This is a genomic window from Mediterraneibacter agrestimuris (assembly GCF_943193195.1).
Lineage (GTDB): Bacteria > Bacillota > Clostridia > Lachnospirales > Lachnospiraceae > Schaedlerella > Schaedlerella agrestimuris.
The window spans coordinates 1-115343 of record NZ_CALPDG010000003.1 but is presented as its reverse complement, the minus strand read 5'-3'; the positions used below and the strand labels follow the sequence as shown (position 1 = coordinate 115343).

Here is a 115343-nt window from a genome sequence, read left to right as displayed (position 1 = left end):
GCTGCGGCAAACAATCCGCCGTCCTGCTTCTGGTAAAAAGTGATATCCATGCCAGTATTCACGACCGGGTTTCTGAATATGGAGTATTCACACTGCCAAAGCCCACCTCAAAGCCGACCATGGTACATGCCCTTAGCTGGATGGAAAGTGCCAGAGAACGTCTGAGGCTATTTGAAAAGAAATCTTTATCCATCAATGAAAAAATGGCTGAAATACGTCTGGTCAACAAGGCAAAATGGATTTTGATCAGTGAACTTTCCATGAGTGAGCCCGAAGCTCACCGCTACATAGAAAAACAGGCAATGGACCGCTGTGCTGCAAAACGATCTATTGCCGAAGAAATCATTAAGCTCTATTCCTAGATAAAAGCTCTAAAAATGACATGCTCAAACCAACTTTTTTTATATTCCTGCTGCCCCCAGCAAAAACACTGCTGTATAATACAATACCATCAGCACAATTCCGCTCAGGCGGCTTCGGGAACGTTTTACAAAGTTCTTTGCAATAATTCCATCAGAAATCACAAAGCATAACCCTCCCACTGCCCTCGTCCACTTCCATGCAGTACCATTTGTAAGTGCTGCGCCAACTGCGGCAGCGCACATCATACAGAGCAGCGCCGCATAGATTAAGCCCGGTATTTTTAACTGCTTCAGTTTTTTCATATGCGGATGGAATATCCATAATGCAGATCCATACAGAAATACAAAAATGACCGCTGTCACAACACCAGAAATCCCCTCCATTCCGATTCCGGCGATCACCCATAGATGTCCGATGCCAAAACAGATAATTCCTGAAACAAATTGAATCTCCAGCAAAATATCCGCACATGCATAGAGGAAAATCCCTATTGCCACACACCATGCCGCAAATGTTCCATGGTGTACGGCAACCGCCACTGCCAGAACGTCTGCGACAAGAGTTGCCAACGCTTTAAAAACCAGCACTTTTTTCTTATTCCGTTCCCTGCCCCTTACATAAACTGCCCCCGGTACAGCCATTAAAATTGCCGCTATCATTAAAGTATTATTGTTCCACACTGCTATTTCATCCATATACCATTGGTCTCCTTATATCATATCAGAGCTGATAAACCGGCAGCATCTATATCGAATCCGCCAACGATATCTTATCCTTCCTAACATGTTACTATTCGCAGTAACATTTCTTTTCATATTTTGTAAAAGTATACTCCAGATCAAAGCAGGTCTGCTCTTCGCTTTCCTCCGTCATCCTCCAACCGTCCATTACATCCAGATTTGGAAAATATGTGTCTGCCTCGTAAGCATGATCGATCTTTGTGATATACGCGGTATCACAATACGGAATCATCATTTGATATATACTCTCCCCACCGATAATATAAACCTCTTCAGTATCATATTTCTTCAACTCTTCCAGAAGCTCCTCTTCTGTATGAACGATAACCGCATCCTTGGCCTGATAATTTTTGTTTGCCGTCAGTACAATGTTGGTGCGGTTCTTAAGCGGAAGTCCGTTGGGGAAACTCTCCAATGTCTTTCGCCCCATCACAACTACATGACCATTTGTCTTTTCACGGAAGAACTTCATATCTGCCGGTATACTCGTCAGCAGGCGGTTTTTATTTCCAATCGCCCAGTTACTGTCTACTGCTGCTATTGCCTTCATCTTATATTCTCCATTCTTTTATTTATACCGCAATCGGAATATTCTTAATCTGCGGATGTGTCTCATAATGATCCAGACGAACATCCTCCGTTGTAAAATCATAGAAATCCCGAATCTCAGGATTCAGCCAGAAATCCGGCGCCGGAAGCGGTTTTCTGGAAATCAATTCCTGAATCAGCGGGATATGACGGTCATAAATATGGGCGTCTGCGATCACATGCACGAATTCGCCTACCTTCATATCACACACCTGTGCCAGCATATGAAGCAGTACCGCATACTGGCACACATTCCAGTTATTTGCCGCCAGCACATCCTGTGAACGCTGGTTTAAAATACCGTTCAGCGTCAGCCTGTCACTGTCCTTCTCCTTTGTCACATTGAATGTCATACTATATGCACACGGATAGAGATTCATCTCATGTAAGTCCTGATGTACATAGATATTTGTCATAATGCGGCGGCTGTACGGATGGTTCTTCAAGTCATAAATTACCCTGTCTACCTGATCCATCATCCCTTCTCTGTACTGATGCTTTACCTGCATCTGATAACCGTATGCTTTCCCGATGGAACCTTTCTCATCTGCCCAGCTGTCCCAGATATGACTGTTCAGATCATTGATATTGTTGGACTTCTTCTGCCAGATCCACAACAATTCATCGGTACAGCTCTTGATACCGGTACGCCGAAGCGTCAGCGCCGGAAATTCTTTGGAGAGATCATATCTGTTGACCACACCGAATTTCTTAATCGTATACGCCGGCGTTCCGTCTTCCCACACCGGACGCACCTTCTCTCCCTCGGTACTTGTCCCATTTTCAATAATGTCTTTACACATATCAATAAATACTTTATCTGCGTAACTCAAATTTGCTACCTCCCTGTTTTGTTCCACCGCCGTATTTACAACAATCCTGGCATCATGTTATATCACGGCTCAGAAATATTATACAATACTTTCTCAAGTCCTCTGCTAAGCGCGGCTACTTCCTTCTTGCTCAGTCCGATCGTCAGCCGCTTGTCGAGTTTACGTCTGTCTGCATCCATCTTCCTTTGAATATCATATGCCTTTTCAGTCAGGTAAATGTTTTTCTTCCGCTTATCCACTGCATTTGGCACGCTTAAAATAAACCCCTTTTCCTCCATCCGTTTCAAGATCCCTGTCACAGTCGGATTCTTCAGACTAAGACTTCGCTCCACATCACGCTGATTGACCTCTTCTTTATTTGTATGAAATAAATAATCCAATACCGCACACTGGGATGAAGTGATTCCCAATTTTTTCAGCCGTTCATTTAATTCTTTCTCATAAATATTATTAATCTGTTTGACTATGAAACCAATCTGGTTTCCTCTCTTTTCCACACAATCACCCACCTTCGATTTGTGCTATATTCTTTACTACCTGTTTATAGCCTAATACTCGCGGATTACGCTGCTGATTTCAATAATATCATCCATTTCTTTCAATACATGAAGTGCATTTTTCAAATGCTTCTCTTTTACCTTCTCGGTTACAATTACAAGCTCCGCCTGTTCTGACTGTGCGTTCTTCTGTACAACTCTTGTAATGCTTACCTTATGGTCTCCAAACACTTGAGCTATCTGTGCCAGTACTCCCGGTTTATTGTGCACCTGCATACGAAGGAAGAATTTATTTCTCACCTCGTCAAATGCTTTAACAGGAGTCTGATTATAACAGGTGCAGCTGATGCGTCCGGTACAGCCGTACTGTAGATTTCTTGCCACATCAATGACATCCCCTATAATCGCGCTTGCCGTAGGCAGCTCTCCCGCTCCACGTCCGTAGAACATAGCGTCATCCACTGCATCTCCATGAACAAATACAGCATTGAAAGAATCCCGCACAGATGCCAGTGGATGGTCTTTATTTAACATCATCGGATAAACGCTCGCTTCGATTCCGTTTTCTGTATTGCGTGTCACACCAAGCAGCTTGATCACACTGTCAAATTCCTTTGCATAGGCGATGTCTTCTGATGTAATCTTTGTAATACCTTCCGTATATACATCATCAAATACCACTCTTGAATGAAAAGCAATAGACGCCATGATTGCAACCTTACGTCCTGCGTCCAGACCTTCTACGTCGGCTGTCGGATCAGCTTCTGCATACCCCAGCTCGGTTGCTTTTGCGAGAGCTTCTTCAAAGCCCATATTCTCTTCAAACATTTTTGTCAGAATATAGTTCGTCGTACCGTTAACAATTCCAAGCACCTCGCTGATTTCATTGCCTGCCAGACACTGCTTCAACGGACGGATGATCGGTATCGCGCCTGCCACAGCTGCTTCAAATAAGAAATCGCATTTTTTCTCCTCTGCCGCATCTAAAAGCTCTCCGCCGTGCACCGCAATCAGATCCTTGTTCGCACTTACCACATGCTTTCCCTCATGGAGGGCTTCCAAAATCATTGTTCTTGCAGGCTCGATACCTCCCATCACCTCAATCACAATCTGAATCTCCTCATCATTTAGAATCTCCTGCCAGTTATCTGTCAACAGACTCTCGTCAATCCCTTCTCTTTTCTTACCGAGACTATGAACCAGAATCTTCTTCAGTTCCAGCTTAGCGCCGATGGTCTTCTCCATCACGTCTGCCCTCCTCTGAATCAGCTTATAAACCCCGGTTCCAACTGTTCCGGCACCCAGTAATGCCACTTTTATTTTCTTCGCCATTTCTCTGCCTCCCACATTATATTATATTCCATACTATCTATTAAATCTGCTGTTTCCTATCATAGCATAGTTCATCAGATATGACTAGTCATAAATAAAACGCTATTTTATTGACAACTCAACATCTCGGTGGTATATTTTCATTGAACCTTGTTGATAAATCAACTTCTAGATAATTGTAATCATATTTGGTAATAAGGAGACATCTTTGATTATGATCGACAGATTTGAAAAACTGACCAATGGAGTTTCCCGCATTTATAAAAAAATACAGAAAATCAAAAAGCAACAGATGTCAGCTTTCGGTCTCAAGAGCACACATGCGATGTGTCTTTACCACTTGTCTTGTGCTCCAGAAGGTCTAACCGCAGCTGATCTGTGTCTGAAATGTAACGAGGACAAAGCAGCCGTTTCCCGTATTCTCTCAGAGTTGGATTCCGATGGATTCATTTCTTATATGGATGCTTCCGCCGGAAAAAAATACCGTGCAAAAGTCATTTTAACAGATAAAGGCAAGAAATATGCACAAGAAATCCAGAAAGTTATTCTCTACATTACCGAGCAGACAGGAAAGGGAATTACCCATGAGGAACGGGAGATTTTCTACCGTGTACTCTCTGTTATCGCCGATAATATTGACCAAATCGAAAGGAATCTATAACATGAATCGTATTAAAAAATTATATTGCAGAACTTTCCAGACAGGATTAAAAATTGCACTTCCCTTCCTTCCATACAGGAAGCCGAAGATATCAAAAAGTGTCAAAGCAATTCCAGACATCATAAAGAAACACAAATGCAGCCGCACTCTGATCATTACTGATAAAGCAATCCTAAAACTGGGTCTTACAAAACGGCTGGAACGTTGTCTGGATGCTGAAGATATTTCCTATGTGATCTATGACAAGACTGTTCCGAATCCGACAACAGTCAATGTAGCGGATGCTCTTGAACTCTATCAGGAAAACGGCTGTGACGCGATCATCGGATTCGGCGGCGGTTCCTGTATAGACTGTGCCAAAGCAGTAGGCGCCCGTATTGCAAAGCCCAGACAGTCTCTTGCCAAAATGAAAGGAATCCTTAAAATACACCGGAAGCTTCCGCTTCTGATCGCCATTCCTACTACGGCAGGTACAGGAAGCGAAACAACCCTTGCTGCTGTGATAACAGATGATTTAACAAGACATAAATACGCCATCAACGATTTTCCGCTGATCCCCCGGTATGCTATTCTCGATCCAAAGGTGACATTAAGTATGCCGCCATTTATCACCGCCACAACAGGTATGGACGCCCTTACTCATGCTATTGAAGCATTTATCGGAAATTCTACAACTTACGGTACGAGAAAAGACGCATTGCTTGCAGTAAAACTTATTTTTGAAAACTTAAGAGATGTATATCATGACGGTTCCAATATCGATAATCGTAAAAATATGCTGCATGCTTCCTATTATGCCGGATGTGCATTTACAAAATCCTATGTAGGATACGTTCATGCGATTGCACATTCTCTGGGCGGAGAATACAATGTGTCCCACGGTCTTGCCAATTCGATAATTCTTCCTTACGTGCTGGAAGCCTACGGACCGCAAATTTATAAAAAACTGCACAAGCTTGCCGTCGCCGCTGGAATTGCTGCAAAAGAGACTCCCCAAGAAATGGCGGCTCTTACCTTTATACAGGAAATCAAGAAAATGAACGAAGAATTCGGAATTGGAACAACCATTCCGGAAATTCAAGAGGAAGATATCCCCAAACTATCTCACTATGCGGACAAAGAAGCGAATCCTCTCTATCCCGTTCCTGTCTTAATGGACGCGGCAGAACTGGAAAAGTTCTATTATATGTTAATGGAGGACTAACAAAATGACAGCAGATGAAATCAAGAAAATTGTAGAAAAACAACGCCGTTTTTTCTATACAGGAGCCACCTTGTCTGTAGAATACCGTATATCCGCTCTTTGCAGATTGAAAGCCTGTATTTTGGAGCATGAGGCAGAAATCAACGCCGCATTAAAAAGTGATTTGGGAAAGAGTCCGTTTGAAACCTACATGTGCGAAACAGGACTTGTCTTAAGTGAGTTAAGCTATATGGTCAAACACACCCGGGCATTTGCAAGGGAGAAAACAGTCTGGACGCCCCTGGCCCAGTTTCATTCCAAAAGTTACCAGAAACCGTCTCCATACGGAGTCACTCTGATCATGAGCCCCTGGAACTATCCGTTTATGCTGGCCATTGAGCCGCTTGTAGACGCCCTTGCCGCCGGAAATACCGCGGTACTAAAACCCAGCGCTTATTCTCCGGCAACAAGTGCTCTGATAAAACGTATTATTGGAGAATGCTTCCCACCGGAATATGTATCCGTTATTCTGGGCGGACGTGCGGAAAACACCTGTCTTTTGGAAGAACATTTTGACTATATTTTCTTCACCGGAAGCCCGGCTGTCGGAAGAGACGTTATGCGGCATGCTTCGGAGCATTTAACTCCCGTCACACTGGAACTGGGCGGCAAAAGTCCCTGTATCGTGGAGAAAACCGCCGACTTAAAGCTTGCCGCCAGACGAATCGTCTTTGGGAAATACTTAAACTGCGGACAGACCTGTGTCGCCCCGGATTACATTTACTGTGATAAAGCAGTCAAAGATGCACTCATTCAGGAGCTAAAGAAGCAGATTACAAAACAATTCGGACACGAACCTCTGAAAAATAAACATTATGGTAAAATTATCAATGAGAAACATTTCCATCGGATCACCGGACTCATTAATAGCAATAAAATCTGTCACGGAGGCAAATTATCCGAAAAGACCTTGCAGATCGAACCAACTATACTTAACAATGTCACATGGGAAGACCCGGTTATGCAAGAAGAAATTTTCGGTCCAGTACTTCCAATTGTCACATATGACAGTTTTGGTCAGGCAGTAGAAAAAATCAATTCCATGCCGCACCCGCTTGCATTGTATATCTTCACTTCTGATCAGTCTGTTGCAAAACAGGTGACTGCAAGATGTGGTTTCGGAGGCGGATGTATCAATGATGTAGTCATTCATCTTGCAACAAGCGAAATGGGATTCGGCGGATTTGGTGAAAGCGGAATGGGTTCATACCACGGAAAAGATGGATTTCGTACTTTCTCACACTATAAAAGTATTGTGGATAAAAAGACGTGGATGGATCTTCCGATGAGATATCAGCCATACAAAAAGATGTATGAAAAAATGCTTAGAATGTTCTTGAAATAATTTCATCATTGATCTTGGATACATGTCCCCATTTCTGATTGTAAACAATACTGCACCGGTAAGATAGAAAATTTATAATTCAATGCCTCCAAATGCGATATTCATTGAACCATTTCAATTTACCGTATGGGGAGCAAAGTTTCTTATACGATTAAAAAACACGCCTGTTCTCAAGCTTTTTCCTTGTCAGACGTGTTTTTCTTTTCTTTATTCTATTCTGATACCCGAAGCGATACTTCATCCCGCTTCCTTTAACACCTTAAGCCGTGCCTTAAGCATTGCATATACTTCTTTTTTCCCCTGAAACCAGCTTTCCTCTATCTCTGCAATCTGATTCAGTCCGATCTTCTTTACCGCCTCCACTGCCGCTTCTCTCTGACTGAGTTTTCTCTGATACAAAGTCTGGCAATTTGCCCCTTCCAATGTATCATAAACCTGAAATGCCTGATTAAAGTCCATCAATGCATGAAGCGAAATCGCCTGATTCGTCCGGTTATCTATCAAAAGTCCCCAATTTCCCCAATGCCGGTCCGTATTGCCAACCAGATAATCCAAAATGTTCATCATATAAAAATCATATTCATCCAGCTTCAAAATATATTCCAGAGCATCAAATTCCTGATTTACCGCATATACCTCAAAAGCCTCTCTCGATACAATAGAGTTGCACAGAGACGTTATGATCTCACTGACTGAGACTTTTTCTCCGTCATACACTCCCTCCCTGTAGATTACCTGTGGGCATCGAAAGCACCGGCACACCTTACTTGCAAGAATCTCCCGCTCCACTGCATCCGTTCCACCGTCTTTCAGCAGAAAAAATTTCTTTTCCCTTCGTACCCATGCTTTCGGAAAACAGCCATTGGTAGACAAATCTCTTGCCAGACTTTGATTCTCAACGGTCATCTGCTTTCCCCGAAGAGAGACGTCCACAAAGGCATTGTCCAAATGGTTTTCGTACAAATTGACTTCGGAGAACAAGGCAGTCTCTTCTTCTCTTTTTACCCAGTAAATATCTGTCAGCGACACGCAGCGATAGTTCAATGCGATCTGCGCCCGCCCTCGGTCTGTCATCGTCTGCGACTCTCCAATACTGTTCAATATCTCTTTTGCGTACTGTCTGTCCAACGTCAGCATGCGAGAGGCACACCAATAGTAAAAATTTGTCACATTATTTACCAGTGTATCCACATCCTCCTCTGTATCATCAAGATACAAATTGTATGGCATCATGGCAGGAGCATATATTTTACAATGCCCCTGCGTGTCGATTCTGGCAGTTTTTTCTTCTCCGTGCATGATTTCATAGACAATTCTCACAGTCACTCCCTCTTTCCTCTCTTTTTCCCGGTCAGCTTTCCATTTATTGTACCAGACTAATCTCAAAAATACCTCGCCAAGTGTTCATATTATACTTCATCTCCTTAGATTTCTCAATGGTTGAAACCTTTATTATTTATTCCTTATATATATATTAAAAGATAAATCTTAAACGATATATTATCATAGATACCAGGAGGTGATTTTATGAATTATGTTGATCTCGTTACTCGTTTAAAAAGAAAAGACCCTAAAGCATTAGAAGAAGTAATATGTCAATATAATGCTTACGTTGCGACTATTGTTTTTAATACTTTAGAGGGTTTTACAGATATTCTTGACATGCAGGCAGTAATTAATAACATATTCTTTACTCTATGGGAAAATGCGGAAAAAATAGATATTCAAAATTATTTCGACCTAAAACCCTACTTAGGAGCTATGGCACGTAATATTTCATTAAATGAAAAAAAGAAAAATATTTCACATCTTCCATTTGATGAACACATTCTTCTAACAGTCAGTGATGAATTTTCAAAGATTGAATTGCGTGAGATGTTGCTATCCGCACTGAAAGAATTGCGTATAGAATATCAAATTGTTTTGATAAAATTTTATTTTCAAGGAAAAACAATTAAACAAATTGCTAAAGAAGAAGACCAATCAGAGTCAACAATTAAAACATGGCTTAAAAGAAGCCGCGAAAAGTTAAAAATACTCTTAAAGAAAGGCGGGTTTATTTATGAAAATTAGCTATTATGATATGTTTGACTTGATCTCAGAAGAATCCATAGATTTATTGACAAATCATATGAATGAACAAGAACTCGAAAAGATTTTATACCAAAATTTTGATTACAAGATTACTTTGCAAAATGTTATGAAAATGCTTCCAAAGAATAGAAAAAGAAAAAGAGTTACTTGGAGAGGACGACTTCTTATTGCAGCACTTGTGTTGATGACAATTTCTTCAACTGTTTTTGCAATCAAGCAGTTGTCCGTATTAGAAGGTGGAATTGAATTAGTGAGCGATGAAAATAAGCATTTAATAGGGAAAGAGTTGACGTATAATGCGAAAGCTGAAAATACATCTAAAGGAATGTATAATATTCTTGAAGAAAGTGATATCATAAAAAATATAGAAAAAGATGCCCACATACCACGAGTAGTAGATGAGTTTACAGTTACAGAAGAAAATGGAATTTTTTTAGTTCCAGAATTCATATTTACAAATGATTCCATGGTAATATTAAAAAAAGAGAATGGAAGTGGATGGGATCTAAAAAAAGGGGAAGCCTTACAGATTCAACTTGAATTATACCCTTCAGAAATAAATAATGGGAAAGGTCAGTCCATTATATATCAATATGTTTATGATGGGAAATTAATGAAAGAATTAAAATCTGAACATGGATTATTTCAAAACTATGAATTAAATGCGTTAAAATCAGGTGAATACTATGTCTGCCTTGTTGGTGGAAGTTCCGACTCCATTACAGTAAAAAAGGGGGAAATTTTTAAACTTGATTAACTTTCTTTTTGGTCAATATAACCTTTAATGAATACCATTTTTCTTATATTATTGACATATAACTTATTAACTCGAAACCAATTTTCATTTATTTATATCACAACAGTATGTTATTTACTGCAAAAAGATAGTAATCATGATTTTTATCTACAGCCGGATTCTGTAAAATCCAGCTGTAGGTTTTTGAGAGACACATTATTTATTTGATATTCAATTGATGGCCACCTGTAAAACCTGTCCATGAATTTAGATATCTTCCTTGATTTGAGCAATAAATTCCGGCAAAAACAGTAGTATTTCTGTTTAATCCAAATGCCATGGTAATGTATGCTCCACTAGGAACAATAAACATTGAACCATTATTATCTAATACCATTGTTTGACCATTTACCAATGTTCTTGAACCATAATCCAGACGTAACTGTGCTTCTTCTTTTGATATAGGCATGATTCCACTTTCCACTAAATCCCCTTCACTGTCATAGATTTTATAGCTCATCCTATGTATCATTTCTTTATTTGCTAAAGTGGTTTCTTCGTGTTTGACACACACAAGAAAAAGGATCAATACTTTCGTATCAATCCTTTTCTTAAGAGCGATAGACGGGGTTCGAACCCGCGACCCCGACCTTGGCAAGGTCGTACTCTACCAACTGAGCCACTATCGCATTTCTTAGGTGTTCCTCAGAACAATAATAACTATACTATAGGAACACCTGAAAGTCAACACATTTTTTCAATTTATGTGTCTGAATTTTTCTGTTTTTTTCAGACAATTCATGCAATTTGTATTCTTAGAGTAGGATAAAGGGCACTTTCCCTCTTTTTCCTCATTATACCGTGTATGAATCATCTGTTACGAATGTGCTTCTTCCTCCGCCAGAGCCAGTCCCAATTCTTCCAGCTGCTTCTCATCAGCCATACTCGGAGCCTCTGTCATCGGGCAGGATGCATCTTTTATCTTCGGGAATGCCATCACATCACGAATACTGTCTACCTTCGCCATCAGCATGACCATACGGTCCAGACCGTACGCAAGTCCGGCATGAGGCGGAACACCATATTTAAATGCATTCAGCAGGAAACCAAACTGACTGTATGCCTGCTCTTTTGTAAAACCAAGCACCTCAAACATCTTCTCCTGAATTTCATTCTGGTGGATTCGGATACTTCCGCCGCCAATTTCATTTCCATTAAGAGTGATGTCATATGCCTTTGCACGGACTCTTCCCGGATCAGAATCTATATACTGCAGATCTTCTTCCATCGGCATGGTAAACGGATGGTGCATTGCAGTAAAACGGTTCTGCTCCTCGCTCCACTCGAGCAGTGGGAATTCAGTGATCCAGAGAAACTTATACTCGTTCTTATCCAACAGTTCCATCTGACGTGCCAGTTCCAGCCTCAGGTTGCCAAGTACGTCCCACACTACTTTATTTTTATCTGCTGCAAATAACAGCAAGTCTCCGTTCTCACCGTTCATAGTCTGAATCAGGTTCTGGGTTTCTTCTTCTGTCATAAATTTTGTAAAGGAAGATTTCACTGTTCCGTCTTCTTGAATGGCAATATAAGCAAGTCCTTTCGCACCGAAATCCTTTGCAAAGCTTACCAGCTTATCAATCTTTTTACGCGGCATACTTCCTTGTCCTTTGGCATTGATACCACGAACAGATCCTCCATTCTCAATGGCTCCCTTAAATACAACAAACTCGCTGTCTTTCACCGCTTCTGTCACATCGACCAGTTCCATGCCAAAACGGGTATCCGGCTTATCGGAGCCATAACGGTCCATAGCTTCCTGCCAGGTCATTCTCGGAAGCGGCAGTTCCACTTCAATATCCAGTATCTCTTTAAACAGTTTTGCCAGGAGACGCTCATTGACATCAATCACATCATCTACATCTACAAAGGACAACTCCATATCGATCTGGGTAAATTCGGGTTGTCTGTCGGCACGCAAATCCTCGTCACGGAAACATTTTGCAATCTGGAAATAACGGTCATATCCAGAACACATCAAAAGCTGTTTGTAAAGCTGCGGCGATTGCGGCAATCCATAGAAGCTGCCCGGATGAATCCTGCTCGGAACAAGATAATCTCTCGCTCCTTCCGGAGTCGTCTTACCAAGAATCGGTGTTTCAATCTCCAGAAAGCCTTCATCGGCAAGAAACTGACGGGTCAGCGTAGCAATCTTGCTTCTCATCATTAAGTTTCTCTGAAGATCCGGTCTTCTCAGATCCAGATAACGATATTTCAGGCGCACTTCTTCCTTTGTCTTAGAATTCTCTTCAATCGGAAACGGCGGTGTCTCAGATTCAGACAGAATACGCATCTGCTCTGGGATTACTTCTATCTCTCCTGTTGAGATATTGCCGTTTACGGCTCCGGAACGCTTCTCAACAGTTCCTACGACCGCAACTACATATTCACTTCTAAGGCTTGCCGCACGTTCGATCAACTCTGCGTCACATTTTCCTTCTTCAAATACTACCTGAATAATTCCTGAGCGGTCACGAACGTCTACAAATACCAGTCCGCCCTTATTTCTGTTTTTCTGTACCCATCCCATAACCGTAACCTTCTCGCCGATATTTGCACCAGAAAGTTCTGCACAGCGGTGAGTACGGTGTAAACCTTTCATTGACTCTGCCATGATCTCTTCCTCTTTTCTATCCCTTTTTCTTTATCTTCTATGCCTTCACATAACACAATTCTGTAACCATGTTCGTCATCCAATATACATCAGAATATTTGAACATAACTTATTTACAGAACACTTCCACAACATCTGTATAGCCTTGTTGTGCAAGCTGCTCTTTCTGGAACTTCTTGTTCTTCTTCATATTGGCAATCATAACCTGCATACCATCCGCACGATCCTTCTTTGCCTGTTCCAGAACATCTAAAAGCTCTGCCGGCCCTAATTTCTTCTCCAGCAGATAAGCTCTCTTCTGACGGCTTGCGGGAATCTTGTATCCACGCTCTAAAAGAAGCATAACGATTCTTTCAAATCCAATGGAAAATCCGACTGCCGGTGTATTCTGTCCGGTAAATTTTCCGATCATCTCATCATAACGTCCGCCGCCGCCAACAGAACCGCCAAACTCATCCATTGCAATCTCAAAAATTGTTCCGGTATAATAAGACATTCCGCGTACCAGTGTAGGGTCAAAACTAATCTTAAAGTCTGCTTCTTTGGCGTTTTCCACACTTGTGATGATCATTTCCAATGATTCTGCCGCATCCGCCGGGAGATAACCTTCCAGCTTTTCTTTGCACCACCGAACGCCTTCCACATCATTCGTAATCTCTTCAAAAATCTGGAGATACTTGCCGACCGCTTCTTTCTCATAGCCGTTTTCCTCCAATTCCTTCCGGACTCCGTCCATTCCAATCTTGTCCATCTTATCCAGTGTAATAAATACCTGATCGTACTCACTCTCTGCAAATCCACTGTATGCCGCCATTGCCTTCAAAAAGCGACGGTCATTGATACGGATAGTAAAATTGTTAAAGTCCAGTTTTCCAAGCAGTGCAGACGTTGCAAGGATCAGTTCAATCTCCGCAAGATTGGACGGCTCGCCCAAAATGTCGATATCACATTGCATGAACTGACGGAAACGGCCTCGCTGGGGTCTGTCCGCACGCCATACATTTCCCATCTGCAATGCCTTAAACGGAGACGGCAGTTCATTGGCATTGTTTGCATAATAACGGGACAAGGGTACAGTCAGATCATAACGCAGACCTCCGTCTACTAAGTCCGCTTCTTCCTTTGCAGTGTCCAGTTTCAATTTTTCTCCACGCTTCAAAATCTTGAAGATCAGCTTCTCATTGTCGCCGCCCTGCTTACTGCACAGGTTCTCTATATGTTCCACACACGGTGTCTCCATAGAAGAAAATCCAAATGCTTTGTAAGTATCTTTAATCAACGCGATCACGTAATCGCGGATTTCCATCTCCTCGGGCATCATATCTTTCATTCCGGTAACCGGTTTCTTTTTCAATGCCATAATAAACTCCTTTTCTTTACCTATTGTAATAATTCTGCTATCCGTGCAGATTTGCTTTCAATCATTTCGTCAATTCTGCCAATATACTCTTCGATGTTTTTTACATTTTCAATACGGATCAGATTAGTTTCCTTACCATTATCCAAACGTATCTTCTCAGGCAGTACGATCTTCGTTCCTGCCCCTGCTCCTGCGGCAAGGATCGTTTGCTTTTCCTCCATAATAAGTATATTGTATATTCCGGCTTTGTCAACCTTTGCATAGCCAACATTTTCAAAATTTCCCGCAATATTTTTCTGGCGGTATAAATAATATGGCAAAAGCCCCATCCTCGCTGCTGATGCCGCACTGTCTTCCACCATTTTTGCGATCTGACCACATAAAGAATCTTCCCGCCGCTGATCATCCGCCTGCATTTTCCCATCCGGTCTCATCTGTTTCGCAGAATGTGCCGTTTTCATTTCCTGTCCCATTTTGGCTGCCCGTTTGATCGCAAGTGAATGAACCGTCAGACTGTCAGGATGAATTTCTTCGATCTGCCTTAATGTATCTGCCATATCCTCTGCATTTTCTCCGGGCAGTCCGGCAATCAGATCCATATTGATATTATCAAATCCAAGTTCTCTTGCCATATGGAAAATGTCTTTTACATCCTGCACCGTATGTCTGCGTCCGATTAAATCTAACGTCTTCTGCTGCATGGTCTGCGGATTTACAGAAATCCGTGTCGCCTGATGACGGCGGATTACTTCCAGCTTCTCCTTTGTGATGCTGTCGGGCCGTCCGGCTTCTACCGTGTATTCCAAAACACTTTCCAATGAAAAGGCTTTTTCAATCGTTGCAAGCAGACTTTCCAACTGCCCTGCACTTAAGCTGGTCGGCGTCCCGCCTCCAATATATACCGTGTCCGGCTGCCGTCCCTGTGACAGCTTTCCCAATGCCCGGATTTCCTTGCAGAGCGCATCCAAATAATCATCTATCCTCCTTTTCCAGAGTTCCACAGGCGAAGAGCTAAAAGAACAGTAGGAACAAACACTTGGGCAAAATGGAATCCCCACATACAGGCTAAATCCCTCAGGACGCAGTTTCTCCAACAGCTTTTTCTCTCTCAAGGCAATCTGAACCGCCAGATACGCTTTCTTATCAGATACAAAATATTCTTCTTTTAAAAACTTAGTAATTTCATTTTCACTTATATTCTCTTCCAATTTCTGCATAGCCAGTTTGGTTGGGCGTACTCCCGTGAGCATTCCCCATGCAAGACTTTTTCCTGTTTCCTTACTCAGAAACTGATACAGCAGCTTTGTTACCTGTCTCTTTTTCTTCTGACGTTTGACTGATTCTTGCTCATTCTCTGTTTCACATATTTTTCTATTGTCGCGCTCAGACTTCACTGACGCTTTGTCTTCTCCCTCTGTCAAAGACAGGGCAATGGAAAAGCAAGGACCTCCTTTTCCTTCTAACATTACAAGAGGTTCTTGCTCTTCATCCACACGCTGGTATATTTTCTCCTCCGGGAAAAATGCCTTAGTGATATGGTATGCATTATAAGTATACAGTGTCTCTTTGCAGATAATTTCTATCATAATATATCCTTTTTATTACACTCTAAATGAACGGATTGTATTTCCGTTCCATTTCAATAGTAGTCATTTCTTCGTGTCCCGGATAGACCCGCACTGCTTCTGGCAGTATCAAAAGTTTTTCACGGACAGAACGCACTAAAGCGCTTGCACTCCCTGTGGGAAGATCTGCACGCCCGATGGACTCTTGAAAAAGTGTATCACCACTGAACAGTACCAGTTCATCCTCCAGATAATAACAACATCCGCCTATAGTGTGTCCCGGTGTGTGAATCACCCGGATTTTCATCCCTGCCACATCCAGAATCTGTCCATCCGTCACATATACTGCCTCGGTAAATGTATATCCTTCTCCATACATAATAGAAGCATTATACCTTTCATTTTCCAAAAGCTTCTTTTCTTCTTCACAGGCATAAACCGGAACAGAAAATTCCTGCAAAAATCCATCAATTCCCATAATATGATCAAAATGTCCGTGAGTCAGAAGAATCGCCTTTAATGTCAGTCCTCCACTTCTGATATGAGACACGATCTCCGGACGAAATGTGCCCGGATCAATCATAAAACATTCCTTTGTCTCTTCATTTGTCACAATATAACAATTGGTAGATACCATTCCTATTACAAACTTCTCTATTTTCATTTACTTAACCTACCGTTCTCTCAATATCAATCGCACCTTCTATCTGACGAAGCTTTTCAATAATCCGGTTCAATTCCTCACGGCTGTGAACAATAAATCCCAGATCAAGGGTCGCCGTTCCTTTCTTGCTGGTACGGATATTCATAGATTTCACATCAATCTTTGCTTCCGTAAGTATCTTAGATATGTCCATCAGCATACCCTGACGGTCATAAGCATACATCTTAAGCTCCGCCAGGTACTGACCGCCGTTCTCACCGTCACCATCATTCTCCCACTCTGCAGCAATGAGACGTTCCCGCTCCGCCGCTGATAAATGGAGCATATTAACACAATCTGTCCGATGGATAGTCATTCCACGTCCTCTCGTCACAAAGCCTACAATCTCATCTCCCGGTACCGGATTACAGCACTTAGAAAACCTTACTGCCATATCGTCAATTCCTTTTATCACAATCCCACTCTTGGACTTGGCAATATGCACAGTCTGATTGCCCACACCAGACAGTTTCTCTAAAATAGATTCATCCGTAGTCTCTTTCTTGTGCTCCTTCTCGTACTCTTCAACAAGACGGTTTACAACCTGACCTTCTTTAAGACCTCCATGACCAATAGCCGCCATCACCGCATCCCAGTCCCTAAAACCATATTTACGCTGTACAATCTGCTGGTACTTCAGCTTTAAAATATTGCTGACATCCACCGACTTGGTCTTACAGTATGCCATCATCAACTCGCGTCCGCGTATAATATTGTCTTCCTTGTATTCCTTTTTAAACCACTGGTTAATCTTGGACTTTGCCTGCGGACTCTTTACAATATTCAGCCAGTCACGGCTCGGTCCCTTAGAATTCTGGGACGTCAATATCTCAATACGGTCTCCATTCTGTATCTTATAGTCTATATTGACTAACTTACCATTGACTCTTGCGCCTACCATTTTATTTCCTACTGCACTATGAATGGCATAGGCAAAGTCCACCGGGGTAGAACCATTCGGAAGATTCTTCACATCTCCGTTCGGAGTAAAACAATAAACATCCTCTGCAAATAAATCCAAATCGCCCTTCAGCAGACTCAAGAATTCCCGGTTATCGGACATATCTCTCTGCCATTCCAGAATCTGGCGCAGCCAGTTCAGCTTTTCTTCCTGAGACTTCATACTCTTGGATGCATCATTGCCCTCTTTGTATTTCCAGTGGGCAGCAATACCGTACTCCGCCGTCTTATGCATTTCTTCGGTACGAATCTGAATCTCAAACGGCTGACCTGACGGTCCCATCAATGTCGTATGCAAGGACTGGTACATATTAATCTTCGGCATGGCAATGTAATCCTTGAAGCGTCCCGGAATGGGTGTATACATCTCATGAATCACACCAAGCGCCGCATAACAATCCTTCACAGAATCCACAATAATCCGGACGGCAAACAAATCATAAACCTGTTCTAGCGTCTTATTTTGATTGACCATCTTCTTATAAATACTGAAGAAATGCTTCACCCGGCCATATACCTTCGCTTTGATATGCGCGTTCTCCATGTGACTGGAAATTTCTTTTACAATCTGTTGTACAAATTCTTCCCGCTTTGTTTTGCGGTCATTCAAATCTTTGACTAGCTGCTGAAACACCTCCGGCTGCAGATATTTCAAAGACAGATCATCCAGTTCAATCTTAATCTTGGATATACCGAGACGCTGCGCAATCGGCGCATATATATCCATTGTCTCACGCGCCTTTTCCTGCTGCTTCTCCGGCCGCATAAACTCCAGTGTCCGCATATTGTGCAGCCGGTCCGCCAGCTTGATAATGATAACACGAATATCCTTCGCCATGGCAAGGAACATCTTACGCAAGTTCTCTGCCTGTATCTCCAGCTTATCCTGTGAATAAGACAACTGCCCTAACTTCGTGACACCGTCTACCAGCAGCGCTACTTCTTCACTAAACTCCCGGCTTACATCTTCCAACGTCATCTCTGTGTCTTCTACTGCATCATGCAACATTCCTGCCACGATCGTTTCTTTATCCATCTCTAAATCTGCAAGAATAATTCCAACCCAGAGCGGATGGATGATATACGGCTCGCCTGACTTACGCACCTGTCCCTTATGGGCTCCTACCGCTATCTTATATGCCTTTTCTATCATAGAAATATCGGCAGAAGGATGATACTTCCGTATTCTGCCTATTAATGCTTCATATAATTGTTCTGGATTCTGATAATCTTCCGGGGCTTTCACCACATGTCCGTCTATTATATCAAGTTTGTAATCCAGCTTTTCATATTCCGGAGCTCCCGACATATCAGTCCCTCCCTCTCTTCCTACTTTATATAAACACTCAGCTTTTCTGCCATGCTGTTACCATTTATCCTTTAGTATAGCATTTTTTACAGAATTTTCAAACTTTTTTTACATTATAATCCCCTTGTCATAAGCCGTTCACTACTAAACGGTTGATCGCATTGCGTATGTTTATATTAACTGCATCAGTGAGTTTGTTAAAACTTTTTTATTAAGGATTTCGCATAATGGATTCAATTTATATGCTGCTTCTGTTCCAGTAGCAACAGGGTTCGATATTTATTATATCATCAAATATACAAAGTAACTCATGCTTACCCCCACTCAAATTTCGAGAAATTGAATCACAAACTTTCGATAAAATTGTTTCCGAGTTATCGTCATGATAGTAACGCATTTTAGCTGCCAACAAATAATTCATAAATATCGCCTCCTTGTTTGCTAATACCCATAATTTAATAGTCCTCAGCTAACAGAAAATCCGCTAAATGTACGATTTTCACTCCATTGATATTGCCTGCGGCAAGCTCATCAAGGGTCACGACATACTTGGGATAGTGGTCTTTGATTTCAAGCAGATTGGCAACCTCACGGTCGGATTCCTCTGGCAGATTGCGGCACACCTGCACATAGATACGTTCATCGCGCCGTACCGCCACGAAGTCAATTACTTTCGTTTCGTTCTTGCCGATATAAACCTCATAGCCTTTTCTGCGAAGCTCAAAGTACACGATGTTTTCAAGCATAGCGGCAACAGACTTCGGATTGAAACCCATCATGCAGTATTTCAGGGAAGCATCAGCCAGATAGAATTTCTCCTGCGTTTTCAGCACGGATTTTCCTTGCAGGTCGTATCGCTGACAGCGGTAGATCACAAAGGCTTTTTCCAGCCATTCCAGATAGTTATACACCGATTCCACCGAGAGAGAACGCCCCTCGCTTTTCAAAAACTTTACGATAGCATTTGCGGAAAAGGTCTTACCGACATTTTCAACGATATACTTCACAACACGGTTGAACAGATCAAAGTTCGTGATGTTGTGCCGTTTCGTTATATCGCTGGTGATAACTGAATTGTAAATCCCCTCGACGATCTGATATGCCGCACTCTCGTCAAAATTACTCAGCGCAACGATAGGAAAACCACCCATGCGGATATACCTGGTAAGCAGTTCTTTCGGCGTGCGGCCGCTTGCCTTTTTGAACTCCATATACTCGGAAAAAGAGAGCGTAAACACGGGGATTGAGATATACCGTCCCGTCAGGTAAGTAGATATTTCACTTGACATCATCTTGGAATTGGAACCGGTCACATAGATGTCTGTGTTGGTGTTTTCAAGCAGACTGTTGACGGCCTTTTCCCAACCTGTAATTTCCTGTACTTCATCAAGCAGAAGATAGTAACGCTCGCCATCGGTCATTTTCTTTTTAATGCCGTTATACATATCCTTATCGGTCATACCGTCGTCAAAATCTTCCGAGGTATAGCGCATACTGATAATATGGTCGGCGGGAACGCCGCTTTTTATCAAATCGTCCTGCAACATTTCTAAAATCGTAGATTTACCGCAGCGGCGAATACCTGCAAGGATTTTTACTAACGGTACATCACGGTAGGTTTTCAATAAATCTAAATAATGGGGTCTAACAATCATACTATCTCCTCCTTTACTATTAGTATATCTAAAAAGTTCTGATCAGTCAATTGTTCTTACTGAAATTTGGTAAAAACTTTTCTATTTCTATTTCTTTTTTGGTTCTGAATTTTATATTGACTATGTAAAAAGCGGTACAGAAAAACTCCGTACCGCTTATGCTGAAATATTCAATTTACAGCGCCCCGACCTTTTTCAGATACGAAATACAGTCGGTATGTCCTCTGAAATATAACCGCTGGCGTTCCATGTCGTCGAACCTGAACCGAAGTCGGAAATACTCGGTTAGAACTTCGTGTTCCTCGGAGGTCAGAGAAATACTGCGGCTGCCAATCACGTTACTAGATGGAGTAAAAGTAAAACGGTAAATGCAGTATACACAAAAGGATATACAGGTTCAATAAGTAATGCTTTTCACTATTTTTGTAAAATAGAAGAAAAGAAAAAGATTATATCACACGTGGAGGGGTATTTCGACATATGTGGATGAATGCAGAATTAACAACAGCACATAAGAACTTTATTTATAGTTGTTATCCAAAGACACCACACAAAAATCATTTCCACAGTTATCCGGCATATGACTTTATTTAATCTGCCTAATCATCACAATAACTGTAATTCCATATCATATACTCAAGAAAAATATTCATATTCAATTGATGCCTTGTCTGTTTCAAAGGCAAATAGAATGCAGCCCTTTTTACAAAATCGATAAAAAGCCCGGCAGGATGCGCTTTCATGAATTGTCCTTACCATATTTCCCTTCGCCGGCGCCTTAAGCGGCTGCTCTGCAGCTTCCAGCAGCCGAATCTCCAATTCCAGATTTCCTTGTATAACCCGTACTGCTTTGTTTTGAATCCGGACAACTTTGGCTCCCAAATAAGTAGCGATTCTATACTCTTTTCCCCGCCACAATACAGCACCTATAATACCAGTAAAATGAATGCCTGCCATAGGAATATCCGCCACTGACAACATTAAAGACCCGTCCGATAAGCAACACTGCGTCCATATATATTTTTTAGGGAATGACCGTCCCCGGTCTCCTTCCCAATAGCCCAATGCATGCTGGAAAGAATATTTTTCTCCATTGATATTCACATTTCCCGTAACTAAATGCCGCATGCTCCACACACTATGGCGGCATTCCATAAACGGCACTAACGCAAACGGACCCATAATATCATATTTTAATGGACAAAGGGAACCAAAATGTAATTTTCCCTGAACAACCAACTGTGGCGTGTGTATAGACAGGTGAATACCATTTTCACCAAATTGATTCTCTTCAATAAAAATATTCCTTCTTGTCCGATGAAACGCGTCTGCCGGGAACGTAACTGTCCATGCATCATTATCTGTAATAATCTGAATGGAACAAGTACGTTTGTTCCTTGCGTTGTGAACGGCAGGTATTACCGCTAAAGTCTGTGTATCTGATTGACATTTCAGATACCAGCCATAAAAGGAGCCATACATATGCTTACTACCTCCACAAAAATAATACTTATTTTTCCACGAATAAGCTTGACTTATTCATCTGATAGGATTTCTCGCATTATAAATCCCAAAGATATTCCTCAAGGCAGATTCCTCTTTCATAGATTTCTTTAGCTGCTTCTTTCCCTACATATCTGTAATGCCATACTTCCTCCGCGATTCCGGTAATATCTGTTTTACTGCCCGGATACCGAAAAATAAATCCATATTTATAGCTGTTTTCCTGCAGCCATAAATAAACATCAAAGGTTGCCCCGTTGATATCTACAGCAGTCCCCAACTGATGCTCGCTGTACCCTGGTACGGCAACCCATTGTTCTGCCTGCTTCACAGCTTCGCTGTTTGAATATCCTTCGCTTTGAAATTGTCCAATCTTTTCATTATACATACTCTGTTGCTCTTCCTGCGTCCGATAACCGGATACAACCTTCGGTAATTCTCCCCAGTTTTGCTCCCTTGCCGCTTCCAGCATTTCCATGAGAGGTTCATAGATACGCTCGTCTACACGTTCGCCACCCTCTACTTTAACCAGTTTTACATTGTAATTGTCCGGAATCAAGTTTTCTTGATTAACAAGTATCAAATTCCACGGCTCATCAGCTCCAGTATCTTGCGTATTATTATATATATGTGTAATTTGTTCTTCATCAATCATGCCGTCCTTTTTCGCCGTCTCCTGAAAACCAAACCACAAAGAAATACCTGTGGATAACAAAGCTAAAAATAAAATGCCTGTAAGCAAAAAATACTGCTTACGCCTGTTCTTCCTACGTTTACACTTCCTATTCGTTTGACCCATATCAAAAATTCCTCCTAAAAAACAACGCTTCTGTCTTGACACAAATATTGTATCAAAAACAAAAGCGCTGTTTTTTCGTTCCGTCCAACGGACATCTCAATTTTTTATATGGAATTTCTTACAATTTTCCTACGACAAAGGAAGTGTCACTTCAAATTCGACTTCTTCATTTTCACTCCGGGCAGTAATCTCCCCTCCGTGCAGCATTACAATTTCCTTTGCAATGGCAAGTCCCAAACCTGAACCGCCATTTGCCGTACTCCTAGAAGTATCAAGACGATAAAACTGCTCAAAAATATATTCCAATTTCTCTCTTGGTATTGTTTTACCATGATTGGTAAATTTAATATGAAGCATATCCTCGATTTGTATGACTGCAATGAAAATTTCTGTATTTTCATAACTGTAATTCACTGCATTTCTCAACAAATTATCAAATACTCGCTGCATTTTGTCTACATCGCAGTGTATCATCTTATCCGGCTCTATCGCAAGGACACAATTCAAGTTCTTTTCTGCAAGCATTGGTTTAAATTCAAAAACCAACTGTTCCAACATACGGGTTAGATTTATCACATTGTATTCAAGTGTAATGTTAGAAAGATTAAAACGTGTAATCTCAAAAAATTCATTAATCAAATCTTCCAGCCGTTCTGCCTTATCCAATGCTATAGATACATACTTTTCCCTTAATTCATCTGATATTTGTTTTTCGTCCCTAAGCAGCGTCAAATATCCGATCACAGATGTAAGCGGCGTCTTTAAGTCGTGAGCAAGATACACCACCAGATCATTTTTCCTTTGCTCCGCAACCTTCGCCGCAGATTTCTGCCGTTCAAGAGTATGCTTAATCGCATTGATTGTTTTTTCAGTTGATGCAAGTTCTGTGGATAGTGCGATATCCTCTGAATTTTCCTCTCTTAAAGCGTTGATTCCTCTGTTGATTTCATTAAAATATTTTGTAAAGCCTTTCAGGTACAGCCGTAAAATAATTAGAAACGACACAAAAGCGGCTGCCACGACAAACCATTCTTTATTATCCCGAAATAGATAGATGTATACCACCAGCGCCGTTTCATAATCCTGATAGATTTTTTCCAAAAAGCCTACAATAGCATTTGAAAAACGTCCGCTTAATAAACTAAGAGTCACAGAAACCAAAACAAGCGACCCGAATAACACCACCGCTGTCCTGATTAGTATTTTTGTCTGGAGTTGTGTATAATCTCCGTTTATTTTCTTTTCTTCTTTATTCTTCAATGGTATATCCTACTCCCCATACTGTTTTGATAAATTTCGGATTTCTGGCAGGCTCTTTCAGTTTTTCCCTAAGTCTTCCGATATGAGCCATAACCGTATTATTATTATCAAGGAACTTCTCACCCCAGACATTTTCAAAGAGTTCCTCGGAAGATATAACTTTCCCCCTGTTATCACACAAATACCAAAGAATAGAAAATTCTATCGGAGTCAGTGTAACTGATTTTCCATACAACTTACATTTATGAGTATTCTTATTAATAATAAGTCCGTTAATGTCATATTCTGTAATCGGTACACTTTCCTTTTCTATTCCCGCAGCTTTGTTATAACAGACATAACGGCGAAGCTGCGTCTTGACCCTTGCCACAACTTCCAACGGATTAAATGGTTTTGTAATATAGTCGTCAGCTCCGATCGTCAGTCCCATAATTTTATCTACATCCTCTACCTTTGCCGTCAGCATAATAATCGGATAAAAATACTGTTCTCTGATCTTTTGACAGATGCGGAACCCATCAATGTCCGGAAGCATGACGTCTAAAATCGCCAGATCCATTTTTTCGGATTCCAAACATTCTAATGCATCCATTCCATTATAAAACTTATACACGTTGTAACCATCATTTTTCAGATAAAGCTCTACTAAATCTGCTATTTCTTTTTCATCATCGACTATCAAAATTTTTTCATTCATATCAAGACTTTCTTTTCTTATGCCGCAGTACTGCGCTTTCCGGAGATGTTTCCCAAAGATATTCCGGAATTGTTCTATAATGTTTTTTTACATATCCAAATATATCTTCACGTTTCAAAGGTTCCACTCCCCGATTCTCCTTTCTCCTTCAATCTAAACAATTATATTTTCTCGTTAATCCATCGTTATAAATGTGACATTGAATCAAAATAACCCTGACTGTCTGGAAATTCCAGACAGTCAGGGTCGTTCTTTAATGGTTTTCGCCTATCTTTGTGATATAGCCGCCTGTTGGGTGCTATATGACTGGCAGTACACCATCCATGTAGGAATTGCATTATCTTGGGATTTCCCCTGTATTAAAATTGTCACTTTCTTCGACTTCGTTTACCTGTCCTTGATATTTCATATAGAGTAACAATCACTGTAATTCCTTGTAAAAAATACTCAAATAACTTTTCTCGTTTCATTTTGAATCCTCCTGTATTCTATCATCTCTAAAATCAAAATGCAAGTAATTGCTACTGCCATTCCTGTTCCAATCATAACGTATTCCATATTTTCCCTTTCCTTTTTCTATATTTGATATTAATCAAAAACTTCCCATCTGAAAAGGCTGATACACCATCCATGTATCAGCCTTTTTCAAATTAGTATAATAACGAATCATAAGATTGCGGATTAGGATATTGCTCATTCCAATCATATCCTCCATGCATTTCATTCGGATATATTAAAGGGTCTTTTAAAGAATCTCCATCTTCAATTCCAAATTCCCAATCCGCTTTAAATTCTTTTCCATTAATATCGGAAAATCCTTGAATATTAGTATTGATTGTTATAGTATCATTTTTATTCACATTTGTAAAATCCACTTTAAATGATGCATCTTCACCATAATATTCTCCAAAAGTATAATAAATTTTATTATTTACAATTTCTGTTCCTGGAGCGTAGATAAGTTCCTTAGTGAATGGAGTGTCTCCAAAAGTATTACAAACGGCATTACCACCTTCTCCATCACCAATTCCTAAATATCCAGTAATATTACAATTTTCTAATGGTTTAGGATAACCATCTTCCATTTTTGTAACAACACAAGTATTTGGAGAAATATTATCATAATTAAAAAACGTTTTTGAACTTTCTTGACTTGTTCCTGAAATGTCATCACTCCACTCAGAACTTTCAGTTCTTACAGTTACTTTCAGTTTAGTTAACTGGAATTTAATAGAATATTCTCCATAACACCCAGTAGTTAATCTAAGTCTATATACTTCTCCATTTTCGTATGGATTTCCCAAAAAGTAATTCTGACATCTAGGCATAAATTCTCTTTCAATCCATTTAGGAAATACATCATAATATTCTTTAAATGGTTGATTATTTTCAGTATTACTTGGACCATCACCAAGATAAGCACCTGCATTTTCATCGAAATCGTTATTAGTTTCTTCCACTAACGGTTCTTCTTGAATTTCTTTATCATCCTCTTCAACTGCCTTTTCTTGTTTCTTTTTAGGTTCTTCTGATTTCTTATTGTTGTTTCCACATCCAACCACCGATGTTATAACAATAGTTGATAATAAGAAAAATATTAACACTGTTTTTAATTTCCAACTAAATTTTCTCATAATAAACTTTCCCCTTTCTTTTCTACAAATAGTAATTTAACACCAATTTATATTCTTTTGTAAAGTGTTATTTCAAAATTTACGAGCATATAACGTATCGCTATATGCTCGTAATGCTTATAATTCTCATATATTTTTCAAATTAAGTTAGATAAACTTCCACTATTCAATTAATTATCCTTATGCATAAGGATACCTACACCTATTGCCACAGCAGTTGTTAATGCAGTAATAACTACTTCTTTACCCGCTTCAACAACAAATTCGGCTACTTTCTGAGTTTTGCTTTCTTTTTCTTCCTCTTTCCAAACATCGTTTTTACTCACCTTATCACCTCTTTAAAAAATCCAAATTCATTCAATTTAAATATTGATGTAACCTATTTAGTTCTTGAACCCCTAGCAACTCCAGAATCACTGCGTTTTCTTCTCCATTGACCGTTTTTATTTCTACTTCTCGTTTGATTCATTGTTGGTCCTGTTTTTACTATTGGTCCACCTGTTTCTCTTGGACTAGGCATACTCCACCCCTCCTCTTATCGCAAAATTAAATATCTTACAAACTCTTCTCTTTAATTATAGTCGTAATACGACTATTTTTCAATAGTCGTGACAAGACTTTTTATAATTAAAGAAAAGAAGAGGGGCGATATAATAAATGGTATTTGAACAAATCAGAAATCTCAGAGAAGATAACGATAAAAAGCAACAGGAATTGGCTGATTATCTTAATATAAAGCAAACAACCTATTCCAAATATGAATTAGGAAAAGTAAATATTCCTATCGAAGTTTTTATGAAATTAGCCGACTATTACGATGTATCCGTCGATTATCTTCTTGGTAGAACTACAAAAAAGAAATAGGCAATTTCCATTTTAATGATTGACGATATTATTTCCAATTATCTTAATTGCTTCTCATGCGGATACATGATTGTAATTCCATAATCATTCGTCACTATGTATAAATCCGAACACCATTCTATTTTTTCTGTTACAGGAAAAATGTCTTGAAACTCAGCATAACTCTTTTTCAAATTATGTTCTTTCAAAATCGTTTCGTAGTCCTCTGAATAGTTTTCTTCTACAAGCAAAGCCACATATCCGCCATCAGACTCTAACGCTCTGTCCACACCATAGTTCTCGTCTAAAATATGAATAATTCTGAATATCTCCGCTATGATATCCTGCGGAATCTCATACTCAGAACAGTACTTCTCGATTTCTTCTTTTTGTGTAATCGTCCAAAATTTTTTAATCATCTTTTCACTCTCCTATCGTTTTCATGGAATAGATAGCATACACCTTTCCCTGTCTGTCTAAAAATTCCAAGTCATAACTAACCCATCTCCTATTCTCATTCATTGGGTGCTTCTTGTTCTTAATGTCGATTTGAAGAAAATTATTGTCCGGAATCCGAACTAAAGTATGGTCAAGATTCAGTTCTTCCAAAATATCCGATGTATCATCTTGAACAGGTGTCAGGATGATAGAAATATATCCATTTCTTCCTATATCCTTATTCTCAAGTAATTCCTCAACGGTGTTTAAAATCTCCAACGGAATCTCATTGTTAGTCAACAACGGATTGACCTGTTTTAACATTTTCAACGCTTCCCACGTCTTGATTTTTATGTTCATGCTTTTCTGCCTTTCCTTTCTTTTTGGCTGTATTCGTCACTTTCTTCTCTTTCTCTGCCTTATCCTGTTTTTCATTCTGCACTAAGGCACTTAAACTTTCTTTTAATGGGTAATCTATCAAATTCCATTTCTCTCTTGGATAATGCAATCCTAAATAGAGCGGATGAACCCCGATACTTTTCATACTGATTCCCTCTACAGAAATACATTTTACATTCTTATCAAGTCCTTTTTCTTCCAACATAGACAATAAATCTATTTTGACATTGGTTGTTCCTTTATGTGTGAGCAATGAATTTCCCCATGCAATCACAATATCATATGCCTTTATATCCTCCTCTTCTAAAATCTCCTCTATATATGCAAGACTGTTTTCTTGTAACTCGCTGACACTCGGCTTCTTTGTAATAACATTTGCATACAGATTGACAATCCGCATTTCTTTCCACCCAAAATCATTCACATGATTTATCAAGTGCATAGTCGATACGTCTAACACTCCACAGTTCTCTACCGAAATAGTAGGGTACAACTCTATCACTAATGCTTTCTTTCCCTCCTCTCCCCATTTTCGTCGAATCTCATAAGTGCTTTTCCCATCATCTGTTCCTACTGCCCAAATGTTCATATTCACTTCTCCTGTAATCATGCTCTTTCCTCCTAAAAACACGCAAAAAAGGACTAATAGATTTCTCGCTCTATTAGTCCTTACCTCTATCATTCATATTCAATATTCCTTATTATCAATTATACGAAATTGCTTTTACAACTTCTTAATATATACTTCTACAACTAAGTCTTTCCATTGCTTTGCTCTGATGAAATTTCCAAAAGACTTCCGATATGCTTTGGCTTCTTTAAATCCTAAGGTGAATCTATCCATCAACACATACTGTTCTTCTTGAAATTGCATTTCCATGTCATAATCTTCCTCTTTTAAATACCATTTGAAAACACCTTCTTCTGTTGGAGTAACTCTTTCTACAATAGCCTCAATCAGTTCGCCACTAATCTGTTTCTCTTCCAAGTTGCAAACCTTATCAAGATATTCTTGTATCTTTTGTATTTCTGCACTCACATCTACAGGCTCTATCTCTTTACCATCACATTGTAGTTTCTGTAAAGAAACTTCCACTTCCTCAATGCGTTCTGTAATCAAACTATATTTCTTCTGATATTGAATTTCATCTATCATATCATCAAGACGCATATCAACAAGATTATTCTTCCTTTTTTTAAGCCTGTCTAACTCCCTTTGTAACTTTTCTACTTCATACCGCTCTGAATATTCCTCCTTATCGACTGTATAATGTTCTTCAATCGTTCCCATCAGTTCTGCAAGAGAATCTTTTTGATTTTTCCACAACCTTTGAAAGATTGTTTTTGCCATGAAATCAAGTTTCCATTCACAGATAGACGGAACATCACAACGACCAGTACCGTCCAAACCATTTTTCACATGAAAACTTCTTTTCCGATTTACCACCTGATTTCTGCATTGATAACCGTTACTTTCCTCTCCGTTTTTATTGACTCGCCATGTATATTTTTTATAAGTGCTTCCACACTCACAAACAAGCGTTTTCACCCATTTATCCGTTGCCATAGGTTTTCCACGAGTCCTCTCTCCAATACAGATTGTCTTTTTCGCTTTCAAGGCTTGCACACGATTCCATGTGTCCTCTGAAACAATCGGTGGAAAATTCCCTTTCACATATTCATATTGGGAACGGTCTAAAATGGGTACTCTCCTATGGTCTAAAAAACTTGCTGTATAAGATTTATTATATCCTATATACCCTGCATATGTCTTGTTATTTAAAACACGATGGACGGCACTCTGTTCCCAATTATATTCTCCATTTGCTTTTTTTCGGTGCAATTCTATTAGTTTACTTGCAATCGCTTTTACACCTAACCCCGATAGATACAAGTCATAAATCAGACGAACTGTTTCCGCTTCTTCCTCTATGATTTCATAGGTGTTTTCTACTGACGTTTTCCCTTTGACTAATTTGTATCCTAAAATATTTCCATTACCAAAAAGAACCCCTTTTTCTCTTGACGTTTTGTGTCCTGCTAATACCCTGTCACTAATATGCTTTGATTCTTCCTGTGACATAGCGGACATGATTGTTAATCTCAGTTCCCCATCTGATTCACAAGACCAAATATTGTCATTGTAAAAGAATACCTCAACTCCCATGTTTTTTAATCTTCTAGTATAGTCCAAACTGTCAAGGGTATTACGGGCAAATCTTGAAACCTCACGTGTACAGACAAGGTCAAACATTCCTTTTGACGCATCTTCTATCATCTGCATAAATCCATGTCTTTTCTTTGCCTGTGTTCCTGATATTCCCTTATCTACATATACTTTGACTTTCTCCCAGTTCGGATGGTCTTTTAAAACAGATTCATACCATTGAAGCTGATTATCTAATGCGTTTATCTGTGCTTCATGCTGTGTAGATACTCTTCCGTAAAAACAAACTCTTACCTTATCATTTTGATTTGTCCTGTATCGGTTGCTTACTGCTCTTGAACCGAGTTTATATGCCAAATTATCCAATTCAACTCAACTCCTTTACCTCATACTGTTTCCGTACTTTTTTATAGGTTGAGTGATTGATTACTTGATGAACCAATAACATTTTTAATAAAAGCACTTCGATTTTTCTATTGAAATCGTTGTTATTGTCCTGCATACTGCCTCCTTTTCTTTCATTTCAATCACTCATAAGAATAATATACGTTTCAAAAATCCTATTCTTACAAGTGATTGGAACGTGGAGTCCAACCGCTTGTGCGGTGGACTCACGTTCTAATTCTTTTTGAAAAAAATTTCTGTTTTTTAGCGACGTTTGCGAAAGAACGCTTCATCTTGCTTTTCCTTACTGATGATTCTCACTTTCGCAACTGTCGCAAACTTTTTCATTATTCCTAATAGTAATTTCTTTGAAAGCACCTACGTTTGCAATATGATATGTGATGTTGTATTCCGATTGTAAGTTGCTCTTAATCTTGCTTAACCGCTTACTCAAATGATTCGGTGTCTTAGGCAGGGTACTGCTTACAATCCCATTTTGATAAGCAATTCTTGACAGGTCACAAAGAAGTCCTGTAACTGAATTGACATATTCTTTTTCATGGCTCATCAATTCCAACAGACAGCAAGCAACAATGTCCTCATCTATCGACTGTCTGTTCACATTCTTTTGATTTTCCCACAGCAATGATGATACTTCGGATTCCGTCATATGCAATACACGTCCTACTTTTATGCAAGCAATATGAAAATCTGCCAAACGAATTTTTTCTTTCACAGTTGTTTCCTCTTGGTCGAACAAGGCTTCTGACAGAATAAGGAAAACACACCCTAGAATCTTCGCTCTGTCTTTTTCAAACGCTTCCCAAAGTTCCTCTTCACCTTTGATTTCCTTTGATGATATTCTGTCTAACTCAAGAATCAAAGACCTATCCAAAAGGTCGGACTCTTTTGCAATCAGAGATACACCATTCATTGCTACTAATGCCTTGATATCCATTACAATCTCTTTTGTGTTGTGATACAATGCTCGTTTTGTTACAGATCCACCTGTTACTGCTCTCGCAATGGTATCCGATACATTTCTGCTGATGTTTGACAGATTATCAAGTGTGACAAAATATGTATTCGACAGACGCAACTCCAATCCATCAGAACCTTTTGGCAACCCACATAAGTCACTTTTCTTCGGGTCTATCAATCGTTCCAAATTTCTCATGGTCGTACTCTTAGAAGAACCTTTCTCCCCTGTAAGTATTAATAATGGGTGTGCAATCCGCAATCCCCAAAAAGCAGTTACGAGATATAAAATCAATAGTTTTTCCTGCTTTTCATTTTTGAGGTTAAAATGCTTATGGACTAAAGGAAAAATATCCTGCACGTCCACTTTCCATTCCGGCTCAATCTGATTCTTATAATCTGAAGAATGCCTGAAGAACACATGCGAAATCTTTCCAATACAGATTTCCGTTTCTGTCATCACAATACACTTGCCTGTTTCTCTTTCCAGTTCATACGCATACAGATTTCCGTCATTGTAAATCCTATTGGCTGTCTGATAGACTGTTGTATCTGTGACTGGGTGGATTTCAAGGTATTCCTTTAGTGTTTGAATTTGCTTGCCACTTAAAAACAGACTGCTCTCTTTGTAAAATAATGTACGCAATGCTTTCTCACTGGCTTCCAACGGGGTAAAATCCCCGTTGGCAAGCAGCATCTTTTCTTCTGTGTCAAGCCTTACGATTTGAATCTGTTTCTTATCTAGCATAGATTCAATGTTTGAGAATAATTTTTTCATAGAAGCCAACCCTCTTTAATATAAAAATTCCTCATCATTTTCATCATCGAAATCATCTCCCCAGTCATCATCTGCTTCTGTTTCAATGTAGAAATCAAGTTGGTCTACATACCAATTTGAATCTTTTCCTTGACTCATGGTTACAACACAATCCCTTCCAATTAAATCGTCTGTTTCCATGTTTCCTTTACGGTCTAGTAACTCGTTATCGATTAGGAAGTTCCAAAGCAAACTTCCTTCTGTTAACGCTAACGGAAATGACTTCATGAATGTTTGATTTTTTATTTCATCGAGTTCAACAAAAATCCACATTGTTCCTTTCTTCTTGTTAACTACTACATCGCGTACAACCCCTTCATATTCTTGATTTTCTCTTAATTTTAATTTCCGAAATTGTAATTCCATTTTGCTACCAAACAAAGGAATCCCGGAAATCCCTTTGCTTTCCTCTCTTTCTTCATTTATTTCTCATTGCAATGAAATTTGTAGGTAAATGTTTATCTGTCCTACATCTAGAATATATCACTATATTAAAAAAATGTCTTCCAATCATTTCTCTAACTTACGTCCCTTAACAATCCCTTTTTGCACCCTTATTTTAAAAGCAATCTTTAGAAAAAGTCACTTCATTTTGGGATTTATCTAACATATATCTTAGCATTTTTTAGTATTTTTATAATTTTCTTTAGATTTTATGATATCATGTATCTAAGGAGGAAATAAAATGAATGATAATTTAAACTTACTTAGACTAATATATGAAGAATTTGTTCTTGAACCAGTTGAAGCTATTGACATATTCTGTGTCTTAAAAAGAGAAGAAGGATATATGCCACGAAAAATCAAAAAGTTATTAACAGACGAAGCCTCAAATAAAGGCTGGACGGATAAAGAAGCCAAATCACGAATCAAATCATTGAAGGAAGATACAAATAAATTTGGTGTTCTCAATAGAAAATACCAGCGTTCTGGCGTCGTATCTTTATTTAAAAACTACGATAGTTTTTTAAAAGCATTTTTAAAACGTTTTCCATCTCCACAAGATGTACACCTTCCATTTTATGCTTGGGATGATGAAATTCTATCTCTTTATATAAAAATTGTATATGAGAAAAAGATTGCCTTATCTACAATACAAAAGGCTCTTTCAAGTTATCACGTTCCTAGCCATTTGCACTTTTTAACTTCTTCTGCAAACCTTAATTCAAATAACTGCCATATCTTTTTATGGTTCATTCGTTTTTTGAAATTAGAAGGAACAAAATTTTCTCATATATTACCTCTGAGATTTGAATGTAAAAATGATTTTTCAACAAATTACAAAACTCTAAATCTCTATCCATATGATAAATTTACTAGTGAAAACAATATTTATAAATTTTTAGAACGATGTGTTCCTAAAAATATCAATTTAAAAAATACTATTTTTCTAATTGTAGAAAGCGAAACAAAAGTGGAATATTTTAAAAAAGTTTTTCTAACTACTGAATATATTCCTAAAGCACATTTTGTATTTTTTAAACCTTTAAAAGATATGAAAGAATTAGCGTCCCTTAGCGGTTGCTATGAACTAGATGTTTTTCTTGGTTTGTACAAACCTATTTATAAAAAAATCCGCAAATACCTATCAGACATAATTCCTAATAAAACTAATACATCTACAGTTATAAGTGATATAAAAAAATACATGACAAAAATTTAAAAAAATGACAAAAACCCCTTACGCAATGAAAGCGTAAGGGGTTCTGTTATTGAAACTAATTAAGTTTCCACACCTATTATCTACGGTGTATTACTTTTCATTAATTGCAGCCTGTGCTGCTGCAAGTCTTGCGATCGGCACACGGAATGGTGAACAGGATACATAATCCAGTCCAAGCTTGTTACAGAACTCTACAGAACTTGGATCTCCGCCGTGCTCTCCACAGATTCCTACATGCAGGCTCGGATTAACCGGCTTACCTAATGTAATAGCCATATCCATTAGCTTGCCGACACCTGTCTGGTCAAGCTTAGCAAACGGATCGTTCTCGAATATCTTAGCGTCATAGTAAGCATCTAAGAACTTACCAGCATCGTCACGAGAGAATCCAAACGCCATCTGTGTCAGGTCATTTGTACCGAAGCAGAAGAAGTCAGCTTCTTTTGCAATCTCGTCAGCTGTAAGAGCTGCTCTCGGAATTTCGATCATTGTACCAACCTCGTACTTCAGATCACTGTCTGCTGCTGCAATCTCAGCGTCAGCTGTCTCAACAACGAATTTCTTAACGTACTTCAGTTCTTTGATATCTCCAACAAGCGGAATCATAATCTCCGGTTTCACTGTCCAATCCGGATGAGCTTTCTGTACATTGATCGCTGCACGGATAACTGCTCTTGTCTGCATCTTAGCAATTTCCGGATAAGTAACTGCCAGACGGCATCCACGGTGACCCATCATCGGGTTGAACTCGTGCAGGCTGTCGATAATAGCCTTAATCTGCTCAACGGTCTTGCCCTGAGCGTCAGCCAGTTTCTGAATATCTTCCTCTGTAGTCGGAACGAATTCATGAAGCGGCGGATCAAGGAAACGGATTGTAACCGGGTTACCCTCAAGAGCCTCATACAGAGCCTCAAAGTCTCCCTGCTGCTCCGGAAGAATCTTCTCAAGTGCTGCTTCTCTTTCTTCTACTGTTTCTGAACAGATCATCTCACGGAATGCATCGATTCTATTGCCCTCAAAGAACATATGCTCTGTACGGCAAAGTCCGATACCTTCTGCTCCAAGCTCACGAGCCTTCTTAGCATCAGCCGGAGTATCAGCATTTGTACGAACCTTCATAGTTCTATACTTGTCAGCCCAACCCATGATTCTTCCAAACTCGCCGGCGATCGTAGCGTCAACTGTCGGGATAATTCCGTCATAAATAGCGCCTGTAGAACCATCAAGAGAAATGCAGTCTCCTTCATGGTACTCTTTTCCATTGAGTGTAAATTTCTTATTTGCTTCGTCCATAACGATATCGCCGCATCCTGATACACAGCATGTACCCATACCACGCGCAACTACGGCAGCGTGAGATGTCATACCGCCGCGAACTGTCAGGATACCCTGAGCGCTCTTCATACCGGTAATATCTTCCGGAGATGTCTCCAGACGGACAAGAATAACTTTCTCGCCTTTTGCAGCCCATGCTACAGCGTCATCAGCCGTAAATACAACTTTACCGCAAGCAGCTCCAGGAGATGCTCCAAGTGCTTTTGCCATCGGTGTTGCAGCTTTCAGTGCAGCAGCATCGAACTGTGGATGAAGCAGAGTATCTAAATTACGAGGATCGATCATTGCTACCGCTTCCTCTTCTGTTCTCATTCCTTCATCAACAAGGTCACACGCAATCTTCAAAGCAGCCTGAGCTGTTCTCTTACCATTACGTGTCTGCAGCATGTACAATTTACCGTGCTCTACAGTAAACTCCATATCCTGCATATCTCTATAGTGTGTTTCCAGAGTATTGCATACATCTTTGAACTGTGCAAATGCCTCCGGGAACTTTTGTTCCATCTCAGAAATGTGCATTGGTGTACGAACACCGGCAACTACGTCCTCACCCTGAGCATTTGTCAGGAACTCTCCGAACAGACCGTTCTCTCCTGTAGCAGGGTCACGTGTAAATGCAACACCTGTACCACAGTCATCGCCCATGTTACCAAATGCCATCATTTGTACGTTAACAGCAGTTCCCCATGAATACGGGATATCATTGTCACGACGGTATACGTTCGCACGCGGGTTGTCCCATGAACGGAATACAGCCTTAACTGCTCCCATCAACTGCTCTTTTGCGTCTGCCGGGAACTCTTCGCCGATTTTCTCTTTGTACTCAGCTTTGAACTGTCCCGCCAGAGTCTTCAGATCCTCTGCTGTAAGGTCAACATCCTGAGTAACACCTTTTTCTTCTTTCATCTTGTCGATAAGCTCTTCAAAATACTTCTTACCAACTTCCATAACTACATCAGAGTACATCTGGATAAATCTTCTATAGCAGTCCCATGCCCAACGCGGATTGCCTGAAGCCTCTGCCAGCGCCTCTACTACATCTTCATTCAAACCAAGATTCAGGATTGTATCCATCATACCCGGCATAGAAGCTCTTGCTCCGGAACGAACGGAAACGAGCAGCGGATTCTCCTTATCTCCAAATTTCTTTCCTGCAACTACTTCCAATTTTTCAATAGCGTCCATGATCTGAGCCATAATCTCATCATTGATCTTTCTGCCATCTTCATAATACTGTGTACAAGCCTCTGTTGTTACTGTGAATCCCTGCGGAACCGGGAGTCCCAGGCTTGTCATCTCTGCAAGGTTTGCACCTTTTCCACCAAGCAGGTTTCTCATGGTTGCATTACCCTCGGTAAACATATAAACCCATTTTGCCATGTCTTTAGTGACCTCCTAATTGATTTTTACAACTAAATTTGGCTAAGTCGCATATCTATTTTAATGGTTTTGCCATGCGTAGTCAAGGTTTTTGCTTGTAAATTTAACCAATCTCTATAGATATTGTTATATTTATCTCAATCTTAATATTTATCTCATCTTCTTTAAGAATGCACAGTATCCTCTGTATGCTTCATACACATCTGCTTTGCTGGAAATCTCCCACGGTGCGTGCATGCTAAGAACCGCTACTCCACCGTCAATCACTTCCATTCCATACTGCGCCAGAATGTAAGCAATTGTTCCGCCGCCGCCAGCGTCTACTTTGCCAAGCTCTGCCATCTGGAAATGAACTTTGCATTCGTCAAATATCTTCCTCAGCTTCGCAATATACTCTGCATTCGCATCATTAGAACCACTCTTCCCTCCACGTCCGGTGTATTTACAGAAAACTGGTCCTTTTCCAAAGAAACTTGTTGATTTCTTATCATACACTTCTGTATACATCGGATCATAGGCCGCACTGACATCTGATGAGATCATGGTAGAATATGCCAGCGCCCGGCGCAGCTTCAATTCGGTAAAGCCGCCCAGCTTATCAAACATATCTGCCACCGCATTTTCAAAGAATCGGGAATGCATTCCGGTTGCACCTACGCTTCCGATTTCTTCTTTATCCACAAGAATACAGCAGGAAGTCCGGTTTACCTTATCCACATCCAGCATTGCTTTTAAAGATGTATACGCACAGATCCTGTCGTCCTGACCGTATGCCATCACCATACTTTTATCCAGACCACAATCACGTGCTCTTCCTGCTGGAACCACTTCCAGTTCCGCTGACATCAGATCATCTCTCTCTATGTGATACGTGTCTTCCAGCAGCTTCATAATCCGGGCCGCCGCTGCGTCTTTCTCTTCCCCTCCCAGTGGCCTGCTGCCCATCAGAATATCCAGCTTCTCACCTTCCACGACCTTTGCTGCTGTCTTCTCCATCTGCTTGGAAGAAAGATGCACAAGCAGATCCGTAATTACGAAAACTGGGTCTGATTCATTCTCACCAATGGAAATTACTTCTTTTGTACCATCTTTACGTACGATCACACCATGAATGCTGAGTGGAATTGTCACCCACTGGTATTTCTTAATACCGCCATAATAATGTGTATCAAAATATGCAAATCCGCCGTCTTCATAAAGCGGATTCTGTTTCAAGTCCAGACGCGGAGAATCAATATGTGCTCCCAGAATATTCATTCCCTGTTCCAAAGGTTCTTCTCCGATGTTAAATAAGGCAATCGACTTCTCCATCCATGCGGCATACACCTTATCCCCCGCTTTCAGAGAATCTGTACTGTACAGATTGCGGTATCCAGCTTCTTCAGCCTGACGGACAATCTCTGTTACACATTCCCGTTCGGTCTTGCCCGCATCCAGAAATGCCTTGTATGCTTCATTAAAAGTTTCCAGTTCCTTTAACTGTGTATCATCATAGATTTCCCACAGATTCTTCTCTTTATTGTCTTTGTTTTCTTTTTTACTATCTGTATTTCCCATTTGCACATAACCTCCTGCTTTTTCAAATATTACATTACTGACTGCTGTAGACTTCTCTGTTATCCCCAGCTGCTTTTCTTATTATACGCTTGTTTGCTAAATTGTACAAATCAAAACTTTTATATAAAAAATGGATGTGTACATGCAAGCATGGCACATCCGTTTTTATCTAACGCAAGACTAAATAGTCACCTTTAAAATCTCATCTTGTCCTCGAAGTAAGCCTTCAAGTCTTCAATCTTCACTCTTTCCTGCTGCATTGTATCTCTGTCTCGAACTGTAACAGCTCCGTCTTCCTCAGACTCGAAATCATAAGTCACGCAAAACGGTGTTCCAATTTCATCCTGACGGCGGTAACGCTTTCCAATATTACCTCTGTCATCAAACTCACAGTTGTAATATTTGCTTAGTTCTGCATAGATCTTCTCTGCACCTTCATTCAGCTTCTTAGACAGTGGGAGTACGCCAACCTTTACCGGCGCCAGCGCCGGATGGAAATGAAGTACGGTACGCATATCCGGCTTCTCCTCTGTTCCGATATTCTCCTCATCATAAGCGCTGCAAAGGAATGCAAGTACCATACGGTCAGCTCCTAATGACGGCTCTACAACATATGGAATATATTTTTCTTTCTTCTCATCATCAAAATAAGTCAGATCCTGTTTAGATACTTCCATATGCTGTGACAGGTCATAGTCTGTTCTATCTGCAATTCCCCACAGTTCTCCCCATCCGAATGGGAAAAGGAATTCTACATCTGTTGTTGCTTTACTATAGAAAGAAAGCTCTTCCTTGTCATGGTCACGATATCTGATCTCATCTTCTTTCATGCCGAGTGCATACAGCCAGTCGAGACAGAACTGTTTCCAATATGCGAACCACTCAAGATCTGTATCTGGCTCACAGAAAAACTCCAGTTCCATCTGTTCAAACTCTCTTGTGCGGAATGTAAAGTTACCCGGCGTAATCTCATTTCTAAATGATTTACCAATCTGTGCTATACCAAACGGAATCTTCTTTCTAGAAGTTCTCTGTACATTTTTGAAGTTTACAAAAATCCCCTGTGCTGTTTCCGGTCTTAAGTATACCGTGTTCTTCGCATCCTCTGTTACGCCTTGGAATGTCTTGAACATCAGGTTAAACTGACGGATATCTGTAAAGTTATGCTTCCCACAGGTCGGACACGGAATCTGATGTTCCTCAATGAATGCTGTCATCTGCTCCTGGGACCATGCATCCACGCTTCCGTCAATTGCGATTCCCTTTTCTGCACAAAAATCTTCAATCAACTTATCTGCACGGAAACGCTCGTGACATTCTTTACAATCCATTAACGGGTCAGAGAATCCGCCCAAATGTCCGGAAGCCACCCATGTCTGAGGATTCATCAAAATTGCACAGTCTACACCTACGTTATAAGGAGACTCCTGTACAAACTTCTGCCACCATGCTTTTTTTACATTATTCTTAAGCTCCACACCAAGATTTCCATAATCCCATGTATTTGCGAGACCGCCGTAAATCTCAGAGCCCGGATATACAAATCCTCTTGATTTTGCAAGAGCTACAATTTTTTCCATTGTCTTTTCAGCCATTGTTTTTTCCTCACATTCTTTGTTCAATCATATCCTCTTTTTCAAATACCATATTATAGAAAAAGATCCTCATCAGACTGACGCCAGTCTGATACCTCAATTGTTTTTTATTATAACGATTTCTGCCTGTTTTGTAAAGTAATCATTTCAACTATACATATTGATAAGTAACAGTTCGTTACTGTTCATACGGCATCTTGCACTGTGCTGCAAGGTGTCCGACCAATGAAGTGATGACAGCGATATATAAAGCCCCTCGCCGGAAGCGACTTAAAATGGGCTGGAATTATTACTATTGATAATGTCTGGTTATAGCAGTGTTTCTAGTATCTCCAATGATTTGAATCTTTTCTCTATGTACACATCTGTATACCTCTGCATAACCCAAGCAAGCTCATCCATTACCTTTTCCTTGACTACAAATGTATATAATTTCTCAATTTTGGTGCTTTCAATATATTGCATAGTATATATTGTCGACTGGTCTAAATGGATACTGTCAATTATATCTCCACTACATTCGCTGCAGACCAGACCGCCCTTTTTCACACTAAAGACCATCGGACGTTCTGTACAGCCACAGGTAATGCATTGAAAAATCTGCGGTCCTTCTCCATTGATGCAAAGAGCCCTTAATTCAAATATGTAACGGATCAGCCGGTTCGGAAGCTTCGGATTACCAAGCGCCCTCAGTGTCTGGTAAAGGAGCTTTAGAATCTCCCGCTCATCATTCGCTTCTTTCGTATAGTAGTCGGCAAATTCCAAAAAATAAAACCCATAATATGCGCCCATCATATCTTCTCTCAGTTCTGCAAAATAATTCGTAATTTTTGCAGACTGAATGGTATAAGAAGTGCGTCCGGCATAAATAGTAAACTCACCAAAAGAAAAGGGATTCACAGCCCCCACAAGAGGACTGTTCGGTTTACGCGCTCCTCTTGCAAAGGCGGAGATCTTCCCTTGCTCTTTAGTCAGTATGACCACCCGTCTGTCATATTCTCCGATCGGTGTCACCGAAAGTACCATTCCTGTCAATACGATCTGATTCAACGTTGTTACTCCTGTTTGTTCCGATAATTCTCTCCGGCATATACGCCGCTTTTGTTAACTTCTTCTGTCACGCTTTGGTATCTGTCACTCTCTCGATGTCCGTACATTTCCATCTTATAGCCGAGATAATCCGTCACATCTCCGCTCTTCATAAACCGCTGCCAATACTGTTCTTCCATCGTTCCACCTCTTCATCTGTGAGTTTTCTTCCACTTCTCTTATATGATTAGGTTTTCCGATTTGCCTGTGACTATACCGGACAAAATCTGCCAGTTCAGCCGATGATTGAATTTCTTACGGACTTTACAACTGCAAGGTCCTATACTGAGCTGTTACATCTCGTCTCCCCGATATCCGAAGTTCTTCATCAGAAAGTCGCTGTCACGCCAGTTCTTCTGCACCTTTACCCACAATTTCAGATTTACCTTACAGTCCAGAAGCCGCTCGATTTCATAGCGCGCGGTGCTGCCGATTTTTTTCAGCATATTTCCCTGTTTTCCGATAATGATTCCTTTATGTGAATCCCGTTCACAGATGATCGTTGCATCAATGTGCATGACCTTTCTCTCCATCTTCATCCGGTCAATTGCAACTGCGATTCCATGTGGAATCTCTTCATTCAGGCTATGCAGCGCCTTCTCACGGATCAGTTCTGCCACGATCTGACGCTCCGGCTGATCCGTGATAGTATCTTCATCGTAAAATTGTGGACCATAAGGAAGATATTTGAGAATCTCATCTACCAGCTCATCTGTATTTGCTCCGCTCCTTGCAGACACCGGGACAATCTCTGCAAAATCATATTCCTTGCGATATGCGTCGATCGAAGCAAGAATCTCTTCCGGCTTGACCATATCCGTCTTGTTAATTACAAGAATGACCGGTGTTTTCACTCGTTTCAATTGTCTGATAATATGCTGTTCTCCCGCCCCGATAAATGTAGTAGGCTCCACAAGCCACAATACCACATCCACTTCATTTAATGAACGCTCAGCAATATTTACCATATACTCGCCCAGTTTATTTTTCGCCTTATGGATTCCCGGCGTATCCACAAAGACAATCTGCCCTTCTTCGGTCGTCAATACTGTCTGAATCCGGTTGCGGGTAGTCTGCGGCTTGTTAGATGTAATCGCGATTTTTTGCCCAATCAAATAATTCATCAGTGTAGATTTTCCTACATTTGGACGACCGATCAAGGTAACGAAGCCCGATTTAAAATTTTCTTTCATGCATAACCTCCATAATATTTTCCCAGTCCAAAATATGTAGTGCAGAGACAAACTGGTTTACAGTTCATCTCTGCTGTTACTATTTAAAGCATTTATTTAGAACAATGTTTTCACTTCCATGAACAAATCTTTCTGTTCTTCTATCTTCTCTTCGCTTCCGATAACACAAAGCTGTTCGGCTTTTAACATTGCTTCTACCACTTCTGCAAGTGCGCGAATATCCCCCTGCTCTGCTGTCAGTACCTGCTGACGCTCCTTGCGGATCATTTCCTCTGTCACATGATTCATATACAGATTCATAGAGCGTGCACCCTTTGCATTCGGATTCATCGGACGATCCAGATTACTCATTGTACCAATAATATATTTATTCATATCACGCTCGTTTACTGTAAAATTTTTCAGATAATCTACAACGCCTTCATACACTTCAATCGTTTTCTCTAAGTTTGGATCACGGTAGGAGATGAGATACCCTTCCCCGATTCGGTTAAAGTTACACATGCAGCCATAGGCGCCGCCTTTGACACGGATATTCTGCCACAAATAATCGTAACTCAAAATTACCTTCAGAATATGCAGCGCCCCGCTGTATTTTGCCCCACCGTCAATAAAGTTGCCAGTTCTTGCCACATACTGTACTTTTGAAGATGTTTTGAATCCCTCATTACGTTTCATGCAATGTAAAATACAGCGTGTCTCCCCCTCAAAACAATTATCCATTGATGCACTGTTCTCTGTCACATTCTGATTTTTATTTTCGTCTGCCAACCCATCGTTCAGCAGCCCCCGGATCTTTTTAATCTCTGTTTCTACGACTTCCAGACCTTCTTCTGCAGAAGTATAACTTACCATCATATTATCCCCGCGGAAAATCTGTCCGGCAAGTTTTTTCAAACTGTTGATCAGTTCTGCCTTCTTATCATCGAAATGTTCTTCGATTTCTTTTACTTTCTCATAATATCCGATGCCGTCTGTATCATCCTTGAACTTGGACAGTGGAGACGCGTAAGACTGAGCGCGGAGAGCCGCCGTTGTATGTCCGGAAGACTGAAAGGTCATCTGTAATCTGGACTTAAGCATGGACAGAATCTCTTTGAGACGCTTTTCGTCATCCAGTTTGGATTCCATAAGAATCTCTCTCATCATAGCAAACAGTATATCCATCTTCGGATACAATGCCTTTCCTTTAATTTCAAAGGTAGCACGAAATGCTTTTTCTTCCACCTTTGTCACATCCGGATATAGTTCAAGAGTCGTACCTATTCCGCCTGTATGAACGTTGATTTCATTGAACAGTTCCCCATATTCATAATGTGTTGTATCGATGATTCCCAACACTGCCTGCAGCATCCCCACATACGGAAGCTTCTCTTCCGGCACACCGGATAGATCAAACATCAGTGTCACATAGCCAATGCCATTCGTCTCTACATTATGATGCACCATCAATACATCATCACACATCTTCTCCTCGTTATAAACCGGTGCAATCTCTTTGGAAATATCTTCCCGTTTGAGTACCGGAATCTTTTCCATATCTTCCAATGTATCCTCAGATTCCTGGTATTCAATCAATGCCTTCGTATCTGCAGCCAGCTTCTCCCGTTCTTCTTTGCGCAGAGAATCCTTATACGCCTGAAGCTTCTCCTCCAGTTCCTTGTCCAGACGCGCGGTCATACCCTTCTCAGGCTTTACAATTACAATAGACCCATGGGTATTGTCCAGTATCCATGTCTGAATCAGATTTTCAAAATATCTGGTTCCAACCTGTTCTTTTAAGAACTCAAAAGTATGAAGAGCCTGCATATGAAGGAATGGCTGATTCTCATCATAGAGCCAACTGTCCAACATTTCCAGACCATACATCAGTCCCTTCGGATAGCTGCCGAAATCTGCCTCCCGGAAACGGAACTCATGATAATTGATTCCTGCCTCCAATGCTTTCTGATCAATTCCATTCTTCACGATCTCCCGAAGTGTATTTTCAATAGTATCTATAAATACTTCTTTCTGTGAGGCTTCTGCATTTTTGGCAATCACAGAAAATACCGGCTGATAGATTCCATTGTCATAAGATCCCATGATGTCTTTGCCGATTCCCGCTTCTACAAGAGCTTTCTTAAGCGGTGCCCCCGGTGCGGAAAGAAGGGCATAATCCAGTATTTGAAATGCCTGATACAGCTTTTCATCCAGACTGGTCGCAATCACTTTGTTATAAGAAAGATATGTGTTCTCTTCTTCTGACTCCTCGCTTGAAATGGAATAGTTCTTCTCCAATTCGATCACATTTTCAAAAGACTTCTGAAAATGAATCTCCGAATCCACTTCATTTACATCGAAAGCGCTTAAATATTCCTTATCCAGCCAGTCCAGCTTCTCCTCCATGTCCATATCACCATAGAGGTAAATATAACTGTTAGACGGATGGTAATATTTCTGGTGGAAATCAAGAAACTGTTCATAGGTCAGTTCTGGAATCTTTTCAGGATCGCCGCCGGACTCATTGGCATAAGTAGTATCCGGGAACAGAGAATTGAGGATCACTCTGTCCAACACTCCCTCCGGTGAAGAAAACGCTCCCTTCATTTCATTATAAACAACACCATTGTATGTCAGTTTTCCATCCACATCATCCAACTTGTAACTCCAGCCTTCCTGCCGGAAAATCTCATCGTGTTCGTAAATATTCGGATAGAACACGGCATCCATATATACATGCATCAGATTCTGGAAATCCTTGCCGTTACAGCTTGCTACCGGATAAACAGTCTTGTCCGGATAAGTCATGGCATTTAAAAATGTATTCAGGGATCCTTTCACCAATTCCACAAATGGATCCTTCACCGGGAAATCCCGTGAGCCGCAAAGTACAGAATGTTCCATAATGTGCGGCACTCCTGTACTGTCAGAAGCCGGCGTACGGAAAGCAACAGAAAAAACCTTGTTTTCATCATCATTTTCCATGAGAAGGACACGAGCCCCACTCTTTTTATGTTTCAATAAGTATCCTTTGGATTTTAAATCAGACAACTCCTCTGTCCGAATTACATCATAAGCGTTCAAATTAAAAATGCTCATTCAATTAACCTCTTTCTTTTTCGTGTTTGCGATATACTACACCTCTTGATTCTTTGTTGCCAAGCATGCGATAAAACAGTCCGGTGGACTGTTTTGAGTGTTCGCGTATATTATATCACCTCACTGTAGACTTTAAAAGGGCAGAAAAAATTTATTTCCCCGCATGTGAATTTGTTGGCTACTGTTACTGGAGTACCATAGCGTATGAACAGTAACATTTGTTGATAACTTCGGAGCAGGCTAAAAAAGAGCAAAGTCCCCGGTATTTTCTACCGTTTACTCTGCCCTCTCTTTGGATATATGATTCAAGATTTCCTACAATCTATTGCTTTTGTTACCATCCCGGTAATATCTTCTTCATACTCTATTCTTATTAATCATTCTGTACTGTTTCTTCTGCTTCCAACTCGATCAGTTCATGTGCCAGCACATCTACAAGTCCTTGATCTGTCAGTCCCAAATCTGGTACGGTCGGCAGAGAGATGAAACTCAGCGACATAAATGGAGCGTCCATTCCACACCCTAGATTTCTGGCGTCTGCGTTCAGGATATCCAACTGCGCCATTACCTCTTCGGCTGACTTTTCACTCATTAACCCACCAATCGGAAGCTCCATACTGTTCAGGACTTTTCCGTCACAGGCAACCGACAATCCTCCGTTTAATCTGGCAACTTCATTCACTGCCAGAGCCATATCTTCATCATTTGTTCCCACTACTACGATATTATGATGATCATGGGACATGGAATATGCCAACGCCCCTTTTTTCAGTTCAAAGCCGTGTACAAAGCCAACCCCTACATTTCCATTTTTACCATACCGTTCTATAACTGCCAGCTTCAGAATATCTCTCTCTGTCTCCGTCTGGATCACCCCGTCTTTGACATGTACTTCTTCTATTATATGATGATTGATGATCTGTCTTGGAATCATATCAATTACATGTATTCTCGTCATTCCGTCCGGCTTTTTTGACGAAACCGCAAAGGATGTGGGTGTTATCGGATTCTTCAAGGTTACCGTATGCTTAAGCCATTCTGGATAGTCGCTGACTTTACACTCCTTTATCAGCCTCTCATTCTGTGCCACTACTTCTCCTTCAAAAATAACCGTCGTCGGTTTCACATCATGCCAGTCTTCTACCAGAATGATATCGGCAAGTCTTCCCGGTGTAATACTTCCGATTTCATCCTCCATGCGGAAATGTTTTGCGGTATTTATGGTTGCCATCTGCAATGCTTTCATCGGCTCCAGTCCTAATTCTACCGCCCTTGATACATTATAATTAATATGCCCTTCTACCTGAATCTCTCTTGCATGTTTATCATCTGTACAAAACATCAGGTTTGACGTATCCAGATTTTGCTCAACTACGCCTCTGATCAGCTCATCCACATTTCGCTCACTGCTTCCTTCCCGGATAAACACCTTCATCCCTACCTTCAAACGTTCGATCATCTCATTTGTATTAACACATTCATGATCATCTGATATCCCTGATGAGGCATAGATATTCAATTCCTGTCCCAACCGGCCAATTGCATGACCATTTACAAGCTTTCTCCGGGCAAGTGTATCCGCAATTTTGTGAATATATTCATCTTTTACAAATAAAATCTTTGACGGATCCAATTCTCCCAGACTGACACTTTCTTCCCAATCCATAATCTTAGCTACTTCTTCCGCCCCAAGAACCGCTCCTGTCGTTTCAAGCCCTGGCGCTGTCGGAACCCTGGAAGAAACTTCTATCAGCATCCTGTAAGGCAGTCTGTTCATAGACTGCAGCATAGCACGCAGTCCCTCCTCGCCAGCTACATTTGCAATTTCCATCAAATCAGCGCACAATGTAGTCGTACCCTGTGGAACAACTACAGAAGCCAATGCCTCCGGTGACAGCATCGTAGATTCAAAATGCATATGTGCATCGATCAAACCAGGAAGCGCGTATTGACCTTTTCCGTCTATGACTTCTTTTGCTTCAAGTTCTGCCGCAGGATCAATGGAAACAATCCGTTTGTTCTTTATATAAATATCTGTCGGATAAACCTCTCCAGAAAATACATTTACAAGCTGTATATTTTTCAGTTTTAAATCACAGACGTGCCTTCCAAGCCCCGTTTCAATTGTATTTTTTATTTCTTCAAAACTCCGCATTTTTAAATCCTCCTACAATATAATATCCAATATCAGATATACAACAAAAATAGCCGTCAGTACCCACACTGTTTTTGTAATCTCTTTTGTTTTTCCTGCCGCGATCTGCCCTATCGTATACCCGATTAATCCAAACAAGATTCCATATGCAATGTTATATGTAAACGGCATAAATGCTACTGTCAGAAAGACAGGAAGCGCTATCGCTACATCATCTAATGGAAGTCTTTGCAGCGGCTCAATCATAAAAATACCTACCATAACCAGCGCCGGTGCGGTAGCTACTGACGGGATCATCAGAAACAGCGGTGAGAAAAACAATGTCAAAATGAAGAAAAACCCAGTTACACAAGCTGTCAGTCCAGTTCTTCCCCCCTCTGAAATTCCGGTTGCACTTTCCGCTCCATAGATGGTAACTGTATTTGTTCCTAAGACTGCGCCGACAGCCGCACCGCCCGCTGATACAAACAATGCCTTTCCCGCAAATGGAATATTTCCTTTTTCATCCACCAGACCTGCTTTTGAAGAAACACCAAGAAGCACTCCGATACTATCAAACAAATCCACAAATAAGAAACTGATAATGGCAAAGACAACCCCTAAAACCATTTCCGGAGAACCTGAAAACATTCCTTTTATTGTCAGTTTTCCAAAGGTTGGAGCCATAGCGGACACCGGATTTTCAAAAGAAAAAATACTTTTCGGAATGATTGTATATGCCATCCCTGTTTCCGGGTTTTTCACAATAATTCCCAGAACAGTCACAACCATAATTCCAATCAGCATTGCGCCGCGTACCCGTTTGATAACCAGAACAGCCGTCAGGAAAATCCCAAAGAGCGCCAGAAGCGCGCCTGGATTCGCCAAATCTCCCAATGTCAGAAGTGTATCTGGCGATTCCTTGATAATTCCCGCTTGCATAAGTCCTGTAAATGCGATAAAAAATCCGATTCCAGCCCCGACAGAATGTTTAATACACTCAGGCATCGCATCTACAATCCTCTGTTGTACTTTAAAAATACTCAAAAACATAAATAAAATACCGGATATGGCTACGCATGCCAATGCATTCTGCCAAGGAAGTCCCAGCGTATTACAAACATAAAACGCAAAATACGCATTCAATCCCATCGCCGGCGCTAACGCAAACGGAAGATTTGCCCAGAGACCGATCCAGATACAGGCTATTGCCGCCGACAATGCAGTTGCCCAGAATACCGCCTTTGTGTCCATTCCCGCAGCCGCCAATATGCCCGGATTAACCGCCACTATGTAAACACAAGTCAAAAACGTAGTCAGTCCGGCCAGCACTTCCGTCCTTACATTACTTCCCCTTTCTTTCAAATGAAAAATCTGATTCAACTTTGCTGCCATCTTTTTTCCTCCTTTTCTTTTGTAATATGGTAATATGGTATTACCTTTTTTGTTTTTATAAAAAAGAAGTTTGCTGATGAAGCGCTGCCAGAGATTTCTCTCAGCAGCATGCTCCAAACAACCACTTCTCTTATATTTCCGTTCTTCGGATATTTTTCACTCTCATGAGACTAAATTTTACATAGTTTGTATCATAATATTCTCTGTCAAGCATCACGAGTTTATTATCCTGGTTATAGTTCTCTCCATAAAAAACCAACACACTGTCGCATTCCATATCTTTTCCGCATAAGGAGCTTTGTTCCATTTCCCTACGATTCATTGTTTCCATACAGATCTTATCTCTTGCAATAAAACTCCTGCCATACTGATGCAAAATATCAAATACTGACTTCTTTCCCATCACATCCTTGGTCAGCTCAACTCCTATCAGGCTGCAGGCAAAAGAATCAATACTGATGATCGCCGGATGATGATCCGCAAAATATAGCTTTTCTACTTCATAGATTTCTTCGTCTGTATCGAGTTCCAGCAGCCGTGCTGTTTTATTGTCCGGTTTCCTACGCCTTATATCTCTTACTTCAAACGATGCCTTATATCCGCACTTTTCAATCAGATGCGTAAACTCTTCTCCCGGCATCAAATTCACCTGTATCTTCAAAGCCTCCGGATTCACAAAGGTTCCTCTTCCATGAATCCTTATAATGATCCCCTCTTTTTCCAGCTCGTCCAAAGCACGGCGTACCGTTACCCGGCTTACTCCCAGCTTTGCTCCCAGTTGATTCTCTGGCGGTAATTTCATATTATCCTTCTGATCAAGCCCCCGGATATATTGATACAGATGATCCTTTACCAGACTGCTTAAATTAGCGCTGGCTATTGACTGGATTTCCATAAATATTGACCTCGCACCCTTATATGGTATTACCTTAATACCATACTAACAGCCACATCTTTTTTTGTCAAGGAAAATGCATGAAATAAAAAACGAAAACATATACTGTTACTGTTCACACCCTACGGGTGCTCCAGTAACAGTATCCAGCCCATTTTAAGTCACCTTCGGCGGGGGCTGGATATATCGCTGTCATTACTTCATTACGGGAATCTTTTTCATTCAAATTCAGAAAGGAACTTAAATATGATACAGGAAGTCTTGATTTCAATTATGAATTCCTGCGGTTATCTGGGTGTCTGTCTGCTGATAGCCGTGGAAAACATATTTCCCCCAATCCCTTCTGAAGTCATTCTGACTTTCGGCGGCTTTATGACAACTTATACAGCACTGACCGTACCGGGAGTCGTCATATTTTCTACAATCGGCTCTTTAATCGGAGCGCTTGTACTGTACCGTGTAGGAATGGCTCTGAATCCGGAACGGCTTGGAAATGTTATGGAAAGCAAACTATTCCGGCGGCTTGGATTTGAAAAAAATGATGTAGAAAAAACCCTTGCATCTTTTGAACGACATGGAAAGAAAATGATTCTCTTCGGGAGATGTATCCCGATTGTCCGCAGTCTCGTTTCTGTTCCGGCAGGAATGGCAGATATGAATCTCGTAGTCTTTCTCATTTACACCACAATCGGAAGTACCGTATGGAATATCCTTTTGGTATCTCTCGGAGCGGCGCTTGGCGCTTCATGGGAAACTGTACTAATTTATACAGAGCGCTATTCAGGAATCGTACGGATACTGCTGTTAATCGGTGCTGGAATATTACTGTACCGGTTTATAAAAAAGAATATTACAAAAACAAACTAAAAATGTATTTCAAAAAAGAGGCGCTCGGGAAACAGACTCCACATACAATATACAGTTATGAATCTGAATAAACTCCAATATATATTGTAGTGAATCTGCCATTCCGAATAGCCTCTTTTCTAAACCAAATCCTGCTCTGCAAACAATTTCTCCACTACGTCTTCATATGCCCAAAGTTTTTCCGACTTCTTAATTTTCTTGGCATATTTCTCATAATCTGTAAAGATCGGTGCAAGAAATCCCCACAATTCTTTCATCTTGAACAGAATCGTCCTGTCCCCGGACAGCACCTGACAGTACCCTTGGTACAGACAATCATGAAACTTTTTCAAGATTTCTTTATCCAACGGAATCTGGTGCCGGATTTCTCTTGTCAGCCCCGGATTCTTCAAAAGTCCCCGCCCCAGCATGATATGGTCTATCTGAGGAAACCGCTCTGTAAATCGTTGATAATCTTCTATCGAAAAAATATCTCCGTTGTAGCAAACCGGAACTTTAGAAGCATCCAATGCCATCTGAAACACTTCCAGATTCGGATGATTCTTATAGAAATCCGTCTGCACTCTTGGATGTATGATCAACTCTCTGACTGGAAACTTGTTGTAAATCTCTAAGATACGGGCAAATTCATCTGGGCTTTCCTTTCCGATTCTTGTCTTAATAGAAATCTCAACTTCTGCTTTCTCAAAAATTCCTTCCAGAAACTGCTCTAGCTCCTCTGGGTATGCCAGAAATCCTGAACCTCGTTTTTTGGAAATCACCGTTTTAGACGGACAGCCTAAATTCAGATTGATTTCTTTGTAACCATATGCAGTCTGCAATTTCCATGCAGTACGCAGAAAATCCTCGGAAGAATTGGTTAATATCTGCGGAACTGTATACATTCCCCGATTATTCTCTGGCTTTACATCCTGCTTCTCTCTGGAACTGAAATGCCCCCTTTGATTCGGCTGGATAAAGGGAATAAAGTATTTATCAACATTGTCAAAGCATGCATGGAAGGCGTTACGGAATACATATCCCGTAATCCCCTCCAATGGTGCTGCATATAATTTCATCATGTGTCACCTGTCCATTTGACTTTAATATGCAGCATAAGGTTTTCTGTGGATAAAACGTCCTTGACCCTTCTCACCCACAAACTGATCATCTTTCACCAGTACATTCCCTCTCTGCATAACCAGTTCAATCTCCCCCTGTATTTCCTTGCCCTCATACATGGTGTAATCCACTGCTCCATGCATCCTGTCATGGCTCAGTATATAAGATGCATCAGGATCTAGAATTACAATATCTGCATCCGCTCCCGGCTGAATATCTCCTTTTTCCGGCGCCAGACCATATATTCTGCATGGATTGGCGCATGCCACCTCTACAAGACGCTGCAAGGTGATTCTTCCTTTCTTCACACCTTCGGAAAATAAAATCGAAAATCGTTCTTCCACCCCCGGAGCTCCATTCGGGCAGCAGGTAAAATCATCCTTACCCATCTGTTTTTCCTTACTATAATTAAATGGGCAATGATCTGTAGCAACAACCTGAATAGAACCATCGTCGATGCCTTCCCAGAGAGCGTCACAATCTTCCTGTGTACGAAGAGGCGGTGACATGATGTATTTCAAGCCGTCTTCATCCAGATACCGTTCTTCTGTCAATGTCAGATACTGCGGACACGTCTCCACAAAGATATTCTTCTGTCCGGCACTTCTTGCCCTGCGGACAGCCTCCAGACTTTCCTTGCAGGATAAATGTACAATGTACACCGGTGCGTTGCCCGCCATTTTTGCCAGTCTGAGAACCCGCTCTACAGCCTCCGCTTCTACTGCATTCGGACGGCTTTTTGCATGATAAATCGGCGCAAGATTTCCTTTCTCACGGTTCTCTTTTTTAAGGAACTCTGTCACATCATGATTCTCACAGTGAAATGCAGTAATACCATGAATTGCTTTCATTTTCCGCAATGTCTGCAAGATCTCCGCGTCGTTCATCTTGTAATTATAGGTCATATACAGCTTCACACTTGGAATACCGTCTGCCATCATTGTTTCCAGCTCTGCCAGAATCTCATCATCCAGATGCTGCATCGTTCCATGAAATCCATAGTCGATAACCGCCTTACCACCAGCTAATTTTTCATACTCACGGAACATATAATGAAGCGGAATTCCCGCCGAACCAAATGCCATGTGGTCTACGATGGATGTCGTTCCTCCGCATACCGCCGCAACCGTTCCATCATAAAAATCGTCAACTGCACGGGATATCCCTACATCCAGATCCATATGGGTATGTACATCTACCGCCCCCGGGAATACATATTTTCCCGCGGCATCGATCACCTGTACATCCTCGCCATCTCCATCCAACTCCTTCTGAATCGTTCCAATACTTACAATTTTCTCTCCGTCAATCAAAATATCCGCTGGAAAACTGCCGCCGGATGTCACAACAGTTCCATTCTTGATTATTGTTTTCATATACTTTCACCTCACCCACTATTTGCTCTTATTATTTATGCTGCATTTTTATTAGCTTTGTTTCTTAATCTTAATTAAGAACACTTCTAGCTAAAAGTATACGATTGTTCCAGAGGTTCGTCAACTCAAAACAATAAATCCCATACGCTAAAGCTATGATGTTGTTTCTGTTCACACGACACCTTGCACTGTGCTGCAAGGTGTCCGGCCAGTGAAGTGATGACAGCGATAGATCCAGCCCCTCGCCGAAGGCGACTTAAAATGGGCTGGATACTGTTACTGGAGCACCCGCAGGGTGTGAACAGTACAATGTCAGGATCCCCCGTAAAGGAATCTGACCGCTTCATAGATCACCTTAAAGTCTATCTCACACTCTCCATGAAATATCCTTACAGGTATCTTATCCCCAAATTCATAAACAACCGGAAATTCTTCATGCTCTATATCATAAACAACAATTTTCTTCGTATCCGGATCAACCATCCAATATTCCCGCACTCCCGCTGCCGCATACTTTCCATATTTCAGATTCATGTCCTTTCGCCTGGTCGAGGGCGACAGAATCTCAATCACCAAATCTGGCGCTCCATACATATGAGTGCGCAGAATGCTATCCCTGTTGCACATTACTAATATATCCGGCTGAACCATCGTCTTGTCGTCACAGTCAAGCTGAACATCAGTCGGTGCCATCGACACCTTACAGCTGCCTTTTTGACTACTGATAAATGTGTGCAGCTGCACAGAAATTTCCATGATAAGCTGCTGGTGAAGATTCGTTGGCGCCGCCATATCGTAAATCACACCGTCTATTAATTCTGCCCGCCGTTCCTCTGGAAGGGCATAATAATCCTCCAGAGTATACTCCCCCGGCTTTTTTCCTGCCTGATATGTACACTGTGTTTCCCGCAGAATAAACGGCTGACCTGTACCTAAATAGCTTGCTTCCCCGGCAAATATCTTCTCTAATTGCCGCAATGTATCATAACGGGGGGTCTTGGTAATCCCGCTGAATATCTTCTGTACCGTACCAAGCGGTACCCCCGACAGCTCTGCAATTTGTTCACAGCTATAGCCATATTGCTTTTTCCGATTTTTCATCTCATCTACTGTCATACCGCATACTCCTTCGGCTCTTATTTTGTTTTATATATCGTATCATATTTACGCTATCTTTTCAACCATGTTTATTCCATATTTTATCCATTAATATATTTTCAACCATATTTATTCCATTTCATATTCTTTACCCCGTTACACTTTCTTACGGACTATACAATTAATGCATTGTCTTAGGCTTTCTGTTACTAATGTTAACGCACAATCTACATTTCCCTATAAATGCAGAAAGACCAGAGTTTCCTCCGGTTCTTCCTGCATTTACATTCTTATAATATCATCCCGACTGCTTCTTTCCAGCCGTTCTTTTTCTTATCACGAAGCGTTTCTTCCATCTCCGCTTCATAAATCTTTCTGCCAATCTTCTCGGCAACATGTTTCTCATATATGCCGAGCGCAATACCCGCTGCGTATGCCACACCGATTCCGGACATTTCTTCCGCCTCGGACACACTCACTTTTGTATTCAGAATATCACTTTGAAACTGCATCAGATATGCATTTCTGGTTGGACCGCCGTCTACACGGAGTTCCATGACTGATTTCCCCGCATCTCTTACAAAAGTTTCTACTATATCCTGAATCTGATATGCAATGCTTTCTACTGCCGCACGCACGATTTCTTCCCGGCGTGTAGTTCTTGTAATTCCGCAAAGAAGTCCTTTTGCCTTACTGTTCCAATAAGGCGCGCCCAATCCGGTAAATGCCGGAATGAAATACAGGGAGTCATCCTGGATTGCTGCTCTGCTAAGCCCTTCTGTTTCAGACGCACTGTCAATCAGTCTGACCTCATCCTTCAGCCAGGTAATTGCTGCCCCAGTATAATTGATATTGCCTTCCATCACATAATTAACTTCTCCATCCAACTTCCACGCAAGAGATGTCACCACCCCGTTATCACTTTGGACCGGAACTATGCCTATATTCATCATAACAGAGGATCCTGTTCCGTAAGTTGCCTTGATCATTCCCGGCTGCACACAACCCTGTCCGAATAATGCCGCATGAGAATCTCCCATGACACTGTGAATGGGTATTTCTGCTGAAAGAAGACCTTCAAAATCTGTCATTCCAAAACAGCTGTCAGAATCACATATTTCAGGAAGACTATTCATCGGAATCCTGAAAGTTTCACACAGTTCCTCATCCCATTTCAAGTCAAAAATATTAAATAACTGTGTTCTGGATGCATTGGAATAGTCAGTTTTATAAACCATCCCCCTGGTCAGCTTATATACAAGCCACGTGTCAATAGTCCCCATTCCGAGAGCATCCGCTTTCAGTGCTTCCTGTGCTTCTCCTACATTTTGAAGCAGCCATGCCAGTTTGGATGCCGGAAAATATGGTGACAGCTTTAAACCTGTTTTCTGCTGGACCAGTCCGTCTTTCCCTGTGTTCTTAATTTCTTCGCAGATGTCCTGTGACCGTGAACACTGCCATACAATTGCGTCTGCAAGGGGTTTTCCTGTACGTGTATCCCAGATCAATGCAGTCTCTCTCTGATTGCTGATACCGATGCCTGCAATTTCTGATGCATCGACCTTCAATCCGCCTTTTTGTGTATTACCAAGAAGTTGTTTCACCACACGGATGGTATTCTGGTAAATTTCCTCCGGGTCATGGGACACCCACCCTGCTTCATTGACGATCTGACGATGGGGCAGGTCTTCTCGTAAAAGAAGCTGTCCATTTTCATCGAACAAAAGCGCCTTTGTTCCCTGTGTGCTCTGGTCAATACCGATGATATATTTTTTATTTTCCATATCATTTTCCTCATAATATAGATTCTTTTACCTTTTTTGCAATGCCTTCTGCATTCAATCCATAATAGTCAAATACTTCTTTGGATGTTCCTGTGATCACCGGTGCATCCGGAAGCGCCATATTGACGATCTTCTTCGGACAGAACTCTCCCACTACCTGTGCCGCCATAGAACCCATACCGCCAAACGGCGCATGTTCTTCCACTGTTACAACAGCCTTAACCGGTCCGCATTCTTTAATAACGGTCTCCTTATCAAATGGTTTCACACAATACATATCAATAACTGTGACATAGATGCCTTCTTTCTCTAGTAACTCTGCTGCATCTTTTGCAGGCTTTACCATCTCTCCGCATGCGATCACAACTGCGTCCGCAGTATGCTCCTCCGTTGTTCCCTCAACCGGAATCATTGCCTTATCCAGTGTGAACGGAATTTCCTTTCCTTCTGCCTCATAGGAATCATATACCGGGTCTACAGCATTTCTTCCTACACGGATATATGCCGGCTTCTCATCCTTTAACAGTTCTTCCGTCAGTTTTTTTGTCTGAATATGATCGCTTGGAAGATATACACGCATATTGGGGACAGCGCTCATAGCTGCGATATCCTGTGCGGAATGATGGCTCATTCCGAGCGCCCCATAGCTGATGCCGCCGCTGATACCGATCAACTTCACATTTGTATTTGAGTAGGCAACATCTACCTTACACTGCTCATAGCTTCTTGTAGACAAAAAACATGCCGGAGATACTGCATATGCTTTCTTACCGCATTTTGCAAGTCCTGCGGAAATGCTGACCAAGTTCTGCTCCGCAATTCCGGTTTCTACAAACTGTTCCGGATATGTATCTCCAAAAGGCGTAAAGGAACCGCTTCCACGGGAATCACTGCACAGCGCCACAATACTCTTATCTTCTTTTGCAGCCTCCATCAACACTTCACATATCATCTGTTTATTTGCAATCTTCCCCATTATGACAGTGCCTCCTCTCGTGTTCTCAAGTCCTTCATAATCTGTGTATATTCCTCATCTGTCGGAACTTTATGATGCCAGTTTGCCTTATTTTCCATAACAGAAGAGCCTTTACCCTTAACTGTGTTTGCTATCAGCACGGACGGCTTTCCTTTCACATTTTCCGCCTCTTCAAATGCTGCATGAAGCTGGTCAATTTCATTGCCGTCTGCCACATCAATAACATTCCACCCAAAGCTCTTAAAGCGCTCATGCAAATCATCATGCGCCATTACTTCCTCTGTCCCGCCGGAAATCTGCAGACGGTTGCGGTCTACAACTGCACAAAGATTATCCAGTTTGTAGTGGCTTGCCGCCATAGCGCCTTCCCAAACAGAACCTTCTGCCAGTTCTCCATCCCCCATAACCGTATAAACCCTATAGTTTCTATTGTCCATTTTCCCTGCCTTTGCCATTCCGACACAGACCGGAAGCCCGTGTCCGAGAGACCCTGAATTCATCTCAATTCCCGGAAGCTTATTATTCGGATGCCCGATAAACCTGGAGCCAAATTTGCTGAATTCTGCGTGTAACTGCTCCTTTGAGAAAAATCCTTTCTCTGCCAATACGGAATAATAAGCCTCCACAGAATGTCCTTTGCTCATAACAAACAAATCTCTGTCTGGTGAATCCATATTTGCCGGACCGATATTCATCTGACTGAAATACAGCTCTACAAGAATATCCATCACACTCATGTCGCCGCCGATATGTCCGGCTTTTCCCGCACGGATTAAATCCACCGTGTCCTGGCGAAGTTTATATGATAATGCCTTTAAATTCATAATACATTTCCTTTCTTAAATCACTCACCTCTTAAATATGCCTTTACATCTTCTTCAATCGGATCATATAAATCTGGTTTTACACCAATATATTTACATGCTTCATATAATACCGGCACCACATTTTTGTGAATTCCAACACAGTGGTGGATGTACGGTCCCTCCACAATCTTCGCTTCCAGGCGTTTGATATTGTCAACCTCTACCCAGAGATAAGTTCCCATTCCCTTCGGTCCGTCCACTCCCCTGGCGTTTCCGAGAAGAAGAGAATACTCTCCATTATCTCCGTCAAACCTGCAAAGCGTCACATCTCCGTGTTTTGCCTCTGCTGTCAGACTTCCCGGATGCTCAAATGCAAGCGGATAAGTCAGCTTTGGTTTCTCTTGTGCAACAGACATCGGCCACGGTCCGCAATGTTGCAGAAGTTCACCGTTTTCAATATCAGGATGTCGGATGGTCCAGTCTGCAAAGAAACCTCTTGTCTCACCCATACCTGCTGCCTCCACCATCAATGCAGTAACCGCGCCATGAATATCCGTTTCACAGACAACCGGAATTCCTTTTTCATTCAGGATTGCATTGGCTGCACACGGCATGATTCCGATTTCTGTCTGAAGTGCATTCCAGCACTGGATACCTGCCGCCTGACAGCCATATTTCTCAATGAGTTGTTCCATGGCAACTGCAAGTGCGGCAACATTTTCCACTTCATTGTCTTTAATCTGAATCTCCATTGTTTCATGAATGTATGCGATCATATCCTGAAGCTTCTTATTCTCAGCCTTCACTGCTTTCATCTCTTCTGTCAACTCTGTCATTGGAATCGGCGCAAGCTGAATATTAAACTTCTCCAGAAGCTCACCTTCGTTGCACATAGTTGTCCAGAAGTCAAACGGTCTTGTAGAAATCTGAAGAATCCGGATATTCTTAAATGTCTTTACAACATTACATACTGCAAGAAAATCACGAAGACCTCTCTCAAATACCGGGTCATTCAGGCGGCAATTTGTCATATATGTAAACGGAATCTGAAATCTTCTCAACACCTTTCCCGTTGCAAATAATCCACACTGTGTATCTCTTAAACGGACACCGTTCTCGTCCGGACGCTCATCCAGCGGTCCCCAGAGCAGTACTGGAACATTCAGTTCCTTTGCCAGTCTTGCACAAACATATTCTGTTCCGAAATTGCAGTGCGGCAAAAACAGTCCGTCCACACCCGCAGCTTTAAATTTTGCTGCAATTTTCTTCACGTCACTGTCATCGTAGAGCAGCCCTTCTTCATTGATATCATCAATATCTACAAAATCAATTCCCAGTTCTCTTAATCTGTCCGCTGTTAAGCCGCGGTACTTAATTGCATCCGGTGCGCTGAAAATACTTCTTCTTGTCGGTGCATAGCCAAGTTTCATTTTAATCATTATCGGTTCCTCCTTTTTTACTTACGCAGATTGTTTCAATATCACTGCCAGATCCCAGTGTTTGAAACAGTTTCCTCTTCAACTTTATGCTTAGATTATATTCTGCCTGGAACTTAATTTCTTTAATTTATTAAGTGTTTTTTACTTAATTATTAGCTTAACTATTGATTGTTATAACCAAGTAATTTATACTTAATTCAGTAAATATGTGTGACAGTTCAGCGTAAAAATTTTAAAATATGTTACTGCGCACAGTAACGAAAATATAAAACGGAGGTGTACAGCGATGAGTATTACTGCCAAACAACTGGCAGAAAAATTAGGTCTGTCCGCAGCCGCTGTCTCCATGGCATTAAACAACAAGCCAGGCGTTAGTCAAGAAACACGGCGGATGATTTTGGATGAAGCTGAAAAAAACGGCTATGATTTTTCACGTATTTCCATGAAAAAACAAGCCAGTGGCAGCATTTATTTTGTCATTTACAAGAAACACGGCGCAGTTGTTGCCGATACCCCTTTCTTTTCTCAATTATCAGATGGAATCAATGAGGGCTGTAAAGAAGCCGGATATAAAATGAATATTCGATATGTATATGATGATGAAGAAACACTGCCGGCACAGATTGAAGATATTCAGTATTCGGACTGCTGCGGAATCATTTTACTTGGAACAGAAATGAATGCAGAGGACTTCCGCCATTTCAAAGCTCTTCCGATTCCGGTTGTACTTCTGGACACTTATTTTGAAACCGTTCAGACAAATTATGTACTGATCAACAACGTCCAGGGCGCCTATCTCGCTACTTCCTACTTAATCCGGCGAACCGGACAGCAGCCTGGCTACTTACGTTCCTCTTATCCAATTGGAAATTTTGAGGAGCGGGCTTCCGGTTTCTATAATGCAATCCGTACAGGCGGCATGTCCACCTCCAAATCTGTCGTCCACCGGCTGACCCCCTCTGTTGAAGGCGCGTTTTCTGACATGATGGAAATTCTGGAACGTAGAGACGAACTGGCACGATGCTATTTTGCAGATAATGATTTAATTGCCGTTGGCGTTATGCGCGCTTTAAAAGCAAAAGGTTACCGAATCCCAGAAGATGTGGCAATTGTAGGTTTTGATAATATTTCTTTCAGTAATATTGTGGAACCAAGTCTGAGTACTGTGCACGTACCAAAACATGAAATGGGAAAACTTGCAGCAAAACGGATTGCTGAACTGTTAGAGAAAAAAAAGACCACTCCTGTGAAAATTGAAATTGCAACGCATTTGATAAAAAGACATTCCTCATAATGATTCTAAAAAAAGAAAGGGGCAATCTGGAACCATCCCCCTTTCTTTTGATAATCATCCGGTATATAAAAATTATGTATCTGCTATTTCATTCTTTTCATCCGAATCGCCATATACTGCTTCTCCGGCAGCTCCACTCGGATACTTCCGCTATACACTCCCGGCAGCTTCTTCACTGTCATATTCCATGTATCAATCAGTTCTATTTCAAATTCACATCCCTCTGGTAGTTCATAGGTTCTAAAAGACGGTTTCAAAAATCCAAAGTAATACAAAAAATAGGAATTATCCTCTTCTTTACACAAACACGGCACATCCCAGTTCGCCTCATGATTCTCTGGGGTAAGTTTTAGCGGAGCCGCATCTGCCGGAACATCCTTCATAATTTCTTTTAAAAATGCAATTCTCTCCGGGCATGTTCCATGCAGTTTTCCGCCGTGCGCCCACCAGATTTGCTTATGTTGTACATACACCTCTCCGTGTGACAGATATCCGCCGCGAATACATCCTTCCCAGAATCGTCTCGTCATTTCTTCACCGGAAATATTACCCCAGCCAAAATTGATATTTCCTTCGTAGGCACATTCATCCACAACAATTGGTTTTTGATACAATGCTCTCCACTCACTGACCATTTCTGCAGTCTTGTACACATCAATTCTCTGTACACTGACGTGGGTGATCCACGGGCGGGTCTGGTCGTACATTGTCACACAGTTGTGAATAGAACGAAGATGTCCGTAGGAATCTCTTCCCATCACAACACGGGCATACATTTCCCAATCCTCAACAGATTTCCATGGAAGCAGGTCAAATTCATTTGCCATAGACCACCATACATTTTTGAAATGACACAGACGATCCACCGCATATTTCAAATAAAAAAGATCTGTCCCTTTGTCCATCTTTGCAAATCCCCACTTATCATAAGGATGCAGAAGAATAATATCTGCCTCAATGCCCAATTCATCCAATTGTGCAATCCGTTTCTCCAGCTTATCCCAGAATACCGGATTAAAGCGTGTGAAATCAAACCCATCTTCTTCGTTACCTTCAAATGGATAGCATTCCGGATTAGTTGTGTTATATGTATAATATTTCGGGAAAATGCACATCCGCACTTTGTTAAAGGGGGCTTTTTTCAATGTTTCCAATGTCTGTTCCTGTATCTCTTCCGGCTGATTAATCCACGCATAGCAGGTCGTTCCGAAAGGCTGAAACCGGGTTTTGTCTTCATATGCAAAATGGAATTTAGATTCATCCGATGACATACTCTTCGGCAGCACCTCACTTAGCAATCTGACACGTCCGTGGTTTCCTTCCGATGCTGATGTACAGTCACAGTTAAGCTCTACACCATTCAAAGTCGCGTCGTTTGATTTTGTAACCGCCGTCCAACTTCCCTGAGCTCCTGGCATAAACCGCACTTTGTATACACCGTCTCCACAGTAAAATCCATTAACTTCTGCTGTGTCAGTCCCATTTGTAAATAATGCCTTCAACCAGATATCCTGATACGGATTTCCCTCCGCTGTCCCACTTAATTCAACTTCAAAAATTTTATATTGTTCTGTTAATTTTTTTAAGATCATTTTCTTTCTCCCAACTCTTTCACAATTCCATCATACTCTTTATCCAATTTATAAAACAACAGGATCACAAACATCACAGCAAATACTACCAGCGGAACATATAGGAAAATTACACGGATTCCGTTGATTGCAGATTCCGGCTGTACTGCTGAAGAACTCACAAATCCGAATGCTGCCAGAATCCATCCAAGCAAGGCAGAACCGATGCCAGAACCAACTTTTGCTCCAATTGAGTTTGCACTGAACACCAGCCCTTCTGCGCGGATTCCTGAATTCCAGTCATTATACTCAACTGTATCTGCCAGCATTCCATATATCACGCCTGACAATGCTGCATTTCCCACGCCTTTAATTACTGCTGAGGTATACAGAACCGCATAGCTCGTTGGATTCAGCAGCACCATTGCATAACCAATAAAGGAACATACCACACCGCTGACTGCGATTTTCTGTTTGCCCGCTTTACGGATGAGCGCTGTACAACAGGCAAATGACGCAAATGAAGCAATATTCTGGAACAGTGACAGTGTTCCCACAAGACTGGTGTCATCCATAACATACTGCGCATAGTATACATTTACACCAATAAATGCATTCACCATACTATTTAAGAAGAAAATACCGAGCAGCTGTAACCAGTACTTATTTTTCAGCAAACTGATCAATGCCTTTTTGATATTAATCTTTTCTGCTGTCCCCTTTTCTTCTGCCGTTTCTGTTACCGCTTCTTTTGTTGTAAAGAATACAATCAGAAATAAAATAATTGCTGCCGCGCCATAAATCAGAAAAGTTTTCTGCCATGCAAGAGAATCATTCCCAAAAAACTTTACCAGCGGCAATGTTGCCGCATTGATCACCATGCCTCCTCCGAATGCAAATACCATTTTTGAAATATTCAGATATCCACGCTCTATCTGATTCTTTGTCATCAATGCCGCCAGAGAACCGAAAGGCAGATTAATCGCAGTATACACGATCGTTACTGCCAGATTATAGGTCAGAAATGCATATACAACCTTTCCTGTTGTACCAAAATCCGGCGCACTGAACATTAAAACCAGTGATACAGCAAACGGTACACACCACCAAAGCAGCCACGGTCTTGCTTTTCCGTGTTTACTGTGGATTTTTTCCATCAGGGTTCCCACGATCAGATCGCTGACTCCGTCCAGCAATCTGGAAATCAGCAGCATAGTTCCGACCACACCTGCCCCGAGTCCTGCCACATTAGTTAAAAAGTACGTAAAAAAAGAATTGACCGGCGCAAACATCATATTGTTTGCAAAGTCACCGACACCATAACCGATTCGCTCTTTCATATGTAATGACCGATTCTCACCGCTGTAACTGTTTGGATCTGTATTCATCATTTTCATAATTCTAGTTCCTATCCTTTCCTCTTTTCCTGATAAGATTCTCCATTGTCACTTTTCATAATTTCTGGAATCAAATCTTTTTATAATTGTTTAAGCAGCTTTTTGTTTTGTTTAATTAATTAAACTTTATGCATTTATTTTAACGTTATTGTATGCATATTTCAACTCATTTTTATCCATTTTTATCATTTCTGCATTTTTAATAAACACTTTTAAAATTTTTTGTAAAAAATGACATAAAAAAGACTTCTGTTCAAACAAAAATTTAATTTATTTAAACAAAAGTCTTTTCATTTTCTATATACTTTCACCTTTCAACAACTCCGGCAATACAAATGCTTTCATTTTTGCTTTCCATGACTGTGATATTTCCCGATCCAAAAGGTCAATCGTCATTGCTGCTCTTTCTTCATGCGGTATGCGTATCTGCGTCAACTGAAAGTCTGATAAAATATACTCAGGTATCTCATCAATTCCTATCAGCTTTAATTTTTTCGGCACAGCAATCCTCAGCTTCCGCACCGCCGTCAAAACAGCAATTGACACCTGATAATTTTCCATTACAAAAGCATCCGGCAATGCCGTATCAGCCAGATACTCTGTAACCCGTTCTGTAATCTCTCCGATAGAGCTTCCAAGTAATATGATTTCATCCTTTTTCGGCGGCTTTCCGGCTTTTAGTAATGCATTTAAAAATCCTTCCCGCCGTTTTTGAAAATTATAAATATTTTTTTCAGTCCCAAGATAACGAATCTCCAATACTCCGGCTTTAAGTAGTTGTTCCACCGCCATTTCCGCCGCCCGTCCATTGTCTATACAAACGGAGCTGCAAGAACCGTCCGGCATTTCATAATCATAAATAACCATTGGCTTTTGAATATACTTCAAAAATTCATAATCTTCCGCATCCAGTTCTGTCCCGAATAACACCACTCCGGCTACTATGTCCAAATTACATTCTTCAACGATACGCTGTATATCCTCTGCGTTCTCATTAAAATAGGTCAATCCATATAAATATCCCCGCTTTCTCACCTCCTTATCAAAGGTACGGAGAACGCCGCTCCATAAATCCATCTCCGGGTCACAGACTACAGACTTCCGCCGGTTGAAAATCACAACCTTAATTAATTGTGGAGATTGTTCCCGGCACAGCGGCGAATTTTCCGGAATTACACCGCCATTTCTTTCCATTTCTTCAATACAACGGAAAATCCTTTCTTTTGTCTGCGGATTCACCCCCGGTTTTCCATTCACTGCCAACGATACTGTTGCTTTTGAAAGTCCAAGATATCTTGCAACATCTGCCATTTTTATTTTCATACAGCATACCTTCTTTTAATTTATCATGTTTCATTATAATAAAATCTTTAAACTACTTCAATAAAAAAAGAAAGTTCTTCCTTATTTTCCCATCACGCATTTTTACGGAGTTTGCAGCAAGTGCAAACTCCTATACTGAACTGTTACTATTCTCCCCATACGCTGCTCTTATATGTATTAGGTGTCTGTCCTGTATATTTCTTGAAAATATCACTGAAATAACGGTAATTATTATACCCTACCATCTCACTGACCTCATACACCTTATATCCTTCCCTCAAAAGCTCCTTTGCTTTATCAACCCGGATTCTGGTCAGGTATTTAACATAAGACATCCCCACCTCACTCTTAAAGAGCACGCTTAAGTATGTCGTGTTCATCTTCACCATATCTGCCAGTTCATTTAGCCCGATATCCTCGTTGTAATGTGCTTCTATATAAGACAGTAGTTCCAGTATAGTTCCATGTCCTCTCTTTGTTTTATCTGCCTCAATATATTTACCCAGGACTGACAGCACAGATTCCGCATACTGCCGCGCCTCTTCCCTTGATTCCTTCTTTTCCATCTCATGAAAAGAAACCAGATTTTCATGCTGCGTGTTTTTCTTACTCTCCATCAGGATATCACAAAGCACACAGACAAATTTGTATGTTTCTCTGCGGTATTCTGTCAGTTCAGGATACATCTCGTCCAGCTTATCCAAAGCACTCTGCGTACAGCGTGCAAATTCTCCTGCATTCTTCTCGATCAGACAGTGTATACTTTTCTCCATAATGCTGTTCAGTTCATCTGCTCTTTGTCGGTTCTTCTCAAAGATATTCTTCTCTTCCCTTGTCTGAAAATATTCCTTCTCCACACGTTCCAGGGCTTCATTCAGCTTGTCGATACTGATTGGTTTATCAATATACCCCATAACGCCAAGCTGCAGTGCCTTCCTCGCATATTCAAATTCCATATATCCGCTGATCACGATAAATGCTGTATCCTCACAAAGCTCTTTCGCCTGCTCTATCATGGACAGCCCATCCATCCCCGGGATCCTGATGTCTGTGATGACCAGATCCGGCTTCGTTTCCTGAATCACTTCCAGCGCATGAATCCCGTCATAGGCACAGCCTACCACTTCGTAGTTCATCCTCTTCCGGGCGATCATCGCCCTAATTCCCTCCACTACGATATATTCATCGTCAATTACTACTAGTCGGTACATATTCCTGCGCCTCCGTCCCTTCTGGTATTGTAATGGTAACCGTAGTCCCTTCTCCCGGTGTGCTTGCAAACTCCACCCCATACTGCGGACCATAATTTAATTGTATCCTCTCCTTCACATTCCGAATTCCATACCCTGATTCCAGCTTAGAAAGATCGGCAATTCCCACACCATCATCTATAATCTGAAAGACCAGACTACCTTCTTTTCTGACGCCGGAAAGCCGGACCTTTCCTTTTCCTATCTTCGGTTCTAATCCGTGATATACTGAATTTTCCACAAAAGGCTGCAGGATAAATGTAATAATCCGCTGTGGCATCATCTCCGGATCCACCTGAATCTGCAGATCAAAACGATTATTGTAGCGCATGTTTTGCAGTTTCATATATTCTTCTACCCCGCGGACTGAATTTTCAACGGAAATATATTTCTCCCCGCGGTTCAAAGCCAGCTTAAAATTATTGGACAGAGCCAATATCATCTCTCCAATCTGATCGTCTCCATGGATCATAGCGACACAGTAGATAGAATCCAATGTATTATATAAAAAATGAGGATTGATCTGCGACTGCAAAAGAAGTAGTTCTGCTTCCCTTTCATTGAGCTTTGTCGCCATCAGATGTTCGGACAATTCCAGATTGGTATTGACCATTTCTTTGAATTTATTCCCAATGCGCCCTACCTCACTGTCATCAAACACGGCTGAAACATGCCGCTCCCCCTCTCCTACATCATAAATCGTCTGTTCCAGCTGCTTCAGCGGCTTTGTAATTGTTTCAGAAAGCATACGTGCCAGAATGAACCCTAATAAAACCAGAACCCCACCCAACAGAAACACTACATTCCGCAGATAACGACTTGTGGTACTGAGTTCATTTTTCTCTATAACATTGACAAACCGCCAGTCCGTTGTTGTATTCCGCGCAGTGCTGAACATATACCGCCTCTCATCCCCTCCGGAATAAGCCTCCAGAATCTTCTCCTGCGCTTCCTTTTCACCCGTTGTATAAGCAGGGAGCAGCCCATGCTTCTCATCCACGATCATATAAGAACTGGTATCATACCCCTCATCCGTCTTGACAAGGGAGGTCCCCAGCATATTTTTACTCATAGTTACGACAATACATCCCATCGGCTTTCCTGTGGAAGGACTGTTCATCAGCTTCGTCATACAGAACTCATCTCCCCCTTCTGTTCCTCCAAGCACGCCCTTCCCCCAGTATACTTCCCGTCCGCTTGCCCTTTCTGTTTCAATGTACCACTCTTCCGCCTGATAATCATAAGTTCTGTAATGATTATAATACTCATACGTTCCTGAACGGATATTATTTGCAAAATAATAATGTCCGTGAAAATCCATAACTGCCACACTGTTTACGTATTGTTCCTGATAGGTTATATTATCCAGTATGCTATCCAATATCTTTTGATCCGCAAGTAAAAATTCATTGTCGTCATACTCACGCGTCCCGTCCAGCATTTTTGCCAACTGCCTGTCTGACAGAATATCCCTGACCTTTTCTACAATAGATTTCAGCTTCAGATCCAAGACCCGGCTGGAATTCTGCATGGCAACCTCATAAGACAAACGGTAATTCCGTTCAATTGCAGCACTTGTTGCATAATAGGAAACCGTTCCCAAGATCCCAACCGCCAAAATGGTAAGAAAAAGCATAGAGTAGAAAATCTGTTCCCGAATATTATGCTGTTTCCACCATCGCCATTCTATCTGGAACTTCTTTTTCATCTCTATGCCTCCCCGAATTCTAATTCCATTCATTGAAGCAAATTCTCTTCGCCTCTCTATCTTTTAAACAAAACTGTGTAGCTTCCTGATCCTGCTTCTGCCTCCATATAGTCACCCTTTTCAGTGAAATCCAGCCCATCTGCCTGAAAAACCTCTTTTGCTTCATCCAGCCGGATACTTGCCGTTGTATTGGCAGGAATCTGTACTTTCAATTCTACACATTCCCCCGTTACAGACCATTGTACCTTATTTTCTCCGTAAATGGAACGATAAGTTGTATTTACATAATCCAGCCCGCCGCCGATCCGCGGATAATAAATACTGTGCCTAAATCCCGGCGCACTCTCGTCTGCTTCCACACCTGCCATTACGCGGTACATCCATTCACCAATTGCTCCATATGCATAGTGGTTAAAGGAATTCATATCAGCGCTCCACATAGAGCCGTCCGGCTTCAATCCGTCCCAGTGCTCCCAGATCGTTGTTGCTCCCATCTTCACCTGATACAGCCACGATGGAAAGTCCTCTTTCAACAGCAAGTCATATGCTTCCTTCACACAGCCATTCTGACTCAGTGCATGACAAAAATACGGTGTTCCTACAAATCCTGTTACAAGATGTCCGTTCTCCTTTACAAGAAGCTCTTTCAGACGGTTCACTGTTTTCTCTATATAGTTTTCAGGTGTAAGCTTGAAATAAAGAGCCACAATATGCGCAGTCTGTGTCTGCGCCGTCATGCCTCCTTCACCATCGAAAAAGGTATCCTGAAACTTCTTTACGATATGCTGATACAAATCTTCATACTCCGCTGCCTCTTCTTTTCCAAGTATTTTTGCCATCTTCGCAAACAACCCTGTAGAATATGCGTAATATGCCGTACAGGTCAGATCGTTCGGTGTGGCTCCGAAGTAGCTCCCCTCTTTTGCATCCAGCGCCACCCAGTCGCCGAACTGGAGCTTATAATTCCAGATATAATCATTGGAATGCTCCCGCATGAAGTTGATCCATCCTTTCATGCTTTTATACTGAATATCCAGTATCTTCTTATCCCCGAACATCAGATACATGGTCCATGGATTGATGACTGCCACATCTGCCCACGCCGCCGCTGAATGCGGTCCCTGAGAAAGAAGCCAGTTTCCGTCTGTTCTGCCTTCTTCGATATTCGGGACAACATGAGGTACGCCGCCTTCGGGTGTCTGATCAACCGCCACATCATGCAGCCACTTTTTATAGAATGTATATGTATTCATCAGATAACATGCCGTCCGGCAGAAAATCTGAGCATCCCCAGTCCATCCGAGACGTTCGTCTCTCTGCGGGCAGTCTGTAGGCACATCCAGAAAATTTCCTTTCAGTCCCCACAGATAATTGTGATGAAGCTGATTTAAAAGTGGATTGGAACAATCAATATTTCCTGTTGGCTCCATCTCAGAATGTAAGGTACAGGCTGTAAAGTTTTCTTCCTTCGGCTCTCCCGGATAAGACATGATCTGCGCATACTGAAAGCCCATAAATGTAAACCGCGGATGCCAGTTAATAGTTCCTTCCTCTGCAAATGTATATTTCATTTCTGATTTTGCCGCACGCATATTATCCAAATATACATTACCGTCAGAATCCAACACTTCAAAACATTTCAGCCAGATTACATCTCCTGGCTTACCTGTTGCCGTCACATGAATCCTTCCTGCCATATTCTGACCGAAGTCGATGACAGTCTCCCCTTTTGGCGTCAGGAAAATACGTTTTGCAGGCATTTTATCAATCATCTTAACACGAGAACCGCTCTGTGCACGCATTACTCTTGTGTCAAAAGGAACTACTGCAACCTCCTTCCACTCACCTGCCGGAACTTCATCATATGCCCAGCCCGGACGTTCTAGAGAAGCATCATAAATTTCCCCATGATATATCTCAGAAAATACAATCGGAGAATCACAGCCCTTCCAGTCAGTATCCGTATAAACTCTTTCTTCTGTTCCATCCTCATAACGGATCACAAGCTCCATGGCAAATCCGGTCTGGTCTCCATAGTTATTGCGTGCCTTGGTCAGTCCCATTACACCTTTATACCAACCCGCACCCAGCATAGCTCCGGCTACATTGCAGCCTACCTTTAACATGGATGTAACATCGTAGGTCTGATAGAGCAGATGCCTCTGATAAGATGTCCAGCCCGGTGTCATCTCATCATCCCCTACCTTTTCCCCGTTCAGAAAAAAATTATACAATCCCAGACCTGTAGTCAATGCAAATGCTTCTTTCACTGGCTTCTTTATTTTAAATGATCCCCGAACATAAGTCCCCTTGGAATTTTGTTTGTAAGATTCCCCTGTCTCGGCGGATACAAAAGGTGCAGTCCACTCTTCATCTACCAATGCCATAACAAAATTAGCCGGTCTGCTCCAGCCTGTTTTTTCCACACCGTCATCTACTGTGACACGTACATAATATCTGACCGCTGATTCCAGCGTTACATCTTTTGGACAGATGTGTGCAGACTCACTGCACTCTTTTTTTCCGCTGTCGTATACTATATTTTCAAAAGCAATATCCTTTGCAAGTTGTAAGCGATATGCTTTCTGAATGACATTTCTCCTGCTGCTTTCCAATTCCCAGCCAAATTGAGGCATCTCGGACAGACCTACCGGATTAATCTGATAATCAATATGAATTCGGTTGATTTTAAGCATCGTATATCCCCTTTCTTTAGATTTACTTTTATTTCTTTAATATTTTTTCAAATCTTTCCAAGAAAATGAAAATTATTTCACCAACATCGGGAACCAGATTCTCATCTCGCCGACCCCCCGGTTATCCCATGCAAAATACGGGATAAAGCGCATAACCGTCTTCTCCATTCCCGGAGATTTCCATCTCTGATAAAGTGCCCCTCTGTCAAAGCCTGTGCGATCCACGCAGTATTCCTCCATCTCCAAAGCCTGTACAGTACGTCCCTCAATCTGAATATCACATAACTTTACCGGACTGGTAACATCAATGTAAACATCATCCAGTGTTTCCAAACTGGTGTCTGCTGTCTCGCAACAATACACAAGCGGTCCTTTTTCAACAGCAGCCTGCCCCACAGTTTCTTCAACCATTGTGTTAGCCACCGTATATCGAACCTCCATTGCAAAATCAACACTCACTTCTGCTTCCGCCGGATGCTCAACATATACTTTCTGATAACTTCCCGCTTCTGCTTCAGACAGTTCAATTATCTCTGCTCCAATCTGGATCATTCCCTTTTCTGCCCATCCCGGCACACGGATATTCAAATAGAAGCCTGTGTCAGATTTCACATTTTCACAGGTAAAATGAATCCTTCCGTCATACGGATATTCTGTTTCCTGAACCAATGTAAATTCTGCCCCATTTTCAAGTACGATATCTGCTCTGTTTGCACCATACATGCCAAGCCAGACCGTATCCTCGGATACTGTATACGCATATTCTACGGACTGTGCAATGGTTCTCGCCAGATTCGGCGGACAGCAATAACTTAAAATATACTCACTTCTTGTCAGCGGCCAGATCAATTCATAATCCAGTTTTTTTGCCCGGCGGAGTGCATTCTCGTAAAAGAACTTCTTCCCATCCATGCTCAGCGCTGCAAGATTAGTATTCAGCATCATCCGCTCAATGATATCAAAATATTCTGCTTTCGGATCTAACTGGAACATCCTGTATGCCCAGAACACACCGCCCAGAGATGCACATGTCTCATTATAAGCTGTAATGTTCGGAAGCTGATATTCATAACCGTAAGCCTGATGCACCAACTGATGAACAAAGAAATTACCATAAGGGGATGCTCCGTTATAGAGTGCACCGCAGCCGCCTGTAATGTAAAGCTTCTTATCCACCATGCTGCGCCATACCTTATCCAGAACGCTCCGGAGTTCTTCCCTGTCCTCTTCCAGACAAAGATCCGCCACACCTGCATACAGATAGTTGGCGCGTACCGCATGACCGATGATTTTATCATGATCCTTTAATGGAATACGGTCCTGATTATCATCCATCCCGTCTTTTACACTGTCACGAAGCGCAACTGCCTGCTCTGCAAGATGAAGATACCGCCTTTCTCCGGTAGTACGGTACATTTCCACCAGCCCCATATAATGTGACGGGCAGACTGCGGTCTGTACCTCGCCTTTTTTCATTGCATCCTGATACATTTTCTCCAAATAGTCAGCAGTCTTCACTGCAACCTTCATAAAATTATCTTTTCCGGTCAGTCTCTTATGAAGACAGGCAGAAGTAAACAAATGTCCGAAATTATACACTTCAAAGTCATTGATATCCCCCATCCTTGTAATCCCGTTGTTTTCCCGTTCACCGATAATCTGCTTTGTAGAAATATAACCGTCTTCAAGCTGTGCTTTCCCGATCAGTTCAATGTATTCGTCTAACTGATTCATCAGTTCTTCATTATCATTTTTTGCCGCCGTATAAACAGCAGATTCCATCCACTTATAGAAATCTCCGTCACCAAATACGGTTCCATCAAAACTACCTTTTGTTTCTCCCGCACATATACGGAAGTTCTCCAGCACGTGACTGATTTCCTTACTCTCGAACATATGCTGAAGCTGTGGCACTGTTGCCTGTGCACATGTATCAAAACGTTCTTTCCAAAGTCCTCCTGTCCACTCCACTGCCATGCCGTCTACAGGTGATACCTTTGCATTTTTTGATTTCTTTGTATCTGTCAGCATTTCATAATTCCTTTCTTTCTATGTCTGATTATTTCCGTATTTTCCCACTGGACAGCCATTTCTTATTTTGCCTCACCAGTACTGTCTTCCTGCTGCTTTTCCCATAAGCGGACTGCCATATATTCTCTTCCCGGAAGAGACACCTTGAACTGACCTTTCACAGTTCCCCTTTTCTCAACGGTCATATTCCATGTATCAATCACTTCAACTTCAAATTCGGTTGTATCATCAAAATAAAATTCTTTGAATAAAGGAATTGTAAATCCATAATATATCAGATAATAGCTCTTCACCTTGCGCATCCACTCATATTCTGGTACCCCGCATACACAATCCCATTTCAAATCATATGGTGCCAGACCATGCCCGGGAGTCTCGCATAAAATATCATAGAGAAAGCCGAACCGCTTCCAGCTCTCTCCTTTTAATTTTCCTCCATGCGACCACCAGAGAATATTTTGAGACGAACTGACTTTTGTCAGCGCCGGATTCAAGAGCGTCTCACCATGTCCTGCATAGCCGCCCCTTACAGAGCCTTCCCAAAATCTTCTCAGCAACTCTTTTCCGCTGATATTCCCCCAGCCAAACTGCAGATTTCCCTCATAACAGATTTCATCCAGAACAATCGGCTTCTTATATGTCTCGCGCCATTTTGTCACATATTCTGCACTCAAATAAGACTCCTGCCTCTGAATACTGCAATGTGTCACCCATGGTCTGTTATAATCATAAAAGCCATGACAGTTATGTATAGAACGGAGATGGTTATAGGGATCCTTTTCACACAGGATTTTTGCATAACTCTCCCAATCATCCAGCGTCTTATGCTTCATCAGATCATATTCGTTAGCAAGTGACCACCATACATTCCTGTATGCCGCAAATCTTGCCACTACATACTTCCAGTACAGAGCATCCTGTTCCTTTGTCATACAGGAAAATCCCCAGCGGTCGTAAGGGTGCATCACAATAATATCTGCCTCAACCCCAAGATATGCCAGTTCTTGAATACATTTCTCAATATGTGCAAAATGCTTCGGATTAAACCGGCTGAAATCCCATTCATTTCCCTCTGATACTTCCGTATATTCATTAAAATTATCATCCGTCAGCACCCGGTAATCCATCGGCATTCCCTCATATGGAAAGCTTCGCGGATCCTCAAAGTTATATGCATAATGCTTCGGAAAGATACAGAATCGGATTTTATTGAATTTTGCTTCTTTCAGACTTGCAAGCGTCTCCCTGATCCGCTCATCAGACTGCAGCTCCCACACATAGCAAGTAGTTCCAATTGAATAATAAGGTGTTCCGTCCTCGTATGCAAAATGATACGTTCCCGCTACTCTTACAGGTCCATGATTTCCTTCTGACGGCGCCGATACTTCAAACACTCCCTGTTCCTCCACACCAAAACTGCTTGTCAGCCGGAACTCATATAGCTCTGCAAAGGATGGCATAAATCTGGCTTTATATATGCCCTCTCCGTCATAAAAACCATCCACGGACTTTTTTTCGTTTTTGCTGCAAAGCTCTACAGATATACTCTGTTCTGTAAATGGATTGCCTTCTGACGGTCCTTGTACTGTAATCTCCCAGATTCCCCACCGTTCTGCCTTTTTTTCATATCTTACCGCTTCCATGTGCTGCCTCCCTCCGCTTTTTATATGATACCGGTTCTGATTTCTCTCCATAAACGCTTTTTCCCTGACTATGCCACCGGCTTCTTTCCGTGCAGCTCATCAACCATGTTAAGTGCAAGCACATTCCAGTTAATAAATCCGGCATTCATAATCGGTTCTCCGTTAAACGGATTGTAATATTCATGCAGACTCCCTGTCTTCTCCAGATCCTCTCCCAAAAGAGTCAGTGTTCTCTCACACATGATTTCTGCTTCTTTTTTGTATCCGTAATTCATAAGACCTCTGAAGATTACATAGTTTGCAACCAGCCATACCGGTCCCAGCCAGTTGGACGGATTATTTGTCACTGATAGATCAAACATCTTCTCATCCTTTGCCAGCGTTGTCAGTCCATAATCGGAACCGAATGTTTCTTCATCGAAAATATGTTTCACCATCTCCGCCGCCTGCTCCTCTGTTGCAATATTTGCAAACATTGGTATGAATCCCGACCAGACACGGATTTTAATCGGAAGTGTTTTCCAGAAAACTCCCAGCCCCTGATGAAACCAGTCAAATTTTCTTGTCTTAATATCCACATCTGCAGAATAGAAGAATTTATCCCTTTTGTCCCAGCATTCACTCTGAATCGCTTCCACAAGCTTATCTCTCTTCTCGAGATAATAAGCTTTCCGTTTCTCTTTACCATACTGCAGACATATCTTTGCCATTGCTTCAAGCTCAAGGCACATAAAACTATTCAGGTAAATATTGGCTGTGGAGAATTTCGGCCGCCCGAAGGTTGCCGGATCATTATCCATTCCAATCATAATATCATCACACCACACATATAATCCGCAGTTCTCAAAATAGTAATTTTTATCATAGCATGCGAAATATTTTTCTAAATTATCAAAATACTTCCCACACCAGCCATAATCTCCGATATAATCACTGATAAGAATAATCTGACGGCACAGGAAGGGCTTGTGCATATTCATCATAATACCTTCCTTATGCTTCATATTCAGATATGGTTCCGGCCAGTCAGCTACCTCGATCATCATAGGAATATATCCATCGGGCAACTGGTGATCCATAAAGTTGTGAATGTTTCCTTTTGCATGTTCAATCAGACGTTCCTTAATCTGCTCATCCTCATACTGATCCGCCAGATTAAAAAAACCGTATACAGACCAGTAGGTATCCCAGTCCCAGACATTTCCGTCATACACAGATCCCGGATCAATAAAAGGATATTTTATAAAACTCCTCGGGTTTTTCAACACCTGCTCTGTATGCTTTATGACAAATTCGCGAATTGCCTTTGTATATCGTTCCATTGTATTATGATCCATAATATCAACCTTTCACCGCGCCTGCTGTCATTCCTTCCATAATCTTCTTATTCAACGCTGTATATAAAACCAGCATAGGAAATACACTCATAGATACAGATGCAAAAATCGCACCCCAGTTCTTTCCGCCAAATTCATCCGAGAAATATAACAGACCTGTCTGTACTGTCTTCAAGGAAGAATCACTGATAAATGTCATAGAGAAGAGCAGGTCATTCCATTTAAAGAAGAATTGCAGCACAAGTACGGTTACAATCGCATTCTTCATCAGCGGCACTACAATATGCCACATCATACGGTAAATTCCGCAGCCGTCAATAACTGCCGCCTCCATAATATCATCTGGGAAGGAACGCAAATAACCTTGTACCAGATAAATTGACAGAGACAATCCAAATGCAATGTATGTCAGTATCAGACATGTTCTTGTATTTAATAAATTTGCCTTGCTGTAAATCTGAAACAACGGAATCAAAGCTGTTGCAACAGGAATCATGATTCCCAGTCTGAAAAATAACGCCACCTTTTCACGGTGTTTCCACTGCATTTTTGTAACCGCAAAGCCGACTGTTGTTGCAAAAATCACGATAAATACAAGAGACACCAGTGTTGTGATCAAACTGTTCTTAAAAAATGTAGCCATATTGCCGCGGGTCCATGCGTCAATATAGTTCTGAATATGAAACCCTTTGTTCAGTGCATATGCCGGATACTCACTCCACTCTGACTGTTGTTTTAGAGATGCAGTCAGCATCCAGAACAACGGATATATTTCAATCACACAAATAAGAAAGATAACCAAGCCTTTAAAACCGGATTTTGCCTTTTTCATCTCTTATCCTCCTTTACGTCAAACATATTGATAACTCCTGAACCGACAATACAGATCAGGAAGATTACAATCGCTATTACACTTCCATATCCGACCTTGTTATATGTAAATGATACGTCATACATATACATGGAAAGTGATTTGGTCGCCGTACCCGGACCGCCGTTCGTCAGCGCCAGCGCCGATTCAAACATTTTCACTGTACCAGAAAAGCTGAATACAAGACTGGTAATGATCATCGGGCGAAGCAGCGGAAGCAAAATTCTTCTGAACATTTGAAAGCTTCCTGCACCATCAATTCTTGCCGCTTCGAGAATATCCTCTGGAATGTCAAGCAGCGCCCCATAGAAAATAACTGAATAGAATCCCATTGCTACCCAGATATCCATGATACACAACATTGCAAGAGCCGTACTCTCCTGTCCGATCCATGGCTGTACCAGATTCGACAGACCGACCGAATCTAAAAAACTGTTCAGCAGACCGTAGCTCGGCTGGATCTCATAAATCTTAGCAAACAACTGACCGACTGCAACGGTAGGAAGTACAACCGGAAAGAACACCAATGTACGGACAATTGTTTTGCATCTTCTCAGCCAGAAGCGGAACATCAGCGCCAGCAGAAGTCCCAGTCCTACCTGACCGACTGTTACAACAGAAATATATCTTGCATTGACTGACAGTGCATCCAGAAATTTTTTATCACTAAACAGTTTCAAATAGTTATCAAATCCAACAAATTCCCAATTTAGTCCCGGACTGCCATTAAACAGTGAATAGTACAGGGACCAGATAACCGGCACCATAACCAATATGGTATACAATACTAATGCCGGTACAACAAAAAGTGCAATCGCTTTTTTGTTACCTAATACTCTCTTCATCTCATTTTATCCTTTCTCAAACAAAGGCACTAATAGGAAAAGGGAAGCATTCGGATTTCCATGTCCAAACACTCCCCTTATCAAATCTGCCTGGATGCTTTGTTTATTTGTTCAAATCGTATACATCCTGAATAGATTGCATATATTCTTCAGCTGTCATATCTCCGTTCAGCAACGGCTGTACATTTTCCTGTGCTGTCTTAGAAAGTTCTGCATCCATTTTTGCTTCCCACCATGCAAATCCTTCTGTCGCCTTGTCGATTTCATTGAGCACTAATTTTGTATAAGAATCCATACTTTCTGCTTCTGTTGTGTATGTATATCCTTTAACTGTTCCAAGTTCCTCCATCGCTGCATTACCCATATTCTCGATGAAGTATTTCAGGAACCATGCTGTTCCCTCATTAAATTTAGCTTTGTCCAATGCAAGAATATTACCACAGTTCATGGAATATGATGTTGCAGAACTGATACTCTCATCTACGACCGGAATGTTAAAGAATCCAATTCCATCTTCTCCCGCCGGATTCTGTGACGGATCTGTCAGATTCTGTGTAAACCAGGAGCCATTATAAAAGATTGCCCCTTTTCCGCTCATCACCATAGAACCTGCCGTATTGGCATCTACCGTTGTAACGCCTTCGCCAAAGTAACCTGCCTCTGCCCAGTCCGCCAGCTTCTGAGCTGCTGCTACAAGTCCCTCATCTGTATAATCAGCTTCACCATTTGCTGCCTTTGTCATAATGTCATTTCCCATTGTTCTTACTGCATACGCATTGATCAGACGTGTTGCAAGCCATTTATCAGCGCCTCCTGTAACCAGCGGCTGAATTCCTGCTGCATCCAGTTTTTTAAGAACTTCTTCAAACTCGTCCCATGTAGCCGGAACTTCACATCCAGCTTTTTCAAACAATTCCTTGTTATACCAGAATCCTTCTACATTCAGTCCTAATGGAAGGTCATACAATGCATCTGTTTCGGATAATCCTTTCATTAATGCAACCGCACTTTCACTCAAGCTGTCCTCTACACCGATTGTCTCAACGACCTCAGAAATATCTGCTACTTTGTCCGCATCAATCAATGTTCTAAGCGGCGCGCCAGCCTCGTATGCGAACACATCCGGAAGATCATTGGATGCTGACAATGTTGCAATTTTCTGTGTCAGATTATCTGCTGCTACCATTTCGTATTCCCACTCAAAATTCGGGTTTACATTATCCTTGTAATCCTGACAGATTTTATTAATCAGGATTCCATTATCATTATCCTCTGCCCAGATTGTAAGGAATTTGAGTTTTGTTTCAAGCTGCGGATCTTCTCCTGTATAATCCGCATCCTGCCATGACTGTGCCTCTGCATCGCCCTTCGCTGTTTCTCCTGAATTACTTCCGCTTCCACAACCAACCAGTAAGGATGCCATCATTGCTACTGATAAGAATGCTGCAAGTACTCTTCTTTTCATTTACTTGTCCTCCCTAAATTTTTTAATTTTTTTTCGTTCCCGGGATTTATTATTTATTTCTTGTTCTTATTATAGCAGTAACATCCTACGTTGGATAGTGTTAGTTTTTTTGTGTTTTGTACACTTTTTTTATTTACGTCATATTTTTTTGTGATTCCTTGTGTAAATTGTAGAATATTTATTATCCATTTACATCTTGATCAAAACAAAAAAGATAAAGCATTGGAGAATGCTGTAATTCCCCAAGCTTTATCTTTTTCTCATAATTGTTTAAATAATATGAAATTTTTAGCAACAGTTCTGCCAAAAGTTTGAACCATTTCAAGTCTTATTCTATATCTAACTCCGGCGGCTCATCCAGATGTTCAGATACATATTTCCCATTTTTCTTCCGCTGTCTCACACACTCGGTCAGCAGATATTCAATCTGTCCATTCACCGAGCGGAAATCATCCTCTGCCCAGGCTGCGATGGCATCGTACAATTTTGAAGAAAGCCGGAGCGGAATCTGCTTCTTTTTCTGTTCAGCCATATCAATACAGGCTTCCTGAATTCACAATCGGCTGGGCATCTCTGTTGCCGCACAGAACAACCAGCAGATTCGATACCATGGCAGCCTTACGCTCCTCATCCAGTTCCACAATCCCATTTTCGTTCAGCCGGCCCAGCGCCATCTCGACCATGCCGACTGCGCCGTCCACGATCATCTTTCTTGCATCGATCACAGCAGATGCCTGCTGACGCTGCAGCATAACTGCCGCAATTTCCGGTGCGTAAGCCAGATATGTGATCCTTGCTTCCAGAATCTCCAATCCCGCCTCGCTGACTCTTTGCTGAATCTCATCTTTAATTCTATCAGCTACAATCTCGCTGGAACCGCGGAGACTTCCTTCATCAGCCTGTCCGTCTCCTGTAGTATCCACATTCGGAGCCACATCATACGGGTAAATACGGACGATGTTACGCAGTGCGGTATCGCACTGTAAGGACAGATACTCCTTGTAATTATCTACATTGAAAACTGCCTTGGATGTATCAACAACTCTCCACATAACTGCAATGCCGATCTCCACCGGATTACCGAGACAATCATTTATCTTCTGACGGCTGTTATTCAGTGTCATAATCTTCAGGGAAATCTTCTTACCGCTGTAATCGCCTCCTCCTATTTCCACTCTGTTCCAGGAAAATGACGCTTTTTTTGCATTATTATTCACATCTCCGCTCTGATTCAGATGTGTATCCGCCGCCGGGTTCACACTGGTACAGAAAGGATTTATAAAATAAAACCCTTCTCCCTTCAATGTTCCCACATATTTACCAAACAATGTCAGTACAAGCGCTTCCTGCGGCTTTAAAATTCTAAGTCCGCAATACGGAAACCATCCGATACACAACCAGATAATACTGATGATCAGAAGTACAGGACTTTTGCCTCTGCTCAGCTGCATACTGCCAAACGCGCATCCTGCAGCTGCTGTTAGATAAACCAGTGTTGTCAGTACAAGTACAAGCATACCCTTTTTCTTATTCTGTAATACTTTTTCCTTCATATGTATCACTCCTTAGTTTTTCTTTTTGATATCATCATGATATCACTTTATCTTAGAAATGTAAATAGCTTTCTTTCAATATTTTTAGGCAAAAAAATAGCAGGGTACTGTTCACACGGCACCTTGCACTGTGCTGCAAGCTGTCCGGTCAATGAAGTGATGATAATAACAATAGCGGGGACTTCTCCCCGCCGCATCAATTCATCTCATTGACATTACATACATATTTCCACCGCTTCGCGTAAGGTTGTCACTTCCCCGACATTTCCAGGAAAAATAACATAAGGAATTCCCGGAAAACGGCTTTCTTCTCCGGTCTTCCACACAGGAATACCGGGACGAATCTGTCCCATAACGTCTGCACGTTTCACCTGCAAAGCCTTCGTTCCCACATCGCTTGAAGTAATTCCGCCTTTAGCAATCACAAATGACGGAATAACGCTTAACTTTCCAACAAGCGACTGTACTGCATCAGATATCTTTACAGAGCGGAGCAGCGCTTCTTCCTTTGTATCATTTTCAATTACAAGGAGCTTTCGTTTTGTGTAAACTACAACTGTTTTCCCAGTCCGGATCATTTCTTCTTCCCGCTGGATTGTTTCATGAATTTCTTTTGTAAATGCTTCTTCATCAAGAACCAGATCTGAATTAAACTCCAAGAATTCTAGCCCTGATACTTTTTTCAGTTCTTCCAACTGACTGGTTGTCTTCATCGTATGAGAACCTACAACGATAATACCACCATTTGTATTTTCACAAGTTAACATCTCTTTCCGGGTCAGAAGAGGCTTATCAGAAATCCCGCCCATTACCTTCACCAGCGCCGCAGCAGTACGGAACAGATATTGTTTTCCCTTCGCCATTGCCTGGTAAAGTGCAATTGCAAAGACTTTCAAGTCGCAGTAATCCACTGCGTTAACGACAATCTTGCCAAAATCTTTTATCTGAATCAGCTTTTTTAAAATGCCGTCTATATCGCGGGCCCGCAGTTCTTCCAATGAAATACATAGTACTTGTTCCGCCCGATATCTGCCTTTTGTCTTTTCCTCTACATATTTCCGCAAATCCGATGCCTGATATCCAAAGGTCTTATCTGCTGCAAATTCTGTCTGTCCGGCAGGCACCAGCCTCCCGCCATTCTTAACATAATGTACATTTCCGATGGTATAACGTCCGCCTTCTTTGAAAAACGGACACAAAATTTCCCCGTCCACCTTCTTACCGCTATCTGTTTCCATCCCCTGTCTCAGCAATTCTGTTTCAAGCGGATAATGCCCCCTAAGTGTAGAATCCCCTCGGCTGATTATCAGATATTCTTGACCGGTCTTTTTTGAAATAGTCTGTACCCGACTGATAATATCCTGATGGCACTGTGTTGTCTGCTCTACAGTAAACCCTCTGGAATTAGTCAGAATATAGAACAAATTTCTTTCCTCCGCAAATCCGGCAGCAATACTTTCTTGTGACCAGTCAGTATACACTGACACGCCGTGTACCGTCTGCACACCTGTCGGGTCATCATCCAGTACAATGATTTTCCTTCCGCTTTTTATAATTTCCTTTTGAAGCAGTTCATCCAGTTTTGATTCATCAATTTTGGGAAACTGCTCAATCACACTTATATCCAGTTCCTTTAGCTGTTCCATATCTATATACCCATATCTTTCAATCCATATTTAACATCTTCCGTGCTTCATCAGGTGTCATTGGTTCCTTATCCATTGCCCGCAGAAGCTGCACTGTTTTCTCAACCAGCGGCAGGTTTGTTTCTGCCTGCACTGCCGGATTCAGATAACTACTATCCTCAAATCCAATTCTTACAGTTCTCGCACCAAGTCCAAGAGCTCCCGCTATAATGCCAAAATCTTTTCGATATGCATGCGTAATCCCCCAAATTGTGTCCTTTGGAATAAAATTCACCATAGCCGCCAGCGCCTCCGGTGTTGCAGGCGCCTCCCCCGGATGTCCCAGTACTACACTAAACAGAATTGGGGGTTTCATTGGAAACTCTCTGCGAAGTTCCTGCACCATATGAATATGACCTATTTCAAACACTTCGATTTCCGGCGTTTTTCCTGTCTTGATAATCTCTTCGACACAGTACTTCACTTCTGGAATCGGATTGCAGTATACTGCATTCCCCAGATTCGTAGATCCTACGTTTAAAGAACATGCTTCCACTTTATCATAATATAACGGTGCACATCTCTCTTGGATTGTAAGATCAGACACACCGCCTGTTGATGCCTGAATAATAATATCCGACTGTCCGCGAATCAATTCCACCGTTTCCTTTAATACACTCAGATCCGGTGTCAGTCCGCCGTCTCTGTTCCTCACATGCAAATGTACCATTGCAGCACCTGCTTTGGCACAGGCTGTCACATCTGCTGCAATCTTTACAGGGTCAATTTGTTTGTCTGCCGCACTGACAGGTGCAACAGAAACCAATACTTTATCTGCCATTTTTCCTCTCCATCGTAACAGTTCAGTCTACAGCCTAACTGTCTCTTATTTTTCCCAGTATTTGTAATGCTTCTCTATCACTGCAGAAATCAGCCTTTCATCTTTTTTGCAAAGGACGTCCAGAATCTCTTTATGAAGTTCCACAAACTCCTCCTGATGTCCATTTTCCAGAATATATTCTACCGTCAGAATTCGGGACTGTCTTGTGATTTTATCCACATAGTATCCAATGCTCTCTAACAGATTGTTTGCAAACACCGAAGTCAGTACTGCATGAAAACGGACATCCGTATCATAAATCGCTCTGGAAGACGGATTCTCTTTATGAACTTCTTCTTCCATTTCCCTGATCACCATCTTTAGCTGATGAAATTCTTCTTTTCCCATTCGTTTCATTGCTTCCTGCAGGATTCCCACATCAATCACTTTGCGAAGCTCGACCACCTGCTTCTGTGAATCTCTCTGTAGGATAATTCCATACAAAATCGGATACAGCATCTTATAATTGTACTCCTGGCAGATATACGTACCGTCTGCCCTGCGGATTTCCAGTACTCCATATGCCGCCAGAATTTTAATCGCCTCACGTACCGAATTACGTCCCACACGGAAAGTTTCACATAACTCAGGTTCTGTCGGAATCTTATCTCCCGGTTTCAGTTCTCCATTGATGACTGCATTCGTAATCTGATCTACAATCCTGTCAACCACAGATTTATTCGCCAGTGAAGCCTGCATAAATTTGTCCGTACCCATTCTATTTACCTCCGGTATCATTCACATGTTTCTAATTAAATTAATCCTTTTGCAATCAATGCATCCCGTAATGCCGGCGCTCCGAACCTCGGACTAGATACAACTGTTTTTTTATATTTCTCATAAATATATTCTTCACAGTATGCCATGGATCCCTGTGCAAAAAGAATCACATCCGCCTTATTTGCAACACCGCCTGCATGCTCTGTCATCAATTCTTTGAACTGCTCCTGATCCAGGCCAAATGCTCCTTCTACCAGGCAGTCAATCAATTCCACATGCTGATTCATCTCTCTTGCCACACGCAGGATCGTATTCTTAGTCGGCTCCAGAGTCGTCGGCAGTGTTGCCATGACCGCAATCTTCTTTCCCTGTCTTACTGCTTCACGGCACATCTCTTCATCAATACGCACGATCGGAATACCTGTATATTTTCCAATATCCTGTGCTGCGTCTGCCACCTCGCCAACAGAAGAACATACATTTAAAATTGCATCAGCGCCATCCATGACTGCCTGCATAAACATACTTACCAGCTTTGCCGCCGGCGGAGCAGTCACGTAACCAGCCTCTCTCACCTCTGCGAGAATAGACGGATCCTGATAGCTCATAATCTCGGTATCTTCCGGAAGTGCTTTGCTCACTTCTTCCTCCAGAAGTTCAATCAATTCCGGCGTTGTACTTGTATAAACTAAAGCTACTTTCATCTCTTCCTCCTAATTCTATTCAATCGTATAACGTAGGATGTTTACTTGTTTATTATTACATTGATTTATCTGTTTGTAAATAGAAATGTTATATAAAAACCAATTCATGATTTTGTGCAATTTAGCAAAAATGAGAAACGCACATATTATACTGCACGTTTCTCATTGCCGTTATCAATTCATATAATCTTTACTTGTTTCCGGCACTCAGAATAAAAATTTCTTTACTGTCTTTAGTGATTTTCTGTACATCACATACTGAAACAATGCAATACCAAGTCCGATGACAACAGTCAGCGCCGCCACCATAACTTCGCCGGATTTCAGCACCCCGTCATTACTGATCAGAATAACCATTGTATACACAATTGTCAGTCCTATGCCAAGCACAGTAGGCAGCACATATACCTTCTGGATCTGTTTTTTCAAAATCCAGAGACGGTATGCCTCATCTGCGCCCAACCGCTTGATATCCTCAAATACCTGACGGCTGCTCTCTCCCACACTCTGACTTCTGGAATAACCGATAATTCCCACTGCCGCAGCGCAAATAGCCGCCACATAAATGAACAGCATCAGACGGATTGCACTGCCAAGAATGGTCTGCTGGCTTATAAGCGGAACCAGCAGAGGGATGTACCACCAGTCTGTCTCTTTTGCCGGTTCCTCCAGATCCACCACTGCCAAAACTGACATATCCACATAGTTTTCTGCTCCAACACGCTGCTCTTCCATCGGATTGTAAGCCATCAGATGATTCATTTCTTCGGACATTCCCAATACAAGCTCTCGAAACAATGTCTTTGCAAATGCAATTTCCCCGTCACTTTCCTGACTATCGAACAAAACCTGTGTTCCCAGACTATCTGGCTTTAATCCCGCTTTTAATGCTTCATAATCCATATCATTGATTACAAAACGGGCGTTCGCCCCTAATCCGTTGTAATTTAGAACCAATGCGTTATAGACCGTATTTCCCAGGTATTTCATGGAAAGATACATATCTTCCTTTTTACTGTAAAGCTGGCTCATATCATCAAAATGATCCCAGAAGCTCTCTGTTGCTTCTTCCGGCTGGATCAAATAATATCCTCCTTTTGGAATGTCCAATGTAATTTCTGTCAGTTTTGCATATTCCGAAACGCTGATACAGTCATATTCGGCATTCCTTTCCACAAATTCTTCTATAATGCCGCTGCCATCCTCGGTTACGTCCCTGTTGACTGCGCTTCCCGGCACACGGATGAATTCACCTTCCCGGTAATCTCTGATCTCTACTCCATATTCCGACGCCAATTCCCGGATTCTGTCTTCCGCCGGCATCTCTCCATTCTGCAAATACCGCCAAGAATATCTGTCCTCATAATAAGATGCAGCTTTTATCCCTCCTTCTGTCATAAGCGGAATATATGTTGCCGCATACATTCCGGCAATGATCAGTAAAACAATGACAAGCATATTTCGTACAACTGACGCTCCCTGAAATTTCATCATACCATAGTACAACAGATTATTATAATACTTTTGGGGATTACGGCCTTTCTGATGACTGGAAATGGAATACACGAGCAGACGGTATACGCCAAACACAGCCACAAGATAAAACAGATTTGACCAAACTCCCATATACCGGTATGTCATTCTCAGATAGATTCCCGGCAAGATTGCAGCCACAAAAATTCCGCTTACAACGCAGATAAATCCGCTCACCAAATATCCTTTTGTCACGGACTTCTTCAACGGCTCCTGTCTGCGCTGTTCATTAATGACTTCCATAATATCTGTCCGCTTCATTGCCTTATATGCCATGAGCAAAATCATCAGTACCAGCGCCACTCCAAACAACAGAGAACTGAGAAATCCTTCTACAGTAAATGAAAACTGATGATCATTGACGGATCTGGTGATCAATTCCATTACTTTTCCGACTGCCATCGAAAGGAACGCGCCGAAAATAATTCCTTCTATTACATACAGTGATATCATTTTTGTAAGTTCTGCGGACAGCGCTTTAGAAAGCGTACTTCTCTCTGCCCCAAGCGCCAGAAAAATACCAATCTCACGACTCTTATATCTCAGAAACAGCCGCGCCGCATACCAGACAAAAACTACACACCCTGCCACTGCAACTCCAAATATCAAACTTGCAATTTTTCTTGTATCGCCGCCGTCTGGAAGCGCCTTCTGAACCAGCGGGCTGAACGTCATCATTAAATAGGATGAAATCAGCATTTCCGCAAATACGATTACAAACTGAAACTGTTTATAATCTCTCTTATTCTTGATTCTTAGTTTTTTCCATAACATCTGAAGTGTCATTCTTGTTCACCGCCATTCAAATTTTTTAGTATATCTAATAATTGCTCAAGAAACTTTTTTCTATCTCCATTGTTTACTAATTCTGTGTACACATTTCCGTCACGCATGACGATCACCCGATCGCAATAGCTAGCTGAAAAGCTGTCATGCGTCACCATAAATGTGGTGGCATTTAAGGTTTTCTGCGCCTCAAGAAATGCACTGATCACAGCTTCACTGGAGCGGCTGTCCAAGTTCCCGGTCGGCTCGTCTGCTAAAATCAACAGGGGATCATTCATCAGTGCCCTTGCAACCGCCGTCCTCTGTTTCTGTCCGCCGGAAATCTCTGCCGGATATTTATCTGCAATCTCATGTATCCCAAACAGCTCCAACAAATTCTTCGCTTTCTTTTCCATCGGTCCATAAACCTCTTTCCGAATCACTTTCGGAACACAAACATTTTCAAAAACTGTCAGTCCGTCCAACAGCATGAAATCCTGAAATACAAAGCCCAGGTTTTCATTTCTCACCTTTGCGATCTGCTTTTCATCCAGCCGGGACAATTCATTATTTTGTAAAAGAATTTTTCCTTTGTCGTGCGGAATAAAACAGGAAATACAATTCAAAAGTGTTGTTTTTCCAGAACCCGACGGTCCCATCACCGCAACAAACTCTCCCTGCTTTACTTCAAAAGATACATCCTTTAACACTTCATATACGTTATTCCCGTTACGATAACTTTTATAGAGATGTTCCACTTTTAACATAATCATCTGTCTCCTCTCATTCTTGGTAACAGTGCATACTGACCTGTGACCGTGCAGCTTGGCGCATGACCCAGGAGTGCACAGTAACGAACTGTTACCATATCTGGCACATTATCTGGATTTTTTGTTGTTCTGTGCTCTTCTTTCTAACTGATATTTTAAAAAAAGCAAGGAATTTTTACTATGGATCGAAATGTCAAATTTGGATAGGATTTTGTAATATTCCGCACGATTATATTTATGTCAACTCTTGTTTTTTTTAATTAATATTGATACTCTAATTATTACAAAGTAAGAATCAACAAAAGGATTTATCAAACCATGCTTGAACTTATAATATGTGATGATGAAAAAGTATATAGAAATGATTTAAAAAGAACACTCAGCACAGAATTAGACTTATCAGGAATTGAATACCGGATCTGTGAATTTACTTCCGGCGAAGAGCTGCTTGCTAAAGTCAGCCCTGCCGATTCTCAGATTCTTTTTCTGGATATTGAGATGGCTGATCTCAATGGAATTGAGACCGCAAAAAAACTCCGTGAAAATCAATATCACGGACAGATTATTTTTGTCACGTCTCACCCTGATTTTGTATTTCAGGGATACGAAGTCAGAGCTCTGAATTATATTTTGAAGCCGTATGTAACAGATAAAATTCTCTCGGTGCTTCATACAGCATTAAATGAACTTGATGTTTCTGTTGAAAAATATTTTATTGTGGAACAACGTTCCGGCAGTACCCGTGTTCCTCTAAATGACATTTGCTATTTTTTCAGTGAAAAACGTCTGATCCATCTTGTGAGCGCCGTACAAACCTATACTTTTTACGGCAAATTAAACGATCTGGAAGAACAACTTCCGGATTCTTTTGTCCGGATTCACAACCGTTATCTCATTCATATGAAATATCTGGAACAGATCGGCGGAACAAAAGCTGTTGTTGCAGGAGAGGCGCTTCCGGTCAGCCGTGCCTGCAAAACACCGCTGTCTATCGCATTTGCAAAATACATGCTGAAATAAACTTACACAACATTACAGGAGATTTACCATGCTTTTACTACTTGAATTTATCATAAACTGGATGATTTCACTCACATACGGAACCCTGATCTTTCTGATCATCAACAGGTTCCTCAGCTTCCGCTGGAAGCATCTTGTGATTCAGTTTCTTGCAGTTGCTATTCTTGCCGCGTGTTCTAATATTGTTGTTTACCCAGAAGAGGTGACCGGAACAATCGGCTTCTTCCTCTTTTTTATTGTATTTATGGCATGTTGTTTCGAGGATGAATTGTATTTAAAGCTGTCTGCCGCACTGATCATCTTTCCGGTTATCGCAGCTTCCAACTATATCACACAAGATATCGGCTCATTGATCTGGATGCATCTATTTAACAGTAATATGTCCCCGGCAGCCTCCACGATCCTTCACAGTCTGACACTGGCTTTACGCATTCCGTTCTGGTATTGTGTATATACCTGTATTCTGAAATGGATCGCTCCCGGCTCAAAAATGCTGACACGCAAGATGTGGCTGATTCTGGATATGATTTCACTGACTTCCTTTATCAGTGTTATTACCGTAATCCAAAAGACCACCTCCCTGAATTCCTATACCGCATATCCAACCTGTGCTGCCTGCATCCTCACCAGTCTTGGATGCTGCGGTCTTCTGACTTACATGGCAAAAGCCGCGCGCGCGGATATCGAATTGCAGGCATATCAGTACCAGCAGACCTACTATAAGGAACTGGAGCAAAACCAGCAGACTGTCCGCAAGCTGCGCCATGATATGAAAAACCATTTGAATATCATCGGAACGTTTCTAAAAGAACAGCAGACAGAACAGGCTGAATCTTACTTACAAGAGCTGAGCCATGAATTTTCTGCAAGCGCAAAGATTTACTGTCAGAACAGTATTATCAATGCTGTATTGAACAGCAAAGAACAGCTTGCAAAAGATATGGAAATTGATTATCAATTTCAAATTGATCTGGAAGAAATTCCGGCAATCCGGGATATCGATCTTTGCTCTCTCTTTGCAAACACACTGGATAATTCAATCGAAGCCTGCCAAATGATCCCCCGGATAAAAGACCGCGTCATGTCAGTTAAGGTAAGATGTAAAAACCATTTTTTCAGCTATCAAATTGAAAATGCAAAGGCGCATGAGATACGCATAGAAAATGAACTAATTCAGACAAGTAAACCGGATTCTGAGGGGCATGGCATCGGTTTACAAAATATAAAAAGTATTGTGAAAAAATATAACGGAGACATCAATATCACCTATGATGAGAATAGCTTTGCTGTGACGATACTGATTCCTTTTTAATATGAATATCCATACTGCCGGAACGGAATCCTTCTAAATCTAATGTGATGTAGTCGTATTTCAGTTGTTTAAGAAACGATATGATTTCTTTTTTACATACTAAAAGACTTTCAATAGATTCTTCATCTACCTCAATACGCGCTATATTCTCATGTACCCGCAGTCTCACATTATAAAAACCAAGGGAACGAAGATAACTCTCCCCCTCCTCTACCCGCTTCATATCTTCGTAAGTCAGACGGACACCATATGGAAACCTCGTTGCCAGACATGGCATTGCCGGACGTTCTGACACAGACAGACCGTATTCTGCCGCCAGTCTGCGGACATCTTCCTTTGTCAGTCCCGCCCTCATCAGCGGGCTGTGGATTCCAAGCTCCTGAACCGCCTGTAATCCGGGACGATACATCTGCAGATCATCTGCATTTGTTCCTTCCAGAATATGCGGTGCAAGAAGTTCTGCTGACTTCTCCTGTATGCGTGTAAGTAAGTACTTTTTGCATCGATAACATCTGTCCTCGGGATTGTACGCAATCCCGGCTTCCGCCAATTCGTCCACTGCGATCACAATATGCTTTGCACCGATTTCCTCTGCCACGGCTTTGGCATGTTTGATTTCTCCAACAGGGTGAAGGCTGGTCTGCATAGTGACTGCATATACCTCTTTTCCACTCTGTGCCGCTGACTCGCAAGTCATCTTCAGGAGAAGAGCGCTGTCCACACCTCCGGAAAATGCTACGATGCATCTCTTAGAAACGAGATGTAACAAATTTGATTTTAGTTGTTCAATTTTCTCAGCATAGGTTACCATCATCTATTTCTTCCTTATAAAATAATGTTGTTTTCCGTCTTACTTTCCTTTACAAATATAATCTGAAATTTATTATTAATCTATCGCATTTTGGATCTCATAGTACATTACCTGATAGTTCATATCATGCTTCTTTGCAAGCTTAGCAACACTTCTATATTCCGGATAGCCTCGCTTCTCTCCGTTTGGAAGTGTACAGATTTTCACATCTGCTTCTCCAAACCGGGTTGAAATCCTTCTTTTTTCTCTTGGCAGAACAGACCTCTCCAGCTTCAGTCTTCGGATTCCGATGGTTGTTGTTCCATGAAAAATAATTTCTTCCAGTCTGGAAATCATATCCTCTGTACATATCACATTGAGCTGGTATGCCGGACGATTCTTCTTCATAAAAACCGGAGTGTAATAGACGTCTCTTGCTCCTGCTTCCATCAACCGTTCCATTACAAATCCCAACTGTTCTCCGGTGCAGTCATCAATATTGCTTTCTAATTTAAAAATCACATCTGCCGCAGAAATAGCCTGCACATTGCTGCCATTTTCATACCAAGACAGATTGCCGGCTTCTTTCTCAATCGTGTTCTGTCCGAACTGCTCTTCGATCAACATTGCACGAAGAATTCCCGGTCTTTCATACTCCCGTTTCCCCGCTCCCAGACCGATTTTCCGAACAGTAAAATACTCCGGCAGTTTCCGGCTAGTTGCAACTGCTGCCACTATGGCGGCTCCGGTCGGTGTCACAAGTTCTCCTTCTGTAGAGGTCATATGCAATGCGATCCCATGGTCTTTCACAATATTTGCAACTGCGGGAACCGGCACGGGAATAACACCATGCTGACAGCGGACACAGCCACGCCCCTCGTAAAGTTCAGATACAATGACATCTTCAATATCCAGATTATCCAGACAGACTGCCACAGCCAGAATGTCTACAATAGAATCCACTGCGCCCACCTCATGAAAATGCACTTCTTCAATAGGAACACCATGTGCCTTCGCTTCTGCCTCAGCCAGAATATGGAAAATCTTCTCCGTAATTTCTTTTGCCCGTTCAGTCGCCCCGGAATGTTCTATAATATGCAGAACATCTTCTAATCCACGATGTTCGTGGTTATGTGAATGTTCGTGGTTATGCGAATGTCCATGCTTCTGTAAATGCTCATGGTTATGCAGATGTTCATGCTCCTGTGAATATCCATGTGTTTCTTTCTTGCATGTTCCATACAAATATTCCATATCATGATCGTGATTTTCATGTGCTTTATCCAGAATAACTGCAAAATCACATGCATCAATCCCTGCTTTTTTCACTCTGCTGATTCTTGTCTGAAATCCACCTGCGGGAATACTCTTCAATACGTTATTGAGTATTTCCGCATCTGCCCCCAGATCCAGCAATGCCGCCACTGTCATATCCCCGCTGATGCCGGAATAACATTCCAGATATAATGTATTTGCCATGATTGTTCTCCTTACTCCGCTTTCTTTGTCTTAAAACAATTAAAAAATTTATCTACATTACACATTTTTACGGACTTTACAACAAGAGCAAAGTCCTATACCGACCTGATGATGTTACACTTATCTTGATCGATTATTCCTGAAATTTGACTTTTTTTCATATCCAATTATAATATGATACTAGAGACAAAAGATCATATATATCATGATATATTTAGCTTATCATAATATTTTCAAAAAACAAGTATTGATAAAACAGCATTTCAATTATATAACAAATAGAAAAGAGGTTATTATGAAACAGATATTATTATTTTTCCTAAAGCCATTGTCATTTCTCCCCGCATTGCTGATGATGTATCTCATCTTTCGTTTTTCGGCACAGACCGGAGAGATTTCTGGAAATCTCAGCTATGAGGTCAGTTACAAAATCGTAGAAATCGGAAATGAAGTGTTGAACAAGGGGCTGGAGGAGTGGGAAATCAGTAACTATGCGTATGAAATCGAATATCCCGTGCGTAAGCTTGCACATATGACCGAATATTTTCTGCTTGCGATCGCCCTTTCCTTTCCGTTCTATGTATACGGGCTGCGCGGTTTTCCGCTGATGTTAGTAGCCGGATCAATCTGTGTGGCATTTGCCTGCGGCGATGAATATCATCAGTCTTTTGTTGCAGGAAGGGGACCGTCTGTCAAGGATGTAATAATAGACAGTACAGGCGCTTTCTTCGGTATTCTGACCGTACGGATCATATGCTGGATTTTCTTAACCCCGGCACGGGTTGTCGAACGTCAGGAGGCATTTGCCTACCGGAAGGCAGCCAAAAGGCGCGCAAGGCGCAGAAATTCAAACCGGCGAAATCTTCGTTGATCTGAGATTTCGCCTGACATATTTTTAAAATATCTTTTCAGCAAGCACGCTACTTGCTGTCCAAAGCCATTGGATATGATTTTCTTATATTATTTACTATAATCCTTCCACTCTGGAGGCTTCATCACGCTTGCCTTCTTCACTGCATTTTCTCCAAACCGTTTCCGTATTTCCTCCATCGCCGCATTCAGCTTCTTATGCTTTTCGTCTGGTTCTTTTGGGATCTCAATATCAAAAATACTTAACTGCTCCGGTTCAGACTCCGCAGTCAGCTTAGATGTCCGAATGCCGAGAAGCCGCACAGGTTCTCCGCTCCATACCTCTTCAAATAACTGACAGGCGGTCTCGTATAAAATTTGTTCCTCATTGGTCGGTTTTTGCAATTGACACTGATGAGACATACTTTGAAAATCATGATACTTAATCTCCATACTGACCATGTTTGCCTTTTGTCCTGCCTTGCGAAGCCTGCGTCCCACACTTTTGGCCAGCCGCCGAAATACCGGCTGTACTTCCTCATAAGACACCGCGTCCTGGGACATCGTTGTTGAGTTTCCGATCCCCTTTGCCTTGGATTGTTCCGACTGCACAGAAGAATGATCGATTCCGTTTGCAAACTCCCAAAGCATTTTCCCATGACTTTTTAAATGTAATTTGATCAGATTTAAATCTGTCTGTGCCAGATCCCCGATCGTACGGATCTCCAGTTTCTTCATGATTTCCACACTGGAGCCTCCCGCCATAAATAACTCACCGATAGGAAGCGGCCACATTTTCACCGAAATTTCTTCTGGAAACAGGGTATGTATCTTGTCCGGCTTTTCAAAATCCGACGCCATCTTTGCCAGTAATTTATTTGACGAGATTCCAATATTCACCGTAAATCCAAACTTCTCACGAATACCATTTTTAATTTCCAGCGCCCCCTCCACCGGAGATGCATACCGCTCTGCAATTTGTGTAAAGTCCATGTAGCATTCATCCACACTGACTTGCTCGATCTCCGTTGTAAACGTCCGCAGATACTCCATCATCTGCGCGCTTTTCTCACGATACATATTGTGGTCAGGCGGCTCCATGACAAGATTGGGACACTTACGAAAGGCATTCACCACAGGTTCCCCTGTGTGAATGCCATATTTTTTGGCAGAAAGGGACTTTGCCAGAACGATGCCGTGGCGCGACTTCTGGTCACCCCCGATGATCGCGGGAATCTGACGCAGATCCACCTCTGCCCCATGCTTTAGTTGTTCCACTGCGGTCCAACTCAAATATGCTGAATTTACATCAATATGAAAGATGATGGATGTCATGAAACTTTGTTCCTTTCGAGAGCCGGCAACAGGATTGTGATTTTATTTCACACGTTACCTCACACGCGGCTCCAGTTTTCCGTTAACGACGTCAATCAAAATACAGTCATCTCTACCCACATTTCCTTCCAAAATCAATCTTGCTGCCAGTGTCTCTACATTCTTCTGCAAATAACGCTTCAGCGGACGGGCGCCGTACATCGGCTCATAGCCGCCTTCTACAACAAAGTTCTTTGCTTCTTCCGTCAATTCAATAGATAATTCTTTCTCTTCCAGCCGTTTATTGACATCGTCTGTTAACAAATCAATAATTGCATAAATATTGGATTTCGTCAACGGTTTGAACATAATAATCTCATCTAACCGATTTAAAAACTCCGGTCGGAAATGTGCACGCAGCTCATTCATTACCATGTTCTGATTCTCTGTATCAATAGTTCCATCTTCTTCAATTCCATCCAGCAGATAGTGTGCGCCGATATTGGAGGTCATGATCAGAATCGTATTCTTAAAGTCTACCGTACGTCCTTGTGAATCTGTGATCCGTCCGTCATCCAGCACCTGAAGAAGAACATTAAACACATCAGGATGTGCTTTCTCCACCTCGTCAAAAAGTACAACAGAATATGGTTTTCTGCGGACTGCCTCGGTCAGCTGACCACCCTCATCATATCCTACATATCCCGGAGGCGCTCCGATCAAACGAGACACGGAATATTTCTCCATGTATTCACTCATATCAATACGCACCATATTATTCTCATCGTCAAACAGGCTCTCTGCAAGCGCTTTTGCAAGCTCTGTCTTGCCCACGCCGGTAGGTCCTAAAAATAAGAACGATCCAATTGGCTTGGACGGATCTTTGATTCCCGCTTTGGAACGGATAATTGCTTCCGTCACAAGCTCCACCCCTTCGTCCTGTCCGATAACTCGTCTATGCAGTTCCTCTGCAAGATGCAGAGTCTTACTCCGCTCGCTTTCATTTAACTTAGCCACTGGAATCCCGGTCCACCGGGAAATGATACGTGCAATCTCTTCTTCAGTCACTGCCTCATGTACCAGTGACAGTTCCTTTTCTTTCAGCTTTCCCTCCTCAACTTCTAGTTGCTGCTGCAACTGTGGAAGCTGCCCATACTGCAGCTCCGCCGCACGGTTCAGATCATACTCTCTCTGAGCCTTCTGAATATCCCTGTTGATCTGCTCTATCTGCTCACGGATTTTTTGTACCCGTTCAACAGAAGCCTTCTCATTATCCCACTGTGCTTTTTGTCCTGCATATTCCTCTCTTAAAGATGCCAGTTCCTCCTGCAAATGTACAAGACGTTCCTGACTCAATCTGTCATTTTCCTTTTTCAATGCCTCTTCTTCAATCTCCAGCTGCATGATCCGGCGGCTCAATTCATCCAGTTCTGTCGGCATAGAATCCAGCTCCGTTTTAATCAATGCACATGCTTCATCCACAAGGTCAATTGCCTTATCCGGCAAGAAACGGTCTGAAATATAACGGTTGGACAATACTGCTGCCGCTACTAACGCACTGTCTGTAATCTTCACACCGTGGAACACTTCATATCGTTCTTTCAATCCCCGGAGAATGGAAATTGCGTCCTCCACAGTTGGTTCCGATACAAGAACCGGTTGGAACCGACGTTCCAGCGCCGCATCCTTCTCAATATACTGACGATATTCGTCCAGTGTCGTAGCGCCGATACAATGCAGTTCTCCCCGTGCAAGCATTGGCTTTAACATATTTCCCGCATCCATGGCGCCGTCTGTCTTACCGGCTCCCACAATAGTATGCAGCTCATCAATGAAAAGAATAATCTTACCATCGCTGTTCTTTACCTCTTCCAGTACGGCTTTCAAACGCTCTTCAAATTCACCGCGATACTTAGCGCCTGCTACAAGAGCTCCCATGTCCAGTGAAAAAATGGTTTTTTCTTTAAGTCCTTCCGGCACGTCACCTTTTACAATGCGCTGTGCCAGTCCTTCTACAACTGCAGTTTTGCCTACACCAGGTTCACCGATCAATACCGGATTGTTTTTCGTCTTACGGGATAGAATACGAATCACATTCCGGATTTCTTCGTCACGTCCGATGACCGGATCCAGCTTTTGCTCCCTTGCGCGCTCCACCAGGTCCTGCCCGTATTTATTTAACGTATCATAGGTTGCCTCAGGATTGTCACTTGTCACACGCTGATTCCCCCGCACGGTAGACAACGCCTGCAAAAAGCCCTCCCGGCTGATTCCATTTTCCTGAAACAGGGTCTTCATCTCCTGGCTTGCATATTTCATCAGTGCAAGGAAGATGTGTTCCACAGAGACATACTCATCTCCCATCTGCTTCGCTTCATCCTCTGCATGAATCAGAACATTATTCAAGTCCTGTCCTACAAATACCTTACCGCCCTGTACTTTGGGGCGTTTGTTGATTGCTTCCTCCACACGGTTTACAAACAGAGAACTTTGGAATCCCATCTTCTCCAAAAGCTTCAAGATCAAACTGTTCTCCTGTGTAACTAATGCATATAATAAATGCTCCTGTGCAATCTCTTGATTGCCATAATCATACGCCAGCTTCTCACAAGCCTGTACTGCCTGCAATGAATTTTGTGTAAATTTGTTTATATTCATAAGAAATCCTCCTCGTTATGAGCACTTAGTGACTGTACTTTAGTCACTTACGTGCGATACATGCAGACGCCGTTAGTGAGGTTCCTCACGAACTTACCAGTCTGCTTCGTTAGAGCTCTTTTGTTCTATTGACAATATAACAATAGCACAAATTATTAGCACTGTAAAGAGGTGAGTGCTAATTTTTTCAAAAAAAGAACAGACATTGCCTCATCACAATATCTGCCCTAACAAACATTTTATCGAGTTCATATTATTTCTTTCTTGTTGGGTTTAACAACTCTGTAATCCCAAGCATCTGAGGGATATTTGACATCATTTCCTTCAAAAGACTCTGCAGCACACCTTTAGAATCCGAGTCCATCTCCTCTATTTCCTTCATTATAATCCGAATGTTTTTCAGCCCGCCGTCCTGCAATTCTGTCAAGGTTGCAGCCTGTGTAGCTTCCAGCACTGCAAACAAATCGTCAATAACCTGCTGCCGCTGTTCTCCTTCTACCTGTGCCAGCCAGCCTTTAATACTCCTATCCATACCTGCGGCAAAATTAGATATTACTGGACAATATATAAAAGACGGCCCCACTACCTCCCATGAAAGTCCATCATGCTGCATCACGCCTTTCTGATCACTTCGGATCACTGCCGGCTCCGCCACATGCTCCAACAACATTCCGATAATGGAACTCTCCGGAATATACCTTTTGATTCTGTTACTTATTCTTTGATACCCCGGTTTCTCAAAAAATTCCATTTTAAATCCCGGACCATCATTATTGTAAATCTCTAATATACGGTCCTGAACCGCTTCCTCGCAGCAAGCCGCCGCATAAACCGCCAGATTTCCACCCTTAGAGTGACCGCCGATCCTAATCTTCTTTACTGCTTCTGCAGCCCGCTCAGCAGCCCTGACTGCACATGCCGCTTCCACAAATTCCGGAACATCCAGTTCTTTCTTTTCCGCTCCTGCTGTATTGAGATATGCAACAGCTTCTTTTTCTGCCGGAACCTCTCCCTTGCTCAGATAAAAATCTTCCTTCCAGCCAACAATCGTATCATCAGTTCCCCGATATGCAATAAAGGTTGTCCCGTCCCCCAACAAAATTTCCATTGCCGCAAACTGCAGCATCTTTTCTAAATCTATTTTATTCACATAATTCTGTACAAGCAAATTGCCAAACCGCTCTGTTGATGCCATTGCCTTTAATACCTTCGGCGCCAGACGGATAAAGGATTTATCCTTTTTCAATTCCTTCTCTGTATGCTGCTCAAAAAATCGTTCCGACAAATCTCGTACTGTCATTGTATTCTCGCCTATTCCCGGCGCTGCTCCATCCAGATTGACATAGACAAGATAACACAAGATTAGGTTGTCTACTTCATTAAATTCACTCTGCGCAAAAGTCAAATCTCCTCTCCACGCAAGATAATCCAGCATATTCATTCCCTGTTCTCCCTGTCATCAAATCACTGAGTTACTGTTCACAGCCTGCTGCTGTGAACAGTAACATCACTGATTCTCTCTTCTCTTAAGCAGTTTTGACACTACTTTACTTATATATGCAAAATCTCCAACACCTGCCGCAATTCTTTCACCCCAAGCTGTCCTGGTGCAGACAACTGCCCCGCTGCTCCAAAAGTCAGCGCTGAACCAAATGCTTCACCGCAGATCCGGCTGATCACACCGTCTCCCGCCATTGACATTGTAATGATCGGTCTGTCTGCATATAACCGTGACATCTCTTCTGTTGCCGAAAGCAGCGTCAATACATCCTGTTTATCCTTTGGCATTACTGCAATCTTAGGAATATCGACTCCCAGCCCCTGCATGTTTTGAAGTCTATTTACAATCTCTTCTCTCAGTGGGGTTCCGTGAAAATCATGATTGGAACCAATTACCTTCACACTGCACGCATGGGCTGTCTCCACCAGTCCTCTGACAACTTCCTCTCCGGTAAATGCCTCCACATCTATCAGATCCACATAACCGCTTTCTGCCGCCAGCCGGTTCAATTCTGCATATCTTTCTGTATTTATCTCTTTCTCTCCGCCCTCCTTTAAAGTGCGAAATGTAAACAAAAGGGGAAGTTCCCCTAATATCTTACGCAGACCACACAGTATCCCCAATACCCTTTCTGGTTCAAATACAGACTCATACCAGTCTGCACGCCACTCCACTACATCCACCGGAAGCTCATGCATCGCACCCGCTTCCTTTAGAATCTCTTCTTCTGTCCTTCCCACGATTGGAGCACAGATTTTGGGAATCCCTTCTCCAATTGCCACACCTCTTATTACTACCGGATTCATATGTCAATCCTCCATTGTTCAGTCTCTATTTCCTTTGTATAAATTTTCTTTCATTATAAGTTGTTTTTCTTTAAAATCCAAGTATTTTTATTTTATACATACAACAACACGGTCAATGTAAATCTATGCCCTTTTGTATCAATATCCATCACTCCTCCGACTTTCTCCACAGTTTCCCTGATATTCTTCAATCCAAATCCATGGTTTACTTTCTCTTTCTTACCAGTCAGATATTCTCCCCCGGCTCCTGTCTGCAATTCCCCGATATATGGATTACTGATCTGGATTAACAATCGTCCCTTCGTATAATGCAATATCAGACAAATACTCTTTTCTTCTGTTTTTTCTGCTGCCTCTATCGCATTATCAATGGCATTTCCCAGAATAATACTCATAGCATGCGATGATATATCAAGTTCTTTTGGAATCTGGACATCTGGTTCAAATGTAACTGAATGCTGCTCTGCCTCCAGCTTTTTATAATTAAGAATACTGTCTATTGCCGTGTTGCCGCTTTGTACTTCGCACCTGCTTCCCAGCTCATACCGAATCAGATTGTCCAGATATTTTTTCGCCTCATCCTCCCGTCTGAAATCCAGCATCCCTCTTAATACAATAAAATGATTATTCAAATCGTGCTGTATCTGTTTCCATGCCGCCGTTGATTGCTCCATATTTTTCAACTGACTTTCATAATATCGATTTTCTCTTTGCAGAAGCATTTTTTCGTATGTATCCGATATTGACCAGACCGTAAAATCATACAGCCAAAATAACCCAATAATTACGGCAAACAATATAGGGGAGGTCTTTTTATCCAAATAATATTGTATCTGGTAAAAAATAAGAAACACTAGTCTGAATAGCAGGTATCCAATTCCACAAGGTACTAGAAAGACCAAAATCCGGTAGATAACAGGCTTTTTCACTCCATTCTGTATATTTTTGATACCTACCCCTGTAAAAACCACCATATAAACCAATATGGCAGACAACATCAATTGAAATACCGCAGCAGCTTCAATATGCATAAGTCTCATTCCGTCTGTCATTTTTACAAAATAAAATGCTGCAATATCTGCTGCCCGGAACAGTACGGATGCTCCCATTGTCACCAGTATATTTTTGCGTATATTTCTTTCATAATAAAATGTCATCCCCAGCACTGCCGCAAGCTCTGTGATACACATCAAAATGGTCAGCGTTCCCGTTTTATGAATATCAGTTGTATAATAATACCCTATACTCTCCCCCGACATCAACGGGGATGGATTGTTCACAAAAGCCGCAAATACAGTCAGTACAAAATAACAGCCATACAAACCAATATCCAGACACAACTTCTTTTCTGGCTTTTTCTGATAAAACAGACGAAGGAAACGATATACAATATACGTTCGCCCTGCAGTTCCCAATATGAACATCACCTGATACAAACTCATTTCCATCTTACAAATACCTCATCTCTCTCTCTAACTGCAGTTCCTTGACAGCCTTTCTCTGTCCCTGACTGATTGATATCACATCCTCATTATGCATGATCAACTGAGTTGTCTCGAATATTTTTACCTTATCATAATGTACGAGAAAAGATTTATGGCAGAAAAAGAATCCATGTTTTTGAAGCTCCGGATAAATACTTTTTAATGTTCCATAAAAAGTATCGGTTCCACTGACTGTATGCATGATCACTTCTCTGTTATTAGCCTCAAAATAAATAATCTCAGAAAGAAATACTTTCTTATAAGTATATCCTTTCTTATAACAAAAGGTTTCTTCACTATTATCTATCAGCTTTACTGCCTTACGAAATACCTTGGCAAGCTTTTCTTCATCCAACGGCTTTACAAGGAAATGCAGCGGACGGCTCTCAAATAATTCCATAGCATACGATTGTTTTGAAGAAACATATACAATCTGCATATAGTCATTATGCAGCTCATTCCGAATAATTGCTGCCAGTTCAATTCCATTCATCTTCCCCAGCTCAATATCCAGAAGCAGCAGATCAACCATCCCCTCCTCTCTGATATACTTCAGGCACTGCTCTGCAGATGTCAAAACCTCCGTCTCAATTACAACCCCTGCTGCTTCTGCCTGTCTGTATAACATTGTCTCAATTTGTCCGCCAAGGAACACATCATCTTCACATACAGCAATATTTATCATCTTCTTATCTTATCCTTCCAAAGACTGCTTATCGTTTTAAAATGCCATTTTCAAAAATTATAACATTATTGCTGTTTCTTTACAAATCTGCTGCCAACACTCCATAACAGTTCACCCAGAAGGCTGAACTGTTGTCAGCACCCCTGCATCCATCTCACAGATTGTATCACAGAGTCCTTCCATATCCGGCATATTATGGGCTGCCAGCAGAATTGTCTTTCCCCGTTCCCGGAGTTCTTGCAGCAGTTCGCACACCTCTGCTACGCCGCATTTATCCAGTCCATTAAATGGCTCATCCAATATCAGCAATTCTGGATCTTCCATGATTGCCTGTGCAATTCCGAGCCGTTCACGCATTCCAAGAGAATACTGACTTACATGTTTCTTGGAAAAAGGATCCAGTCCCACACGTATAATTGCATCTATGACTTCTTCCCTACCGATCTTCTTCCGCAAATCCGCCAGCCGTTTCAGATTGGCATATCCGCTCAAATGTGGAAGAAAGCCCGGATTCTCAATAATCATCCCTAGAGATTCAGGGAAATCCACGTCCTTCCCAATCCGTTTCCCCATCACCTTGACGTAACCACTGTCAGGACGCAAGAAGCCACAGATACATTTAAACATAACAGTCTTACCGGAACCGTTAAACCCCATAATTCCATGAATCTTTCCTGCTTCAAAGGAATGGGAAATTTCTTTTAAGATCTGTTCTCTGTTAAATGATTTTGATAATTTAATAATCTTCACCGCTGCTTTCATTTCCATGTCACCTCATTTTTATTTCAATCTTCTGCAAAACTGCTGCTTCATAGCTTTTACTCATCCATCTGAATAAACGTAAAATTATATGTCCGCACCTTCGTCCCCGATACAACAATAAGCACAGCAATCATCATAATAAATATTCCTATACTGATCTCCACCCTTGGAAGATAATCATATCCAAAATTATGCATCGGAAATGTGGCATGATTCAGCGGTGACAGCCAGCCGCACAAAACATTTGCCTGATACAACTGATTCTCCGTCAGATGAAACAGCTTTTGAAAAATTTTAGGGCTCATCAGAAATCCATACAAATTCATTGCAAATGCTCCGATTATCCCAGCCGCATTTCCCAAAACCAAATTCAGACAAAGCATCACTGACACAATAAATAAGGAATAGCAAAGCATGAGTAAAAACACTTGTAAGGCACATTCATAAGGCAGTGTATTCTCCATTGTCTTAACTGATACCGGAACAACACCTTTTGCCGCCCCACCATATCCAAGCATTGCAGCCGTCTTGCTCCATACATTTCCGCCAAAAGCAAATGGTGCCGCAAAAGCTGCCAATACAACAACTAAAAACAAATTATACAGCACCGTGACTACTGTCACATATATAACCTGCCCTGCAAGCCAGACATTACGCTTTGTCCGAATCAGCCGATAAGGGGTCTCCTGATTCACAAAGGGCATATCTCCAAACAAAACGACAAGCAGAAGCGAGGATAACATCACCGACGCAGCATCACCATAAGTCCAGATAAATGGTTCCAGAATCTGAAGCGCTGTCTCATATCGATGTGCCTGAGTCATCACTTCCTCCGATAACAGCAGACAAAGTACAAATGCAAGTAAAAACGTAATCACAATACGGGGATTCCGTTTCCAACCGGAAAAATTCTGCCCCGCAAGCCAAAATGTCTGTCTGATCTCACGCATGGTCCAGCCTCCTTTTCACAGCCAGTGCAAGGCAAACCGCACAAACCGCAGCCAGCCCTGACAGTACAGCGATACAAAATATATTTCCATAATGAACAGGCGCCGCCCAGTATCTCGGACTTAAAAAATACAATTCCCGATAAAATCTTGACTGAAACAGTGTCAATACATAGTACATAACAAAAGGCATTGCATAGGCAAGGTATTGATTCCTTGTCAGTACGGCAGCCGTACTTCCTGCAAGACCCCAGAAAGCGCCGTTTAAAAACCCCCGCAGCAAGGTTAACAGAATCATTGCCGCCGCACCCACTCCGTTTCCTTCTATCTGCGTGGGAATCCCTTGCAATCCAATATACACTATAAACAATACCAATACCTCTGAAAAGCATACCATCAAGCCTCCGGGCAAGGCACATTCAATTATCTTTTTCACATAATAGCTTCTCTTTCCTATCCGGCTGCAAGAGAATAATGCATATCTGCTGCGTAATTCTGTTTCTGCATATGCACCCGCTGCCATCGGTACGCATATCGGTACAAATAACAATCCATTCTCATTTATGGTACAATAGCGAAATGTCTCTGTCCAACTGACTCCTTCTGCCGAATATTCTGCCCTCAACAAGGTTTTCATATATGGAACCCCGCTTGCAAAAATGAATATTGTAAGCAGTATAAGTCCTGTCCAGAAAAACACATTGGTAAACATCTTTTTCACCTCATTCATAACACTTTACTCCCCTGTGATCACCCGTCCCTCCAGTGCTTCTATCATATATGGAAGATACTGCAAGTCCTCGCCTGCGTGCCCTTCTATTACCCTAAATGACCATACCGGTACAAGCCACGCATTTTCCGGATTGTCATAAGCAGTAATATAAGTATATCCCATGTCCGCCTCTGTCACCCTGTATTGGAACTGAGTCGGGTCATCTGCAGGCTGTCCCGCAGTACATCCTGAATACCAGTAGAATATCTGCTCCACTAACCGTTCCTGTATTTTATCAAAAGAAAGTAACTCCGTATTTTCTGTAATTCTTTTTACTTCTTCTGACATTCCTTTCCACACAAAAGCCTTCACACCGCTTTCCGTCACAGTAACGGTAATTGTTTCCACCGGAAACGGGGGAGAATACATTTCTTCTGTCCGTTCAGTCACTGCTGAATCCCCTTCTAATACATTCAACCCACCTATTTCTCTGGAAAAGGTGTATTGATATCCACATTCTGCGTCCGCCGGGTCTGCCGCCCACCAGAAATCGTCAGATTCACCTATTTTTCCCATTCCTTCTGCATAATCTTCCTTTGAAAACCATAAAACCTTCTCAACAGAAGCCAGGCTCATCTCTTCAACTCCCAAATCTATGAGAAGCTGTTTTGCCTGCATTTCCCCCGTCTCTGTGTCAAATGTACTGTCAGCATAGCGGGCTTCAAACAAGTTCATTCTCTCCAGCATTTGAAGAGTGAACGGATTCTCCTTTTGGAATTCATAAAACATTCTCCGGGCATTAAGACCTGTATAAGACATAATTTCGGCACCCTCTATCCAACTGAAAGAACTGCTGTTCCCCAACTCTGAGTGATACATTTCAGCCTTAATCCGGGCTGTTCTGTTTTCCCCTATATCCGCCTCAAACCAGATAGATTCATCCCGGTTTTCATATAAATCCCTATCCGTCATGATACGGCTCTTAAACGCCTTTTCATATCCCTCATCTACAAATCTGGCTGTAAATTTCACTTCTGCTTTCTCCGGTTCACCGGTCACTTCCGGTGCAATTGCCATTCCGGCTTCTGCACTCTGTTTGGTTTTAAGCTGTTCCATCCAATGATAAGAAGCTGCATAAATTCCTTCTTTATTCTCAATTCTGGAAATCACATTTGCATAAGTGTCCTTCGTATACGGTTGAGGCACATACAGCGTTTCTCCATCTGTAAAATAATCCGCCAACTCCTTCAGCTCTTCTTCTGTAAGCTTGTGATTCTTCATTTCAATCACAGGCAGATTGCCGATCTCCTTTTCTTCCAAATCCAAGTCTGCGCTGACCATCATCCTGTCGTTGTTTTTTAACTCCTCCATCTGCCAATGCTTCGGAATATCAGTCATCCTTGTCTCTCCATCCTTCATCGGTTCTGCAATGACAGCCTCATTCAGCCCCTCTGCCTTACGGACTACAGCGTTCTCCTTAGGCGTCGGCTGACATCCGGTAAATGCAAGACAGATTCCTATAAACCCGATACTCAATTTTTTTAGTCTCCCTGTGTCATAAGCTTTCTTCATTTGTCTCACCCCACATTCTATTTCCTTCCATCTGTTTTCCTTCCTTTTCTAAGTTGATAGCTACAGTATACCGCTGATACTTTCCTATACATCCAAATTGTTGTAACTGATTCGCTTTTTGTTGCAAATAAAAAAGAAGTCCGCTGTTTCATCAAAAATTGATGAATACAAGCTGACTTCTGCCATTCAAACGCTATAAACTTTTCTATTATTTATTCTGGACACATAACGATGACCCTCTGCGGCGTTGTCTGCGGCGGAAGACTCATTGTCGTGACCGTATAGTAGACAAGCAACTCCATATTGCCCGGATTGCACGCAAACTGCTGCCCATTAATCGTTGAGATTCTTGTTGACGGACCAATATTCAACTGTAGGGAATCGTCCCCTGCCAGCAGATTTTCATCAAAGTAATTCAACATGACTTCTTGGTTCTGACGCAGAGCGGTCACAAGCTGTGCCTGATACTGGGGCGGGAAAATTGCCGGAACCGGAAGATTGGCATCATAATATGCTGCTACCCGCATTCCTCTCCTTAAACGTATATTATCGACTATTATTGTGTTCATAGAAACATTAAAGTTTACAATTCCATTATCTGTCATGATTGAAATCATCTGATGACAGCAGGAATCCCCTGTTACAATGGCGCGGATTACCCCCGTGATTTTCCGATAAGATTCAAATGCCATAATAAACATACCTTTTTTCTTTATGATATGACATAATATCCATATAGGTTACTATGCCTGTTACACTATATTAGATTCATGGCATCATTCACTGTCTTTACACCGATAATTTTTATTCCCTTAATCGACTTCACCATATCCATTGACACTTCCGGAATCACACAGACTTCAAATCCCAGCTTCTTCGCTTCTGTCACTCTCTGCTCCGGCATACTGACCGCACGGACCTCGCCGCTTAGTCCCACTTCTCCAAAAACAATCATTTTTTCATCTACCGGACGGTTCTTGTAGCTTGAAATAATTGCCATCACAATTCCAAGATCGATTGCCGGTTCATTCATCTTAATTCCGCCTGCGATATTGACATAGGCATCGCAGTTGGACATATGAAGACCGATTCGTTTTTCCAGCACTGCCATCAACAGATTTACACGATTATAATCTGTTCCCGCCGCAGTTCGTCTCGGCATTCCAAAATTGCTTTCACAGACAAGCGCCTGTATCTCAATGAGCAATGGCCGTGTTCCTTCCATAGAGCAGGCAACCACTGAACCGGACGCATTTTCCGGCTTGCCGCTCAGCATATACTCCGAAGGATTCTCCACCTCTACAAGACCATTCTGCCGCATTTCAAACACTCCGATTTCATTGGTAGAACCGAAACGGTTCTTTACCCCGCGCAGGATCCGGTAAGATGCATGACGGTCTCCCTCAAAATAAAGCACCGTATCTACCATATGCTCCAGTACCCTCGGTCCGGCAACAGTTCCTTCTTTTGTCACATGTCCCACAATAAAAATCGTGATCCCCAGTCCTTTTGCAAGCTGCATAAATACATTGGTTGACTCACGCACCTGGGACACACTTCCTGGCGCAGAAGATACTTCTTCACTGTACATCGTCTGGATCGAATCTATCACAACCAGCTCCGGTCTGCGGTTTTCAATCACATTACGAATGGTGCCCAGATTGGTTTCACAGAGCAGCTTCAGATTCTCTTTGAATTCCCCCATCCGGTTTGCTCTCAGCTTGATCTGTGAAAGAGATTCCTCACCGGAAATATACAAGACGCTTCGTTCCTGCGCCAGTCTCTGACATACCTGCAGTAAAATTGTAGATTTTCCGATTCCTGGATCGCCTCCTACCAGAACCAGTGAACCGGGTACAATTCCGCCTCCAAGCACCCGGTCCAGTTCTGCCATACCAGTTTCGATTCTTGTATGGTCATCTGCGCTGACTTCAGACAGAGCGACAATTTTTACTTCCCGTTCCGTTCTGACATTTGCAGATGCAGAAGAGCCAATGACCTTTTCCTCGACAAATGTATTCCATTCTTTACATGCCGGACACTGTCCCAGCCATTTCGTCTCTTCATGACCACAGTTCTGACAAAAATATATGGTCTTCTTTCCCTTTGCCATTGAATTTCTCCTTTTTTCGTCTTTGTATTCCTATGTCATAAAAAAGGGAACAGGCGCGCCCTGTCCCCGTAATAATTTGTCCTTATAATACTATATGTAGACCCGCTATATCATGCATCTATATTCGAATCTTTTTTAGCATTTTACTACTTTTACTTCTGTACTCTCATCGGTTGCAAGTTCTACGCTTACACTTAATTTCCCGCTTAAGTTGGTTGTCATCCTTCCTGCGGATTCACCGCCGATGAATACCTCATATTCGCTTTCTGGCTCAAGTTCCAGTGTAAACTGAACATCCTCCGGTGCGGATACTTTGAATGTTACCTCACTGTCTGTTTCTCTGAAGTTCTTTACTGTACTTCCCGGAACGGATTCATATACGAACATTCCATTTTTCTCAAGCTTCGTAATCTCTGCAAATGTCTTCACTTTGTAAATATCGCCTTCAAATTCATAGTTATCCAACTTTGTCTTGGAAGCCCGTGTGTAATCTCCAAAACTGAGTGTCCCATCATTTTCTGCACGTAATAATTCTTTTACTGTTGACATTTTCTTCTGTTCCTCCTATGTATTTTGGGCTTTTGACTGTTAGCCTTTCTACATAATAGTATATAATAATTTCCTCTGATTTTCTACTCCTTTATCTCTTTCGGATAAAAAATAATTTCCTTTTTTGAAACCCCTGCTTCTACCTGCATTCCTGCTTTTATTTTCCCACTAAGGATTGCTTCGGCAAGCTTATCTTCCAACTCTGTCTGCAATGCACGGCGCAGCGGTCTTGCTCCATATTTTACATCTGTACCCTTCTCGATAATGAGGTTTTTCGCAGAATCCCTAAGTGTCAGTACAATCTGCATCTGCTCTTTCAGACGATTTGTAAATTCCTTGCACTGCAAGGTCAAAATCTGCTTCATATCGTTCTTATTCAATGGGTGGAACACAATAATCTCGTCAATACGATTGATGAATTCCGGACGGAAGATCAACTTCACCTCTTCCATTACATTCTGTTTCATCCTCTCATAATCACCCTTAGCATCTTCCTTCACTGCAAAGCCCAGTTTCTTCGGTTCCATAATAGCCTTCGCTCCGGCATTGGATGTCATAATAATAACAGTATTGCTAAAATCCACTGTCCGTCCCTGTGAATCTGTAATCCGTCCGTCATCAAGTACTTGAAGCAAAATATTAAAGACATCGGGATGTGCCTTTTCAATCTCATCAAATAAAATCACTGAGTAGGGATGTGTGCGCACTCTGTCACTCAACTGTCCGCCTTCTTCATGTCCCACATATCCCGGAGGGGAACCAATCATCTTAGCAACGGAATGCTTCTCCATATACTCCGACATATCAACACGGATCATCGCGTCTTCCTTACCAAACAAGGTCTCTGCCAGTACCTTAGACAGCTCCGTCTTACCCACACCTGTAGGTCCGAGAAACAGGAAAGAACCAATCGGTCGTTTCGGATCTTTCAATCCCACTCTTCCCCTCTTGACGGCTCTTGCTACGGCGCTGACCGCCTCACTCTGTCCGATGACACGTTTCTTAAGCACCTGCTCTAACTTATTCAAACGTTCTGCATCGCTTTCTTCCAGCTTACTTACCGGAACCTTTGTCCATGCAGATACCACCTCTGCAATATCCGTTTCTCCCACCTGCAGATGTGTAGACTGATTCTTTTTATCCAGCCGTTTCCGCAGGGAAATCAACTTCTTCTGAACTTCCTCCTGTTCCTTCTGTATAAGAGACGCTTCTGCAAAATCTCCCGCCTTGATACTCTCTGTCTTCTGTACAATCAGTTCTTTCAAAGAATCTTCCAGCTTTACCAGATTTTCCGGCACCTTATATCCTTTCAGACTGATCTTAGAGCATGCTTCATCCATCACGTCAATCGCTTTATCCGGCAGATTACGGTCTGTGATATACTGCTCGGATAGCTCTACTGCCGCACGAAGCGCGTCCTCTGTAATCACTACCTTATGGTGCTTCTCATACTTATTCTTTAAACCATACAAAATCTCTAAACACTGCTCCTTATCTGGCTCTTCCACTGTAATGGGTTGGAAACGCCGTTCAAGTGCAGCATCCTTCTCAATATATTTTCTGTATTCAGCAATCGTTGTTGCCCCGATCAACTGCAGCCTCCCCCGTGATAATGCAGGTTTAAGTATACCTGAGGCATCCATTGCCCCCTCTGCTCCTCCTGCGCCGATCATCGTATGCAGCTCATCCATAAACAACAGGACATCCTGATTGGATTCCACCTCCGAAATCAGCCGTTTCATCCGTTCCTCAAATTCTCCGCGGTATTTAGAGCCTGCAATCAATCCCGCCAAATCCAACGTATAAATCCGTTTTCTTTTCATACTCTCCGGTACGACACCAAGCGCAAGTCTCTGTGCCATACCTTCCAGAATTGCTGTTTTACCGACTCCCGGCTCTCCTACCAGACATGGATTATTCTTCGTACGCCGGCTTAACACCTGCATCAAACGGAAGATTTCTTCCTCCCGTCCGACTACAGGATCCAACTTTCCCTCTTCTGCTTCTAATGTCAAATCCCTGCAATACTGCTCAAGCGCTCCGCCAGCGCCGCGGTTCTCATCAGCAATTTCATCCTGATAGTCCTTTGGGTCCACACTCGCCGCTGATAAAATATCCTGAAACATCTTCTGCAAATTAATATTCAAAGTAATCAAAATCTTGGCAGCTACACTATCCACGTCCCGGATAATTGCCATCAGAAGATGCTCCGTTCCCACTTCCTTCATATGAAAACGTGCTGCCTCCGCAACACTGTCTTCTAAGATACAACGGAATCTTGGTGATTCCTTCGGCTGACTTTCTTTCAACTCCCCCGATGCAGGAGCTATCAGTTCATCCATCAATTGCAATATCTTCTCCTCATCGACTCCATGCTGTGCCAGAACCTGTCCAGCCACTCCGGTATATTCCTTACGAAGTCCCAAAAGTAAATGTTCTGTTCCAATATACGGATGTTTCAGTTTTTTTGCCTCTGACGCGGCAAACCGAATCGCTGAAAGCGCCTGTTTTGTATATTGATTCTGCATAAATCCCTCCTATAATTTTATAAATTTAACAAAGCAAAATCCCATTGCGGCAGGCAATTTTTACCAGGTTTTGCATTGTAACAGTAAATGTAGTCAACAATTACAAATATTCATCGAATATAGAATCCACCAACTCGTGCACTTCATCCCTCGTGATGTTCTTACAAAATGCTTTTGCCAGTACAATCTGTAAATTCTCCCGCATCTCTTCTAATGCCTTCAGCTTATTGATATCCAGAGCAATTACAGCACCCCGGCGTTTGTCCAAACTGATGAATCCTTCTTGTTTTAATACATTGTATGCTTTATTTACCGTGTGCATATTCACACCAATTGTATCCGCAAGCTGACGAACAGACGGAAGAGAATCTCCTTCCCGAATTGTTGATGTAGCAATTCCCATGATGATTTGATTGCGAAGTTGTATATAAATCGCTTCATTGCTGCTGAAATCAATCTCAATTAACATTGGCTCAACTCCTGTTCTCATTCGTATCTGCATCAGATTGTGTTATAGTTATATTAGCACAGATGAGTTTTTCCCGCAAGATACGAATCTCAAATCAAGTCCTCTTTCTTTTCACTACTTGCTGTTTTATCCAAATAAAATATGAGTCCACAATATTATTGCAGACTCATATTTATCAAATATACATCTATTTCATCTTTTCTATACCCAATACATACACGCAGCCATCCCCCACCTTAAACTTCACTTCCAACCCGCCGTATTCCAATCCATATATCCTCTCCGGATTATTCTGATATGCAGGACGGGGATCCTGTTCCAACAATTGAGCCAACACTTCTGCCTCTTCCTCTGAAATCAGGCGGCGATACTCTTCGGAAAATTCTACCCGCAGCTTATAGTCCTTTACCAGTCCTGCAAAACCGCCCTCAGCCTCCGGTATACTATCTACATGCGGAAGATATGGCTTCACATCATAAACAGGCGTACCATCCAGTATATCTGCTCCGCTTACAAAAAGAACTGGTCCGTCCTCACACTTCCAATCAATCCGTTCTAATTTCACAACTGACAGACCAATTGGATTAGGGCGAAACGGAGAACGGGTTGCAAAGACTCCTACCCGTTGATTGCCTCCCAGCCGGGGCGGACGCACAGTAGGCGACCACTCATCGCGTATGGATTCTGAAAATTCCCATAAAATCCAAATGTGAGAATACACTTCCAGCCCCCGGAAAGCCTCCTGCACCCGATACTTAGGTTCAAACACAATACGTGATTTTGCATCCGTTAATCCACTCTGCCGGGGAATTCCGAATTTTACGGTAAATCCATTTCTGATATGTGCAATTGTTTCAAGCTCTTTCATTACTGTCTCCATCCCTGATATTTTCTTTTTTGCTTTCTTTTTCCTGCACAACACTTCACTAAATGGCATTGAATGTCTCCTCAACACTCAACACCAAATCGTCAATCGGACACTGGAAAAGTCTGCTCAATCCATATAGATTGTCCAAAGACGGTATTGTTCTTCCGTTGTACCATGCATACACAGACTGGGGACATGACATACTCAGCAAGCTGCATACCTGCCATCTCCCTTCATCAAATAAATCTCCCGCCATTAATCCACAATCTATAGCTTTATTAGAAACTGTTCTGATCCATATGTCAAGCGTTTTAAAATTGCATTGAGCCATAAGTGCATATTTCGCCCGCAAACACTAACATATACATTTTCTCCTTTACATAAAACAGCCGGGAAATACTACGATTTCCCGGCTGCTTCTCATTTTGATATTTTATAATTATGCTCTCTTTGACAGTACTTCTGCCTCATATTTCTCAATCTCATCAAACCATCCCTCTGCAGCAACTCCACATCTCTTACAATATTCTTCCCAGATATCTCCAAGAGGAAGTGTCTTGCACTGCTCCTGCAATGCCATCTTCTTGCTCATCTGATTCGTATCCTGCAATTCTTTGAGCATTGCGCTCGGTGTACACAATGCATTGAGCAGAGCTTTCTGGAAACTTCTGAAACCTGTTACCCATGCAGAAACACGGTTGATGGATGCATCAAAGTAATCCAGTGCGATATAAGTACGCTCCAGTCCATTTTCACAACGGACGATTTCCTGCGCAATTTCTCTTGTCTCGTCATCAAACAGAACCACATGGTCAGAGTCCCAGCGAATCGGACGTGTTACATGCAAGGCAATTTCCGGGAAGAATGTCAGCAAAGCCGGAATCTTATCAGAAACAACTTCTGTCGGATGATAGTGCCCATTATCCATAAGCGGCAGACACTTATCAACATTTGCTGCTGCATAGCTCAGTGAAAACTCAGCAGAACCTACTGTATAAGCCTCAACACCGATACCGAACACCTTGGACTCTACGCATGGCTTTACCATCTTCGGATCATATGGCTCTGACAGAATCTCATCAATAGACTCTTTATAACGAACTCTCGGTCCCATACGGTCAGCCGGAATATCTTTATATCCGTCGCCTGTCCAAATATTCATAACACACGGAATACCTGTCTGCTCTGCAAAATATGTAGAAATACGGATACATGCTTTGCCATGCTCAATCCAGAAACGTCTCACTTCCTCGTCCGGGCTTGACAGTGTCAGTCCGTCTTTCATCATCGGATGTGAGAAAAATGTCGGGTTAAAGTCCAGTCCCATGCCTCTTTCCTTTGCAAAGTCAACCCATTTCTGGAAATGCTTTGGTTCCAGTTTATCCCGGTCTGCGAACTCTCCTTCTTCAAAAACTGCATAAGATGCATGTACATTAATCTTTTTCATTCCCGGCATCAGGCTCATTGCCTTGTCCATGTCCGCCAACAATTCTTCTGGATTTCTTGCTTTACCCGGATAATTCCCTGTTGTCTGGATACCGCCTGTCAGAGGTCCGTCATGGTCGAATCCGGTCACATCGTCTCCCTGCCAGCAGTGCAGAGAAACCGGAACCTGCATACATTTTTCAATGGCGGCATCTGTGTCCACACCTAATTTTGCATAAATTTCTTTTGCTGATTCATATCTTGTCATCTTTTCTTCCTCCTTATTGATATGGCTTTTCTTTTATTTTGCAGGAAATTTACATTCCATGCTATTCTTATTCTTTTCCGTACCACTTGATGTCAAAAGATTCTCCGATACATGTTCTTATTGCGGGAAGGTCTGCGAATACACCGTCATGAAGCATTTGTGCAGCAATGTTGCCGATCGCGGTTGCCTCTGTCGGTCCCGCAGAAACATTTTTTCCTGTGTATCTGGCTGTCAGTTCATTCAAATATCCAGCATTAGCGCCGCCCCCCACAACATAGATTGTATCGTATGTATTTCCTGTGATTGCTTCAATCTCTTTAACTGTATCTCCGTAGCATTTTGCCAGACTGTTATATACAACCGCAGCAATCTCTCCTACGCTCTTAGGTACCTGCTGTTTTGTATTCACACAGAAATCCTGTACTGCCTTGATCATACTGTCCGGCGCAAAGAAACTGTCATCATTGCAGTCCACAATCGATTCTATTGTCTCTTTGGATGCTCTTGAGCAAATCTCCCCAAAAGACAAATCTTCTTCAAATTCCTTTTTCACGGACTGAATCATCCAGAGTCCCATAATATTTTTGAGGAAGCGGAAACGATAATCATATCCGCCTTCGTTAGTAAAGTTCGCTTTCATCGCCTCTCTGGAACAATCTGCCTCTTTCCGTTCAATCCCCATCAGTGACCATGTGCCGGAACTGATGTAGATTGCATTATCATCATTAGTCGGGACAGAAATGACTGCTGAACCTGTATCATGTGTTGCCGGAAGGACAACTTTACAATCAAATCCGACTTCCTCCTGAATCTCTTTTGTAAAATTGCCGGCTACTGTTCCTGGAAGAGAAATCGGCTGGAACATCCTTTTATTATAACCGAGCATTTCTATCAGCTCATAGTCCCAGTCATTTGTCTTTGGATTGACCAACTGTGTACTTGTGGCGTTTGTATACTCCTGTTTCTTCACGCCCGTCAAAAGAAATTGGAAATAATCTGGGATCATCAGCATTGCTTCTGCCTGCTCCATATGCTCCGGATGCTGCTCTTTGACTGCCATCAGTTGATAGATGGTGTTGAACATCTGCTTCTGGATTCCGGTTCTTGCATACAAATCCTCAAGCGGAATCATCTCATAAACCTTATCATCCATTCCTGCCGTGCGGTTGTCACGATATCCAACAGTATCTCCCAGAATCTTATCATCCTTATCCAACAAAACATAGTCTACTGCCCATGTATCAATTCCCATGGATACCGGAATCTTTCCCAGCTCTTTGCACTTTTTCAAACCGTTCTTAATCTCTGTAAATAAGCGATTCACATCCCAGCACAGAGTTCCATTCACATTGTCCATGCCGTTTGGAAAGCGATACACTTCTTCTAACTGCACCTTTCCGTCAACCATGGATGCTAACATGTGCCGTCCGCTGGATGCGCCGATATCCACAGCCAGATAATACTTGTCCATTTTGTGCCTCCTTTATATATTTCTAAGTCTGTTTCTATTATAATTGGTAAAACCGCACAAGAAAAGGACGCTATTTATCAAAAATAACGTCCTTATTTGCAGATTCCATTCAATTATAGGTCTTGATTCACAGAAACGGCATATTCACGGGGACTGTAGAAACTTTCTTATCAATGAAATATTCTAAAATTTTGAAGAATTAAAATTGACGTCATCATTCTTATCATATATTTTACTGAACCAATCACATTTAAATAGCTCGTTCCAACTTTTCTTTTATCCATTATTACCGGAACCTCTGCTACCTTAGCTCCGTTTTTAATCAAATGTGAAATTGTATCTGGCTCAGGACCATAATTAAGCCTGAATTATTCACGCCGCTATAAACTTGCTTAAAAACGGATAGCATTACTTTAAAGTAAGTAAAACCGTAACTTAA

Annotated in this window: 97 protein-coding genes, 1 tRNA gene and 2 pseudogenes (1 of these 100 running past the window's edge); 13 read left to right on the top strand and 87 right to left on the bottom strand. The window is 41.8% G+C overall.

Annotated elements, in window-relative coordinates:
* Positions 1-362: the 3' portion of an ANTAR domain-containing response regulator gene (locus NFS18_RS02775; protein ID WP_251387622.1), read on the top strand. The gene continues 223 nt to the left of window position 1, outside the view; only the last 362 of its 585 coding nucleotides appear in the window; its start codon lies off the left edge, out of view; it ends in the stop codon at positions 360-362.
* Positions 363-401: 39 nt separating this feature from the next.
* On the opposite strand, the gene NFS18_RS02770 is transcribed toward NFS18_RS02775, so the two are convergent.
* From NFS18_RS02770 to NFS18_RS02750, 5 genes are all read right to left on the bottom strand, one after another.
* The gene (locus NFS18_RS02770; RefSeq protein WP_251387621.1) at positions 402-1058 is read right to left on the bottom strand and encodes a lysoplasmalogenase; all 657 of its coding nucleotides are present in this window, start codon (positions 1056-1058) and stop codon (positions 402-404) included.
* Positions 1059-1152: 94 nt separating this feature from the next.
* Positions 1153-1653 carry a dihydrofolate reductase gene (locus tag NFS18_RS02765; RefSeq protein ID WP_251387620.1) on the bottom strand — a complete coding sequence of 167 codons (501 nt, stop codon included), beginning with the start codon at positions 1651-1653 and terminating at the stop codon, positions 1153-1155.
* A gap of 22 nt (positions 1654-1675) precedes the next feature.
* The gene (gene thyA, locus NFS18_RS02760) at positions 1676-2524 is read right to left on the bottom strand and encodes a thymidylate synthase (protein WP_251387619.1); all 849 of its coding nucleotides are present in this window, start codon (positions 2522-2524) and stop codon (positions 1676-1678) included.
* 62 nt (positions 2525-2586) lie between these two features.
* Entirely contained in the window at positions 2587-3021 is a 435-nt protein-coding gene (locus tag NFS18_RS02755) for a MarR family winged helix-turn-helix transcriptional regulator (RefSeq protein ID WP_251387616.1), read from the bottom strand.
* A 51-nt stretch (positions 3022-3072) separates the two neighbouring features.
* Positions 3073-4353, bottom strand: coding sequence for a homoserine dehydrogenase (locus NFS18_RS02750; protein ID WP_251387608.1), 1281 nt, complete (start codon positions 4351-4353; stop codon positions 3073-3075).
* A 214-nt stretch (positions 4354-4567) separates the two neighbouring features.
* Between NFS18_RS02750 and NFS18_RS02745 the strand changes: the two genes are divergently transcribed.
* Genes NFS18_RS02745 through NFS18_RS02735 form a run of 3 tightly spaced genes read left to right on the top strand, consistent with a single transcriptional unit; the run spans position 4568 to position 7602 of the window.
* A complete protein-coding gene (locus tag NFS18_RS02745; RefSeq protein ID WP_251387606.1) occupies positions 4568-5014 on the top strand; it encodes a MarR family winged helix-turn-helix transcriptional regulator in 447 nt (148 codons plus the stop codon).
* 1 nt (position 5015) lies between these two features.
* Complete coding sequence (locus NFS18_RS02740) at positions 5016-6218, top strand: iron-containing alcohol dehydrogenase (RefSeq protein WP_251387596.1); 1203 nt, start codon at positions 5016-5018, stop codon at positions 6216-6218.
* Between the two features lie 4 nt (positions 6219-6222).
* A complete protein-coding gene (locus NFS18_RS02735; RefSeq protein WP_251387594.1) occupies positions 6223-7602 on the top strand; it encodes an aldehyde dehydrogenase in 1380 nt (459 codons plus the stop codon).
* A gap of 237 nt (positions 7603-7839) precedes the next feature.
* Here NFS18_RS02735 and NFS18_RS02730 read toward each other — a convergent pair whose 3' ends face one another.
* A complete protein-coding gene (locus NFS18_RS02730) occupies positions 7840-8901 on the bottom strand; it encodes a HipA domain-containing protein (RefSeq protein ID WP_251387858.1) in 1062 nt (353 codons plus the stop codon).
* A gap of 228 nt (positions 8902-9129) precedes the next feature.
* On the opposite strand from NFS18_RS02730, the gene NFS18_RS02725 reads away from it, so the two are divergent.
* On the top strand, positions 9130-9675 hold the full coding sequence (locus tag NFS18_RS02725) for an RNA polymerase sigma factor (RefSeq protein WP_251387592.1): 546 nt from the start codon (positions 9130-9132) through the stop codon (positions 9673-9675).
* Complete coding sequence (locus tag NFS18_RS02720; RefSeq protein ID WP_251387591.1) at positions 9665-10453, top strand: hypothetical protein; 789 nt, start codon at positions 9665-9667, stop codon at positions 10451-10453. The genes NFS18_RS02725 and NFS18_RS02720 overlap by 11 nt, the downstream gene beginning before the upstream one ends.
* A 199-nt stretch (positions 10454-10652) precedes the next feature.
* Here the strand turns inward: NFS18_RS02720 and NFS18_RS02715 are convergent, their stop codons facing one another.
* The 16 genes and pseudogenes from NFS18_RS02715 to NFS18_RS02645 all read right to left on the bottom strand — a co-directional run bounded on the left by NFS18_RS02715 (position 10653) and on the right by NFS18_RS02645 (position 26877).
* A complete protein-coding gene (locus NFS18_RS02715; RefSeq protein WP_251387589.1) occupies positions 10653-10952 on the bottom strand; it encodes a hypothetical protein in 300 nt (99 codons plus the stop codon).
* A 96-nt stretch (positions 10953-11048) separates the two neighbouring features.
* Positions 11049-11121 (bottom strand) — tRNA-Gly (locus NFS18_RS02710).
* 188 nt (positions 11122-11309) lie between these two features.
* Positions 11310-13106, bottom strand: a complete 1797-nt coding sequence (gene aspS, locus NFS18_RS02705) for an aspartate--tRNA ligase (protein WP_251387579.1) — start codon at positions 13104-13106, stop codon at positions 11310-11312.
* Positions 13107-13215: 109 nt separating this feature from the next.
* The gene (hisS, locus tag NFS18_RS02700; RefSeq protein ID WP_251387577.1) at positions 13216-14466 is read right to left on the bottom strand and encodes a histidine--tRNA ligase; all 1251 of its coding nucleotides are present in this window, start codon (positions 14464-14466) and stop codon (positions 13216-13218) included.
* 20 nt (positions 14467-14486) lie between these two features.
* Positions 14487-16052 (bottom strand): coproporphyrinogen dehydrogenase HemZ, encoded by a 1566-nt coding sequence (gene hemZ, locus NFS18_RS02695; protein WP_251387575.1) that lies wholly within the window; start codon positions 16050-16052, stop codon positions 14487-14489.
* A gap of 22 nt (positions 16053-16074) precedes the next feature.
* The gene (locus NFS18_RS02690) at positions 16075-16695 is read right to left on the bottom strand and encodes an MBL fold metallo-hydrolase (protein WP_251387573.1); all 621 of its coding nucleotides are present in this window, start codon (positions 16693-16695) and stop codon (positions 16075-16077) included.
* A gap of 4 nt (positions 16696-16699) precedes the next feature.
* On the bottom strand, positions 16700-19003 hold the full coding sequence (locus tag NFS18_RS02685; protein WP_251387572.1) for a RelA/SpoT family protein: 2304 nt from the start codon (positions 19001-19003) through the stop codon (positions 16700-16702).
* A gap of 455 nt (positions 19004-19458) precedes the next feature.
* Positions 19459-20658: an ATP-binding protein gene (locus tag NFS18_RS02680; protein WP_251387569.1), complete on the bottom strand. Its 1200-nt coding sequence runs from the start codon at positions 20656-20658 to the stop codon at positions 19459-19461.
* A gap of 175 nt (positions 20659-20833) precedes the next feature.
* Positions 20834-20995: a DUF6664 family protein gene (locus tag NFS18_RS19900; protein ID WP_408631543.1), complete on the bottom strand. Its 162-nt coding sequence runs from the start codon at positions 20993-20995 to the stop codon at positions 20834-20836.
* 299 nt (positions 20996-21294) lie between these two features.
* On the bottom strand, positions 21295-22140 hold the full coding sequence (locus tag NFS18_RS02675) for a tocopherol cyclase family protein (protein WP_251387567.1): 846 nt from the start codon (positions 22138-22140) through the stop codon (positions 21295-21297).
* 79 nt (positions 22141-22219) lie between these two features.
* Entirely contained in the window at positions 22220-22960 is a 741-nt protein-coding gene (locus NFS18_RS02670; RefSeq protein WP_251387565.1) for a M15 family metallopeptidase, read from the bottom strand.
* Between the two features lie 129 nt (positions 22961-23089).
* Entirely contained in the window at positions 23090-24196 is a 1107-nt protein-coding gene (gene vanS, locus NFS18_RS02665; RefSeq protein ID WP_251387856.1) for a vancomycin resistance histidine kinase VanS, read from the bottom strand.
* 13 nt (positions 24197-24209) lie between these two features.
* Positions 24210-24917, bottom strand: a complete 708-nt coding sequence (gene vanR, locus NFS18_RS02660; RefSeq protein WP_251387563.1) for a VanR-ABDEGLN family response regulator transcription factor — start codon at positions 24915-24917, stop codon at positions 24210-24212.
* Between the two features lie 7 nt (positions 24918-24924).
* A pseudogene (locus tag NFS18_RS19675) lies at positions 24925-25035 on the bottom strand (MmcQ/YjbR family DNA-binding protein); the annotation flags it as partial.
* 532 nt (positions 25036-25567) lie between these two features.
* A complete protein-coding gene (locus NFS18_RS02650) occupies positions 25568-26551 on the bottom strand; it encodes a hypothetical protein (RefSeq protein WP_173690886.1) in 984 nt (327 codons plus the stop codon).
* A 170-nt stretch (positions 26552-26721) separates the two neighbouring features.
* Entirely contained in the window at positions 26722-26877 is a 156-nt protein-coding gene (locus NFS18_RS02645; RefSeq protein WP_173690885.1) for a hypothetical protein, read from the bottom strand.
* 331 nt (positions 26878-27208) lie between these two features.
* On the opposite strand from NFS18_RS02645, the gene NFS18_RS02640 reads away from it, so the two are divergent.
* Positions 27209-27415 carry a helix-turn-helix domain-containing protein gene (locus tag NFS18_RS02640; RefSeq protein WP_173690883.1) on the top strand — a complete coding sequence of 69 codons (207 nt, stop codon included), beginning with the start codon at positions 27209-27211 and terminating at the stop codon, positions 27413-27415.
* 38 nt (positions 27416-27453) lie between these two features.
* On the opposite strand, the gene NFS18_RS02635 is transcribed toward NFS18_RS02640, so the two are convergent.
* The 6 genes from NFS18_RS02635 to NFS18_RS02610 form a co-directional block, all read right to left on the bottom strand.
* Complete coding sequence (locus NFS18_RS02635; RefSeq protein WP_251387554.1) at positions 27454-27813, bottom strand: hypothetical protein; 360 nt, start codon at positions 27811-27813, stop codon at positions 27454-27456.
* Positions 27814-27817: 4 nt separating this feature from the next.
* Positions 27818-28156, bottom strand: coding sequence for a hypothetical protein (locus NFS18_RS02630; RefSeq protein WP_004614432.1), 339 nt, complete (start codon positions 28154-28156; stop codon positions 27818-27820).
* Complete coding sequence (locus NFS18_RS02625) at positions 28125-28841, bottom strand: DUF1643 domain-containing protein (protein WP_173690881.1); 717 nt, start codon at positions 28839-28841, stop codon at positions 28125-28127. The genes NFS18_RS02630 and NFS18_RS02625 overlap by 32 nt, the downstream gene beginning before the upstream one ends.
* A 114-nt stretch (positions 28842-28955) precedes the next feature.
* The gene (locus NFS18_RS02620; protein WP_173690880.1) at positions 28956-30764 is read right to left on the bottom strand and encodes a recombinase family protein; all 1809 of its coding nucleotides are present in this window, start codon (positions 30762-30764) and stop codon (positions 28956-28958) included.
* Positions 30765-31086: 322 nt separating this feature from the next.
* On the bottom strand, positions 31087-32538 hold the full coding sequence (locus NFS18_RS02615) for a hypothetical protein (RefSeq protein WP_251387546.1): 1452 nt from the start codon (positions 32536-32538) through the stop codon (positions 31087-31089).
* A 15-nt stretch (positions 32539-32553) separates the two neighbouring features.
* Positions 32554-32943 carry a hypothetical protein gene (locus tag NFS18_RS02610; protein ID WP_173690878.1) on the bottom strand — a complete coding sequence of 130 codons (390 nt, stop codon included), beginning with the start codon at positions 32941-32943 and terminating at the stop codon, positions 32554-32556.
* 319 nt (positions 32944-33262) lie between these two features.
* On the opposite strand from NFS18_RS02610, the gene NFS18_RS02605 reads away from it, so the two are divergent.
* A complete protein-coding gene (locus NFS18_RS02605; protein WP_251387539.1) occupies positions 33263-34240 on the top strand; it encodes a hypothetical protein in 978 nt (325 codons plus the stop codon).
* A 90-nt stretch (positions 34241-34330) separates the two neighbouring features.
* Here the strand turns inward: NFS18_RS02605 and ppdK are convergent, their stop codons facing one another.
* The 10 genes from ppdK to NFS18_RS02555 all read right to left on the bottom strand — a co-directional run bounded on the left by ppdK (position 34331) and on the right by NFS18_RS02555 (position 49894).
* Complete coding sequence (ppdK, locus tag NFS18_RS02600; protein WP_251387531.1) at positions 34331-36955, bottom strand: pyruvate, phosphate dikinase; 2625 nt, start codon at positions 36953-36955, stop codon at positions 34331-34333.
* A 150-nt stretch (positions 36956-37105) separates the two neighbouring features.
* Positions 37106-38512 (bottom strand): aminopeptidase, encoded by a 1407-nt coding sequence (locus NFS18_RS02595; protein ID WP_251387529.1) that lies wholly within the window; start codon positions 38510-38512, stop codon positions 37106-37108.
* A gap of 194 nt (positions 38513-38706) precedes the next feature.
* Entirely contained in the window at positions 38707-40107 is a 1401-nt protein-coding gene (locus NFS18_RS02590) for a glycine--tRNA ligase (protein WP_251387527.1), read from the bottom strand.
* A gap of 309 nt (positions 40108-40416) precedes the next feature.
* Positions 40417-41157, bottom strand: coding sequence for a DNA repair protein RecO (recO, locus tag NFS18_RS02585; protein ID WP_251387525.1), 741 nt, complete (start codon positions 41155-41157; stop codon positions 40417-40419).
* Between the two features lie 5 nt (positions 41158-41162).
* Complete coding sequence (locus tag NFS18_RS02580; protein ID WP_251387523.1) at positions 41163-41336, bottom strand: hypothetical protein; 174 nt, start codon at positions 41334-41336, stop codon at positions 41163-41165.
* Between the two features lie 153 nt (positions 41337-41489).
* Positions 41490-42389 carry a GTPase Era gene (gene era / locus NFS18_RS02575; RefSeq protein WP_251387521.1) on the bottom strand — a complete coding sequence of 300 codons (900 nt, stop codon included), beginning with the start codon at positions 42387-42389 and terminating at the stop codon, positions 41490-41492.
* A gap of 96 nt (positions 42390-42485) precedes the next feature.
* Positions 42486-45470, bottom strand: coding sequence for an insulinase family protein (locus NFS18_RS02570; protein ID WP_251387512.1), 2985 nt, complete (start codon positions 45468-45470; stop codon positions 42486-42488).
* 373 nt (positions 45471-45843) lie between these two features.
* A complete protein-coding gene (gene ade / locus NFS18_RS02565; protein ID WP_251387510.1) occupies positions 45844-47625 on the bottom strand; it encodes an adenine deaminase in 1782 nt (593 codons plus the stop codon).
* 12 nt (positions 47626-47637) lie between these two features.
* Positions 47638-48999 (bottom strand): NCS2 family permease, encoded by a 1362-nt coding sequence (locus tag NFS18_RS02560; RefSeq protein ID WP_251387508.1) that lies wholly within the window; start codon positions 48997-48999, stop codon positions 47638-47640.
* A 130-nt stretch (positions 49000-49129) separates the two neighbouring features.
* Complete coding sequence (locus NFS18_RS02555; RefSeq protein WP_251387506.1) at positions 49130-49894, bottom strand: GntR family transcriptional regulator; 765 nt, start codon at positions 49892-49894, stop codon at positions 49130-49132.
* A 249-nt stretch (positions 49895-50143) separates the two neighbouring features.
* Here NFS18_RS02555 and NFS18_RS02550 point away from each other — a divergent pair, with 249 nt between their 5' ends.
* On the top strand, positions 50144-50761 hold the full coding sequence (locus NFS18_RS02550; RefSeq protein WP_251387854.1) for a DedA family protein: 618 nt from the start codon (positions 50144-50146) through the stop codon (positions 50759-50761).
* Positions 50762-50880: 119 nt separating this feature from the next.
* Here the strand turns inward: NFS18_RS02550 and NFS18_RS02545 are convergent, their stop codons facing one another.
* The 7 genes from NFS18_RS02545 to NFS18_RS02515 form a co-directional block, all read right to left on the bottom strand.
* The gene (locus NFS18_RS02545; RefSeq protein ID WP_251387852.1) at positions 50881-51819 is read right to left on the bottom strand and encodes a tRNA dihydrouridine synthase; all 939 of its coding nucleotides are present in this window, start codon (positions 51817-51819) and stop codon (positions 50881-50883) included.
* Between the two features lie 24 nt (positions 51820-51843).
* Positions 51844-53238, bottom strand: coding sequence for a dihydropyrimidinase (gene hydA / locus NFS18_RS02540; RefSeq protein WP_251387504.1), 1395 nt, complete (start codon positions 53236-53238; stop codon positions 51844-51846).
* A gap of 312 nt (positions 53239-53550) precedes the next feature.
* Positions 53551-54354 carry a Uma2 family endonuclease gene (locus NFS18_RS02535; protein WP_251387502.1) on the bottom strand — a complete coding sequence of 268 codons (804 nt, stop codon included), beginning with the start codon at positions 54352-54354 and terminating at the stop codon, positions 53551-53553.
* A 272-nt stretch (positions 54355-54626) separates the two neighbouring features.
* Entirely contained in the window at positions 54627-56120 is a 1494-nt protein-coding gene (locus NFS18_RS02530; protein WP_251387500.1) for an FGGY-family carbohydrate kinase, read from the bottom strand.
* A gap of 10 nt (positions 56121-56130) precedes the next feature.
* Complete coding sequence (locus NFS18_RS02525; RefSeq protein WP_251387492.1) at positions 56131-57096, bottom strand: transketolase family protein; 966 nt, start codon at positions 57094-57096, stop codon at positions 56131-56133.
* Positions 57096-57920, bottom strand: coding sequence for a transketolase (locus NFS18_RS02520; protein WP_251387490.1), 825 nt, complete (start codon positions 57918-57920; stop codon positions 57096-57098). The genes NFS18_RS02525 and NFS18_RS02520 overlap by 1 nt, the downstream gene beginning before the upstream one ends.
* Positions 57921-57940: 20 nt before the next feature.
* Positions 57941-59341: an L-fucose/L-arabinose isomerase family protein gene (locus NFS18_RS02515; RefSeq protein WP_251387488.1), complete on the bottom strand. Its 1401-nt coding sequence runs from the start codon at positions 59339-59341 to the stop codon at positions 57941-57943.
* A gap of 286 nt (positions 59342-59627) precedes the next feature.
* Here NFS18_RS02515 and NFS18_RS02510 point away from each other — a divergent pair, with 286 nt between their 5' ends.
* Positions 59628-60635: a LacI family DNA-binding transcriptional regulator gene (locus NFS18_RS02510; protein WP_251387485.1), complete on the top strand. Its 1008-nt coding sequence runs from the start codon at positions 59628-59630 to the stop codon at positions 60633-60635.
* Between the two features lie 83 nt (positions 60636-60718).
* Here the strand turns inward: NFS18_RS02510 and NFS18_RS02505 are convergent, their stop codons facing one another.
* From NFS18_RS02505 to NFS18_RS02410, 20 genes are all read right to left on the bottom strand, one after another.
* On the bottom strand, positions 60719-62227 hold the full coding sequence (locus NFS18_RS02505; RefSeq protein ID WP_251387483.1) for a DUF5605 domain-containing protein: 1509 nt from the start codon (positions 62225-62227) through the stop codon (positions 60719-60721).
* On the bottom strand, positions 62224-63603 hold the full coding sequence (locus tag NFS18_RS02500; RefSeq protein ID WP_251387481.1) for an MFS transporter: 1380 nt from the start codon (positions 63601-63603) through the stop codon (positions 62224-62226). Before NFS18_RS02500 ends, NFS18_RS02505 begins: the two co-directional genes overlap by 4 nt.
* Positions 63604-63900: 297 nt before the next feature.
* Positions 63901-64926, bottom strand: coding sequence for a LacI family DNA-binding transcriptional regulator (locus NFS18_RS02495; protein WP_251387479.1), 1026 nt, complete (start codon positions 64924-64926; stop codon positions 63901-63903).
* Between the two features lie 146 nt (positions 64927-65072).
* Positions 65073-66137: a response regulator transcription factor gene (locus NFS18_RS02490; protein ID WP_251387477.1), complete on the bottom strand. Its 1065-nt coding sequence runs from the start codon at positions 66135-66137 to the stop codon at positions 65073-65075.
* Positions 66115-67884 (bottom strand): sensor histidine kinase, encoded by a 1770-nt coding sequence (locus tag NFS18_RS02485; RefSeq protein WP_251387475.1) that lies wholly within the window; start codon positions 67882-67884, stop codon positions 66115-66117. Before NFS18_RS02485 ends, NFS18_RS02490 begins: the two co-directional genes overlap by 23 nt.
* Before the next feature lie 56 nt (positions 67885-67940).
* Positions 67941-70580, bottom strand: coding sequence for an alpha-L-rhamnosidase (locus NFS18_RS02480; protein WP_251387473.1), 2640 nt, complete (start codon positions 70578-70580; stop codon positions 67941-67943).
* A gap of 72 nt (positions 70581-70652) precedes the next feature.
* Positions 70653-72611 (bottom strand): glycoside hydrolase family 127 protein, encoded by a 1959-nt coding sequence (locus tag NFS18_RS02475; RefSeq protein ID WP_251387471.1) that lies wholly within the window; start codon positions 72609-72611, stop codon positions 70653-70655.
* Between the two features lie 62 nt (positions 72612-72673).
* Positions 72674-74254: a DUF5605 domain-containing protein gene (locus tag NFS18_RS02470; protein WP_251387469.1), complete on the bottom strand. Its 1581-nt coding sequence runs from the start codon at positions 74252-74254 to the stop codon at positions 72674-72676.
* A 68-nt stretch (positions 74255-74322) separates the two neighbouring features.
* The gene (locus NFS18_RS02465) at positions 74323-75591 is read right to left on the bottom strand and encodes an MGH1-like glycoside hydrolase domain-containing protein (RefSeq protein WP_251387467.1); all 1269 of its coding nucleotides are present in this window, start codon (positions 75589-75591) and stop codon (positions 74323-74325) included.
* A 4-nt stretch (positions 75592-75595) separates the two neighbouring features.
* Complete coding sequence (locus NFS18_RS02460) at positions 75596-76423, bottom strand: carbohydrate ABC transporter permease (protein WP_251387466.1); 828 nt, start codon at positions 76421-76423, stop codon at positions 75596-75598.
* On the bottom strand, positions 76420-77307 hold the full coding sequence (locus tag NFS18_RS02455) for a carbohydrate ABC transporter permease (RefSeq protein ID WP_251387464.1): 888 nt from the start codon (positions 77305-77307) through the stop codon (positions 76420-76422). Before NFS18_RS02455 ends, NFS18_RS02460 begins: the two co-directional genes overlap by 4 nt.
* Before the next feature lie 103 nt (positions 77308-77410).
* Positions 77411-78772, bottom strand: a complete 1362-nt coding sequence (locus NFS18_RS02450) for an ABC transporter substrate-binding protein (protein ID WP_251387462.1) — start codon at positions 78770-78772, stop codon at positions 77411-77413.
* 328 nt (positions 78773-79100) lie between these two features.
* Complete coding sequence (locus NFS18_RS02445; protein WP_251387460.1) at positions 79101-79304, bottom strand: PTS ascorbate transporter subunit IIC; 204 nt, start codon at positions 79302-79304, stop codon at positions 79101-79103.
* 1 nt (position 79305) lies between these two features.
* Entirely contained in the window at positions 79306-80325 is a 1020-nt protein-coding gene (locus tag NFS18_RS02440) for an SPFH domain-containing protein (protein WP_251387458.1), read from the bottom strand.
* Between the two features lie 215 nt (positions 80326-80540).
* Positions 80541-81971: a four-carbon acid sugar kinase family protein gene (locus tag NFS18_RS02435; RefSeq protein WP_251387456.1), complete on the bottom strand. Its 1431-nt coding sequence runs from the start codon at positions 81969-81971 to the stop codon at positions 80541-80543.
* 19 nt (positions 81972-81990) lie between these two features.
* Positions 81991-82791 carry a BKACE family enzyme gene (locus NFS18_RS02430; RefSeq protein ID WP_251387454.1) on the bottom strand — a complete coding sequence of 267 codons (801 nt, stop codon included), beginning with the start codon at positions 82789-82791 and terminating at the stop codon, positions 81991-81993.
* A gap of 45 nt (positions 82792-82836) precedes the next feature.
* Entirely contained in the window at positions 82837-83547 is a 711-nt protein-coding gene (locus NFS18_RS02425) for a FadR/GntR family transcriptional regulator (RefSeq protein ID WP_251387452.1), read from the bottom strand.
* A gap of 35 nt (positions 83548-83582) precedes the next feature.
* Positions 83583-84254 (bottom strand): aspartate/glutamate racemase family protein, encoded by a 672-nt coding sequence (locus NFS18_RS02420; RefSeq protein ID WP_251387450.1) that lies wholly within the window; start codon positions 84252-84254, stop codon positions 83583-83585.
* 207 nt (positions 84255-84461) lie between these two features.
* Complete coding sequence (locus NFS18_RS02415) at positions 84462-86573, bottom strand: FtsX-like permease family protein (RefSeq protein WP_251387448.1); 2112 nt, start codon at positions 86571-86573, stop codon at positions 84462-84464.
* Positions 86570-87319: an ABC transporter ATP-binding protein gene (locus tag NFS18_RS02410; RefSeq protein WP_251387446.1), complete on the bottom strand. Its 750-nt coding sequence runs from the start codon at positions 87317-87319 to the stop codon at positions 86570-86572. The genes NFS18_RS02415 and NFS18_RS02410 overlap by 4 nt, the downstream gene beginning before the upstream one ends.
* 321 nt (positions 87320-87640) lie before the next feature.
* Between NFS18_RS02410 and NFS18_RS02405 the strand changes: the two genes are divergently transcribed.
* Both NFS18_RS02405 and NFS18_RS02400 read left to right on the top strand, forming a co-directional pair.
* The gene (locus NFS18_RS02405) at positions 87641-88342 is read left to right on the top strand and encodes a LytR/AlgR family response regulator transcription factor (protein WP_251387444.1); all 702 of its coding nucleotides are present in this window, start codon (positions 87641-87643) and stop codon (positions 88340-88342) included.
* Positions 88343-88370: 28 nt separating this feature from the next.
* Entirely contained in the window at positions 88371-89654 is a 1284-nt protein-coding gene (locus tag NFS18_RS02400) for a GHKL domain-containing protein (RefSeq protein ID WP_251387442.1), read from the top strand.
* Here the strand turns inward: NFS18_RS02400 and larE are convergent.
* Positions 89605-90468: an ATP-dependent sacrificial sulfur transferase LarE gene (larE, locus tag NFS18_RS02395; RefSeq protein WP_331477453.1), complete on the bottom strand. Its 864-nt coding sequence runs from the start codon at positions 90466-90468 to the stop codon at positions 89605-89607. The two genes, NFS18_RS02400 and larE, sit on opposite strands and share 50 nt — an antisense overlap.
* Before the next feature lie 72 nt (positions 90469-90540).
* Positions 90541-91923, bottom strand: coding sequence for a nickel pincer cofactor biosynthesis protein LarC (gene larC / locus NFS18_RS02390; protein WP_251387440.1), 1383 nt, complete (start codon positions 91921-91923; stop codon positions 90541-90543).
* Between the two features lie 295 nt (positions 91924-92218).
* Here larC and NFS18_RS02385 point away from each other — a divergent pair, with 295 nt between their 5' ends.
* Positions 92219-92794: a VanZ family protein gene (locus NFS18_RS02385; RefSeq protein ID WP_251387438.1), complete on the top strand. Its 576-nt coding sequence runs from the start codon at positions 92219-92221 to the stop codon at positions 92792-92794.
* Positions 92795-92883: 89 nt separating this feature from the next.
* Here NFS18_RS02385 and NFS18_RS02380 read toward each other — a convergent pair whose 3' ends face one another.
* The 20 genes and pseudogenes from NFS18_RS02380 to NFS18_RS20065 all read right to left on the bottom strand — a co-directional run.
* Positions 92884-94107 carry a Y-family DNA polymerase gene (locus NFS18_RS02380; RefSeq protein WP_251387436.1) on the bottom strand — a complete coding sequence of 408 codons (1224 nt, stop codon included), beginning with the start codon at positions 94105-94107 and terminating at the stop codon, positions 92884-92886.
* A gap of 54 nt (positions 94108-94161) precedes the next feature.
* Positions 94162-96744 (bottom strand): ATP-dependent chaperone ClpB, encoded by a 2583-nt coding sequence (clpB, locus tag NFS18_RS02375; RefSeq protein WP_251387434.1) that lies wholly within the window; start codon positions 96742-96744, stop codon positions 94162-94164.
* A gap of 253 nt (positions 96745-96997) precedes the next feature.
* Positions 96998-98185, bottom strand: a complete 1188-nt coding sequence (locus NFS18_RS02370; RefSeq protein ID WP_251387432.1) for a DUF2974 domain-containing protein — start codon at positions 98183-98185, stop codon at positions 96998-97000.
* Positions 98186-98295: 110 nt separating this feature from the next.
* On the bottom strand, positions 98296-99051 hold the full coding sequence (gene aroD / locus NFS18_RS02365; RefSeq protein WP_251387430.1) for a type I 3-dehydroquinate dehydratase: 756 nt from the start codon (positions 99049-99051) through the stop codon (positions 98296-98298).
* 92 nt (positions 99052-99143) lie between these two features.
* Positions 99144-100499 (bottom strand): ATP-binding protein, encoded by a 1356-nt coding sequence (locus tag NFS18_RS02360; protein ID WP_251387428.1) that lies wholly within the window; start codon positions 100497-100499, stop codon positions 99144-99146.
* Position 100500: 1 nt separating this feature from the next.
* Positions 100501-101220 (bottom strand): LytR/AlgR family response regulator transcription factor, encoded by a 720-nt coding sequence (locus tag NFS18_RS02355; protein WP_251387426.1) that lies wholly within the window; start codon positions 101218-101220, stop codon positions 100501-100503.
* A gap of 111 nt (positions 101221-101331) precedes the next feature.
* The gene (locus NFS18_RS02350) at positions 101332-101988 is read right to left on the bottom strand and encodes an ABC transporter ATP-binding protein (protein WP_331477451.1); all 657 of its coding nucleotides are present in this window, start codon (positions 101986-101988) and stop codon (positions 101332-101334) included.
* Positions 101989-102038: 50 nt separating this feature from the next.
* Complete coding sequence (locus NFS18_RS02345) at positions 102039-102932, bottom strand: hypothetical protein (RefSeq protein WP_251387424.1); 894 nt, start codon at positions 102930-102932, stop codon at positions 102039-102041.
* The gene (locus NFS18_RS02340; RefSeq protein ID WP_251387421.1) at positions 102925-103659 is read right to left on the bottom strand and encodes an ABC transporter permease; all 735 of its coding nucleotides are present in this window, start codon (positions 103657-103659) and stop codon (positions 102925-102927) included. Before NFS18_RS02340 ends, NFS18_RS02345 begins: the two co-directional genes overlap by 8 nt.
* A 6-nt stretch (positions 103660-103665) precedes the next feature.
* Positions 103666-105177: a DUF6034 family protein gene (locus tag NFS18_RS02335; RefSeq protein ID WP_251387419.1), complete on the bottom strand. Its 1512-nt coding sequence runs from the start codon at positions 105175-105177 to the stop codon at positions 103666-103668.
* 248 nt (positions 105178-105425) lie between these two features.
* On the bottom strand, positions 105426-105905 hold the full coding sequence (locus NFS18_RS02330) for a hypothetical protein (RefSeq protein ID WP_251387418.1): 480 nt from the start codon (positions 105903-105905) through the stop codon (positions 105426-105428).
* 65 nt (positions 105906-105970) lie between these two features.
* Entirely contained in the window at positions 105971-107326 is a 1356-nt protein-coding gene (radA, locus tag NFS18_RS02325; RefSeq protein WP_251387415.1) for a DNA repair protein RadA, read from the bottom strand.
* Positions 107327-107461: 135 nt separating this feature from the next.
* The gene (locus tag NFS18_RS02320; protein ID WP_251387413.1) at positions 107462-107875 is read right to left on the bottom strand and encodes an endosialidase; all 414 of its coding nucleotides are present in this window, start codon (positions 107873-107875) and stop codon (positions 107462-107464) included.
* 83 nt (positions 107876-107958) lie between these two features.
* Positions 107959-110403 (bottom strand): ATP-dependent Clp protease ATP-binding subunit, encoded by a 2445-nt coding sequence (locus NFS18_RS02315; protein ID WP_251387411.1) that lies wholly within the window; start codon positions 110401-110403, stop codon positions 107959-107961.
* Positions 110404-110503: 100 nt separating this feature from the next.
* Positions 110504-110872 carry a GntR family transcriptional regulator gene (locus NFS18_RS02310; RefSeq protein WP_251387402.1) on the bottom strand — a complete coding sequence of 123 codons (369 nt, stop codon included), beginning with the start codon at positions 110870-110872 and terminating at the stop codon, positions 110504-110506.
* 187 nt (positions 110873-111059) lie between these two features.
* A complete protein-coding gene (gene tsaA / locus NFS18_RS02305; RefSeq protein WP_331477449.1) occupies positions 111060-111809 on the bottom strand; it encodes a tRNA (N6-threonylcarbamoyladenosine(37)-N6)-methyltransferase TrmO in 750 nt (249 codons plus the stop codon).
* Positions 111799-112071 (bottom strand): helix-turn-helix domain-containing protein, encoded by a 273-nt coding sequence (locus NFS18_RS02300; protein WP_251387389.1) that lies wholly within the window; start codon positions 112069-112071, stop codon positions 111799-111801. Before NFS18_RS02300 ends, tsaA begins: the two co-directional genes overlap by 11 nt.
* A 108-nt stretch (positions 112072-112179) precedes the next feature.
* Positions 112180-113433: an L-rhamnose isomerase gene (locus tag NFS18_RS02295; protein WP_251387387.1), complete on the bottom strand. Its 1254-nt coding sequence runs from the start codon at positions 113431-113433 to the stop codon at positions 112180-112182.
* 67 nt (positions 113434-113500) lie between these two features.
* Entirely contained in the window at positions 113501-114904 is a 1404-nt protein-coding gene (rhaB, locus tag NFS18_RS02290; protein ID WP_251387379.1) for a rhamnulokinase, read from the bottom strand.
* A 170-nt stretch (positions 114905-115074) separates the two neighbouring features.
* Positions 115075-115266: pseudogene (locus tag NFS18_RS20065) on the bottom strand (glycosyltransferase family 2 protein); the annotation flags it as partial.
* Positions 115267-115343 lie beyond the last annotated feature (77 nt).

What these genes read in the sequence shown, in the direction of transcription:
- NFS18_RS02770 (WP_251387621.1), bottom strand. Translation starts at nt 1,058, where the DNA reads ATGGATGAAATAGCAGTGTGGAACAATAATACTTTAATGATAGCGGCA.
- NFS18_RS02765 (WP_251387620.1), bottom strand. Translation starts at nt 1,653, where the DNA reads ATGAAGGCAATAGCAGCAGTAGACAGTAACTGGGCGATTGGAAATAAA.
- NFS18_RS02750 (WP_251387608.1), bottom strand. Translation starts at nt 4,353, where the DNA reads ATGGCGAAGAAAATAAAAGTGGCATTACTGGGTGCCGGAACAGTTGGA.
- NFS18_RS02745 (WP_251387606.1), top strand. Translation starts at nt 4,568, where the DNA reads ATGATCGACAGATTTGAAAAACTGACCAATGGAGTTTCCCGCATTTAT.
- NFS18_RS02740 (WP_251387596.1), top strand. Translation starts at nt 5,016, where the DNA reads ATGAATCGTATTAAAAAATTATATTGCAGAACTTTCCAGACAGGATTA.
- NFS18_RS02735 (WP_251387594.1), top strand. Translation starts at nt 6,223, where the DNA reads ATGACAGCAGATGAAATCAAGAAAATTGTAGAAAAACAACGCCGTTTT.
- NFS18_RS02730 (WP_251387858.1), bottom strand. Translation starts at nt 8,901, where the DNA reads ATGCACGGAGAAGAAAAAACTGCCAGAATCGACACGCAGGGGCATTGT.
- NFS18_RS02725 (WP_251387592.1), top strand. Translation starts at nt 9,130, where the DNA reads ATGAATTATGTTGATCTCGTTACTCGTTTAAAAAGAAAAGACCCTAAA.
- NFS18_RS02720 (WP_251387591.1), top strand. Translation starts at nt 9,665, where the DNA reads ATGAAAATTAGCTATTATGATATGTTTGACTTGATCTCAGAAGAATCC.
- NFS18_RS02715 (WP_251387589.1), bottom strand. Translation starts at nt 10,952, where the DNA reads ATGAGCTATAAAATCTATGACAGTGAAGGGGATTTAGTGGAAAGTGGA.
- aspS (WP_251387579.1), bottom strand. Translation starts at nt 13,106, where the DNA reads ATGGCAGAGTCAATGAAAGGTTTACACCGTACTCACCGCTGTGCAGAA.
- hisS (WP_251387577.1), bottom strand. Translation starts at nt 14,466, where the DNA reads ATGGCATTGAAAAAGAAACCGGTTACCGGAATGAAAGATATGATGCCC.
- hemZ (WP_251387575.1), bottom strand. Translation starts at nt 16,052, where the DNA reads ATGATAGAAATTATCTGCAAAGAGACACTGTATACTTATAATGCATAC.
- NFS18_RS02690 (WP_251387573.1), bottom strand. Translation starts at nt 16,695, where the DNA reads ATGAAAATAGAGAAGTTTGTAATAGGAATGGTATCTACCAATTGTTAT.
- NFS18_RS02685 (WP_251387572.1), bottom strand. Translation starts at nt 19,003, where the DNA reads ATGTCGGGAGCTCCGGAATATGAAAAGCTGGATTACAAACTTGATATA.
- NFS18_RS02680 (WP_251387569.1), bottom strand. Translation starts at nt 20,658, where the DNA reads ATGATTGTTAGACCCCATTATTTAGATTTATTGAAAACCTACCGTGAT.
- NFS18_RS02675 (WP_251387567.1), bottom strand. Translation starts at nt 22,140, where the DNA reads ATGTATGGCTCCTTTTATGGCTGGTATCTGAAATGTCAATCAGATACA.
- NFS18_RS02670 (WP_251387565.1), bottom strand. Translation starts at nt 22,960, where the DNA reads ATGGGTCAAACGAATAGGAAGTGTAAACGTAGGAAGAACAGGCGTAAG.
- vanR (WP_251387563.1), bottom strand. Translation starts at nt 24,917, where the DNA reads ATGAATGAAAAAATTTTGATAGTCGATGATGAAAAAGAAATAGCAGAT.
- NFS18_RS02650 (WP_173690886.1), bottom strand. Translation starts at nt 26,551, where the DNA reads ATGAGAAAATTTAGTTGGAAATTAAAAACAGTGTTAATATTTTTCTTA.
- NFS18_RS02640 (WP_173690883.1), top strand. Translation starts at nt 27,209, where the DNA reads ATGGTATTTGAACAAATCAGAAATCTCAGAGAAGATAACGATAAAAAG.
- NFS18_RS02635 (WP_251387554.1), bottom strand. Translation starts at nt 27,813, where the DNA reads ATGATTAAAAAATTTTGGACGATTACACAAAAAGAAGAAATCGAGAAG.
- NFS18_RS02630 (WP_004614432.1), bottom strand. Translation starts at nt 28,156, where the DNA reads ATGTTAAAACAGGTCAATCCGTTGTTGACTAACAATGAGATTCCGTTG.
- NFS18_RS02625 (WP_173690881.1), bottom strand. Translation starts at nt 28,841, where the DNA reads ATGATTACAGGAGAAGTGAATATGAACATTTGGGCAGTAGGAACAGAT.
- NFS18_RS02615 (WP_251387546.1), bottom strand. Translation starts at nt 32,538, where the DNA reads ATGAAAAAATTATTCTCAAACATTGAATCTATGCTAGATAAGAAACAG.
- NFS18_RS02610 (WP_173690878.1), bottom strand. Translation starts at nt 32,943, where the DNA reads ATGGAATTACAATTTCGGAAATTAAAATTAAGAGAAAATCAAGAATAT.
- NFS18_RS02605 (WP_251387539.1), top strand. Translation starts at nt 33,263, where the DNA reads ATGAATGATAATTTAAACTTACTTAGACTAATATATGAAGAATTTGTT.
- ppdK (WP_251387531.1), bottom strand. Translation starts at nt 36,955, where the DNA reads ATGGCAAAATGGGTTTATATGTTTACCGAGGGTAATGCAACCATGAGA.
- NFS18_RS02595 (WP_251387529.1), bottom strand. Translation starts at nt 38,512, where the DNA reads ATGGGAAATACAGATAGTAAAAAAGAAAACAAAGACAATAAAGAGAAG.
- NFS18_RS02590 (WP_251387527.1), bottom strand. Translation starts at nt 40,107, where the DNA reads ATGGCTGAAAAGACAATGGAAAAAATTGTAGCTCTTGCAAAATCAAGA.
- NFS18_RS02580 (WP_251387523.1), bottom strand. Translation starts at nt 41,336, where the DNA reads ATGGAAGAACAGTATTGGCAGCGGTTTATGAAGAGCGGAGATGTGACG.
- era (WP_251387521.1), bottom strand. Translation starts at nt 42,389, where the DNA reads ATGAAAGAAAATTTTAAATCGGGCTTCGTTACCTTGATCGGTCGTCCA.
- NFS18_RS02570 (WP_251387512.1), bottom strand. Translation starts at nt 45,470, where the DNA reads ATGAGCATTTTTAATTTGAACGCTTATGATGTAATTCGGACAGAGGAG.
- ade (WP_251387510.1), bottom strand. Translation starts at nt 47,625, where the DNA reads ATGCGGAGTTTTGAAGAAATAAAAAATACAATTGAAACGGGGCTTGGA.
- NFS18_RS02560 (WP_251387508.1), bottom strand. Translation starts at nt 48,999, where the DNA reads ATGGCAGCAAAGTTGAATCAGATTTTTCATTTGAAAGAAAGGGGAAGT.
- NFS18_RS02555 (WP_251387506.1), bottom strand. Translation starts at nt 49,894, where the DNA reads ATGGAAATCCAGTCAATAGCCAGCGCTAATTTAAGCAGTCTGGTAAAG.
- NFS18_RS02545 (WP_251387852.1), bottom strand. Translation starts at nt 51,819, where the DNA reads ATGAAATTATATGCAGCACCATTGGAGGGGATTACGGGATATGTATTC.
- hydA (WP_251387504.1), bottom strand. Translation starts at nt 53,238, where the DNA reads ATGAAAACAATAATCAAGAATGGAACTGTTGTGACATCCGGCGGCAGT.
- NFS18_RS02535 (WP_251387502.1), bottom strand. Translation starts at nt 54,354, where the DNA reads ATGACAGTAGATGAGATGAAAAATCGGAAAAAGCAATATGGCTATAGC.
- NFS18_RS02530 (WP_251387500.1), bottom strand. Translation starts at nt 56,120, where the DNA reads ATGGAAAATAAAAAATATATCATCGGTATTGACCAGAGCACACAGGGA.
- NFS18_RS02525 (WP_251387492.1), bottom strand. Translation starts at nt 57,096, where the DNA reads ATGGGGAAGATTGCAAATAAACAGATGATATGTGAAGTGTTGATGGAG.
- NFS18_RS02520 (WP_251387490.1), bottom strand. Translation starts at nt 57,920, where the DNA reads ATGAATTTAAAGGCATTATCATATAAACTTCGCCAGGACACGGTGGAT.
- NFS18_RS02515 (WP_251387488.1), bottom strand. Translation starts at nt 59,341, where the DNA reads ATGATTAAAATGAAACTTGGCTATGCACCGACAAGAAGAAGTATTTTC.
- NFS18_RS02510 (WP_251387485.1), top strand. Translation starts at nt 59,628, where the DNA reads ATGAGTATTACTGCCAAACAACTGGCAGAAAAATTAGGTCTGTCCGCA.
- NFS18_RS02505 (WP_251387483.1), bottom strand. Translation starts at nt 62,227, where the DNA reads ATGATCTTAAAAAAATTAACAGAACAATATAAAATTTTTGAAGTTGAA.
- NFS18_RS02500 (WP_251387481.1), bottom strand. Translation starts at nt 63,603, where the DNA reads ATGAAAATGATGAATACAGATCCAAACAGTTACAGCGGTGAGAATCGG.
- NFS18_RS02495 (WP_251387479.1), bottom strand. Translation starts at nt 64,926, where the DNA reads ATGAAAATAAAAATGGCAGATGTTGCAAGATATCTTGGACTTTCAAAA.
- NFS18_RS02490 (WP_251387477.1), bottom strand. Translation starts at nt 66,137, where the DNA reads ATGTACCGACTAGTAGTAATTGACGATGAATATATCGTAGTGGAGGGA.
- NFS18_RS02485 (WP_251387475.1), bottom strand. Translation starts at nt 67,884, where the DNA reads ATGAAAAAGAAGTTCCAGATAGAATGGCGATGGTGGAAACAGCATAAT.
- NFS18_RS02480 (WP_251387473.1), bottom strand. Translation starts at nt 70,580, where the DNA reads ATGCTTAAAATCAACCGAATTCATATTGATTATCAGATTAATCCGGTA.
- NFS18_RS02475 (WP_251387471.1), bottom strand. Translation starts at nt 72,611, where the DNA reads ATGCTGACAGATACAAAGAAATCAAAAAATGCAAAGGTATCACCTGTA.
- NFS18_RS02470 (WP_251387469.1), bottom strand. Translation starts at nt 74,254, where the DNA reads ATGGAAGCGGTAAGATATGAAAAAAAGGCAGAACGGTGGGGAATCTGG.
- NFS18_RS02465 (WP_251387467.1), bottom strand. Translation starts at nt 75,591, where the DNA reads ATGGATCATAATACAATGGAACGATATACAAAGGCAATTCGCGAATTT.
- NFS18_RS02460 (WP_251387466.1), bottom strand. Translation starts at nt 76,423, where the DNA reads ATGAAAAAGGCAAAATCCGGTTTTAAAGGCTTGGTTATCTTTCTTATT.
- NFS18_RS02455 (WP_251387464.1), bottom strand. Translation starts at nt 77,307, where the DNA reads ATGAAGAGAGTATTAGGTAACAAAAAAGCGATTGCACTTTTTGTTGTA.
- NFS18_RS02450 (WP_251387462.1), bottom strand. Translation starts at nt 78,772, where the DNA reads ATGAAAAGAAGAGTACTTGCAGCATTCTTATCAGTAGCAATGATGGCA.
- NFS18_RS02445 (WP_251387460.1), bottom strand. Translation starts at nt 79,304, where the DNA reads ATGGCTGAACAGAAAAAGAAGCAGATTCCGCTCCGGCTTTCTTCAAAA.
- NFS18_RS02440 (WP_251387458.1), bottom strand. Translation starts at nt 80,325, where the DNA reads ATGAAGGAAAAAGTATTACAGAATAAGAAAAAGGGTATGCTTGTACTT.
- NFS18_RS02435 (WP_251387456.1), bottom strand. Translation starts at nt 81,971, where the DNA reads ATGGAACAGCTAAAGGAACTGGATATAAGTGTGATTGAGCAGTTTCCC.
- NFS18_RS02430 (WP_251387454.1), bottom strand. Translation starts at nt 82,791, where the DNA reads ATGGCAGATAAAGTATTGGTTTCTGTTGCACCTGTCAGTGCGGCAGAC.
- NFS18_RS02425 (WP_251387452.1), bottom strand. Translation starts at nt 83,547, where the DNA reads ATGGGTACGGACAAATTTATGCAGGCTTCACTGGCGAATAAATCTGTG.
- NFS18_RS02420 (WP_251387450.1), bottom strand. Translation starts at nt 84,254, where the DNA reads ATGAAAGTAGCTTTAGTTTATACAAGTACAACGCCGGAATTGATTGAA.
- NFS18_RS02415 (WP_251387448.1), bottom strand. Translation starts at nt 86,573, where the DNA reads ATGACACTTCAGATGTTATGGAAAAAACTAAGAATCAAGAATAAGAGA.
- NFS18_RS02410 (WP_251387446.1), bottom strand. Translation starts at nt 87,319, where the DNA reads ATGTTAAAAGTGGAACATCTCTATAAAAGTTATCGTAACGGGAATAAC.
- NFS18_RS02405 (WP_251387444.1), top strand. Translation starts at nt 87,641, where the DNA reads ATGCTTGAACTTATAATATGTGATGATGAAAAAGTATATAGAAATGAT.
- NFS18_RS02400 (WP_251387442.1), top strand. Translation starts at nt 88,371, where the DNA reads ATGCTTTTACTACTTGAATTTATCATAAACTGGATGATTTCACTCACA.
- larE (WP_331477453.1), bottom strand. Translation starts at nt 90,468, where the DNA reads ATGATGGTAACCTATGCTGAGAAAATTGAACAACTAAAATCAAATTTG.
- larC (WP_251387440.1), bottom strand. Translation starts at nt 91,923, where the DNA reads ATGGCAAATACATTATATCTGGAATGTTATTCCGGCATCAGCGGGGAT.
- NFS18_RS02385 (WP_251387438.1), top strand. Translation starts at nt 92,219, where the DNA reads ATGAAACAGATATTATTATTTTTCCTAAAGCCATTGTCATTTCTCCCC.
- NFS18_RS02380 (WP_251387436.1), bottom strand. Translation starts at nt 94,107, where the DNA reads ATGACATCCATCATCTTTCATATTGATGTAAATTCAGCATATTTGAGT.
- clpB (WP_251387434.1), bottom strand. Translation starts at nt 96,744, where the DNA reads ATGAATATAAACAAATTTACACAAAATTCATTGCAGGCAGTACAGGCT.
- NFS18_RS02370 (WP_251387432.1), bottom strand. Translation starts at nt 98,185, where the DNA reads ATGAATATGCTGGATTATCTTGCGTGGAGAGGAGATTTGACTTTTGCG.
- aroD (WP_251387430.1), bottom strand. Translation starts at nt 99,051, where the DNA reads ATGAATCCGGTAGTAATAAGAGGTGTGGCAATTGGAGAAGGGATTCCC.
- NFS18_RS02360 (WP_251387428.1), bottom strand. Translation starts at nt 100,499, where the DNA reads ATGGAAATGAGTTTGTATCAGGTGATGTTCATATTGGGAACTGCAGGG.
- NFS18_RS02355 (WP_251387426.1), bottom strand. Translation starts at nt 101,220, where the DNA reads ATGATAAATATTGCTGTATGTGAAGATGATGTGTTCCTTGGCGGACAA.
- NFS18_RS02350 (WP_331477451.1), bottom strand. Translation starts at nt 101,988, where the DNA reads ATGGAAATGAAAGCAGCGGTGAAGATTATTAAATTATCAAAATCATTT.
- NFS18_RS02345 (WP_251387424.1), bottom strand. Translation starts at nt 102,932, where the DNA reads ATGCGTGAGATCAGACAGACATTTTGGCTTGCGGGGCAGAATTTTTCC.
- NFS18_RS02340 (WP_251387421.1), bottom strand. Translation starts at nt 103,659, where the DNA reads ATGAATGAGGTGAAAAAGATGTTTACCAATGTGTTTTTCTGGACAGGA.
- NFS18_RS02330 (WP_251387418.1), bottom strand. Translation starts at nt 105,905, where the DNA reads ATGGCATTTGAATCTTATCGGAAAATCACGGGGGTAATCCGCGCCATT.
- radA (WP_251387415.1), bottom strand. Translation starts at nt 107,326, where the DNA reads ATGGCAAAGGGAAAGAAGACCATATATTTTTGTCAGAACTGTGGTCAT.
- NFS18_RS02320 (WP_251387413.1), bottom strand. Translation starts at nt 107,875, where the DNA reads ATGTCAACAGTAAAAGAATTATTACGTGCAGAAAATGATGGGACACTC.
- NFS18_RS02315 (WP_251387411.1), bottom strand. Translation starts at nt 110,403, where the DNA reads ATGCAGAATCAATATACAAAACAGGCGCTTTCAGCGATTCGGTTTGCC.
- NFS18_RS02310 (WP_251387402.1), bottom strand. Translation starts at nt 110,872, where the DNA reads ATGTTAATTGAGATTGATTTCAGCAGCAATGAAGCGATTTATATACAA.
- tsaA (WP_331477449.1), bottom strand. Translation starts at nt 111,809, where the DNA reads ATGCCATTTAGTGAAGTGTTGTGCAGGAAAAAGAAAGCAAAAAAGAAA.
- NFS18_RS02300 (WP_251387389.1), bottom strand. Translation starts at nt 112,071, where the DNA reads ATGGCTCAATGCAATTTTAAAACGCTTGACATATGGATCAGAACAGTT.
- NFS18_RS02295 (WP_251387387.1), bottom strand. Translation starts at nt 113,433, where the DNA reads ATGACAAGATATGAATCAGCAAAAGAAATTTATGCAAAATTAGGTGTG.
- rhaB (WP_251387379.1), bottom strand. Translation starts at nt 114,904, where the DNA reads ATGGACAAGTATTATCTGGCTGTGGATATCGGCGCATCCAGCGGACGG.